Here is a 106,194-nt window from a genome sequence, read left to right as displayed (position 1 = left end):
TAAGGTTCATCAGGCGCGGAACTCATCGAGGCGCAGGTTCCTTGCCTATAGTGACGCCGGATAGATTTAAGCAAGCCCAAAATTCATCAAAATGAGTGTTGCAAAAACGAGGGCGACCATAGATTTTACGCTCTCCCCGATAGGGTTCGTAAGTGAAGTATCAACAAAGTTGACACTTAAAATAATCACTGATAGAGTATCTTCATTGTTGATACTTAGAGGATTTAAACATGGCACAAGTCGTCGTGAAAAAATGGGGTAATAGCCCTTCTGTACGTCTTCCGGTCGCTATTATGCAAGCTGCTTCACTTAGTATTGATGATACGGTTGATATTGCTGTCGAAGATGGTCGAATTATCATTATTCCGGTCAAGGCGAAAGAATATTCTCTCGATGCGCTATTAGCTGGGATTACCCCCGAAAATATTCATGAAAAAATGGATTTTGGTTCTCCAGTAGGTAAGGAATTGATCTAATGGTTTCTCGTTTTGTGCCTGATTCTGGCGATATTATTTGGATTGACTTTGATCCTGTGGCTGGACACGAGCAAGGAGGTCATCGCCCCGCAGTAGTGCTGAGTCCATTTGCCTATAATAATAAAGTGGGATTACTGCTCTGTGTTCCTTGTACAACGAAGGCGAAAGATTATCCTTTTGAAGTTGAATTATCAGGAAGCCGTGACAGTGTTGCCTTAGCTGATCAGGTGACATGTGTTGATTGGCGAGCTAGAAAAGTAACAAAGAAAGGTCATGTTAATTCTTCAGAGCTGGAGGATATAAAGGCTAAAGCAAAGGCGCTTATCGGATAACAGGACAGTTTATGGGGCTTATCAGCCCCTTAAGTGGGTTGACTTGGAACATTATAGTTATAAGGGAGACCATAAAAATCTATGGTCTCCCGAAACAGCCACAGAATGCACTGGAAAAATAGGATTTCTCGGTATCGAAAAAGTGTTTCTTTGTGCAATAAGTGCCAAAATCAACACCGAAGTCATCAATATTTCCCAACCGAATTAAAGCGATAACATAAGGCTATCTTAGTCTTTTACTTGCCAGTTCATATGCTTCATTCCGTTCGCGTTTACCCACTGCGACAACAGCAATAATCAGCACATCATCCATGACCTCATAAACCAAGCGAAAACCAGAAGCGCGTAATTTTATTTTATAGCAATTCGGTATGCCGCGAAGTTTAGCTGATGGAATATGAGGCTCAACACAACACTTTTTTAGCTTTTTAGCAAATTGTTGCTGGATTGATTTATCAAGCCTCTTCCACTCTTTAAATGCATCTTCCCTGAATTTCACGTTATAGGGTATAGATAATGATCCAAATCTACATCGACCAATATCTGTTTTCTACGCTCATTGACGAGTCGAACGAGTTCTTGATCGTCCAAAGCATCAAGTATCTGTTCGTAAAGTTCAGCCGGAATGCAATAAAACGCTGGCTGGTTACGATTTAGGATAGCAACAGGGTATCCAGCCCCAGCGTTAACAGTCGCCATCGGGTTCTTTTTAAGTTCACTAATGCTTGCGCTAGTATCTGATAAGATTATGTTAGCCATAGAAATACTCCAAAAGACTTGTTAATAGGTTTTACATTAGCCCTTCCTGTTGAAAACAACAACAAAGACCATTTAACAGGTCTTTTTAATGACTAGGGAGTAATGCCCCAAAATCAGCACCGAAATCATCAATATTCGGTGCTGTTTACTCAGAATAAAATGCTCAGCTGCGATAAGAATCTTTAACCGAACAACTTTATCATCAGCAGCATCAGCGGATGGGAATCAATATTGCGCCCTGTTCCTGCAATGTTACTGACATTACAGCGCTTCTGCTTCACAATTCACTGCCAACGCTCTGCTTAAGGTCTTAGCCAAAATAGTTTTATTCTCACTATCTTCCATCAAACTAAAATGGTCACCGGGTATAGAAGTGAGTTGTAGCGAAGAGTCAGGCATTATCTGCTCCCAACCTAGTGACGGCTCCATATTTAAAGACTGTAATGCAACATCGGTAACGAAAGGAATCTGTGGGTAAGATTCCATTGCATAGAATTGATGTAGCTTGATCGCGACTGCTTGTGGTTCATAATCTTTGACCATTTGTACATAATTTCCCATCTGTTCCCACCGTTTTGCAATCAAGTCAGGACGCAGATTTGACGGATACAATTCCAGCTTCTGCGCTGCTGCAATAAATTGCACCAAGTCCAGTTCATCCATTTTCTGGTGCAATGCTTCAATCTTCTGGGGATGTTTATCCACTGACTGCCTTGCCAATTCCGCAAGAAATTGAAGTTTTGGCTGAATGACACGGGTCTTGAAGCGGTGAGGCGCTGGCGTGTCAATCAAGCCTAAGAAGTTCACCATTTCACCGGCGTTCAGAAGCTGCTGAGCAATGGCATAAGCCAATACGCCACCAGAAGAGTAACCATATATTCGGTACGGCCCTTGCTGTTGAACGGCCTTCATAAAGGTGATCATTCTGGTAGCCAATTCCTCAATAGTCGATGCCTGTTCTTCATTAATGGATGGCCAGGGTAACGCATAAATCGGGTAATCCGACTGGATATGCTGAGCCAGCCCAAAGACATAGGAATAATCATCCATGCCGCTAGGAACAAAGAATAGTGGTGGCTCAATTCCGTCAGGTCGCACCGGTATCGCACTTCTTTTCGATGGAGTTAGCGATTCTGATGTGATTTCTGCTACCAGTTCAGCCAACACAGGAAATTGGAACAGATTATTCAATGAGCAAATCAAACCTCGCTCCGCAGCAAGGTTTATCATTCGCATAGCAAGCAGCGAGTGTCCACCCAGCGCAAAGAAATTGTCATATCGGCCTATCTGCTTAACTCCCAGCAATTTACTCCAGACAGCGGCCAGCACGATCTCAACTTCTCCTCGCGGCGCTTCATAGATTTGACGAGCAAAAGCACTCTGATCAGGCACTGGCAGCGCCCGACGATCCAGCTTGCCGTTAGGTGTCAACGGGAAGGCATCCAGACGCACAAAAGCTGTCGGCACCATGTAGTCAGGCAATAGTGTTCTCAGATGACTATGCAAATGGGTAATCAATCTGTTATCTGCTTCTGCTACCACATAGGCAACCAGCCGTTTGTCCTGTCCATCCCCCAGAGCCATAACGATAGCCTCACGTACCGCAGGATATTCAGTCAACCGGGCTTCGATTTCACCGGGTTCAATCCGAAAACCGCGAATTTTAACCTGCTGATCGTTACGGCCTACAAACACTAAATTGCCATCCGGCAAGTAACGCGCCAAATCCCCGGTTCGGTACATACGGGCATCCGGTGTGTCACTAAATGGATCAGTCAGGAAACGTTCAGCGGTCAAGTCAGAGCGATTAAGATAACCGCGCGCTACACCGATACCCCCGAGATATAATTCCCCCACTGCCCCCAATGGTACAGGCTGGCCATAAGCGTCCAGCAGATAAGCATAGGTGTTGGCCGTTGGGCGGCCAATAGGGATTAATGTCTCCGTATAATCAGGCGGACAACGCCAAGTAGTGGCGCACACAGTGATTTCTGTCGGACCATAGGCATTGAACACGGTTGCCCGCCCACGCAGCGCCTGAAGCAGAGCCGTACCCGGTGCTTCACCACCTAATATCAATGTCGGTTTTATTGCTATCTCCGGTAAATCAGCACCATCCCGAAGCAGAGCCGGTGTCAAGCAAGCGTGAGTCACCGCCTGTTGTTCCAGATAATGCCAGAGACGAAGTGGGTCCTGACGAACTGTATCGGCGGGAATGTCCAACGTGGCACCACCACACAGCGCGATCATGATTTCCAAGACGCTGGCATCGAAACCAAATGAGGCAAACTGTAACATCCGACTCTCCGCGCGAATATCAAACTGAGTGATTTTATCCCGAATAAGGTTAACTAACCCTCGATGCTCAAGCATCACGCCTTTTGGTGTACCGGTAGAACCCGAGGTGTAAATCACATACGCCAGATGCCTCGAGGTTAGCGCAGGTATGTGCGGGTTGTTGTCCGGCTGATTAGGCAAGATATTCGGATCAAGTACAGTGAATTTTGTCAGCACTTGTTCATCCAGCGCAGCACGTCCAGTCTCATCCGCCAGTACTACTGACGGGGCAGCTTCATCCAGCATATAAGCCAGACGATCCCCCGGATAAGTGGGATCTAATGGTACATAGGCTCCGCCAGCTTTTAGTACTGCCAGCAACCCTACTACCATTGCCAGTGAACGGGTCACACAAATCGCCACCCGTTGCTCTGGTGTTATCCCCAGAGCAATCAATTGGTGAGCCAGTCGGTTAGCACAAGCATTCAATTGCGTATAGCTGAGGGTTTGTTCTTCATACACCAGCGCCGTCGTATCCGGTTTTTGCTCCGTTTGCTGTTCAAACAGTTGATGAATACATAATTTCTCAGGACACACAGTTTTAGGGGCGTTCCAACTTTCCAGCAACAATGTGCGCTCCGCAGGTGCCAAAATATCAATATCCCTGACAGGCTGTTTTGGGTCAGCGACCATAGCTTTCAGTACCGTTTGTAAATACGTCACGTATCGCTCTATGGTCTGTTGATCAAACAATGCCGTTGCATAGCCCAGATATCCCACAATCCCGCCATCTTCTTCAAACAAGTTCAGTTCAAGATCAAACTTGACCATATAAAAAACTTGCTCGGTAGATAACAATTCCAGTTCCGGTAGTTTCCATTCCGTATTCTCATTATTCTGCCAGGCAAACATCACTTGGAATAACGGCGTATGGGCCAGTCTGCGCGGCGGTTGCACAATTTCCAGCACCTGTTCAAACGGCAGATCCTGATTGTCCTGTGCCGTTAGCGTGGTTTGCCGCACGCGCGCTAGCAGCTCAGACACATCCGGCTCTCCTGATAAATCAATGCGTAAAGCCAATACATTAACAAAGAAGCCCACCAGAGATTCAATCTCCTGACGACCACGACCTGCGCTGGGTGTACCGATAACCAGATCATTTTGGCCTGACAGGCGCGACAGGACCGTGGCCCACGCGGATAGAATAGTCATGAATAACGTCGTGCCCTGCTGTTCACTCAGACGTTTGAGGGATTGTGTTAATTCTGCATCCAGATTGATAGACCATATTCTCCCAGTAAACGACTGCCGAGGGGGGCGTGGTCGATCGGTTGGCAAATCAAGTAGTACCGGCGTACCCGTCAACATAGTACGCCAACAGTCGGATTGAGATTGTAAGCGTTCAATGGAAAGCCACTGACGCTGCCACGCAGCATAATCAGGGTACTGAATCGTCAACGGAGGCAACGGATCAGGTTCCCCTGCCAAAAAAGCCGCATAGAGGGCACTTAGTTCTGATTTCAGTATCCCTAAAGACCAACCATCGAAAATAATATGATGCAAGGTCAACAGAAATACGTAATCCCCATCTGCCAGTTGTATCAAACTGGAACGAATTAAGGGGCCGTGGGCGAGATCAAACGATGCCCCAGACTCTTCCAGACACAAACGCTTGAGCTGCTCATCGGCATCAGTAGCGCCTCTCAAATCATATTTTTTCATGGGTATACCGGATTTAGCCGGTAACAATTCGACCTGTGGTTGACCCTCAACCGTCACAAAGACAGAACGTAAAGCCTCGTGACGGGCAAACAGACCATCAAGCGCCCGCTGCCAAGCCCCAATATCAAGCTGACCACGCAAACGCTGTATGACAGGAATATGGTAGGTATCACTCACCCCCTCCAACTGTGCAAGGAACCACAGATGCTGCTGACTAAACGACAATGGCAGAGCGCTACCACGAGATACCGGAGTAATTTCAGGCAATCTGTGACTATTTTCATTACATTGTGCACAGATCTTCTCTGCAAAATCAGAAAGTGACGGTGACATAAACAAGGCTACGAGCGGCAATTCGACGCCTAAAGCCGCTACCCGGTTCATCACCCGTACCGCCAACAGTGAATGACCGCCCAGTGCAAAGAAATTATCATGCCGGCTTATCGGGTCAATCCCAAGCAATTCACGCCAGATAGCCGCCAGGGCTATTTCCATTTCCCCTTGTGGCGCTTCGTAAACCTGACGGGCAAAAGCTTCTTCGCCCAACCCCGGTAATGCCTGGCGGTTCAGCTTGCCATTAGGCGTCAGTGGGAATGAATCCAAACGTACAAAAGCGGCTGGCACCATATAATCAGGCAGGATTGAACTCAGGTGAGTACGCAAGCTATTTGATAATCCCTCATCCGGCTCCGCCGCCACATAAGCAACCAGACGTTTGTCTTGCCCATCATCCTGTGCCAGCACCGCCGCCTCACGCACCGCAGGATATTCCATCAACCGGGCTTCGATTTCTCCCGGCTCCACCCGGAAACCCCGGATTTTAACCTGTTGATCGTTACGACCCAGAAATTCCAGATTGCCATCCGGCAGGTAGCGCGCTAAATCCCCGGTCTTGTACATCCGCGCTTCTGCCTCATCACTAAACGGATCAGCAAGGAAACGCTCGGCAGTCAAATCCGGGCGATTAAGATAACCGCTGGCTACCCCTTCTCCGCCCACATAAATCTCACCGATCACCCCCAACGGCACCGGGTGATTGTCCGCATCCAACAGATAAACTCGCGTGTTGGCGATAGGACGGCCAATCGGGATCTTCGTTGCTCCCGGCGCTAACGCCGTAATACGGTATGTTGTGGTAAAGGTCGTGCCTTCGGTCGGTCCATAGCCATTCAGTAACTGTTGGGGCGGATTATTGCGCAGAATCTGGCCGATCACCGACGGATCGAGCACATCTCCGCCGACAATCAGGCTCTTGATCTGAGGAAGAACCGGCGACAAATCCTCAGCCAGCCGATTAAACAGCCCGACACTCAGCCACAGAATCGTGATTCGATAATCCTGTAACGCCTGTACAAACGCCTTCGGCGTCAATAACGTGGCATGATCAATCACCACTAATGTTCCGCCATTGAGCAAGGGGCTCCAGACTTCGAAGGTGCTGGCATCAAACGCAGGGTTAGCGGCGAAGACCACCCGATCATCCCGTCCGATTTCAACGTACCCATTATTAATGACCAGCCGGACTACCGCCCGATGAGACACGATCACCCCTTTTGGGGTGCCAGTCGAGCCGGAGGTATACATGATATACGCTGATTCGGTACTGGAACGAGGTAAGTCAGGATTGATGTCCGCTTTTTCCCCGATGCTCTGTGTCTCACCCGTGCAACGCAGCACAGGAAGAGCCAGGTCAGTTGGGATAGTTACCTGCCCCCCCGTGATCAACAACTTCGCTGAACAGTCACTCATCAACCCATTTTTCCGTTCATCCGGCACGTTGAGATCTATCGGCACGTAAACAGCACCAGCCTTGAGAATAGCCAATTGTGCCACTATCAGTTCAACAGAGCGTTCTAACAGGATCGCAATGTGGTTATCCGGGTGTATCCCCTGTTCGATCAGTTGATGGGCCAGTCGGTTAGCCCGGGTGTTCAGTTCCGCATAACTGAGGGTTTGATCTCCGGCTATCAGTGCTGTGGCATCCGGGGTTTTCGCTGCCTGTTGTTCAAACAATTGATGGAGGCATAACTGCTTAGGATAAGCGATTTCCGTGGCGTTCCAGGTATTCAGCAATAATCTGCGTTCAGTTTCAGGCAAAATGTTCAGTGTCCGAACTGGCGTTTCCGGTGCCTGTTCAAGCGCATCAGCCAGACTTTCCAGCGCCTGTTGCATATAACCGCATATCCGTGCTGGATCAAACGGTTGTACCACCTGAGCCGTTATCCCCAGATCGGAACCGCCATCCTCCACCGACAATACAAACGGATAGTTAGTACGCTCTTTAGCACCAAGGAATTCAATCCCGCTCATCATTTCATGCGGGGTTATTGGCTGTTCATTATGCCGGTAGTTCAACAGCGCATTGAAAAGCGGTGTACCACTGGCTACACCACTGCAACGCTGAGCCAACGCCAAAGATGCGTGTTCATGTTCCAACAAACCTGCTAACCGAGTATGTGCCGTACGTACACTGTCACGTACCGGGGTATCATCCATATTCAGCCGCAACGGTAATGTATTGATAAATAATCCCATACCGCTATCAGAACCTTCACCTGCCTGCATACGTCCAAACAATACAGTGCCGAACACCACTTGCGCCTGTCCACTGGTTCGCGACAACACCTGTGCCCAAGCTAGATGACACAGAGCTGCCATACTGACGCCTAAACGCCGAGCCTGACTACGTAAGCGATTATTCAACCCAGTTGTCAGCATCCGATGCGACTCCACCACTTGAGAGCCATCATGGTGTACTTCCGCCAAACCAAATGGTAGCGTTGGTTCATCCACTTCAGCCAACATGTCGGTAAAGAAGCGAGTATGTTCTTCTTGACTGACGCCCAACTGGGCCTGAGCCACCAAATTACGGAAAGGGACCGGAGCCGGCAGACTGTCTACCTGCCCGGTAAGATATGCCTGCACTTCGCTGTTCATCACTTCCAGCGTGGTGTGATCGCCAATCAAATGATGCAGCAATTGCAGTAGAATCCAGCGACCATCAGGTTCCTGTGCGACGACAAAGCGCAATAACGGTGCCTGACTCAAGTCGATACGATACCGACACGAGTCAAAACGTTGGGACAATTGGTCACTAATAAGACCATCAGCCGGATCAAGTATCAGTTCAGTCACGGATAAAGGTATCTGGCGGCAAACCACCTGAGCCGGAACAGACAATCCTTGCCAAACAAAAGCCGTGCGCAAGATATCATGGCGGTCAACTACCTGCTGAACGGCTGCCAGATAACGGTCCAGCAAATGCCGATCTGCAAAAGCTTGTTGGGTGATTAGCAGATAAGGATCACCCTCGTTTGCCAGCAAATGGTGGAACAAAATGCCATCCTGCAACGGTGACAGCGCATAGATATCCTGAATATTGGTTATCCCACCCGGTATTTGATCAACAATGCGATCAATTTCAGGCTGAGTCAGATCAATCAGCGGCAACATCTCCGGTGTCAGTACAGGTGTATCCGGTGTAATACGGTTATCAGGCACTCTAATCTCATGACTCTGAGACAATGACTGAGCCAGCACACTCAATGTCGGATGCTGGAATAGTGCCTGAACCGATACACCCAGTCCAATCCGCCGCAAACGTTCAATCATCCTGACAGCAAGGAGCGAATGCCCCCCCAAGGCAAAGAAGCTGTCGTACCGGCTGATTTGTTTAACTCCCAGTAATTCACTCCAGATAGTCGCCAATGCGGTTTCAATTTCCCCTTGCGGCGCTTGGTAAATCTGACGAGCAAAGGCGTTCTGATCAGGCACTGGCAGCGCCCGGCGATCCAATTTGCCATTCGGAGTCAGCGGGAAAGTATCCAAACGCACAAAAGCCGCCGGCACCATATAATCAGGCAAAATTGCACTCAGATGTTCACGCAGTTTGTTCGCCAGTCCATCATCTGCTTCTGCCACTACATAGGCAATCAAGCGCTTATCCTGCTCATCACCCAATGCTAATACCAGAGCTTCACTCACCGCTGGGTATTCGGTCAACCGGGCCTCAATTTCTCCCGGTTCAATGCGGAAACCACGGATTTTAACCTGCTGGTCATTACGGCCAACAAACACTAAATTGCCATCCGGCAAGTAACGGGCCAAATCCCCGGTTCGGTACATGCGGGCATCCGGTGTATCACTAAACGGATCAGTCAGGAAACGTTCAGCGGTCAAGTCAGGGCGATTGAGATAACCACGCGCTACACCCGCGCCACCAATATATAACTCACCTACTGCCCCTAATGGCACTGGCTGATTGTGGTCATCCAATAAATAAACACGCATATTGGCTGTCGGACGCCCAATAGGAATAGTCTCATCTAGATAGTTTGAAGGGCAACGCCAAGCTGTGGCGCAAACCGTTATCTCTGTCGGACCATAAGCATTGAACACGGTTGCCCGACCACATAGTGCTTGAAGCAGTGCCGTACTGGGCGCTTCACCACCCAGTATCAACGTCGGTTTTATAGTCATCACCGATAAATCAGTACCATCCCGGAGTAAAGCCGGGGTCAGGCAAGCGTGTGTCACCGCCTGATTTTCCAGGTAACACCAGAGACTATGCGGGTCCTGACGAACAGTATCATCAGGAATAATCAGGCTGGCACCACCACACAGCGTCATCATGACTTCCCAGACACTGGCATCAAAGCCAAATGAGGCGAACTGCAACATCCTGCTATAGCTGCGAATATCAAACTGGGCGATTTTATCTTGAATAAGATTAACCAACCCACGATGTTCAACCATGACCCCTTTTGGCGTGCCGGTAGAACCCGAGGTGTAAATCACATACGCCAGATGACGGGAGGTCAATGCCGGTACCTGCGGGTTACCGTCCGGCTGGTCGGGCAGCACATTTGGATCAAGTACAGTCAGCCCCGAAAGCATCTCTTCACCCAACGCTGTACATCCGGCGTTGTCTGCCAGCAAAATAGCCGGCGCAGCATCAGCCAAAATATATGACAGACGTTCACCCGGATAAGCTGGGTCCAACGGCACATAAGCCCCACCCGCTTTCAATACAGCCAGCAACCCGACCACCCGGGCGAGTGAACGTGCCGCACAAATCGCTACCCGATGATCCGGTTTCACGCCGAGTACAATAAGCTGATGAGCCAGCCGATTAGCACGGGTATTGAGTTCCGCATAGCTCAGCGTCTGGTTTTCATATTTCACTGCTATGGCATCTGGGGTCTTCTCTGCCTGTTGTTCAAATAATTGGTGAACACACAACGGCTCAGGATATGGCTCTTCGGTCGCGTTCCAGCTTTCCAACAATAATGTCCGCTCATTGGGTGACAAGATATCGACAACTGTGACAAGTTGTTGAGGATTGTTCACCATTGCTCGCAACATGGCCTGCAAATAGCCAACCTGCCTTTCAATCGTTTCCAGGTCGAACAAGGCAGAAGAATAAGTTAACGTCCCAACAACCTCTCCATCCTTCTCCATCAATTCCAGTTGCAAATCGAATTTAGCGATATCATATCCCTGCCCGATGGGTGCCACTTCCAATCCTGGTAATTGCCATTCCTCTGTTTCACCGTCCTGCCAGGCAAACATCACCTGGAACAGCGGAGTATGTTCTGGTCTGCGTGGTGGTTGTACGATCTCAACAACTTGTTCGAAAGGCAGATCCTGATGATCCTGCGCCGCCAGCGCGATTTTCCGCACACGCGTCAGCAATTCCGTCACATTCGGAGCGCCCGATAAATCGATACGCAAGGCCAGCGTATTGACAAAGAAACCGATCAGGGATTCCACCTCCTGACGACTGCGACCCGCGCTCGGCGTACCTATTATCAGATCTTCCTGACCGGACAGACGTGACAAGACCGTGGCCCAAGCTGACAACAGAGTCATGAATAACGTACCCCCTTGCTGTTCACTCAGGCGCTTAAGTGATGTTGTTAATTCTGCATCCAGATTGATAGGCAAGACGTTACCGGCAAATGACTGTTGAGGCGGACGGGGTCGGTCAGTCGGCAAATCCAGCAGGACCGGTGCATCAGCCAGCGTAATACGCCAATAGTCAGATTGAACTTGTACCCGCTCAGCCGACAGCCATTGACGCTGCCATGCAGCATAATCAGGATACTGGATCGCTAATGGAGGTAACGGATCACGTTGTCCTACCAGAAAAGCGGTGTAAAGCACGTTCAGTTCACGTATCAGCACATTAACAGACCAGCCGTCTGAAACAATGTGATGCTGAGTCAGTAAAAATACATAATCATCATCAGCCCGTTGTATCAAAACAGAGCGGATTAATGGCCCTTGAACGAGATCAAACGGAGCCTCAGCTTCATGTGTGCATACATGCTTAAGCTGTTCGTCCACGTCCGGGGCTTGACGCAGATCGTATTTTTTCATTAGTAAACCCGATTCAGCCGGCAACAGTTCAATCTGAGGTTGACCATCAACGGAAACGAATACGGAACGTAATGCTTCATGGCGGGTCAACAGCGTATCAAGCGCCCACTGCCAAGCCGCAATATCAAGCTGACCCCGCAAACGCAGTGCCAGAGGAATATGATAGGTATCACTCACCCCCTCAAGCTGCGCCAGGAACCATAGCCGTTGTTGGGCGAATGACAGAGGCAGCTCACCCTCACGGGATATCGGTATGATAGCCGGAAGTATCTTGCTTTGTTCACCAAGTTCACCAAGCCGGGTATTCATCACCTGAGCAAAAGCCGTCAATGAAGGGGATTCAAATAAGCGGGTCAGCGACAGTTCAATACCTAAAGCTGCTACCCGGTTCATCACCCGTACCGCCAACAGTGAATGACCGCCCAGTGCAAAGAAATTATCATGCCGGCTTATCGGGTCAATCCCAAGCAATTCACGCCAGATAGCCGCCAGGGCTATTTCCATTTCCCCTTGTGGCGCTTCGTAAACCTGACGGGCAAAAGCTTCTTCGCCCAACCCCGGTAATGCCTGACGGTTCAGCTTGCCATTAGGCGTCAGTGGGAATGAATCCAAACGTACAAAAGCGGCTGGCACCATATAATCAGGCAGGATTGAACTCAGGTGAGTACGCAAGCTATTTGATAATCCCTCATCCGGCTCCGCCGCCACATAAGCAACCAGACGTTTGTCTTGCCCATCATCCTGTGCCAGCACCGCCGCCTCACGCACCGCAGGATATTCCATCAACCGGGCTTCGATTTCTCCCGGCTCCACCCGGAAACCCCGGATTTTAACCTGTTGATCGTTACGACCCAGAAATTCCAGATTGCCATCCGGCAGGTAGCGCGCTAAATCCCCGGTCTTGTACATCCGCGCTTCTGCCTCATCACTAAACGGATCAGCAAGGAAACGCTCGGCAGTCAAATCCGGGCGATTAAGATAACCGCTGGCTACCCCTTCTCCGCCCACATAAATCTCACCGATCACCCCCAACGGCACCGGGTGATTGTCCGCATCCAACAGATAAACTCGCGTGTTGGCGATAGGACGGCCAATCGGGATCTTCGTTGCTCCCGGCGCTAACGCCGTAATACGGTATGTTGTGGTAAAGGTCGTGCCTTCGGTCGGTCCATAGCCATTCAGTAACTGTTGGGGCGGATTATTGCGCAGAATCTGGCCGATCACCGACGGATCGAGCACATCTCCGCCGACAATCAGGCTCTTGATCTGAGGAAGAACCGGCGACAAATCCTCAGCCAGCCGATTAAACAGCCCGACACTCAGCCACAGAATCGTGATTCGATAATCCTGTAACGCCTGTACAAACGCCTTCGGCGTCAATAACGTGGCATGATCAATCACCACTAATGTTCCGCCATTGAGCAAGGGGCTCCAGACTTCGAAGGTGCTGGCATCAAACGCAGGGTTAGCGGCGAAGACCACCCGATCATCCCGTCCGATTTCAACGTACCCATTATTAATGACCAGCCGGACTACCGCCCGATGAGACACGATCACCCCTTTTGGGGTGCCAGTCGAGCCGGAGGTATACATGATATACGCTGATTCGGTACTGGAACGAGGTAAGTCAGGATTGATGTCCGCTTTTTCCCCGATGCTCTGTGTCTCACCCGTGCAACGCAGCACAGGAAGAGCCAGGTCAGTTGGGATAGTTACCTGCCCCCCCGTGATCAACAACTTCGCTGAACAGTCACTCATCAACCCATTTTTCCGTTCATCCGGCACGTTGAGATCTATCGGCACGTAAACAGCACCAGCCTTGAGAATAGCCAATTGTGCCACTATCAGTTCAACAGAGCGTTCTAACAGGATCGCAATGTGGTTATCCGGGTGTATCCCCTGTTCGATCAGTTGATGGGCCAGTCGGTTAGCCCGGGTGTTCAGTTCCGCATAACTGAGGGTTTGATCTCCGGCTATCAGTGCTGTGGCATCCGGGGTTTTCGCTGCCTGTTGTTCAAACAATTGATGGAGGCATAACTGCTTAGGATAAGCGATTTCCGTGGCGTTCCAGGTATTCAGCAATAATCTGCGTTCAGTTTCAGGCAAAATGTTCAGTGTCCGAACTGGCGTTTCCGGCGCCTGTTCAAGCGCATCAGCCAGACTTTCCAGCGCCTGTTGCATATAACCGCATATCCGTGCTGGATCAAACGGTTGTACCACCTGAGCAGTCAGTCCCAGTGTAGAACCCCCGTCCTCTACCGACAGCACAAACGGGTAGTTGGTACACTCCTGTTCCCCAAGGAATTCAATCCCGTTCATGATTTCATGCGGGGTTATCGGCTGTTCATTATGCCGGTAGTTTAGCAAGGCACTAAAAAGCGGTGTTCCACTCTGCACCCCACTGCAACGCTGGGCCAGCGCCAATGAAGCATATTCATGATCCAGTAATCCAGCCAGCCGGGTATGTGCCACTCTGACACTCTTCTGCACCGGGGTATCGTCCATATCCAACCGCAACGGCAGAGTATTGATAAACAGTCCCATGCCACTGTCAGCGCCTTCCCCCGCAGCCATGCGCCCAAACAGCACCGTACCAAAGACGACTTTCTCCTGACCGCTGGTACGTGATAGGACCTGTGCCCAAGCCAGATGGCATAAGGCCGCCAGACTGACACCAAGACGCCGAGCCTGACCACGCAAGCGATCATTCAGTATCGGTGATAGCGGCTGATGCGATTGTGTCACCTGCGAACCATCACGATGTACTTCGGTTAGTCCAAACGGCAACGTTGGCTCCTCCACCGCCGCCAACATGTCAGTAAAGAAATGAGAATATTCTTCCTGCCTCATCCCCAGTCGAGCCTGAGCCACCAAATTGCGGAAGGGAACTGGAGCTAGCAAGTTATCCCCCTGACCAGCAAAATACGCCTGCACTTCCCGATTCATCACTTCCATTGTTGTATGATCACCAATGAGGTGATGCTGCAATTGCAGGGCTACCCAATGACCATCGGTTTCCTGAGCGACGACAAAACGCAACAACGGAGCCTGACTCAGGTCAAGACGGTGTTGTCGCGGGTCAAAACGTTGAGCCAATTGTTCATTAACTGGGCCATCCGCCGGGTTCAGCGTCAGTTCAGTGACTGACAATGCAGCTTGACGCCAAACCACCTGAGCCGGAACAGACAACCCTTGCCAAACAAAGGCCGTGCGCAAGATATCATGGCGGTCAATCACCTGTTGAACCGCTACCAGATAACGATCCAGTAGAGTCCGATTAGCAAAGGTCATCGGGTAGACCAACAGATAGGGGTCGCCTTTATTTGCCAGCAGATGGTGGAACAGGATACCGTCCTGCAATGGCGACAACGCATAGATATCCTGAATATTGGTTATCCCGCCCGGCACTTGTCCGACGATACGGTCAATGTCTGGTTGAGTCAGCTCAATCAGCGGTAACATCTCTGGTGTCAGCGTCGTAGTCGTCGGTGTAATGACATTAGGCGGCAACACCACAGACTGATGTTGCCCCAACGTTTGAGCAAGCTCCAACAGAACCGGCGACTGAAACAGGTCACGTGCTGCCAGTGTCAACCCAAGCTGACGCAAACGTTCAATCATTCGCACACCTAGCAGTGAGTGGCCGCCCAGTGCAAAGAAACTGTCATGCCGACTAATCTGTTCAATCCCCAGTAATTCACGCCAGAGAGTTGCCAGTACAGTTTCCATCTCCCCTTGTGGCGCAGCATAAACTTGACGGGCAAAGGCTTCTTTCCCCGGAGTCGGCAACGCACGGCGATCCAATTTACCATTTGGGGTTAACGGGAATTCATCCAAACACACAAAAGCCACCGGTATCATGTAATCAGGCAACCGGGCACTCAGGTGGTCACGCAAGTGGGCGGCCAATCCATCCTCTGCTTGCGCCAACACATAGGCAACCAGATGTTTGTCCTGACCATCACCCAGCGCCAGCACAACCGCTTCATGTACTGTCGGGTATTCTACCAACCCAGCCTCAATTTCCCCCGGTTCAATCCGAAAGCCGCGGATTTTAACCTGTTGATCGTTACGCCCAAGGAATTCCAGATTGCCATCCGGCAGATAACGAGCCAAATCCCCGGTGCGGTACATTCTCGCACCCGGTGAATCACTAAATGGATCTGTCAGGAAACGTTCCGCCGTCAATTCAGGTCGATTAAGATAACCACAAGCTACCCCGTCTCCACCCACATAAATCTCACCAACCTCCCCTAAAGGTACCGGCTGACCATCAGTGTCCAGCAAATAAACTCGTGTGTTAGCGATTGGTTGACCAATGGGAATACTGATTGTTCCCTCCGGTAACGATTCAATACGGTATGTCGTGGTAAAGGTAGTGCCTTCAGTTGGGCCATAAGCATTTAACAACTGTTGTGGAGGATTATGGCGCAATACTTGAGCAATAACATGCGGGTCGAGGGCATCTCCTCCGACTAACAGCATTCTAAGCTGAGGCAACACCGGGGACAGTTCCGTTGCCAGCCGGTTAAACAACCCGACACTTAGCCACAGGATAGTGATGTGATGTTGTTGTAATACCTGCACAAAATCTGGCGGGGTCAATAAGGTGAGGTGATCGATAACCACCAGCGCAGCACCATTAAGTAACGGCGCCCAAACTTCAAATGTGCTGGCATCGAAAGCGGGGTTAGCAGCAAAAGCCATCCGATCATCCGGCCCAATTTCAGCATAGCCATTATTAATGACCAATCGGACAACGGCGCGGTGAGGCACTACCACGCCTTTTGGCATGCCAGTCGAACCGGAGGTGTACATAATATACGCGGCTTGGCTACTGGAACGCGATAAGTCAGGATTGAAATAATCTTCCTCCCTACCCGTATTTACTTTATCGGAGAGACGAAATAATGGAACAGCAAGGTCAACCGGAATATCAAAATGCATATCAGTAATCAATAAATTAGCTGAGTAATCATTTATCAGCCAATTCTTTCGTTCGTCCGGTACACTGGGGTCTATAGGCATGTAAACAGCACCAGCCTTAAGGATAGCCAACTGGGCCACCACCAGATCAATGGATCGTTCTAACAAAATTGCAACATGGTCACCCGGGTAAATCCCCTGTTCAATCAGTTGATGGGCCAACCAATTAGCATTAGCATTCAGTTCCGAGTAACTGAGGATCTGCTGTCCCGCTATCAGTGCCGTAGCTGCCGGGGTTTTCGCTGCCTGTTGTTCAAACAACTGATGGAGGCACAACTGGTTAGGATACGGTGTTTCAGTCGCGTTCCAGGTTTCCCGTAACAGCGTGCGTTCAGCCTCAGACAATAAATTAGGCTTCTGGACAGATATATCGCCATCCCGCTCTTCTAACGACACTTGAACTAATTCAGCTTCAAGGATACTTCCCTTTCTCGCGATACTCTCTTTCATCTACTTACTACCTCAAAATATTTAAAAACTGTTATTTCCAGCAACCATCAAAAATGTTTTTCTTTTACTTTTAGGAGAAATAACAACGAGCACACCTGACATCGAAAGATGCTCAGGCAATATTTTCTCTCAGGCGCTGGATGTCATATTCCGGTTAATAGCCGCATAATTAACAATTCTGCAACGATAATTTTCCTAACCGTGGAATAAACAGTTCATCTGGTGAACCTAAAAAAGCATTCCATTTTTGTTCCTGTTTTTTAGATAAGCGCCTTTGATTTACTGCAATTTTTTATTAGCAGACGCTGAACTCCATAACTAAATAAAAATGGATCTATTGGATATATATACTGGCATGAGAGCTAAATCCTTGCTGTATTTTGTCCATTTGATATTAATATCTGATGTAAACTATTTCAGGAAAAACCAGATACTAGAAAGATGAATTCACTTTCCTGACTTTTAATTAACAATGGGTTTGCTTTGATAATTATGTGCAAATCAGTCACTCCCTTCCAACAGCAAACAAAAAAACCATACTTATCAGAAATTTAATGCTTAATCAGATATATCTTAACATGCAAAAATATAAACTAGCTTCATTACATATTATTTTATAATAATCAAATTATACAACTGATGTAAACGCTAATTATATTTAACACTCAGACGAAACAATTTCAAACAAAAACTAATTTTTATATATATTTTTTCGTAATAAAAAAATAATACAACCAATACATATGTCAGTTATTTTTAATACCATAAATAAATAGTTTTAAATTAAAAATAAATTATTTGTTTATTATTCTTATGAAAGAAAATCACATAATTAATTACTTATTCAAATGTATCTTTAAATTCTATATAACAGAAAAATGAATGATGCTAATTTCAGCTTAAAGTCAAATTAGTTTGACATGGTTTATCCAATCATCATTTGATCCGTAAAATTAATATCGCTATTTATTCCAAATTTATTCTCAATAATGCTGTTGCTTACGGTTATTAAGCCGCGGTCCCCAAAAGTGTATATACCCTTCATCCTTCAAATCGCTGCTTTGTTGGCTGCGTTTACTTGCCGCCGCGCTGCGGCTTGAAATCTATTGGGTATAAAAGTTATTTTTATATAAATTTATTAATTTTTACTACCTATTATTATTTTTTTTGAATTAACTGCTGAAAGAAAAATAGTAGAGATAACTATTGAAGAAATTAATAATATTGTAAATCCAGTAATAATTTCTTCAAGACCAACACCTAAGTAAATAGTATAAAGGAGAATAATCATAGTAACAAATACATAAATCCCTGACTGCATACCCAAAGTATAAAGAGAATTTTTTGAATATAACCCCAGATAAGAGAAAAAAACAGGTTGCATAATTGTATTAGCTAAAAACACCATAATTGTGAATAGCAAATAGAGTATGCCAGAATTTATAATAATGCCAAGTGAACAAAATCCGAGAGAAAATAATTGAATGATATTACCTACCATAATTCTTTTTGTTAAAATTACGGATTTCATGACTTTCATGATACCAAGTGCACTGGGGAACCATATAATCAGTAGTATGATATACATTTGAACCATATCAATATGTTCAAAATATTTTGTTCGCATAGCGGGCATAATCATTAAAGAGAGGAAAAAGCAAACATTGATTATGACTAAACTTGAAAAGGAGAAGAAAACAACTAATTTATTGGTTGTTTTCGCAGAACCCTTAATATCGAGTTTTTGTTTTTTTAAATTATTGCTTTTAAAGCCCGTATAATAGATAATTGAAGCAATAGAATAAATAAAAGCAGCAAAAAAATCTGCTGATGCACGGGAATTTAAACCGAAGAAAGAAAAAATGACTGGAATTATAAATGGCAGGCTTAATAGCGCCAGGCTTAAGATAGAAAAATCCTTACTCGTCTTCTTTTCATTTCCTTCAGTTATAAGAATATTTCTTCCTATTATGACAATAAATCCACTTATTACTCCCCATAATATTCTATGCAGAGCATCCAGCCAAACTGAAATAAGAGTTGTTTCTCTTGAAAAGAGAATGCAGTTTATAGTTGCTAAGAATAAGAAAAATCCAAAAATATTTTTTCCAAAAAGAGCAATATTCATTTTTCGAATGAGGAAGGATATGGTCATACACCCCAAAGATAATCCCAATAAATAGGAAAAAACAGGAATATAAGCGTATAAAATCATGCCGACCCTGTAAATAAAATTCTTCATAATACATATGAACAACATACTCAGAGGCTTTATTAGACCACTACAGCTTGCTCTCTATAGATATTAGGTGTGACAATTTATTTAACACCCAACTAATCAGATAGAGAGCATCAAATACCCAATCTCACAAAGTAATTTCTTGCTAGCTTTTTTGTCCGGTATACTAACTAACAATTTTATTACCCTCACTTTCCCTATCAGCTTTCGTAGTACCTAATACTTCCACTATCCTATCTAAACTGGCTTAACACGTCCTTCCCTCTGCGTTTTCACAATAGCTTTTCTGCATTACCGGTTCATCACGCTTTATCACAAGAAATATATAAAATAAACCTATATGCATACGGAGTTAAATTGATTTTATGAACAGAAAAATTCAATATCCATCAACTTTAGGACAGAATACAAACTATACGTTTTTATTTATCCTTTCAGTCACCATATTCCTCGTCGGTGCGACCGAATTCATGTTATCGTCTATGCTTACCCCTCTGGCAATAGCCTTTGAGACGACCACCGTCGGAGCATCCTGGCTAGTGTCTGGTTATGCATTTTCCTATGCTCTGGCAGCCCCCGTACTCGGATATTTTTCAGATCGAGTTAATCGGAGCAGATTACTTCTAGGTTCCTTATTGTTTTTTGCCGTAGATGGTCTTGCTATCATTTTTGCACCCACGCTTGAAATCGCAGTCGCACTGCGGATTTTTGGCGGTATAGCATCAGCGGTCATCATACCGACAGTATTTGCCTTGATCGCCGATATCGTTCCTTATAACTGCCAGGCTGGAGCAATGGGAGTCGTTATGCTTGGCATGACTTTCGGTATTGCATTTGGCCCAGCCTTAGCGGGAATACTTACTGACCTCATTAGTTGGCAAGCACCATTTTTATTTAGCTCGCTTGGCTGCACCGTCACATTTATCGCAGGGTTTTACTGTCTTCCGACACACATTGCGTCAAAAGAGCTTATAAGCCGGCAATTAATCTGGTTTCGGCAATGGTCGATTGTCAGGCCACTCATTGCAAAAGGGGCCTGGAATGGTGCCGGTGTCTCTGCTTTTCTTCTGTCGGGAGAAGTTTTACGTCAACGGTACGGATTTGGCCCAACCGAAATCGGTTTGACTGTTATAGCCTTTGGCACCGGTCTGGGGATAGGGAATATCTCAGCTGGTGGGCTTCGCAAGCTTTGCGGTCGAGAAGAAGCGACTTTAGTCGTTGTTAGTCTGCTACTAACTGGTGTGATCTCAGTTTTTATGCTCGTTCCAATTACACTCTTCGGCTCATTGGGGTGTTTGATATTTTGGGGAATTGCGCTTGGTGCTGGAGCACCTTCAAGTACAGTGGTTTTGGTGACAAGAGCAAGTGCTAATAAAGGTATGGTTCTGGCCTTTGCAGAAACGTTCAATAATCTGGGCATTTTGAGCTTGGTACCATTAGCGATGATAGGACTGGCAAAGGGAGGTCCCCCCGCAGCCATGATTGTGTTATCGATAGGATTGGTTATCGGTATTTCATTGACAATATTAGATTTCTGGCTGACTCGTTCCAAAAGTTCAGCAAGCTCTTTGATATAAATGCTTTGCCCTCGGGCTTTATTTCCCCGCCTAATGTATTAGGTGGGGAATGTTATTGTGGCTTTAGCCAGTTTAAGTAGCGTCAGCTTCTTAAACATAAAACCACCCGCTATGCGCTGAGGAATCCCCAGAAAATAGACAGACATAGCGTTGTGTGATCTACTGATTATCCCACCAAGTCAATAAGGTCACTGCTATGCCTGCACGTAAAGTCTGTCATAACTTTTTCAAAGATTCCTTAGCGCCGTTTCATAAATATCGTCAGAATGCATTAATCGATGCCACCCTAGCTTTGATTAATGGTGCTTCTCTTACGTTAACCAGTATTGGGCGTTTTTTTACCAGGACATGTTTACGTCAAACATAAAATTAAACGCGTTGACCGACTACTTGGTAATGAAGCACTCCGTAGGGATATTCCTGATATTTTTCTGATAATGGGTCTCTGGGAAATGTCAAAAACAGCTATCCAATATTCCCTTCTCCCTCAATTATCAATTGATTAGTCACTACCAAGGCACATACCCCGTGGTAAATTATCCTTCCATATCCCCGATATCAAGAATTACTGAACGGCAAGCCACGAAAATACTTTGGGAATTAAACAGCCAAAAGTCATTTTTGACGAGTTACGTTAGATAAACATAGCGTTGCACTTGATAATTCAATCCACCATGAATTAAACTGGATAATATATATCTGAACCTTTGTGAAAAAAATGACAATAACCACCATTATTATCTCCGTCATTGCTATAGGACTTATCGGCTGGGGGATCACAATTTATAACCGTCTGGTTGCCTTGAAAAAACAGACAGACAATACATTTGCCAATATCGATGTTATTTTAAAACAGCGTGCTGAACAGATCCCGCAGCTTGTGACATTACTGGAAAAGTCCATGGAACATGAGCGTGATATTTTCACTCGGTTAAGTGATGCACGACAGGGATATTTTAATGCCGATACCCTCACAGATAAAATCAAAGCTTCCAATGAAATGACCAATGCATTCCGCTCTGTACTCGCCATCGCCGAAAATTATCCGACACTGATTTCAGGTTCCCAGTTTTCACAGTTGCAAACAGCAGTGGCAGATCTAGAAAATAAAATTGCTCATCGTCGTGAAATGTTCAATGATGCAGTAACGGAGTATAATACGGCAATTTATCTATTTCCTGATCTGATTTTTGCCCGCATGTTCCATTATCAGGAACTACCTTTATTAGAAATCCGTCAGGAAGAAAAAGCCTATGACGGCATCAAGTTTAAATAAGTCAGATGATAAATCCTGTGATAGGTAATTTGAACCATGGCCTTTTTTATTTTTGCTTTCTCCTGCATATTAATCTATCTCATTGACTTCCTTTTAAAAGAAGTGGTGGGATTTAAACGCCTCCACTGGCTTTCCATTCCTTTATCCGCATTGATCGTTACCAGCACAGTTTGCTATTTCGATGATCCTTTTAAGTCATTTTTCTATATATTTTTTTGCACCTTTCTTTTTATCCTTGCCATAATGATCCCGATAATCATCATTTCATTCGGAAAAAGTGCCGCAAGACGTTACAAACAAGCCCGACAGTCCGGTGAATCCGCCAGCAAGGTAACCTGGAAAGTGATTTTAGGCTCGTCGGTTTTTGTCATTTTCTTAATTGCCTTTTTTGTTTCACCCTATGCCTTATTTGGTTTACTTGTCCTACTGTTTATATCTAGCCGACTGAAAACAACACCGAAAAATAACTTCCTTAAATTTCAACAGATTTTACCCACATCAAAAATCCGTTCAATCGCTATGGGTCTGGTGGAAATAGAAGGAAAAATAACAAATGGAAAACAATTCAAAAGTCCACTGAGTAAAAAGTTATGCTATGGTTATCGTTATTATGAATATGATGTCAGCAGGGATTCTGAAGGCAGCAAACGTTATTCTCTGCGCCATTCGGAAGAAAAAATCAGTCAGTTCACTTTAACCGATGATTCAGGATCAGTCCGTATTGAGGCAACACCAGAGACGCTGACATTTGTGAATTTTTCTTCTTATCAGAATTATGAAACCAATTCCATATCTTACCAAGAATACCTGTTATTTCCAGATGAAGAATATCTCATTATTGGTACAGCGGTTGAAAAAGACGATCAGGTTGTTATTACTCAGACCGCTCCTCATCAATTACTGGGGATTACTTCGACGAGATATTTAGAAACCTGGAATGAAGTTGCACCAATGCGCCGTAATCTTGCGATTACCGTCATTAGTGCAGCAATATTAATTGCCTTTATTCTGACTGTTCCCTATAAATATCACTCTCATCATTTAACAGTTTTTTATCGTGAATCTCCGTTATTGCAATGGTTATTTTAGAGATATAGCAATGGATAAATATATTCTCTCTTTTCTTATTCTAGCCATTATTCTGCTTGTCACGGTTCGTTATCTTCTGGGGATTTTTAATAAAATTGTCATGCTAAAAAAATACCGGGATAAAGCATTCGCTAATATTGATGTTTTACTGAAAAAGCAGGCTGATTTAATTCCACAGCTTATCACAATCGCGGAACAGGCAATGATCCATGAAAAATCATTCTTTCTGCAACTATCAGCAGTCAGGAAAAATTATCTCGGTACAAAAATAATCGATGAAAAAGTGAAGATAGGTAATGCATTAGAACATCAGTTGTCGTTATTGCTGATGCTGGCAGAGAATTATCCGACCCTAATCAGTCAACCGACTTTTCAACATTTGCAAGCGCAGATTACTCTGCTGGAAAATCAGATTGCAGACAGACGTGAATTCTTTAATAAAAGCGTTGCCCTTTACAATATGGGTATCAGGCAGTTTCCCAATATAATTTTTGCCCGGATATTAAGATATAAACCCAGTTCGATGCTGAAACCTATGCAAGGATAAAGTCCATGTTTACCATTCCATTTGATTTATTCGGATTTGTTGATGCTATCCGTAGTAACCACGGTATTTTAATAACCATTGCGATTTTTGGCCCTATAGGTATGATACTCTGCCTAAGTCCCTTTATCTATACGCGGGGAATTAGCCAGGTTATTCAAACACTGGCTATCAGTTTATTAACCTCTGTCTTTATCAATTTACTCTGTGTCGCTGTCATCTATTTAACCTTCACAGAAGATATTATCCGCCTGTTTTGGAGCCTAGTTGTTGTCCAGACAGCCTGTCTGTCTTTTTGGTTTATCAATAAAAAAGCGGTGCTTAAACTGGCTGGACAGTTTGGAGCCATACGTCAGCGACATCCGGAAACCGAAACCGAAACTGAAACTGAAAAGAAAAGCAAGGTGAAGAAAAAGAAGAAAAAGCGGAAAAAATAAATTTATATTTATTTAATCACAGACGGTTTCAATCAGCAAAATATATTATATTAAATAGATTGGTGTTATTTTCATATAATAGTTTGGTTTTCTTGGGGGGAATTTAGGGGGAATATTAAAATAAATATCTTGTAATATTTTCCCTACCCTTTAGATTTATGGTTATCATTTTTCACAGCTTTTACCAACGGATATCCATAAGGAGAGCAATAACAAATCTCATCGAGAGAAACGTGTAAAATTATCGGTCACTCCGCTCCCTCAGTTCAACGTCAAATTCGTCAAATATTGCCGTCAATCCTGCTTTAATTTATACCCAATAGATTTCAAGTTGCAGCGCGGCGGCAAGTGAACGCAGCCAACAAAGAGGTAACTTGAAAGATAACAGGTATATTCAATGAACAGGAGATTCAATAGCATACTCAATAACAACCTATTGGTTATCCTTTAATTTAAGTATGCTATCTACTTTACGACAACTTTTTTACTTATCTTATAGCGAAATTAATCAGGCAAATTTTCCTTTTCCCATCACGGTATCCGTCCACGCTGTTGTAATGACCGCTTTCGCCTTACTATCCAGACTTTCAATAAAACCATTATCACCGGCTGTCGGAGCAAAACCGCTCATTGCCTGGATTAATGAATCAACCGCATTATCAGAAAGTGCCGTGAATTCACGTTGCTCTGAAGAGTCTTTATTCTCCATATGAATCACCATCTTGGCACGATGACCATTAAAGTAATCATTAAAGGTGATTGAGCCCACCGATTCAAAGAGTCCCTGAGCCGTTTTATCCTGAGTACGACGGTTCACTGATAACACTAAATCGTATCCACTACGCTGGAACCATAGGTTTTGCCAATCAATTCCGTTAAAGACAATCATATCTTCTGCATTGATATCATCAACCTGACTGTCAATCACCTTACCGCTGACCACAAAGCTGTCTACGCCTGCCCCGCCCCGGAAGCGGTTCTGATATCCCCCCAGAACCAGCAGATCTTGACCATCACCACCGTCAAACTGGCTGAATTTCGAAATGGTGGCTGCTATCAGATGATCATCACCTTCTCCACCATTAATCACCGCATGGTAGCCCATCAGTTTAATGACATCGTCACCCGTGTTGCCATCAATTCGGTTAGCATTACCAAACACTCGGCCAAAGTCATTGCCTTCACCTAACTCAACCCGGTTGTTATTACCGATGGTCACAGCATAGTCCTGATCTTCACCAGTATCCACCCGGTTATAGTTACCGGAGGTGACAACATAGTCTTGTCCATTACCGGCATCAATAAAGCCACCTTCACCAAAGACAAAGGATTGATCATTACCTTCGCCCATAAATACCTGGTTAATGCGCCCGGCGACCACGGCGGTATCATCACCCTTACCGCCAAACATCCAATTTTCACGTCCCATCAGAACGCCCAAGTCATCACCTTCACCACCGGTAAAAATGTTAGAGGTGCCAATTGAGTAATAAACATCATCACCACGACCTCCCCAGAAATTGTTGTTATCGCCCAGATAAGCACCGAGATCTTTACCGTCACCGCCCCAGTTGAAATTGTAGTTCCCCAACGATACATGGATATCGCTATCCCCTTGCAGATGACCACTGTTATGCAAGAAATCAAACGTTTTCTGCTCCATATTGAGCAGATCTGCGGTTAGATTTTCTTTCAGATTGCTCACTAACGATTTCATCTCTTGTTGTTTATCTTCGCTGAATATCGTCGCAAACAGATTAGGCAAATTCAGCGAATTAAAGCCCAATGCACGCTCTGGTTTGTCATTCGCCTGAATATTCCCATTGTTGATGGCAGCCGGCACACTCTTTTCCCGATTTTCATCAGGCGCTTTCTCTTTTAGCCCGTGGGTGACAAAAAATGATTCAATACTATCCGCACTCATATCGGCGTTCTGTTTCAAATTATCGATCAATTTATCCGGATCAGTGAAAGCACGTAGTTGATCACCACCAAACTTGTTAATAACTTCCAGCATTTCTTTCAGAATCGCCTCGCCATCAACGGGTTCGCCAGTACGGCAAACAATCTGTCCCTCAGGGGTGTAATCCACAGCAAAAATATCCGCTAAAGTGGTATCTGCATTCACACTGGCTAACCGACCAAGCAGTTTGTTCTTAAGCTGACGCGGTAAGTCTTGTGGCGTGTAGGTAAATGTTGTCTTCGCCATGCCCGTTGTTGAATACTGCTGCGTCATCAAACCAAACAGTGAACCCAGGTTGGTATCCAGAATCGATTGAATATGGTCACCGAACATAAAGTTCCAGCTACCTGTTGTGACCTGAATATCCGCTCCCTGACCACCTACCGCAAAATTGAAGGCTAATTTTTCATTGGCCTGACGGAATTTACCCGCACGACTTATTTTGCCCGTTTCAGTATTGTTGCCGTTGCTACTTAACCATTGGTGGTATTTCTTATTCAATGCTGCTTCCGTGTCACTTTTCAAACCACGGCTACTGCGTTCATGCTGCGAATCCAGATCAGCCAGTGTTTTGTAGTCCACGCTACTAGTTTGGTCTAAGCCAGACATATCCTGCACAAATTTTTTTGCCCCAGATAACGTCCACTGCCGCTCTTGCGCCGTCAACCAGTTCCCCTCTTCGCTGGAACGAGCAATCGACTTCAATACGCCAGTAATACGAACCGCACCATCAAATGGATTAACTAACGGTGGCGTTGGGATAGATTTATCCATCATGACAATCAAGTCATTACTGCGCCCCCGATTGAAACTGACGTTACGATTACCAATAAACATCTGCACCCCTTCAAGTGCTTGATAGCCGCCAAGATTAACGCTGTACTTACTGTCACCATCACCAATATGCACCATCACATTGTTATCACCGAAAGCCAGTGATTTAAAACCACCGGTACCCACTTTGATACCCACGTTCGATGTTCCCCAGTTGACCGCAGTAAACTCACCATCACCCACGTTTACCTGTATATTACCGGTGTAACTCAGCGGCTTATCCGATTGAGGGTTGGAGCTGATCTCTATTCTGTTTTTATGCTTTCCTGGCGCAGTGAAAATATGATGATTATCCGCAATTGCTCCTTTAGCTACCGAATCAGCGTCTGTGTACCCCACCCTGGCGAGGTTGATATCGCTTTCAGCCACACCACGACGCAATTTTTCTGTTGTGGTTGTTAGTTCACCCTGTTCATTCCAGCGCAATACCAGTTTGTTATCATCCAATTTGTTAACCCACTGATTCTTTTTATCGCGGGTAAATTTACGGCCCGTTGCATCAACAGCCACTTCACTACGACGCGCTGAAACATCACTACGGATGCCCTGTTCATCTAAAGCGGTAATAAAACGATAGGCAAAACCGTTCCGCTTATCATCACTAATCAGTGAACAACCCACAATGCTGATACGATCAGGTTTACCTGCCGGCTCAAAGTTCTGACTGAACTGCTTTAGTTTTATTGCCAATTCATCGGCACTGTAACCACTTAAGCGCGTGTTATTGTGTTCCGATTCATCACGGCCATGGCCAACAATCTGCCAACGTAACTTACCTGATAAGCTGTCAGGATCACCGTAAATGACATGATATTTGCCGTCAGAATCGAATTTAACAATGACGCTATAATCCGGGTGTTTACCCGCCAGATTGAGTGCTGCCTTTTCTACAATCGGGTCATTTTCCATCTGAATAATGATCTGACCACCAAAACGCATTTCACGATCCCCCCTCTTTTGCAGCGAATTCTTTACCGTATCCCGATTTTTATGTTGATAACCGGAGACTAACTCTGATGTTTTATTTTTGCCCGATAACGCTTGCAATGCATCCACCGAAGAGTCGTTCTGTTCTCTCTCTGGGGTATTTTCTCGATAAAGATGTTGGGTCTTCTCAAATGCACTATTTAATGCCTGATTTATCCATAGTTCTCCTTTATCTCCGGCAATATCCATCAGATCCCTATAACTAGCAGTGTAGTTTTGCAGTACCTGCCGGCGCTCATCACCGGTCTCCTGCAACGCTTTGTAGACCACCAAACTTTCATTAACCGAATGACCACCATCAAATACCAGAAACACCAAAGTATTAAGATATGCCTGCTCCTGCGAGAAAGTGGGATCTTGACTAGCAATATAGTTATTGAGGTGAACCATGATATTGGTTGATCCAGAGGCTCCCGTCACCACGGAATGCCCTTGTACCAGTGCGTTACGCTCAAGTGCGGTTTCCTGTCCGGGCGTCAGTATTCTGCCCGCTGCAACCTTTCTGCCATATAGAAAATCTTCATATTGATCACCAGATGGCTGGTAAGGTAGTGCAATACCATAATCATTAGTTTGCTGTTCAGATAACTTCACTTTGTAAGTAACATCAGCCATATTCGTTAACTTACTACTGGTGGAACGAGCCTTATAGACTTCATCCCGATAGAAAATATCCGCTTCCGCCTTCCATTGAGATAAATGTAACCCCATACCATCAGTGTTCGACATTTTTACCGCCAGAAACGGAATTTTGATCATTTCAAAACCGTTATCCACCTTGGTCATCATAATCTTAAAATTATCAAAGGTCGGTTTTTGCAAGAATGTAGTCAGTTCAGGTACTCGACTGAACCAAGGACGAATATCCTTTTTAATTTTTTCGGCAAAAGCTTGCATCCTGATAGCAATCTGCCGGTCATGCTCGGTTGAGCCAGAAGTACTTTGCATATATAACTCAAACTCCTGCACCAGAAACTGACCTATCCGCCTGGAGGCGGCTATCACATCCGGTGATGCGGTTTTCACCAACGTATGCGCCAATTCAGAATCAAAACGACGGCCAAATAAGTTGTCAATATATTGGGTAGTTGACTTTTCTCTGTGAGCGTCAGCCTGTAATGACAATACCAAACCATGTAACTCAGGGTATGCATGTAACTGGCTAACCGCATCATTAAATAACCGGATGGTTTCTTGAGATGTGACTTGTCCGGTGAGCCAGAGTTCCCTGGCCCGTTCAATCAAAGGCCCCGCTTCCGGGATATTCGCGGCTTCCAATCGGCTCATGAAAACAATGAGGCTTTCACTTTCGGTCTTAGGTGCCTCCCGTTCAGCAGTCGAGTTTTTTCGAGTTAAAGGTGTAATTTTCCATTTAACAAGTTGATTAATTTCGTCTTGGGTGACACTACCTTGCAAACCGACAATACGTCCGGTTCCATCAAATATGACTCGTTGATTAAGTCGTTCAACATGTTGAGGCGCCACGGCGATCCCAAGGACGCCAGCAGATTCGGCGCGCTGGGCCTGCAAGTGCTCCATCATCCGGCCCATCCTAAAACGTATTAAGTTCACTTGACTGATACGCAGAGCAAATTCCTTTGAGTTACTCTGTTGCCAATGAGAAAGTGCCTGCTCAAACTGCATCACATGCTCTTCATCAAAATGGCTCATCGTTTTATAGAAAATATCCCGTACAGCCGTCAGCGCTTTACTGAGTTGCCTTTTCCGCCTCAATGTTCGTACATTTGGATTGATAAATAGCTTATTTCCCTCTTTCAATAAATTAAATTTTGCACTTTCAAATATAGCGGAATTTTTCTGCTCTATTTTGACATCATTCCCCAACGATTCCAGATTAATGCCTGAAATTCGCGGCACTTTTCTGACAAGCTCATCTGAGCTGTTCGAAGTTGGCATCACTACGTCGTCAGATTGTGCTTTGGCAGATTGTGCTTTGGCAAATTTTGAAGTAGTTAAAACGCGGGTATTTTCTGCGCGAATACCGGCATTTATCTGTAGACGATCAACCGCTTGTTTGGCACCATCCAACGCTTGTAGCTCTTCTTCGGTCAATCCCTTGTAGAATTTTTTTTCAGCTTCCGGTATTAATTCGGGATCAATATAACGACTTGTTTCCCCTGCTCCTGTCGATTCGTAGGCTTTGCCAGACAAACCACTACCACCAGCACCAGTACGATCAGGTCTGGAATCACTCTGTTTTGCCTCTTTAGCATCTGCCTGTACTTGAGCAATCTTACTTGCAGCCGCAGCAATATCACGTTTACCCCGATATTCCGCCCCTTGATGGGCAATATTTGCGTCATTTTCCGCTTCTTTGGCCCGTTGTTGTTGCAATAATGCTTCTTCTTTTCTTAACGCTGCTTTTTTCTGAGCCTCTGCAATATCTTGTTTTGCACTGGCATGATGCTGTTCACTTTGCGCTACGCCGACCTCGGATTTCTTAACTGCTTCTTTTACTTGTTGTTGGTTATCCGTAATAGATTGTCGGACATTCGTTAATTTTCGCTGTGCAATAAATTTGGTGTCATTCAACTTATCCTGAATATGGTCCAGGAATTGGCTAGCAAACTGATTGCGCCACGGGTTACCTGATTGACCGCTGTAATTGGCATAGTTATCAAGTATATCCAAACCTTGCGTCATGGAAATCAGTTTGTCAGTCTCCGCCTGTGCTTCTGCTTCTATCGCATTACGCTGTATCAGCCCACTTTGGTTAAGCGCAGCCTGATCCGTTAATTCTAATTGGGATTGCGATTTTGCAATGGCTGCCAGTTGTTTCTCTTTTTCCTGTTCCAGTAGTTGGCGATCTTTTTCCGCTTTTTCTTTATCACTTAACGCATTTTGCGCCGCTTTATCCTGTTTTACATGTTCGGTAACAACATTGGTTTCTCGTGGATTCTTAGATCTCGCAATAATGTTATCCACAATATAGCCTATGCCATCATTCAAACCGGTTCCTTTAAACTCAATGCGGTTCCTGCCGGCTGTTGCCGTTAATTTCAGCGTTTTATTTTGCCATTTCGCAGTATCTCCAGACGTTGAGAATATCTGTTTTCCGTTCCAAAAAACCTCCATACCACTTTGAGTAATATAAGCATCTGGACGATTAGTAAAATCAAAGCTCAGTGAAATCACTTCTCCTTCAGACAAGTCTTGCAAGTCCTGGTAAATCGTGGTGTTTTTATCGACATCAAGTTCACTAACTCGCTCACCATGGCCAGCGTTATCAAGACCATAGGTATTCGCTGAACCATATGCTTCTATACCATTGGTTGATTGCCAACCCCGATCACCTTGTTCAAAGTCACCATTAATGATCAGATTTTCATTCTGAGCTGATACAGATCGCGTTTTTCGATTCAAAGCACTTTCTATTGACCCCACATCCGGGGTTTCCACAGCGGTTACAGCACCATTGAGACGATGGTTTAAATCTGAATTTACCGGCGAAATTTCATCCATCTGAAAGCCATCAATAGCAGAAACTTCCGCTAAATTAATCGCGCCTCTGCCTTGATGTGTCCCGGACGTGTTAGCTTCATCCCCTTGAATCAGATAGTTGATGGCCTGACTGCCTCCTACACCTAATGCTGTCTGTTTGATATTCTCAAAAAGGGAAGGGAGTTTATTGCTTTCTGCCACAGAAAAACTGTAAAAATCACCGTTACCAATTTTAATCGCCACATTATTACGTGCATAAAAGGCGTTGATACCCAGACCATCACCAACATGAATATTGGCACTGCCTTTACCCTTCATGACCGCAATATTAAGGCCATCTCCAACTGTGGTGTTGACGTTATATTTCCCCCACGCCACGTTAACTGAAACACCATTACCCACTTTGGTATTTACATTAAGATCACCCTGCGTTGCGGTCACACTTAAACCATTTCCCGCCATGGTCGTGATGTTAGCTTTACCTTTTGCCGCAATAACCTGTACACCATCACCGACTTTAGTGACGATATTTCCTTCACTCCATAAGGCATTAAAACTGTCGCCCTTACCCACCTGAGTGACAATGTTAGCTTTACCTTTGGCAAGCACAACATTACGCCCATCTCCCACTTTAGTGATAACGTTGGCTTCGCCCCAAGCTCCAGTGTAATCATCACCATTGCCAACATGGGTAATGATATTAGCAGCCCCCTGGACGACCGTGACTTCCTGCTTATCTCCCACTTTGGTAATGATGTTTGCTTTACCTTTAGCGAAGTTGTAACGGTTGCCATCACCGACATGAGTCAGGATATTAGCTTCTCCCCAAACGGCGTTAATCCCAGTACCATTCCCCACTTTGGTTATGATATTGGCTTTACCTTTGGCGAAACCCACGGTCAAACCATTGCCGACATGAGTCATAACATTACCCATATCGGAAATAAGCAGGCCAACTGTCGTACCATTCCCCACTTTGGTCAGAATATTGCCCTTGCCAAGCAGTACGCCAGCAGTTGTCGCGTCGCCGACATGCGTAATAACATTCGCTCTCGCCGCTGCAACGACTCCCATAAAATCATCACCCACTTTGGTAACGATATTGGCCTCACCCAGTGCTAACACGCCGGTTAAGCCATCTCCCACATGGGTCATAATATTGGCTTTACCAAACATTGCCGCCAATGTCGTACCATCACCGACTTTGGTCATCACGTTCAGTTCACCAGCGAACAAGCCAATACTGGTACCATTACCCACATGCGAATAGATATTGGCTTTACCCATCATTAAGGCGGCAGTCATGTCATTACCAACTTTAGTCAGCACATTGGCACCTCCGATCATGGCAGCAAAGGTATTGCCATCACCCACATGAGTAAACACATTGGCTTTGCCAATCATCCCTGACAGAGTTATGCCGTTACCCACTTTGGTCGCGATATTGCCTTTTGCCAGCATCAGGGCAACACTTGTGCCATCACCAATATGGGTGAACACGTTGCCAGCCGCGATCATTAGTGCCAGCGCATTACCGTCACCCACTTTGGTAAAGATGTTTACTGCACCGCCCATCAACGCCCACGCATCCCCCTTGCCAACATGGGTAAAGAGGTTGCCCGCGCCAACCATAGCCGCAATAGATGTACCATCCCCGACTTTAGTGAAGATATTGCCTGCTGCTGCCATCACGCCCAATGTCAAGCCACCGCCAACATGGGTCAATACGTTACCAATGCCGAACAAGATGCCAGTCGTGTCACCCTGTCCGACTTTGGTCAAGATATTTGCGCCACCTAACATAATGCCCGTGGTATTACCGTCACCAACATGTGTAAGGACATTTGTACCACCGCCCATTATCGTCAGTGCATTACCTTTCCCTTTTTTAGTCAGGATATTGGCTCCGCCAAATGTTATGGCTGTGGTGTTTGACGTTTCAGTCTCATCACTGAGATGCGTGATAATATTGGCACCACCAAGCATGCCAGAAACCAGATCACCCGTGCCGAGCTTAGTCAACACATTAGCGCCGCCCAAAAGTACAGAGGAGATATCCCCTTTTCCCGCTTGGGTGATGACGTTAAAACCGCCCACCCCAGACCAATCCGCGCTACCATCACCTATTTGGGTATGAGTATTGTATCCCCCCAACATCAGTACTCGACTGTTACCGTTGCCTTTGTGAATTGAGATATTGCCATAAGCCAGAAGATGAGCCAGATATCGCCCATCCCCGACCCGCACGAGAACATTTGCTGCACCACCAGCGTCAATATCCATTTCTCCATTCTGGCTTTGGTGAACAATGACGTTTGCTAAACCAGCACCACGGAACGATAGATCGCCCTCTTCACCACTTTTTACAATCACATTAGCAGCACCGCCGCCTTCAAAATGCGTATTACCAAATGTTGAATTGTGCAGAATAACGTTAGCCGCACCCGCTCCGGTGAAATTAATATTACCGTGCGTCACATTGGATATAATAATGTTTCCACCACCTACACCGTTGAAATAAATATCACCAGCACTATTACCACCCGTTCTTGATAATTTGATAAGATCTTGCTCAGAATAACCTTCAAGATTAGTCAAAGAATCAGTGACATCGTGTTTTACATTTAGATCATAATGAAGCTGACTTAAGGTATAGCCAGCACCTATTGATTTGTAACCATGAGGATAGGAAAACGTTTCATTTACTAAACGATCTGTATGGTTACCCTTTTTATACCAAGCTCTTGCAATATATTTCAGCTTTCCTGTTTCAGGATCATTTTTCAGATTAACCGCAACCACTTTGGTATAGGGCTCCAGAAATGCCGCATACACATAAGTATTCGGTTGAACGTTCGATTTAACCGCGGAAACATCGACTTTAAAACCGTCTGAACCAATTGCATATCCGCCCATTTTGGCATCATTCAGTGTGACATCTTCTGCTTTAACATTCGTACCACCAGCATAAGTCACCCATTTATCTGTTAATAATGCTTCCTCAACACCCTGTATCGTGTTTTTTTGTCGATATATAAGGTTAATATTAGAGAGAGTGATAGCCCCTTCGTATTTAATCGGGAAAAATCCGTTGTTTACAGAGATATTTTCCGCTGCCAAGTTCTTAAGATGGTGACCTTTCTTATACCAAGAAGTGGAGTCATAACGGAGCTCACCGGTATCAGGATTATTCTGTAGCCGCACAGCAACAACTTTGGTATTAACTTCATCAGCAAATGCAAAAAGATAAGTATCTGGCTCTATGGTGGATTTAATCGCTGTAACTTGCTGAGATTGCTCAATCCAACGGCCCTCCACTGTTGCCGATGTCATGATAATATCTTTAGCCCGAGCAAATTCTATTTCATTTTTCACACCGGTTCGGGTAATTTTGTTATAAGCCCCGGCACCAGTAAAATAAATATTGCCGTGGGCAATATCAGAATAGAGTTTGTTATAACCACCCGCACCTTCAAGAGTAATATCACCTTGTGTCTGTTCATACACATCTTCACTATGGCGTATACGTTCAATGCGATTTGATGCGCCCGCACCACGCAAGATAATGTTACCTTTTCTACCTCTACGCACAATATGATTATCAGCGCCAATACCATTCAAAGTGATATCGCCACTTTCTACTCGCGAACTGATATTATTTGCAGCACCTGCACCATTAAATGTCACATCTCCTTGAGTGCCTTGATAACGGTTAAACCAAGTACGGTCAATTTCGTTAGCAACTCCTGCACCAGCAAAATACAAATCGCCTTGGTTAGTTTCATGCCATAACTGATTATATCCACCAGCACCTTTAAAACTGGTATCACCAGATAAACCTTTACGAACTAGTTTGTTATAGCCAGCCGCACCCGAATAATATAAATTCCCCGTTTCACCGGTGTGATCAATAAAAGCCGTCCCGGCTGCACCTGCAAATGACAGGCCGCCATTTCCCGTTTTACGAATACCGGTATAACCTGAAGCTCCCTTTACCGAAAGTTCACCATTCGTATGGTATACATCGACCTTTAATGAACCCACAATAACATCATCATCTCCGCCATAAGCATAAACTTCACCACCAACACCAATAGCAGTAATACTATTACCATTATTATCGTCGTAATATTTTCCAGTAAAGAAGTACTCTGTACTTCTATTTGATGATTTCCCCATCAATCGTCCTTTAATTTATCGTTGAAATTAAGACCAAAACCATACATCTAACGAATGTAGCGATTGCTTTGAATATTCAATTTCTTATATACCCAATAGATTTCAAATTGCAGCGCGGCGGCAAGAGAACGCATCCCCAGGAGCATAGATAACTATGTGACTGGGGTAAGTGAACGCAGCCATGAAAGATGACGGGTATAAAATAGGGCAAACCCTCTGACCTTTTAATAGTCAAAAAAAATAATTAAAAATCAATTAGATATCCTTTAAAAACTTGTTTAATTCATGATTATTATCATTCTATTCTCTATAAAGTTTTATCTCTGTTTAATTAAACAAAGAGAAAAGATACCGTTATTATCATTAACATTAGAGATTATTTGCACAAATTTCTTAGGCACACCTTTATCCCAAAAATAATTTATTAATAAAACGTGTATAACAAGAAAAATATCAAGTCCAGAAAAAATTTAAACTGATACATCTATAAACACATTTTAAAAAACATCGCTGAGATAAAAAAATCAAAAAAGATATTTAACGCGGATGTGTTTTTCCACGAAAATATAGAAAAAACAGGAGATACAATAAAGTAACGAGCAAACTAAAACATAAATCCCATTAATTAAAATCAATTATTTCATTCCACCATTATTAAAACATTGAACATTATAACCATTAAAAAAATATAAGTAAATGAGATAATAATATCCTACTATTTTAGTAGGAAATAATAATAGCCAATAAAGTTACTATTACCTACCACCGGAACAAAACTGTTCATTATCTGGGGTAATGATGTAAACCACATTGTATGTATCGGCATTTTGGTTTCATCTAATTTCGACGTCTTAATAGATAATTTTCTATTCCTGGGGTTAATCTCAGACGAAAAGTCTCAGACGAATCAACTATACCTGTTATCTTTCAAGTTGCTTCTTTGTTGGCTGCACTCACTCACCCCGGTCACATAGTTATCTATGCTCCCGGGGATTCGCTCCCTTGCCGTCGCGATGCATCTTGAAATCTATTGGGTATATAGCTCTGTAAGAAAATTCTGTTTGAACACCCCCAACCAAGACAGTTAAACCTGCATAGAGAAATGAGCCACTTTTCAATGAGCCACTTTTTATTATTAAATAATACTGAAATTAAACAAAGAACCACTGTACCTGACGGATACAACGATTATTTTGAGTATCAAGTTTTCCGCGGACAGTACAAGCTTTCTGGCCTTTCCATGGCAAAAAGACACGGCGGCGTAAATCTCTGGCAACTTCACGCCCATGACCAAAAGGCGCAATCATTTCGGGAAAAAAGATATATGGACCTGAACGCCAATCCGTATGAGTAAGCTCTCTTTCTCCCGCAAGCAGTTCCTCCCGATTTTGTTCCGACAAAAAAGCCCAATTACAGAAAGCAATAGGGCGCCCATGTTCATCTTCATAGTAGCAAAACTGATTGAGTTCAAATGCAGGCAAAATACGCTGCTGCCATTCAGACACCAAATATCTGCGATGAAGAGGAGAATGCTGGCTCAATAGCATCACTCCTCCGATCATTGCCTGTATTTCTGCGGTATTCAGTTTCACTGGCTGATGTATAATCGCCATGCGTTATTCAACCATCAGATGTTATTTTTCGTTTTTAGCTGCACGTTTCTTCGCATTCGCAGGTTCTTCCACCATAATTTCAGCTTCTGATGTAATCTGTTCTTCCGGCAATTGCGGCGCCGGTAAAAACCCTGCCGCTATCAATTTATCAAATTCAGCCGCCATGCGTGGATCTTCCAACATATTTTTAACCATCGACACCATATACATAAATCCCGATGCTGGCATATGAATAACTTGTTTTAATTCAAGTTCATTGTCATTTTCCGCCATTACTCCATTCGCCATACGATTGGATTCCTGACCAACAAAATAAAGAGAGAAAACGCCCTTGTTATAATTGACGCTAGAGACAGTTTGTACAAATTTTTCAGACATATTTATTTACCAAAAAACAAACAACTTATTAATAAGATTGTACAATACGTACAACAGTGAAAGCATTAAATACAAAGATATTATGAAGTTATCTAGCTATAAATGCTTTTATATGAGTGAATCAAATAAAATAATATAGAGCAAAAATTCAAAGACAATATTTATATATCAGAAAGTCTTTTTACCCCCCATACATAGTCCTATTTACCTACACACCGTTACCAACAACAAATATAAGATAATAAAGTGACAATTAAATGAAAACATAACAAACAGGCAACATAATGCTCTGTTTTTATTAATACTCTATGCAAATTCTAAAGATGTTTTTTCATGAATGAGATTGAAAAATTAACCATATCATCATTAAAGTTAATATTGATGATATGTAATGGAAAAAACAATACTATTGATATTGATAATCTAAAAGACGCGAGTTGTTACCAATCTTATATAAGAGATATAGAGAAAAAATTTAACTTATCTCTTGCAAATAAGACGTCTGTAAGAAAAAAACACAATGACATACCATTACCAGCAATCTTGTTTGATAATAATGGCCTACCTTTTGTTTTAGCCAAATCGGATAAAGAAAGCTCACTCATTCAGAAGGTGAATAAAGAAACCCCAGAAATATGGTCTGCTAAAAAACTGACGGAAGAATGGAATGGAAAATGGATTAAGATAAAACAAAAACAATCAAAATTTGATATTAGTTGGTTTATTCCAGAGTTTATGGCACAAAAGAAAAACTTGGGTGAAATATTGCTATTTTCTTTTGTACTACAAGTTCTTGCACTCATTTCTCCCTTAGTCATTCAAGTGGTTATGGATAAGGTATTAATCCATCAGGCGTTATCGACCCTTGATGTATTAATCTTTGGCTTAATTATCGCCGGAATCATAGAGGTGATGTTAAGGGGATTGCGCGAATACCAATACGCTCATACCGCAAACCGTATCGATATCAAACTGGGATTAAAGCTGGTCCGGCATCTGTTCGGGCTACCTTTGCTCTTTTTTAAATCCCGTCAGGTAGGGGCAATTGTCACACGGGTGCGCGAACTGGATACTGTCAGGGAATTTCTGACCGGTTCAATGTTCACCTTATCCGTCGATGTGCTGTTTATGTTTGTTTTCATCTATGTGATGAGCCTGTTATCCAGCACGCTGACCTGGGTTTTTATCGCCACAATTCCTTTTTATGCCATTCTGGCATGGTGGCTGACGCCTCGCATGGAAAAAGCCGTTGAAGAACAATTCACTCATGCAGCAATCAATACTTCTTTTCTGACGGAAACCGTTTCCGGTTCCGAAACCCTTAAAAGCCTGGCAGTAGAACCGAGATTTGTTCGCCGCTGGGATAGCCAAACTGAGAAGATGATTAATACCAGTTATGCAGTACAGCAACTTGGTAATCGTTCAAACCATATTGTTATGCTACTGCAAAAAGTTACCAATGCCGCGATTCTCTGGTTAGGTGCATCAGAAGTTTTATCACTACAAATGACCATTGGTCAGTTAATCGCTTTTAATATGATGGTAAACCATACTTCCCAACCATTAGCCAGGCTGGTAGAGCTTTGGGGGCAATTTATCAGAACGCGGGTAGCCGTAGATAAATTAGGCGATATGTTAAACCTACCAACCGAGCAGCAATCCGGCCAACAGCCCATCACTCTGCAAGGGGCGGTCTCATTTAACAATGTTGTCTTTCGTTATCAACCCGATATTCCTCCCACCATTAAAGGATTTAATCTTGATATAAGCGCTGGAGAAACCATTGGTATCGTAGGCACTTCCGGCTCAGGCAAAAGCACGTTAGCACGTTTATTACTCCGCCTTTACTCACCGGAAACAGGCGCGATCACCTTAGATGGAATTCCATTGCAAAATATAGGTATCGAAACACTCAGGCAACAAGTTGGAGTGGTTCTGCAAGAAAATTTCTTATTTAACAAAACAGTATATGAAAATATTGCTCAATCAAAACCCGATGCCAGCCTGGAATCAGTGATTAAAGTCGCCAAACTAGCGGGCGCTCATGAATTCATTCTCAGACTGCCGATGGGATATGACACAATCATAGCAGAAGGAGGGCAATCTCTATCCGGCGGTCAGCGTCAGAGGCTTGCCATTGCTCGGACCATACTTGCAGGCTCCAAAATTCTCATTCTCGATGAAGCAACCAGTGCGCTTGATGATGAGTCACAATCACTCATTCAATCAAATATGGCAGAAATTGCACAGAGCAGAACCGTCATCACTATCGCACATCGGCTTTCAACTGTGCGTCATTGTGATCGCATCATTGTTCTTAATCAGGGGGAAATTATTGAACAAGGCTCGCATGAGCAACTACTTAAGCACGGCAAGCAGTACCGGAAGCTCTGGCAACTGCAACAGGAATTGAAACAGGAGGTGCCTTATCATGCTTAAGGCGTTTAAGGATAAAATTAAAACCCGGTTGGGCTTTTGCCCACAGCACTATGATTTCTTGCCAACACATTTAGCATTATCTCAGCGTCCTCCTTCACCTTTTGCCCGCTACACCGCAATCATGCTTAGTGTAGGCATCATCATAGCGCTGCTCTGGGCATATCTGGGTAAATTGGATGTTCAGGCAACAGCAACTGGCCGCCTGATTGTCTCCGGTCGCTCTCAGATAATTCAAGCGTATGAACAAAGCCGAGTGACAGCTATCCATGTTCAGAACGGACAGCAGGTGATTAAAGATACACCACTCCTGACATTAGATACACTTGGCGTTAATCAAGATATCGCCAGATTACTCAAGCAGATTGAATATCAAGTCCATGAAAAGATTCGTTATCAAGCTTTGACTGAGGAACAAGAACCAGCAGAACAGGAACTGTTTCAAACATTGCCAATATCTCAACAAACACAAATTATTGAAAACTATTCCCGTGAGAAAAGAGAATATGAAGCGGGCATAACAAATCTGAAAGCAGAGATGAACGTCAATCTCGCTTCTCAACAAGCACGAAAAAGTGACATTAATGCGCTCACTAAGCTTAGGCAGAATATTAGCCAGCGTTTAAAGGCACGCCAAACCTTAAGTGAGAAACAAGTGATCAGTAAAGTTGAATATCTTGAACAGGAAAAAGAGTTCCTGGAAACAGAACGTCTGATTGCTCAGCAAAGTGCCGAACTTAATGTTCTGCAATCACAATATATTAACCTTGAAAAACGACTAAACAGCCTGAAAACACAAAAAGAACGCGAATGGTTTGATAAAAGAAAACAGGCCGAAGTTCAATTGGTCGTCTTAGAACAAGAACTTTCAAAAGCTCAGGTACGGGAACAACTCGAAGTCATTCGCTCCCCTGTCACAGGAACTGTGCAACAACTCAGTGTGCATACCTTAGGTGCGGTACTGCAACCGGCACAAAACTTAATGGTAATTGTACCTGATGACGATGTACAACTGGCAGAAGTGCAAATTTTAAACAAAGATGCTGGGTTTGTTTATCCCGGACAGCAGGTCACCGTTAAGGTAGACGCCTTCCCCTACACACGTTATGGCACTATCGACGGTGAACTGATGAGCATCTCCAGAGATTCAACCACTGATGAACAATTAGGGCTGGTCTTTCCTGCTCAGGTAAGCCTTAAAAGTAGTCATATTGTCATAGACAATACCAGTGTTGAAATTACCCCGGGTATGTCAATTGTCGCAGAAATCAAAACTGATCAACGCCGCGTTATCGATTATCTCCTGAGTCCTATCAGAGAGTATCAGTCTGAAGCATTGAGGGAGAAATAATCGTGAACGTATTGCTATCTTCTACTACCAGTTCCAACGATTACGCCCATAATAATCAGGCGCTGGATTGCATCGTCTATGTGGGGAAACAATTTCATAAATCAGCCACAGTCGATCAACTTCAACACAGCCTTGGTTTTGATTCTCTCTATCTGAGTGATTTACAACTACGTGAAGCCGCCGACACCATCGGACTGCACAGTAAAATTGAACGCTTAACTGCCAATACCGGACCAACTTTGCCCTTACCCGCATTGATCGAACTGGAGCAACAGTGGTGGGTGCTTATTGAAATCAATAACGCCAATATGACAGTTCTCGATCCTGTTACTGAGCAAATACGGTTACTCTCTTTACCCGATGATACCAAAGAAAATTTATATAAAATTCTTTTGATCGCAGATCAGGAATTAATTAAAAAGCATATCAAATTCAGCTTGAATTGGTTTTATCCCTCAATTTTCCGGCAGAAAAATCAAATAAGAGATCTGTTTTTATTTGCTATTGTTCTTCAACTCTTTGCACTGATCAGCCCAATTCTGTTTGAGAACATCATCGATAAGGTGTTGGTAGGACGAAGTTTATCCAGTCTTCATGTATTAGGTATGGCTATGCTCGCCATTGCCCTTGCAGAACCTTTATATAGCTTTATGCGCAATACTGTCTTTGGGCATATGGCAAGCCAGATAAATTCTGAACTATCCGGGAGATTATATCGTCATCTGACAGGTTTACCGTTGCAATATTTTAAACAACGACAAACAGGGCAGATCATTGCCAGAGTCAGAGAAATGTCACAAATCCGCCAGTTCTTGACCGGTTCTACTTTGATGCTGTTACTGGATCTCATCTTTGTCATCATGTTTATTGGCATTATGTTTTATTATGCCTGGATACTGACCTGGATTGTCATTGGTTCACTCTTCGTTTATTTCGTACTCTGGATAATTGCCGGACCGGTTATTCGTCGCAAGGTAGAAGCAGAATATGAAAGTGATGCCAATGCAACAAGTTTTCTGACTGAAGCCGTCACAGGGATTGAAACCATTAAAACAACCGCCACTGAAAACCGTTTTTTACATCAGTGGCAACGCATTCTCAGCCAACAGTTAACGAAAAGCTTCGCAGCACAGAAAAGTGGTCTAATCGCCGGACAGGGAATCGATTTTGTCCAAAAATTTACCGCAGCCATCCTCTTATGGTGGGGAGTAACCGAAGTCTTACGTGGTGAACTGACCCCTGGGCAGCTCATTGCTTTTAATATGCTTGCCGGACATGTCACCCAACCTATCCTCCGGCTCGCACAAGTTTGGCAGGATTTTCAACATACATTAATCGCCCTGAAACGTGTGGGTGATATTCTTGATGAGCCGATGGAAAACAGTAAACAGGGGCTGGCTTCCGTACCTGAGCTGGAAGGCCAGATTGAATTCAGAAATATCCGTTTCCGCTATCATGATGACACGCCGGAAGTGCTGGCAAACCTTTCGTTATCCATAAAATCCGGCGAATTTATTGGTATAACAGGGCCATCTGGTTCAGGTAAAAGTACTCTTACCCGTTTGTTACAAAGACTCTATGTACCTCAACATGGGCAAGTTCTGGTCGATGGTATGGATTTAGCCATTGCTGATCCCGTCTCTTTACGCCGCAATATGAGTGTTGTACTCCAGGAAAGTATTTTGTTTTCCGGTAGCATCACCGATAACATCCGGCTATGTAAACCCAACGCAACCGATGAAGAAGTCTATCGAGCAGCTGAGTTATCCGGTGCTATTGAATTTATTCAATCTCTTCCTCACGGTTTTGCACATCCAGTCGGAGAAAAGGGTTCAAATCTCTCTGGCGGTCAAAGACAGAGAATCGCATTGGCAAGGGCACTTCTCGTCAACCCAACTATTCTGATCCTCGATGAAGCTACCTCCGCACTAGACTATGAATCCGAAGCGGCAATCATGGCAAATATGGATGAAATATGCCGCAATAGAACAGTCATTAGCATAGCTCACAGACTCAATACCATTCGCCATGCCGATAAAATTTGTGTGTTAGATCAGGGACAAATCGTCGAATTTGCTTCACATGACCAACTGCTTCAGCAAGGAGGTTTATACGCTCATTTATGGAATCAGCAAGTTGGCAAAAGCTAAGTTGTAACAATCCAGCTTAATTTCCAACAAGAAATATACCCTATGGATTTCAAGATGCATCGCGGCGGCAAGGGAACGAATCCCCGAGAGCATAGATAACTATGTGACCGGGGTGAGTGAGTGCAGCCAACAAAGAAGCAACTTGAAAGATGACGGGTATAGATGAATTTTGGCCCAAACTGTATCTATTTCTATACTATTTGTTTCAAAAAACAATAGAATGTAACTAAATTATTTAAATTGTAACAGTCAGTTATTAATATATTAGGTAAATCAAATACCTTTATACCTCTTAATTTTTAAGTTGGAGAATTCTTATGGACAGGAATCCAGTTTCTTTAAGCGCTTTAGTATTTTCAGGAGGATCTCTGACTTCTATTACCGGCCCGATAGAAATCCTAACCACTGCCGCTCATTTAGCCGGAGCACCAGAGCCAGAAATAAATATCGTCACACCGGATAATCAAGATGCTGTTGGGCTGGGAGGAGTACGGTTAAAACCCAATAAACTTATCGGAGAAATTAAACAAACAGATATTGTGCTCGTTGGTTCAATTGGAATCCCCTACAACAACTTGGATTCTTGTACCCAGGAAACCTTAGATTGGCTTCAAATGATGGAAGAAAAAAATATTCCTATTGTTTCTATTTGCTCTGGCTCCTTTGTCCTGGCTAAAGCTAATTTGCTCAATAATCGCAAAGCCACCACACACTGGCTGCTTACCAACTTATTTAAGGATATGTTTCCGCAAGTGCAGTTACATTCGGAAATAAAAGTCACCAGCGATAACAATATTTTCTGTACTTCCGGTACCTATGAATACAATGATGTAATGATGCACATTGTCGAGCAGATATATGGTCAAAATACCAGAGAAACCTGTAGCCAACTAATATTTGGTGATATGGAAGGCGCTCCTCCACATACTCTGGCAAGTTTTGTACCCTACCGCCAACATTCAGACACGCTAATCCACAAGCTACAGGATTGGATGCATTCCTCCCCATCAGACATATTATCTGTTGGCGATTTAGCAAACAAAATTCACCTGTGCGAAAGGCAAATGAAGCGACGTTTTAAAACCGCGACCGGCCAGACACCGATTCAATATATCCAGCAAATCCGGTTATCTCTGGCGAAATGCCGGTTAGAAAAATCAAATAAAACCATAGAAGAGATTAGTCATGAAGTTGGCTATGAAGATACTCGCTATTTTAGAGAGTTATTTAAGAAACTTAATGGGTTAACACCGATAGAATACCGTAGAAAATACCAGTACCGCTAAAGCGGGTACTCATTGACAATCTTTTGCAGATAAACAATTACACTGCTTTTTATCTTTGTCAGGCAGTAGCGATACATTGGAAGCTGGGGTATCATGGCGTGCTATATTTTATGGTATACGCCCTTTATTAATTGAATTTATGGCAAAAGAACAAATGGACCGCACCACTCTGGATTTGTTCGCAAATGAACGCAGACCGGGGCGCCCAAAAACCAACCCACTTTCCAGGGATGAACAGCTTAAAGTCAATAAACGTAATCAGCTTCGCCGTGATAAGGTACGAGGCTTGCGTCGTGTGGAGCTGAAAATAAATGCTGACGCAGTAGATGCACTGAACTTTCTTGCACAACAACGCAATATCAGCCGCAGTGAACTCATTGAGCAAATTCTGCTAGCCCAGCTAGCAGAAAGTGACATCACTGCATCATAGTATTGAAAGCACAGCACCACACAAATTTGACAGAATTGTCCTTGCTGTTTGGTCAAAATAGGGCTTTATTTTTTTATTAATGCAATCAGAAACTTTCTGCTGATTTCGACATTTTATATACGTATATCTCAAACAGAAATACACAGATAAAACAAGAGGTTATATCATTTCATGGCAATTATAGGTATATTCTTTGGCAGCGATACTGGCAATACAGAAAATATTGCCAAAAAGATCCAGAAAATTCTGGGTTCTGACGTTGCTGAAGTCCATGATATTGCCAAAAGCAGCAAAGAAGATATCGAACAGTTCGATATTCTGCTGCTAGGCATCCCTACCTGGTACTACGGTGAAGCACAGTGTGACTGGGATGATTTCTTCCCGACTCTGGAAGAGATCAATTTTGACGGGAAATTGGTCGCCCTTTTTGGTTGTGGTGATCAAGAGGATTACGCAGAGTATTTCTGTGATGCCATGGGAACTATCCGTGACATTATTGAACCTCGCGGAGCCATCATCGTCGGTCACTGGCCAACCGAAGGTTATCACTTCGAGGAATCAAAAGGTCTGGCTGATGATAACCACTTCATCGGACTTGCTATCGATGAAGACCGCCAACCAGAGTTAACAGACGAACGAGTCAATTCCTGGACCAAACAGATCCGTGAAGAGATGAGTTTGTCAGAAATTCTTGGAGAATAATCGCCTACCTCAGTAGGCGTTTATTGGTGCTAACCATTCTTATCAATGGTGAACACGGACAGCGTGCAAAATTTGGAGTGTACACGCGTATTGGGGCACATTGCTTTTCTCACCCTGCGAGCCGCGTGCAGTTCTATCAAAAGCTATCGCTTTTGCCAGAACACAACACTGCCCAGATTCGCTTTTTATGATGAAGAATGGCAAATAAAATGACCGAATAGAATAGACCCAATAGATTTCAAGTTGCAGGGCGGCGGCAAGTGAACGCATCCAACAAAGCAGCATCTTGAAAGATGAAGGGTATAGACGGTAAAGCTATTCCAGCGTTTTACAAATGATTATTCTGGCAAAATGTGTAATGATAGTTATGGTTAACGTGGTTTTCATTTTCATTAGCCATGCCTATAATCATAATCTGATAACTAACTGGTACTTTTTGAAGTATCGCTACTTTCACTTTACTGAGTAACAGGACTGAATCCGCATGACCGACAACAATAAGGCATTAAAAGATGCTGGACTTAAAGTAACACTTCCTCGTCTGAAAATACTGGAAGTATTACAAGATCCTGAATACCACCACGTCAGTGCGGAAGATCTCTACAAGAAACTGATTGATAACAGTGAAGAGATTGGCCTTGCTACTGTCTATCGCGTGTTGAATCAGTTTGATGACGCCGGGATTGTCACCCGTCATAATTTCGAAGGTGGCAAATCGGTTTTTGAACTCACTCAACAACATCATCACGACCATTTAATCTGCTTGGATTGTGGTAGAGTCATTGAATTCAGTGACAAATATATCGAAAAACGCCAGAAGAATATTGCTGAACGTTATGGGATTAAACTCTCAAACCACAGCCTTTACCTATATGGTCACTGTTCTGCTGGTAATTGCCGCGAAGATAGTAGTGCACATGACGAGAAGTAATTCACTCCTGATCCGCTAACTTTTATCATAGAAAGGAACCCATCAGGGTTCCCTTCTTACTTGATATCACATAATCATGCCTTTACATTATCAATCCGGCTGTAACGTTTACCATCTGGGCTAACAGAACGGATTAACACATCACCTTTCACCTTCGGGCGTTTATGATTGTCATAAATTTTCCAACTATTACCGCCATCAGTTGAATACTGGATTACCAGCCCCGGCAGAGCAATATTGGCCCTCAGAACACCGTATTTTACTTTGGCCCCTGGAACCGGTAAGCGGTAAGCAATACCTGCTCTATCCAGTTTGACAAGTTCGCGTTGCCCTATCAGGTTAGCGAACCGTGTCCAGTCACGGTTAAGTGCATCAATATCGACTCTATATGTTTCACCTTTCTTATATTCCTTGCCTGGAACATAATCTTGTTCCCAACCAGCACGGTGCCACGCCCGCTCTGCCAGCGGTAACAAACGCGGAAAAAGCATATATTCCATCTGCTCATCAGTTCGGACTGTTTCACTCCATCCCTGACCTGAAAGCCCATAAGCGCCCGGCCATGGTTTATCACTTTTCGCACTAAAGACATTACCATCACGGTCAACGGAAGTTTCAGCATTTTGCGGCATATTATTTGGCGCAAAACTAAAAATCTTGGCTTCATCATTAAAACGGGTGGCCCAATAATATCCCCGCTCCTGCGGATGCACTTCATATGGCATATCCAAATAGACATAATCTGGGTTGGATACGATCACTTCATATCCTTTATTCGCCCAATCATTGATTGAATCAAAACCACCCCAGTAGAGAGCATCCCAGAAATTTACACCAACGCGTTTGGTTGCAAAATCTTTAACGCTAGTAGCATGCTTTAATCCATCCTGCCACGCCTGCATCCTGTCGATACCATTGGCATTCACAATCTTACTTACTTCAATTGCGAAATAACTAGCAAGATGCTCAACATCTTTCACAATGCCTTGTTCTACCATCTTCTGGCAAACTTGAGATTTAGCCCATGGCTTATCTTCTATACTCTTATCGATGATACCTTTACCCGGTTCTATAGGACCATTTTTATCCTGAAAACCATCTCCCAAACGGATATTCTTCGCTTCATCACCGCCGAAATGCCAGGTTTCCAATGGTAAGCCAGCTGTTCTATGCATAGCAGCAACTTCACTAATGATTTTCTCAACAAATCGTTTTGAAGAATCCATACATGGGTTTAAATAACTACGACGATCATAGAGTTGAACGGATGTTGCCCGGGTCGTATCAGTTGGGTCCAGCAAGCGATATTCATTCGCCCCTTTTACATTCCCCTGAGCCATCAACTTGTTATAGCGAGCTTCCATAGAAACCACTGCGGCACGGGCATGAGCCGGCATATCAATTTCAGGAATAACTTCAATATAACGGGCTTTGGCATATTTCAGAATATCAATGTAGTCCTGACGACTGAAGAATCCGCTACCCATGTTGTTGTTATCAGGGCCAGAACCCAGTTGTGGTAACAAGCATTTGGTTTCACTCAAATCATGACAACGCTGACTACCCACTTCTGTCAACTCTGGCAATCCTGGGATTTCAAGACGCCAGCCTTCATCATCAGACAGATGGAAATGGAATTTATTCAGCTTGTAACTTGCCATTTGGTCAAGTAAACGCAAAACAGCCTGCTTACTGTGGAAATTACGTCCCACATCCAAGAGAGCACCACGATACTCAAAACGTGGAGCATCTTTTACCGTCAGAGTCGCAATCTTCCTGCTATCATCAGTAGGAATCAATGACAACAAAGACTGAAGACCGTAAAACACACCAGATTGGTCAAAAGCAACAATCTGGGCGCCATTCTGGGTAACATTCAGTCGGTAAGCACCTTTAACCTTCCAATCGTCAGTAAAATCTGAAGAAACAATCTGCGTCGCAACCAGATAGCCACCATTCTCTAATTTAATTCCCTGATCAGTAAAACGTTTTCTGACAAGAATAACCGCCTCGTCATTCAAACCACCTAGTTCCAGCCTGACACCTCTCGATAAATCGGCATCCTGTGCATAAATTTGAATCTCTCTTGGTGTCGGAATAATTTGCCCACGCAGATTTTCTGATCCTATTTTTTGGACCTGTAAATTCTTGGCATAACGATTCTCAGGGGTCATCAGAATATTGTTATCTGTTTTTATACGTTTCCACTGATCACCAGTGAAAGCAGATAAAAATTCTCTCAAATCTTCCGTATCCGTATTAACAAGTACTTTAGGTTTTGCATCACCTGACGTTGCATACCAACGGGGCAGAAAATCAGTGCTATAAATTTGCCAGTATTCTCCAGTAATAGGCAGTTTTATCTGCTGATTAGCTTTAATACCGGTGAATTTCTCAGTTGGTTCCAGTTTATGTAAGTCACCAGTGATGCGCGTGATTTTGAACTGCTCATTATCTACGTCCAGAACCTGGCGAATACTATGGAAATAAATCGCCCAGTCAGAAGAGTTAATCGCCTGATTACCATTTGTTAAAGTAATATCTACTCGGTTACAAGCGGCCCAATCTGCCCCCAGTACAGCACAATTAACACCATGACTTCCTGCCTGATTATCAATAACCTTATAATTAACTTTTAATTGACTCAGTGAATCAACCAACTGCTGCGCTGCATCCGTGGCATATGCAGACCCCATAAGTCCAACAGTTGCAGTTAATGCTGCTAGTGTACGCAATTTAAATTTCTTCATTGTTACCTCTTTCAAACGCAAAAGTTGTGTAAGGTAAGCCACCGCCCAGAAACGCTAAAGCAGCGACAAGGGACCCTATTAGAAGATAGTAAATGGCATGATGATGTTGAATTGAATCTCTCTTTCATTCGGAAAATATTGCTGAAACCACTATCACAATCTGGAAATATCCATGTGATTGTCATGCATAGCGTAATCCAATTTAGACACCATACTTGACCATAAAATTAATTCCTTTTTAACTATACCCTTCATCTTTCAAGTTGCTGCTTTGTTGGCTGCACTCACTCACCCCGGTCACATAGTTATCTATGCTCTCGGGGATTCGCTCCCTTGCCGCCGCGCTGCAATTTGAAATCTATTGGGTATAAAACCAATCATGCAAAAAAATGTGAAATAAAATCCCAACTGAAAAAAACTTAAAACTATTTAATAAACATATATACAGATTATTTTTCTCATCATGAATTATCAATAATAAAAAATGTTTTTTTTTGCATAACATGACAAAGAACACATTAATAAAAACACAATTAAAACTATATATGAAATTGATATTAAAATAAAAAATCATACAACACGGAAAATTTAATAATATAACAACCACATTAAAAAATAGCTTTTTCAATATAAATACTTTCCAACAAAAATAAATTAATAATTATTTATCAATGATAATTTTTTAGCAAAAATTCATTAACTTCAACTTATTTAATCTATTATAATGATGGATAATAAACTATAAAATCAAGAATAAGATAAAATTTATAAAATAAAAAAGCGTAACAATTAAATTGTCACGCTTTTTAAATACACCAGAATCTAATTAATCCTGAGAAATTTTTGCCCAAGTATCACGCAGGCCAACGGTACGGTTAAATACCAAATGTTCTGCACTAGAGTGGCCGCTATCAGCACAGAAATAACCTTCACGCTCAAACTGATAAGTCTCTTCTGACCTGGCATCAGCTAAACCTGGCTCCACAAATCCCTGACGAATTACCAGCGATTCAGGGTTAATAGCCGCCAGAAAATCATCTTCTGCGCCTGGGTTTGGCACACTGAACAGACGATCATACAAGCGGAATTCAGCAGGAACAGCATGAGTAGCACTAACCCAATGAATAACACCTTTCACTTTACGTCCGTCTGCCGGGTCTTTATTCAAAGTCTGCTCATCGTAACTGCAATAGATTGTCGTGATATTGCCGTCGGCATCTTTTTCAACACGTTCTGCTTTGATGATATAGGCATTACGCAAACGAACTTCTTTACCTAATACCAAACGCTTATATTGACGATTCGCTTCTTCACGGAAATCTGCCCGATCAATATAGATCTCACTGCTAAATGGCACTTCACGGCTACCCATCTCTGGTTTATTCGGATGATTAGGCATACTCAGAATCTGCCCTCCTTCTGGCCTATTTTCGATCACCAATTTAACTGGATCGAGAACAGCCATAGCGCGAGGTGCATTTTCATTCAGATCATCCCGAATACAGGATTCCAATGCGGCCATTTCCACATTATTGTCCTGCTTGGTGACACCGATACGACGGCAGAATTCACGAATGGAAGAAGCCGTATAACCACGACGACGCAATCCTGAGATAGTTGGCATACGTGGGTCATCCCAACCTTCAACAATCTTGTCAGTCACCAGCAGATTCAATTTACGCTTGGACATAACAGTGTATTCAAGATTCAGACGCGAGAATTCATACTGACGCGGATGACAATCAATTGTGATATTATCCAGCACCCAATCGTACAGGCGACGGTTATCCTGAAATTCCAGCGTACACAGCGAATGTGTAATACCTTCCAGCGCATCAGAAATACAGTGAGTAAAATCATACATCGGATAGATGCACCATTTATTACCGGACTGATGATGCTCTGCAAATTTAATACGATACAGAACCGGATCACGCATCACAATAAAGGGTGACGCCATGTCAATTTTGGCACGTAAGCAAGCTTTGCCTTCGCCAAACTCACCGGCGCGCATTTTTTCAAACAGAGCCAGATTTTCTTCAATACTGCGGTCACGATACGGGCTGTTTTTACCTGGCTCTTTCAACGTACCACGATATTCACGGATATCTTCCGGACTCAATTCATCAACATAAGCCAGACCTTTATTGATCAATTCAATCGCATACTGATACAACGTATCAAAATAATTGGAAGAGTAACGAATATCACCACTCCACTCAAAACCTAACCACTGAACGTCATTTTTAATAGAATCGACATACTCAACATCTTCTTTAACTGGGTTGGTATCGTCAAAACGCAAATTGCACTGCCCCTGGTAATCCTTTGCAATGCCAAAGTTCAGACAGATAGATTTCGCATGACCAATATGCAGATAGCCATTTGGCTCAGGGGGGAAACGGGTATGTACGGATGTATGTTTACCAATTGCCAAATCTTCGTCAATAATCTGACGAATAAAGTTCGTCGGGCGGGCATCTGCCTCACTCATTGTTTTTACCTCAATAATGCCAAAAACACGTCACATAACCGCCTATAATCCAACAAGCAGTGATGAGAAACAACCGTTTGTTCATGCAAAATCGCGATTCAGAGCAAAATTGAAACGAAAAATGGGAAGATTGGAACTCTCCCCATTATTCACTTTATTGAAAGTTTTTTAATAACGCTTAAAAATCTATTTGTTGTTTATCTCAGTATATCAAACAACTTTGTCTTTCCAGCTTCTACCGGACCTTTTGCCAGAATATTAACACCGATATAATCACCAATATTACTGACAATAACCGGACTAATCATAGATTTAGCATTAGCATTCAGATAATCAAGATCCAAATTCAGTACAGGCTCCCCAACTTTCACGATTGCGCCTTCATTCACCAATCGTTTAAAACCTTTACCATTTAGAGAAATCGTATCAATACCCAAATGGACAATCAATTCCACACCTTCCTCAGTTTCAATACAGAAAGCATGATTGGTATCGAAAATTTTCACAATCGTGCCAGACACTGGTGCAAGCACAATATTCGATGTTGGCTTGATAGCAATTCCATCACCGACAATTTTGCTAGAAAAAGCTTCATCAGGAACTTCTTTCAAATCAATTAGCTGACCACTGACTGGCGCAACCAGAGTTAGGAAAACCTCACCTTTATTTTCAACTTTCTTCTTTTTTAATATTGCCTCAGGTTGATGATTTTCAGTCACAGCCGCTATCGGCCCCTTTGCCAAAACATCACGCATGGCACTAGCAATCAATTCTGCTCGAGTACCAACAATAATTTGTACACTTTGTTTATTCAGACGAATAATACCGGAAGCACCAAGGTGTTTGACCAAACTGTCATTGACTTGATCAGCATTTTTTACAGATAGACGTAAACGAGTAATACAAGCATCGATACCCACCAAATTATCTGAACCACCAATTGCTGCAACATATTGATGAGCTTCCTTATGGATATCACCCGCTGCTACTTTACCATTTTCGTTCACATCAACATCATAGCCATCTGTTTCACCATCGGCGGCCAGTTCACGACCTGGAGTCATCAGGTTGAATTTCTTAATAGTAAATCTAAATACAGAATAGTACAGGAAGAAGAAAACCAAACCTTGCGGGATCAGCATGTACCAATGTGTCGCTAGTGGGTTACGGGAAGATAGCACCATATCCACTAAACCAGCACTGAAACCAAAACCAGCAATCCACTGCATCGTCGCTGCGATAAACACAGAAATACCTGTCAAGATCGCATGCAACACATAAAGCACCGGGGCAACAAACATGAAAGCGAATTCCAAAGGTTCAGTAATACCCGTGAAAAACGCAGCAAATGAACCCGCTATCATAATACCAGCAACTTTGACTCTATTTTCAGGACGTGCACAGTGATACATCGCTAATGCAGCACCAGGCAAACCAAACATCATAACGGGGAAGAAACCAGCCTGATAACGACCAGTAATACCCACAATTGCAGAGCCATCTACAATGGATTTCTGACCACCAAGGAAGTTAGGAATATCGTTAATACCAGCAACATCAAACCAGAATACAGAGTTCAGTGCATGATGCAGGCCAACAGGAATAAGCAAACGGTTGAAGAAGGCATAGATACCAGCACCTGTAGCACCGAGATCTTTAATACTTTCGCCAAAAGTTACCAATGCATTATAAACCACCGGCCATACATACATCAGGATAAAAGCAACCAAAATCATTAGGAAAGAGGTAAGGATCGGGACCAAACGGCGGCCACTGAAGAATGACAACGCTTTCGGCAGTTCAACACTACTAAAGCGGTTATACAACTCAGCAGATATCACACCAACCAAAATGCCAACAAATTGGTTATCAATTTTACTAAAGGCTTTTGGTACATCGTCAATCGGAATACCCAAGATCAGAGATACCGCTGCCGGAGAACAAAGCGTAGTTAACACTAAAAAACCGACAAAACCTGTCAGGGCTGCCGCACCATCCTTGTCTTTGGACATACCATAAGCGACACCAATAGCAAACAACGATGGCATATTCTTAATAATGGCTTCACCCGATTTAATCAGCAAAGCCGCCAATGCATTATCAGCTCCCCACCCTAGCGGGTCGATCCAGTAACCTATCCCCATTAGTATTGCAGCAGCAGGTAATGTAGCAACCGGCACCATCAATGCCCGGCCCACCCTTTGCAAATAATTCAGAATGTTCACATTACTCCCCCTTATTATCTTCAATTATTGGAGTTTTTTTACCGCTTATAAAATTAATCAATAAGAATATTTATTCTACAATTTTCAGTGTAGGAGATTTATTTTTCGTCGCAAATTAATTAATAACAAAATGTGATGATAGTCACTATATTATCCATAAATATGGTCAAAATGCTCGCTAACACACAAATCTTATTTTATTATGAAAAATATCTTACTCCGCATAGTGTCTCTGTTACTGAAAATGGTTTAATATCTTGTATATAGAAGATTAACTAACTGAATAATGTATAACGCTAAATATTTAATCACGATGATTTCTAAGAGGTATTTATGAGACTAATCCCCCTAACGAATGCAAGTGATGTTGGTAAATGGGCTGCACACTATATCGTTAGCAAAATCAATGCATTTAACCCAACCGCAGAACATCCTTTTATCTTGGGCCTGCCAACTGGCAGCACTCCCCTGGCAACTTATAAGGAATTGATTGCTCTGCACAAAGCAGGAGAGGTCAGTTTTAAATATGTCGTCACATTCAATATGGATGAATATGTAGGTATTGCTGAAGATCACCCGCAAAGCTATTACAGTTTTATGCATCAAAATTTCTTTGATCACATTGATATACAAAAAGAAAATATAAATTTACTCAACGGCAATGCACCTGATGTTGATGCAGAATGCCAACGTTATGAAGACAAAATTAAGTCTTATGGTCAAATTCATCTGTTTATGGGAGGCGTCGGTAATGACGGTCATATTGCTTTCAATGAACCCGCATCATCCTTAACTTCACGTACTCGCATTAAAACACTCACAGTAGAAACCCGCACTGCCAACTCCCGTTTCTTTGGTAATGATATTAATCAGGTACCTAAATATGCCCTGACGGTAGGAGTAGGCACACTAATGGATGCAAAAGAAATTATGATCCTGGCAACGGGTCTAAATAAAGCACAGGCAATTCAGGCTGCAATTGAAGGTAATATCAACCATATGTGGACGGTAAGCTGCCTGCAAATGCATCCTAAATCCATCATTGTCTGTGATGAACCCGCGACCATGGAATTGAAAGTAAAAACAGTCAAATATTTCCATCAATTAGAAGCAGATATTATCGGCAAATTTGCCAGCAAAAAATAAGAATCTACATCAGCCTAAAACCCATTTAGGCTGATTACATAGCAATCTCAATTTACATTCTCAATCATTAATCATCTCCCGATTCCATAGGAGGCTAAAATGTATGCTTTAACCAACTGCATTATATATACTGGTCATAATAGACTGGATAATCATGCAGTTATAATTACAGGCGACTTAATTAAACAAGTTTGCCCAACAGAAGTGTTACCCGAAAATATTGAAAAATGCGATCTGCATGGCGCAATCCTTTCCCCCGGTTTTATTGACCTGCAAGTTAATGGTTGCGGGGGTGTTCAGTTCAATGACCGGCTAGAAGATATTTCAGAAAAAACATTGGATATCATGCAAAAAGCCAATGAACGCTCAGGCTGCACCAGCTACTTACCAACACTCATTACAAGCACCGATGAACTGATGATCGCCGCTGTCGAAGCCATGCGCTCTTATCTGGCTAAACATCAGTATCAAGCATTGGGGCTGCATCTGGAAGGCCCTTACCTTAATCCGATAAAAAAAGGGACTCACAATCCAGAACTCATTCGTAAGCCTACACCTGAAATGATAAATTTCTTGTGCGATAACGCTGATGTCATCACTAAATTGACCCTCGCACCAGAAATGGTTGAGCAAAAATATATTCAGCAATTAGTAGAAGCAGGTATTGTGATTTCTGCTGGTCATTCAAATGCCAGTTATGAAGAGGCCCGGCAAGGATTCCAGAATGGAATTACCATCTCAACCCATCTCTATAACGCAATGCCCTATATTTCTGGCCGCCAACCTGGCCTGATTGGTGCTATCTTTGATACACCAGAAATTTACGCAAGTATTATTCCCGATGGTTTGCATGTCTTATGGCCAAACATCCGTAATGCCAAGCATCTAAAAAAAGATAAATTAATTCTGGTCACAGATGCCATACTTCCTGCCGGGCTGAATGTTTCCACCAATAAAATGGGGCACTTCACCTTTGCCGGTAAAACCATATATTATCGGGACGGATTATGTGTCGATGAAAACGGCACTTTAAGCGGTTCATCTATTACTATGATAGACGCCGTTAAAAATAGTGTTGAACACGTTGGTATTGCTCTGGATGAAGCTCTGAGGATGGCAACACTCTACCCTGCCCGCGCAATTGGTGTTGATAAATATATTGGTACCATTGAAACCGGTAAGATTGCTAACCTCACTGTTTTCAGTCATGACTTTAAAATCTGCAAAACCATTGTTAACGGAAAAGAAACTGATCTTTAATGGACAAAATAACCGATGAGTCATAGCAGCACACAAAAACAAATTGGTAATATTGACCTTGTAAAGCAACTCAACGGCGCAGTGGTATACCGGTTGATTGATCAGCAAGGGCCAATATCTCGTATTCAGATTGCAGAACAAAGTCAACTTGCCCCAGCCAGTGTGACTAAAATTACCCGTCAGTTACTTGAGCGTGGCCTAATCAAAGAAGTCGAGCAGCAAGCTTCTACCGGAGGCCGCCGCGCAATTTCAATCGTTACAGAAAATCGCAATTTCCATACTATTGGTGTACGCCTTGGCCGTCACGATGCCACTCTTGCTCTTTATGATATGAGTGGCAAAGCGCTGGTTGAAGAGCATTATCCACTACCTGAAACCACTCAGCAGAAAGTCGAAAATCTGCTTATCAGCGCAATAGAAAATTTTATTCAACAAAACCAACGCAAAGTCCGCGAATTAATCGCTATTTCAGTTATCCTGCCAGGACTAGTTGACCCAAATAGAGGTATCGTTCGTTATATGCCTCATATTAAAGTGACGAACTGGACTCTGGTCGATACTCTAAAAAAACATTTCAATATCACCTGCTTTATCGGTCATGACATCCGCAGTTTAGCACTGGCTGAACGCTATTTCGGCGCTACTCGTGATTGTGAAGACTCTTTACTGGTACGTATCCATCGAGGTACTGGTGCTGGGGTAATTATAAACAGTCAGATATTACTTAATAATAGAGGGAATTTAGGGGAAATTGGCCATATTCAAATTGATCCTCTCGGTGAGCGTTGTCACTGTGGCAATTTTGGTTGTCTGGAAACTATTGCATCTAACTCAGCAATTGAAGCACGAGTTCAGCATCAACTAAAACAAGGTTTCCCAAGCCAGCTAACATTAAATAACTGCAATATCAGAGCCATTTGTCAGGCCGCTAATCAAAATGACCCGTTAGCCTCTGAAGTGATAAAAAATGTCGGTCACTATCTTGGCAAAGCCATCTCTATCGCGATTAATTTATTTAACCCTCAGAAGGTTGTCTTGGCAGGGGAAATTACTGAAGCTCAGAAAATACTCATACCCGCAATTCAAAGTTGTATTAACACCCAAGTTTTAAAAGAATTTCGTGAAAATTTGCCGATTGTTGTTTCTGAATTAGTTCACTGTTCTGCTATTGGTGCCTTTGCTCTGACTAAGCGTGCTATGCTTAATGGTGTTCTATTACAACACTTACTCGAAGGATCATAGTCATTTTTTGTTGATTTTGTCAGCAAAATGCTTATATGCCAAACAAACAAGCGACCTTAAGCAGATTTCAAGAAAAAAGCAGTTGACGCATTTAGCTGATATACGCATAATGCGCCCCGCAACGCCGATGAAGGTAATGCAAAAAAAGATGGCTACGTAGCTCAGCTGGTTAGAGCACAGCACTCATAATGCTGGGGTCACAGGTTCGATTCCCGTCGTAGCCACCATCTTTTGCGGGAGTGGCGAAATTGGTAGACGCACCAGATTTAGGTTCTGGCGCCGCAAGGTGTGCGAGTTCAAGTCTCGCCTCCCGCACCATTCCATTCATCAAGTTGTCGATTATTCAGTTGGGGTATCGCCAAGCGGTAAGGCACCAGGTTTTGATCCTGGCATACCCAGGTTCGAATCCTGGTACCCCAGCCATAGTTCTGATGACATGTTGTGTAGTAACTAATTTCAGTTGGGGTATCGCCAAGCGGTAAGGCACCAGGTTTTGATCCTGGCATACCCAGGTTCGAATCCTGGTACCCCAGCCATTAACTGAATGCCGTTCACTAAAAGGCTACGTAGCTCAGCTGGTTAGAGCACAGCACTCATAATGCTGGGGTCACAGGTTCGATTCCCGTCGTAGCCACCATTCAATTGGGGTATCGCCAAGCGGTAAGGCACCGGATTCTGATTCCGGCATTCCCAGGTTCAAATCCTGGTACCCCAGCCATATTTATCAATGTGTTACGTGAAGTGATGCGTTGAAAAAGAATATATAGTAAGAATGTTCTTTGATGCAGAATGCCACCCACCGAGAGGTGGTTTTGTTTTTCTGCTTTTTAGTCCGCCCTATCTCTTCTTTCTTAACTTGCCAATTAGCTTTATCTAAAGAAAAGTGAACCTTTCACGCCATAAATAGATTTACGACGTGCTTGTGATTTTCACTACCAATCTATACGTTATAACCCTAACGCATACTTAAGCACCGATTTTTTCATTACGCCAGCTCGTTGAGCTGCCATCAGTGCCAGATTACGTGCTACTTTCAGCCCTGGTAATTCACTACTGAACACGGTGTAAAATAGATCCATTCCAGATTGCATCATCAGGTTATCCGGCATTCTGCAACGTTGGTAACGCATCAGAACTTCCAATGAATCCCATTGCTCTGTTAATTCTCTGGCCTTCACCAAAATATTAATCAAAGTATTCACATCACGATAACCAAGATTTACCCCTTGCCCAGCCAGCGGATTAATTGTATGAGCAGCATCACCCAACAACACCAATCCTTCACGCACATAGCTGTTAGCATGATGACGAGTTAAGGGAAATGAGCCAGCTGCAACCGGAGTCACTTTACCTAACCGTACAGGAAATGCCTGAAAAATCTCCTGCGCAAGTTGAACCATTGACATTGTCTGTAACTGCCGTATACGCGCCGGTTTGTCATACCATACCAATGAAGCCCATTGATCAAATAGTGGGAGAAATGCTCTTGGACCTGAAGGAAAAAACTGCTGCCAGGTAATATCCTGTTGTGGCTGCTCTGTTTTTACCGTAATCAACATACAAGACTGTCTGTACTGCCAGCCATGGCTGCCAATTCCAGCCATTTTGCGAACCTGAGAACGGGCACCATCAGCACCAACAATCAAACGGGTATTAATTTTAGTTCCGTCAGACAAAGTAACTAACCAACCTTCTTTCTGACGTTGCATAGATTGTAAGACTGCCGGGCACCGCAAAGTCAGAGCAGGATGTTTTTCAAACTGTTGCCAAAGAGCCAACTGCAAAATACGGTTTTCAACCATATAACCCAACTCAGGCAACCCTAGGCTTTTTGCATCAAACACTAAATTGGAATCATGCTGTTCCCAAGTTTCCAATTTACGGTACGGTACACCGCGCATCTGTAATACCGTATCCCATGCACCAAACTGTTTGAGCAAATCCACAGAAGCACAACTAATCGCCGACACGCGCACATCAGGATAACTCAGTGCATCATAAGGTTGTGGTATCTGATGATCCAACAAAGCGACTGTCCAACCTTCTTGAGCCAATCCAAGCGCTGTTGCAGCACCGATCATCCCTGCCCCTACTACCACTACATCAAAAGTCTGTTGTGAATTATTCATATCAGTCATGCTATTAACTCATTGATTGGCACAGTGTACAGGATTTTTGATCCTTCGGTAGAGAATATCCTGTTTAACAGTCTGGTCACTGCTCCTTCAAATGAATACAATATCCGACAACTTTAATGCCTAATACACAACTGCTTTTGCAGTGCAGTAATATCTTTCAGCACTGTAGAAAGCCCGGATGCATAAGAAAATGTCGACGATAAAAAAACTGTATATTAAAACTTGGGGCTGTCAGATGAATGAATATGATTCATCTAAAATGGCCGACCTGCTGGAAAGTACTCACGGTTATCAGTTAACCGGTGTCGCCGAAGAAGCAGACATTTTACTATTGAATACCTGTTCAATCCGTGAAAAAGCCCAAGAAAAAGTTTTCCATCAATTAGGCCGCTGGAAAAACCTGAAAGACACCAATCCAGATATTATTATTGGCGTAGGTGGTTGCGTGGCCTCCCAGGAAGGGGATTTCATCCGTCAGCGCGCCCAGTGCGTAGATATTATTTTCGGGCCGCAAACACTGCATCGTTTACCTGAGATGATCAATCAAGTGAAAGGCACCCGCAGCCCGATTGTTGATATCAGCTTCCCGGAAATCGAGAAATTTGACCGCTTACCTGAACCACGTGCTGACGGTCCATCTGCATTTGTTTCTATTATGGAAGGCTGCAACAAATATTGTACTTTCTGTGTCGTACCTTATACCCGTGGTGAAGAAGTTAGCCGCCCATGTGACGATATTTTGTTTGAAATCGCCCAGCTTGCTGCACAAGGTGTACGTGAAGTTAACCTTCTCGGTCAGAACGTGAATGCTTATCGTGGTGCAACTTATGATGGTGACATCTGTTCTTTCGCTGAGTTAATCCGTCTAGTCGCAGCTATAGATGGTATTGACCGCATCCGTTTTACCACCAGCCATCCCATTGAGTTCACTGATGATATTATCGCTGTTTATGAAGATACACCTGAATTGGTTAGCTTCCTGCACCTACCAGTACAAAGTGGCTCTGACCGTATTTTGACGCTGATGAAACGTGCGCACACAGCTCTTGAATATAAGAGCATTATTCGCAAATTACGTAAAGCACGTCCTGATATCCTGATAAGCTCTGACTTTATCATCGGCTTCCCAGGAGAAACCCAAGATGACTTCGAGAAAACTATGAAGTTGATCGCTGATGTCAATTTCGATATGAGCTATAGCTTTATCTACTCTGCTCGCCCGGGGACGCCGGCAGCTGATCTGCCTGATGATGTCAGCGAAGAAGAGAAAAAACAACGCCTTTACTTGTTACAACAGCGCATTAACCAACAGGCTATGAACTACAGCCGTGCTATGTTGGGCAGTGTACAACGTATTCTGGTTGAAGGAACTTCCCGTAAAAATGTGATGGAACTTTCCGGGCGTACTGAAAACAATCGAGTTGTCAACTTCGAAGGCCAGCCTGACATGATTGGCAAATTCGTTGATGTTGAAATTGTTGATGTCTACGCCAACTCACTGCGCGGTAAAGTTATCCGTACCGAAGATCAGATGGATCTTCGTATACACGAATCACCTGAGTCCGTAATAGCCCGTACCCGTAAAGAAGATGAAATCGGGGTCGGCACTTATCAGCCTTAAACATAGAGATAATCAGTGATTCAACAAACTCATTCACAAATAGCAACTCAGGAAATTTTCCTCGAACCAGCCGATAATCAGCGCCTAATGAACCTGTGTGGTCCGTTTGATGATAATTTGAAACAGCTTGAACTCCGGCTGGGTATTGAAATCAGCCGACGAGATAACCGTTTTAAACTGATGGGCAAACCGCGGTGCGTTAGTGCCGCCACCAATATTCTCCGCCATTTATATGTGGAAACCGCCCCTGTTCGTGGGGTAATCCCTGATATCAAGCCAGAACAGATTCACTTAGCAATTACAGAGAGCCGGGTTCTAGAACAAACCGCTGAAAGCATACCTGACTACGGTAAGTCCGTTAATATTCGTACCAAACGCGGTATGGTAAAACCACGAACTCCCAATCAAACGCAATATATTGCTAATATTCTCAGCCATGATATTACGTTCGGGGTTGGTCCAGCAGGCACAGGTAAAACTTATCTGGCTGTTGCTGCTGCGGTCGATGCACTGGAACGTCAAGAAATTCGTCGCATCTTGTTAACCCGCCCGGCAGTAGAAGCAGGCGAAAAACTGGGATTCCTGCCTGGTGACCTGAGCCAGAAAGTTGATCCATACCTGCGCCCGCTCTACGACGCCTTATTTGAAATGCTAGGTTTTGAAAAAGTTGAGAAGCTGATCGAACGTAATGTTATTGAAGTTGCGCCATTGGCTTATATGCGTGGACGAACCCTGAATGATGCTTTTATTATTCTGGATGAGAGCCAGAATACTACCATCGAACAGATGAAGATGTTCCTGACTCGTATCGGTTTCAATTCCAAAGCAGTTGTCACTGGGGACGTCACCCAAATTGACCTGCCGCGTGGACAGAAATCTGGTCTGCGCCATGCAATTGAAGTATTGTCAGGGGTCAATGGGCTGAGCTTTAACTTCTTCCACAGTGATGATGTTGTCCGCCATCCGGTTGTTGCCAAAATTGTCATTGCTTATGAAGAATGGGAAGCAACTGAGCAAAAACGCAAACAGACAATCAGTGAGCAACGCAAACAGGAAGCACAATGAGTTCAGTAATACTTGATTTACAAATTGCCTGTGAGAATTTACAAGGTCTTCCTGAAGAAACCCTATTCCAGCGCTGGCTGGACGGGGTTTTACCTCAGTTTCAATCTGAAAGTGAGGTAACAATCCGTATTGTTGATGAAGCAGAAAGTCACGATTTAAACCTGACTTATCGTGGCAAAGACAAACCAACAAATGTGCTATCTTTTCCATTTGAATCACCACCAACGGTTGATTTACCTCTACTTGGTGATTTAATTATCTGTCGACAGGTAGTTGAAAAAGAAGCCGAGGAGCAACAAAAAACAGTAGAAGAACATTGGGCACATATGGTTGTACACGGATGCCTACACCTGCTAGGTTATGACCATATCGAAGATGATGAAGCGGAAGAAATGGAATCTCTGGAAACAGAAATTATGCAAAAGTTAGGTTACTCTGATCCCTATCTTGCAGAAAAAGAGTAACCACCTACACCATTTTTATGCTAAAAAATACCAACAACAACTTATTTAATGGGAAATTTTCATTAAAACTCCATGAGCGACGACCATCCTTCAAGTAACGATAACCCGGGCCCTAAGAAAGGGTTTTTTACTCTTCTTCTTAACCAACTTTTTCACGGTGAGCCAAAAAGCCGTGATGAACTGGTGGAATTGATCCGTGACTCAGAACAAAACGATCTGATTGATCCTGATACCCGCGATATGCTCGAAGGGGTAATGGATATTTCCGATCAACGTGTCCGTGATATCATGATCCCCCGTTCCCAAATCGTTACCTTAAAACGTAATCAAACCCTGGACGAATGTCTGGATGTGATTATCGATTCGGCTCACTCACGTTTCCCTGTGATCAGTGAAGATAAAGATCACATTGAAGGGATTTTAATGGCAAAAGACCTATTGCCATTTATGCGCACCGATGCCCCACCATTCAGCATAGATAAGGTTCTGCGTCAGGCTGTCGTTGTACCTGAAAGTAAGCGGGTTGACCGCATGCTGAAAGAATTCCGTTCTCAACGTTATCATATGGCCATCGTCATTGATGAGTTCGGTGGTGTATCGGGTCTGGTTACTATCGAAGATATTCTTGAACTAATCGTCGGTGAAATCGAAGACGAGTATGATGAAGAAGAAGATGTCGATATTCGTGCCCTGAGCCGTCATACCTATACGGTACGAGCACTGACTCAGATTGAAGACTTTAATGAAGCCTTTGGTACCCAATTCAGCGATGAAGAAGTGGATACTATTGGCGGTTTGGTTATGCAGGCATTCGGCCATTTACCAGCCAGAGGGGAATCTGTTGATATTAACGGTTATCTCTTTAAAGTTGCCATGGCCGATAGTCGGAGAATTATTCAGGTTCATGTTACGATACCGGACGATGCGCCAATGCCTAACCTTGAACAAGAATAGGGTCTGAATGAACAAAGCTTCATTATTACATTGCCAGCGGCTTCGTGCTTTGCTGGCACTATTTTTCGGAGCCAGTGGAACACTGGCTTTTTCACCTTTTGACTTCTGGCCTGCTGCTATTATCTCCCTGTTTGGACTACAACTTCTGACTTTAAACAGAACACCCGGACAAGCGGCATTTATTGCTTTTTGCTGGGGATTCGGCTTATTTGGCAGTGGTATAAACTGGGTATATGTCAGCATTGCCAATTTTGGTGGAATGCCAACTGCGGTCAATATTTTGCTGGTCATATTACTTGCCGCTTATCTCTCGCTCTACCCTGCTTTATTCGCCAGCTTACTCAACCGTTTTTTCGTAAAAACGAGCGTGTTAAGGCTAGCAGTGGCCGCACCTGCATTGTGGCAAGTCACTGAATTCCTGCGTGGCTGGATTTTGACTGGCTTTCCCTGGCTACAATTCGGCTACAGCCAACTAGATAGCCCAATGAAAGCCATTGCACCCATTTTCGGTGTTGAGGCAATTACATTCCTGTTAATGGCTCTGAGTGGATTATTAGTTCTGGCGGTTATACACAGAAACATCACCGCTGGCATTACCGCTATCGCACTTCTGCTATTACCGTGGTCAATACGTCATTACCAGTGGTATAACCTACAACCTGAAAAAGCGGTTGATGTGGCACTGGTTCAGGGAAATATCCCACAATCCCTGAAATGGGACCCCAATATGCTCAGTGAAACTCTGGACATCTATTTAAATAACAGCCGCCCATACATTGGTAAAACACCTATTATCATCTGGCCCGAATCTGCAATTCCATCACTGGAAAGTTATCAACGCGGTTTTCTGGCAAAACTGGATATGCTGTTACGTAATCAGCACACCAGCCTGATTACCGGTATCATTGATGAAAGAACGGTTGGTAACAGCTATAAGACCTATAATAGCTTGATTGTTCTGGGTGATAAAATTCCTTATCAATATCCATCAACTACTCGCTACGATAAGCATCATCTGGTCCCCTTTGGTGAATTTGTCCCACTGGAATCTCTACTCCGACCTCTGGCTCCATTCTTCAATTTACCAATGTCTTCATTCAGCCGAGGCAATTACATTCAACCACAGCTTTCTGTTGCAGGATATAACCTGACCGCCGCCATTTGTTATGAAATTATATTAGGTGAGCAAGTTCGTGATAATTTCAAACCGGATACTGAATTCTTACTCACTGTTTCTAATGATGCCTGGTTTGGTAGTTCCATCGGTCCCTGGCAACATTTCCAAATGGCACGTATGCGTTCCCTCGAATTAGGGCGCCCATTACTACGTGGTACTAATAATGGTATTACAGCTGTTATTTCCCCTGATGGGAAAGTGCAGGCAGCACTCCCACAATTTACCCGCAATGTTTTGGAAGCTAAAGTGACACCCGCAACCGGGATAACACCCTATGCACGTTGGGGGAATTGGCCGGTATGGATAATTACCGTATTGTTTGCCCTGTTTGCGCTGATATATCACCGCCGTAAATTTTAACTCCGATATCCATACATCATAAGGGAGCAAAATTGCTCCCTTAGTTACTGATATCACTCTATGTTATAAAATAACCTACTTAAGTATTAATTTTACCCCTCTTTACTATTTTGGCACGTTAATTGCTGTTATCTCCATGAATGAAAAGGAAAATAGCTGTTTCATTAATAGAAAACGGGAAAATGCACCATAAAAATGATAGTCACGCACTTTTATTGTGCAAGATAAGCAACATTGTTCATTTATAGTGCGAGACAGCTCCCGAAATAGAAACAATTCATTTTCATTACCTAACCATTTTGTACTATTTTTTAACACCATATATACATATAACAGCAAATGATCCTTGATTAAAAACAAATCACAGAGAGACTTTTGCAAACACAACATCGCAAACGATAACCACATTAAAGGAGTTGTATATGCGAATGCGTAACCTAGTATTAACCATGATGTTACTTGGCGCAGCAGGTGCTGTTCAGGCTGAAGAATTGACGGGAACACTGAAAAAAATTAAAGATGATGGTGTAATCATTGTGGGGCATCGTGAATCCTCCGTACCTTTTGCTTATTACGATAATAAACAAAATGTCGTCGGCTATTCGCAAGATTACTCTAATCTGATTGTTGAAGCCGTTAAGAAGAAACTGGACATGCCAAATTTGCAAGTAAAATTGATACCGGTGACTTCTCAAAATCGTATTCCACTGCTACAAAATGGGACTTATGATTTCGAATGCGGTTCTACTTCCAATAACCTTGAACGCCAGAAACAAGTCGCTTTCTCTAACACTATCTTCATCATTAATACGCGGTTGCTGACTAAAAAAGGTTCCGGTATAAAAGATTTTCCAGATTTGGCTGGTAAAAATGTCGTTGTTTCCGCTGGTACGACTTCTGAAATATTGCTAAATAAACTCAACGATGAGAAAAACATGAAAATGCGCATCATCAGTGCAAAAGATCATGGTGACTCATTCCGCACGCTGGAATCCGGCCGTGCAATCGCCTTTATGGTAGATGATGCTCTGCTAGCCGGTGAACGCGCCAAAGCGAAAAAACCTGATCAATGGGAAATCGTTGGTACACCGCAGTCTAGAGAAGCCTATGGTTGCATATCACGCAAAGATGATCTTCAATTCAAGAAGCTGATCAATGAGACCATTGTTCAGGCACAAACTTCCGGAGTGGCAGAGAAATCATTTGAGCGCTGGTTCACACAACCCATTCCGCCTAAGAATCTGAACCTGAACTTCTCGTTGTCTGATGAAATGAAAACACTATTTAAATCGCCAAATGATAAGGCACTTAACTAGAAATATAATTAGAAAAATGACTATTTGATTGGCATCACAGGGTGCGAGGTGGCCGTTCCCTACCTCGCTTTTTTTTCTCAGCCAATCAATCGTTTTCAGGGGATCAAGCTACATCCTCACAGGGAGTATTATTATGTCAATCGATTGGAATTGGGGCGTCTTTTTGCAAGCTGCCCCTTTCGGCAATACGACTTATCTAGGCTGGTTGATAGCTGGATTTCAAGTGACAATTGCCTTGTCTATCTGCGCCTGGATTATCGCTTTCATTGTCGGTTCACTGTTCGGCATTTTACGTACTGTTCCCAATAAAATCTTATCTGGGATAGGTACCTGTTATGTTGAGCTCTTTCGTAACGTACCACTGATAGTTCAATTTTTTATCTGGTATCTGGTTGTACCTGAACTACTGCCAGAAAAATTCAGTCTGTGGTTTAAAACCAAACTGGACCCTAATATCCAGTTTTTCATCTCATCCACTGTCTGTTTAGGTCTTTTCACCGCTGCACGGATGTGTGAGCAGGTCCGCGCCGCCATACAATCACTACCACGTGGTCAAAAAGCAGCAGGGCTGGCAATGGGGTTAACTCTGCCACAAACCTATCGCTATGTCCTATTGCCAAATGCTTACCGAGTGATCATTCCACCAATGACTTCAGAAATGATGAATCTGGTAAAAAACTCCGCTATTGCCTCTACTATTGGTCTGGTGGATATGGCAGCACAGGCAGGTAAGTTACTTGATTACTCAGCACATGCTTATGAAACATTTACGGCAATTACATTGGCCTATATCGGAATCAATCTGGTAATTATGCTTGCCATGCACTTGCTTGAGAAAAAAATGCGTTTACCGGGTAATATTGGAGGTCAATAAATGTACGAGTTTGACTGGAGTTCGATTATCCCCAGTATCCCGTTTCTGCTAGAAGGCTTAGTTATTACAGCAAAAATCACGATTGTTGCTATTGTTGTCGGTATTCTCTGGGGAACCGTACTGGCCGTTATGCGGCTCTCTTCTGTAAAAGCACTGAGCTGGTTTGCTACTTTATATGTCAATCTGTTCCGTTCTGTGCCATTGGTTATGGTACTGTTATGGTTCTATCTGATTGTGCCCAGTCTAGTGCAGAATGTTCTGGGGATTTCTCCCAAAACAGATATTCGTTTAATTTCAGCCATGGTCGCGTTTGCATTTTTCGAAGCCGCTTACTATTCAGAAATTATTCGTGCGGGCATTCAAAGTATTTCCCGCGGGCAATCTTCGGCAGCATTGGCATTGGGTATGACGCCGATGCAAAGTATGAGGCTGGTTATCCTGCCTCAAGCATTCCGTGCAATGACCCCACTACTATTGACGCAGGGTATCGTACTATTTCAAGACACTTCATTGGTGTATGTACTCAGTCTGGCGGATTTTTTCCGTACTGCGGCAAATATCGGTGAGCGTGATGGTACCCAAGTTGAAATGATCCTGTTTGCTGGTGTTATTTATTTTATTATTAGTTTTGCCGCATCCATGCTGGTTAACTATTTGAAGAAAAGGACTGTTTGATGATCTCCCTGAAAAATGTATCCAAGTGGTATGGCCCATTTCAGGTTCTCACTGACTGCTCAACTGAAGTTAAAAAAGGTGAAGTAGTTGTAGTCTGTGGCCCATCTGGCTCCGGCAAATCCACCCTGATAAAAACGGTTAATGGTCTGGAATCCATCCAACAGGGTGAAATTCTGGTTAATGACATTAAAGTCAATGATAAAAATACCAATTTGGCGCAATTACGCTCCAAAGTCGGCATGGTGTTCCAGCATTTTGAGCTGTTCCCGCATTTATCCATCATTGAAAATTTAACGCTGGCTCAAATCAAAGTGCTTAACCGCGATAAGAAAGCGGCAGAAGAAAAAGGGTTGAAATTACTTGAACGCGTTGGGCTGACCAATCAGGCTAATAAATTCCCGTCACAACTTTCCGGTGGTCAGCAACAACGCGTGGCAATCGCCCGTGCACTGTGTATGGACCCGATTGCCATGCTGTTCGACGAACCCACTTCCGCCCTCGATCCTGAAATGATCAATGAAGTGCTTGATGTCATGGTTAAACTGGCAGACGAAGGAATGACCATGATGGTTGTTACTCACGAAATGGGCTTCGCCCGTAAGGTAGCCAATCGGGTAATCTTTATGGATGAAGGCAAAATTGTTGAAGACAGCAAGAAAGAAGATTTCTTTGCGAATCCAAAATCAGATCGCGCCAAAGAATTTCTGGCTAAAATTCTTCACTAAAATATATTATTCCCGGTGGTGGCGCCCGTCGCCACCGGATTTTCCCTAATAACCCTCTGTTGCTTATGTATCAAATCAGATATGCTATGCCAACCTCATATTTTACCAACTAAATGATTGCTACAAACGTAGCTTTTTACTCACCATAGGATCATCGGTGCCATGCAAGAACAATACCGTCCAGAAGATATAGAGCCGCAAGTTCAGCTTCACTGGCAAGAGAAGCAAACTTTCAAAGTGACAGAAGATAACAGCAAAGAAAAATATTACTGCCTGTCCATGCTACCTTACCCTTCTGGCCGACTACACATGGGCCATGTACGTAACTACACTATTGGCGATGTTATCTCTCGTTACCAGCGTATGCTTGGCAAAAATGTCCTGCAACCTATCGGTTGGGATGCATTTGGCCTGCCCGCAGAAGGCGCAGCAGTAAAAAACAACACTGCACCAGCCCCGTGGACCTATGCCAACATCGAATATATGAAAAGTCAGCTGAAAACACTGGGTTTCGGCTACGATTGGGATCGTGAAGTCACTACCTGTACCCCTGAATATTATCGTTGGGAACAGTGGTTCTTCACCAAATTGTATGAAAAAGGTCTGGTTTATAAAAAAACCTCCGCAGTTAACTGGTGCCCCCACGATCTGACCGTTCTGGCTAATGAACAAGTGGTCGATGGCTGTTGCTGGCGTTGCGACACCAAAGTTGAACGTAAAGAAATCCCGCAATGGTTTATCAAAATCACTGATTATGCCGAAGAGTTGTTAAACGATCTGGATACGCTGGAAGAGTGGCCTGAACAGGTCAAAACCATGCAGCGCAACTGGATTGGGCGCTCTGAAGGTGTAGAAATCACCTTTGAAGTAGCAGATAGTCAGGAGAAATTGACTGTCTACACCACTCGTCCTGATACATTCCTGGGTGCCACCTATGTTGCAGTTGCCGCAGGTCATCCTCTGGCAAAACAAGCAGCAGAAAATAACCCTGAACTGGTTGCTTTTATTAATGAATGCCGTAATACCAAAGTTGCAGAAGCAGATATGGCAACAATGGAGAAAAAGGGCATGGCAACCGGTATGTTTGTCATTCATCCATTAACCAAAGAGAAAGTAGCAATCTGGGTTGCAAACTTCGTCTTAATGGAATACGGCACCGGTGCTGTCATGGCAGTTCCTGGCCACGACCAACGCGACTGGGAATTCGCGACAAAATATAACCTGCCAATGAAAGCCGTTATTCTGGACAGTGAAGGTAATGAACCAAATGTTCATGAAGCCCCGGTGACAGATAAGAATGTCCTGTTTAATTCGGGTGAATTTAGCGGCCTGAATCATGAAGATGGTTTCAATGCTATTGCTAATAAACTAGTAGAAATGGGAGTCGGCAAGCGTAAGGTCAACTATCGTCTACGTGATTGGGGTGTCTCCCGTCAACGTTACTGGGGCGCACCAATTCCAATGGCAACGTTGGAAGATGGCACGGTTGTTCCGGTTCCAGAAGATCAACTGCCAGTTATTCTGCCGGAAGATGTCACCATGAATGGCATCACCAGCCCAATTAAAGCTGACCCTGAATGGGCAAAAACCACTATCAATGGCCAACCAGCATTGCGTGAAACAGATACCTTCGATACCTTTATGGAATCTTCTTGGTACTATGCTCGCTACACTTGTCCAGATTATGATAAGGGCCTACTCGATCCAGCAGCAGCTAATTATTGGCTACCTGTTGACCAATACATCGGTGGTATCGAACATGCCATCATGCACCTGATGTATTTCCGTTTCTTCCACAAACTGATGCGTGATGCAGGCATGGTCAATTCCAATGAACCCGCTAAACGTCTGTTATGTCAGGGAATGGTTCTGGCAGATGCTTTTTATTACACGGGTAAAAACGGTGAAAAAATCTGGATATCCCCAGTTGATACCATTGCTGAACGTGATGATAAAGGTCGTATCATTAAGGCAACAGACAAAGAGGGTCATGAACTGGTTTATACCGGCATGAGCAAAATGTCTAAATCCAAAAACAACGGCATTGACCCACAATTGATGGTAGAAAAATATGGTGCTGATACCGTTCGCCTGTTTATGATGTTCGCAGCGCCACCAGAATTGACTCTGGAATGGCAAGAATCCAGTGTTGAAGGGGCAAACCGCTTCCTGAAACGTGTATGGCGCCTAGTTTATGAACATAGCAGCAAAGGGGCAACTCAACCGCTGGATATCACAAGCTTAACAGTAGAACAGAAAGATCTGTTCCGTGATCTGCACAAAACCATTGCTAAAGTCACAGATGATGTAGGTCGCCGCCAGGCATTCAATACCGCCATTGCTGCCGTAATGGAATTGATGAATAAACTGACCCGCGCACCACAAGAAACCGAGCAGGATCGCGCTCTGATGCAGGAAGCTTTACTGGCAGTTGTCCGCATGTTGTCACCAATGACTCCTCATGCTTGTTTTATTATGTGGCAAGCTCTGGGTGGTAAAGGTGACATTGATACGGCTAATTGGCCACAGGCTGATGAACAGGCCATGGTTGACGACACCAAATTGGTCGTTATTCAAGTTAACGGTAAAGTGCGTGGTCGTGTTACTGTGCCAGCGGATGCGACGAAAGAATATGTTCATGATATGGCTGCAAAAGAATATGGTGTGGCGAAATACCTTGAAGACGTCACTATTCGTAAAGTCATCTACGTACCAGGCAAATTACTGAATCTGGTCGTCGGCTAATAAAGGAGGCAATGTGCGGCATCGTATTTTAACGTTGTTGCTGGGGTTAGCGGTGCTGGTCACCGCTGGCTGCGGTTTTCATCTACGTGGTACCACTCAGGTACCCCTAGAACTCAAAAAGCTGCAATTAGCAAGCAGCGACCCATACGGGCCACTGACTCGTTCTGTGCGCCAGCAACTTCGTCTGAATAACGTCACAATCCTTGAAAATGGCAGCACCGAAGTTCCTATTCTGAAACTAATAGGTTCTTCTGAAAATAAAGACACCGTCTCTGTTTTTCAGGATGGTAAGGCAGCTGAGCGCCAACTGACCCTATATGTCAATGCACAGGTTATTATGCCAGACGGTAGCGTCTATCCGCTCCAATCTAGGGTTGATCGTTCTTTTTTCGACAATCCGTTAGAAGCACTGGCGAAAGATGCTGAAAACGAGATGATCAATCAGGAAATGCGTGAACAGGCTGCTCGCCAGTTAGTTCGCCAGTTACTGACTGTTCATAGTGCAGAAGAACAAAAAGCCAAGGAAAAACAGGCTGGACAGCAAACTGCACAAGCACAATGATCAAACTTTATCCCGAACAACTGATTTCGCAGCTCAATGAAGGGCTGCGAAACTGTTATCTGATATGGGGCAATGACCCCCTGCTATTACAGGAAAGCCAAGATCATATCCGCAGGGCCGCTGAACAGCACTCTTTCACAGAACACTTCACTTATGCCCTGGATAATCATACCGAATGGAATGAGATATTCAGTATTTGCCAGTCACTAAGCCTATTTGCCAGCCGTCAAACACTCACTTTACTGCTGCCAGAAAATGGCCCTAACACAGTAATAGCTGAACAACTGGTAAAACTGGCAGAATTGCTTCACCCAGATATACTGCTGATACTACGCGGTTTAAAATTGACCAAAGCCCAAGAAAACAGTAACTGGTTTAAAGTATTAGGAAAAAATGGAGTTTACATCAGTTGTCAGACACCTGAACTGAGCCGTCTACCTCAATGGATCGCACAACGGGCCAGGGTCATGAAACTGACTCTGGAAGAACCAGCCAATCAACTATTATGCTACTGTTATGAAGGAAACTTACTGGCACTGGCCCAAGCTCTTGAGCGGCTCTTCCTGCTATATCCAGATGGTAAACTGACCCTACACCGTGTTGAAAATGCCGTAAATGACGCGGCTCACTTCACACCTTATCACTGGGTAGACTCATTATTATCAGGAAAGGCAAAACGAGCCTGGCATATCCTGAAACAGTTAAAACAGGAAGGTTGTGAAACTGTTATTCTGATGCGTACCATACAACGTGAACTACAGCTGCTACTTACACTAAAACGCCAAAGCACCACAACTCCCATTAAAACTCTGTTAGATCAACATCGAGTATGGCAGAACCGCCGCCCATTATTGACAAGTGCGCTGCAACGTCTAACTCGACATGATTTGCAACTAGCAATTCATCTACTTGTACAAATGGAGCTTCGGGTTAAACAGGATTATGGTCAGTCTGTGTGGCCAGATTTAGAAACACTTTCCATGTTGTTATGTGGAAAAACATTACCTGAGAGCTTTTTTAATGCCTCATACCATTAATACTACTTGTCCAGTACAACCCGTTATTCAAGCATTATTTGGTGGAACATTTGACCCAATCCATTATGGGCATCTGCATCCCATCGAAACACTGGCACATCAAATTGGCCTGAAACGAGTGATTTTGCTGCCAAACCATGTTCCCCCCCACCGCCCACAACCAGAAGCCACCGCACAACAGCGGCTTACAATGGTACGACTAGCAACACAGGACCATCCACTGTTTACAATCGATACCCGTGAACTGGAACGCACCACTCCTTCTTACACAATCGATACATTGGAATCGTTCCGTCAGGAGCTTGGTGAAAAACAATCACTGGCATTTATAATCGGTCTGGACTCTTTGTTATCACTACATACCTGGCATCGTTGGCCAGAACTACTAAATATCTGTCATTTACTGGTTTGTGCCCGCCCCGGTTATCAGCCCCAACTTTCAATAGCTGAAATGCAGCAATGGCTTACACAACACCAAATCTACGACCCAGCCCTACTTAACAGCAAGCCTAACGGTTATATCTATCTGGCAGATACACCACTATTGCGTATCTCAGCAACAGATATCCGCCAGCGTCTCCAGCAAGGGCTAAATTGTGATGATTTGCTCACCCCTTTAGTACAAAAATATATAGATTCACAGGGGTTATATCGCCAATAGCGAAATCTGGCCCGATTAGTCATTTAGTTGGCTTACTCTCAAGTGGCCCGGCATGCTATTATTCGGCACTATTTGATCAATTTGATAAAAAATAAGGATGAACCTTTTGCAAGGTAGAGAACTCCAACAATTTGTTATTGATAAACTTGAAGACTCCAAAGCACAAGATATTGTTTCTCTGGATGTTCATGGGAAATCCAGTATTACCGATTGCATGATTATCTGCACCGGAACCTCCAGTCGCCATCTGATGTCTGTCGCAGATCATCTAGTTGATGACTGTCGTGCGAGTGGTCTGACTCCACTTGGCGTTGAGGGACAGGGCGTATCCGATTGGATTGTCGTAGACCTCGGTGAAGTTATCGTACATGTCATGCAGGAAGAGAGTCGCCGTATGTATGAACTTGAAAAACTTTGGAGCTGAGTTTGAAGCTGCAATTAGTCGCTGTAGGTACAAAAATGCCGGACTGGATACAGGCCGGCTTTACGGATTATTTACGCCGTTTCCCAAAAGATATGCCATTTGATCTGGTAGAAATTCCTGCTGGGAAACGGGGTAAAAATGCGGATATTAAACGCATTCTGGAGAAAGAAGGTGAACAAATGCTGGCCGCTGTCGGTAAAAGCAACCGCATTGTCACCCTAGACATTCCGGGTTCTCGTTGGGAAACGCCTCAACTAGCGCAACAGCTTGAACATTGGAAACAAGATGGTAGAGATGTAAGCTTGCTGATAGGCGGGCCAGAAGGTCTTGCTCCGGCATGTAAAGCTGCTGCGGAACAAAGCTGGTCATTATCACCTTTAACCTTACCCCATCCTTTGGTACGAGTTTTAGTTGCAGAAAGCCTGTACCGGGCATGGAGCATTACCACCAATCATCCCTATCACCGGGAATAATTTGGTTACCAACGGATAAAAGCGAATTCTGGCAATGGGATGAAGAATAAACGTACCCCTTTTCGTGATTATACGGCTGAATCAGCCCTATTTGCCCGCCGCGCATTGGTGGCGTTTATCATCATCCTAGTACTGGCTGGTATCCTGATTGCCAATCTTTACCATTTACAGATCACTCGCCACGAAGACTACCAAACCCGTTCAAACGAAAACCGTATCAAACTGGTTCCAATCGCTCCAAGCCGAGGTATTATTTATGACCGTAAAGGCACACCATTGGCGCTTAACCGAACAATCTACCAGTTGGAAGTCATACCTGAAAAGGTCGAGAACCTTCAGCAAACGCTGAGTGATTTACGGAATATTATCGATCTGACTGATGAAGATATTGCTAACTTTGAAAAAGAACGTAAGCGATCGCGCCGCTTTACCTCCATTCCACTGAAAACTTCACTGGATCATATCCAAGTAGCACGCTTTGCTGTTAACCAGTACCGTTTCCCCGGCCTCGAAATAAAAGGCTATCAACGCCGCTTCTACCCTTACGGTTCAGCACTGACTCATATCATTGGCTATGTCGCTAAAATTAATGATAAAGATGTAGAACGGCTGGACAAGGAAGGTATTTTACCCAATTACGCCGCCACCCATGATATCGGCAAACTAGGTATTGAACGCTATTATGAATCTGTTTTACATGGCAAAACCGGTTATGAAGAAGTCGAAGTCAATAATCGTGGCCGTGTGATACGTCAATTACATGAACAACCGCCACAAGCCGGGCAAGATATTTATCTGACTATCGATCTTGAGTTGCAGATCTATATTGAGAAACTACTCACAACCAGCCGCGCTGCCGTCGTTGTCAGTAATCCACATAATGGGGAAATTCTAGCACTGGTATCTAATCCAAGCTATGATCCAAATCTATTCGTAAACGGTATCTCCAACAAGAACTATCAGGAATTATTAAATAATCCTGACCGACCGCTTATTAATCGTGCAACTCAAGGGATCTATCCTCCTGCGTCAACGGTAAAACCTTTTATTACCGTTGCAGCACTAAGCACCGGCGTTATCAATAAAAATACCACCATTTTTGATCCGGGCTGGTGGCAATTACCGGGTTCAGAAAAACGCTACCGTGACTGGAAACGCTGGGGACATGGCAGTCTCAATGCATATAGATCCATCGTGGAATCTGCGGATACTTTCTTCTATCAGGTTGCCTATGATATGGGAATTGACCGCCTATCTGAATGGATGACTAAGTTTGGTTATGGTGAATACACGGGCATTGACCTGTCTGAAGAACGCACAGGTATCATGCCTACCCGTGAATGGAAACAAAGAAAATATAAAAAACCTTGGTATCAGGGAGACACTATTCCTGTTGGGATCGGCCAGGGATACTGGACAGCAACGCCAATTCAAATGGTAAAAGCGCTAACAACCTTAATTAATGACGGTAACGTAAAAACACCGCATCTGCTGCTGGGTAAAAAACTGAAAGGTGAGATGATCCCTTATCAACAAACAGAAAATATTCAAATAGGTGATATCCATTCAGGATACTGGGAACTGGCAAAAAGCGGTATGTATGGTGTTGCTAACCTGCCAAACGGTACTGGTCACAAGAGTTTTACTAGAACGCCGTATAAAGCAGCTGCCAAATCAGGAACAGCACAGGTCTATAGCTATGAAACTTACAATGCCAGTAAAATTGCTGAGCATTTACGGGATCACAAGCTAATGATTGCCTTCGCCCCTTATGAAAACCCGACGATAGCCCTTTCTATCATTTTAGAAAATGGTGGTGCAGGTCCGGCAGTAGGAACCCTTGTTCGCCAAATCCTCGACCATGTATTGTTAGGGGATAACAACACAACATTACCGGATGCGGCTCCAACACCACCCGGAACAGAAAATGGCTGAATAACACCATGACAGAAAACCCAAAAAAGGTTCCCCTCTGGACCAAACTACATATCGACTTACCGCTGTTGCTGTGCATTCTAGCACTGCTAGTATACAGCGCTTTTGTTATGTGGAGTGCCAGTGGTCAAGATATGGGGATGATGGAGCGCAGAATCAGCCAAATTGGTGCCGGACTGGTTGTCATGATAATTATGGCGCAAATCCCCCCAAGAGTTTATGAAGGCTGGGCACCTTATCTATATATCGTTTGTGTCGTTTTACTGATTTTTGTCGATGCGTTCGGACAGATCAGTAAAGGGGCGCAGCGCTGGCTCGATCTAGGGATCATCCGTTTCCAGCCTTCTGAGATTGCCAAGATCGCTGTACCACTGATGATTGCCCGTTTTATGAACCGCGATTTGTGTCCACCATCGCTAAAAAATACAACTATCGCTCTAATGCTGATTTTCCTGCCAACTTTACTCGTCGCCGCCCAACCAGACCTCGGTACTTCAATTCTGGTCGCATTTTCCGGCCTGTTTGTCCTATTCCTTGCTGGGATGAGCTGGCGGCTGATCGGTATTGCAGCCTTGTTATTAGCCTGTTTTATCCCGATCTTATGGTTCTTTCTGATGCATGGATATCAACGCGATCGGGTAATGATGTTACTTGATCCAGAAACTGATCCATTGGGTAAAGGTTACCATATCATTCAATCAAAAATCGCTATAGGCTCCGGTGGCCTATCAGGTAAAGGTTGGTTACTCGGCACTCAATCTCAGTTGGAATTTCTTCCAGAACGCCATACAGACTTCATATTCGCCGTACTCTCGGAAGAACTTGGTTTAATCGGCGTGTTACTGTTACTAACATTATATTTGTTATTAATTATGCGCGGGCTGGCTATCGCAACCAGGGCACAGAACACTTTTGGCCGAGTCATGGTTGGCAGCCTGATGTTAATCCTGTTTGTTTATATCTTCGTCAACATCGGCATGGTGAGCGGCATTCTACCTGTGGTAGGCGTTCCTTTACCATTTGTCAGTTATGGCGGCTCAGCCTTGATCGTCTTAATGGCTGGTTTCGGGATTATAATGTCGATTCATACACACCGAAAATTATTGTCTAAAAGTTTATAGAGAAGAGGTTTCAATGCGTCAACACTGGCTTATACTCGGCATGATTGCAGCTCTGTTATCCGGCTGTACTGCTCCTAACGAGCAAAAATCTTCCCCATTACCGGCGGTACCAACGCAGGATATTCTGGGTGCAGAACCTCGCTATGAGCCTTATCATCCTGGCGCCAATAATGATTATCAGATGAACGGGCATATTTATCATATTGTGCAAGACCCATCCCAATTTAGTGAAACAGGTTATGCCAGTTGGTATGGTGCAGAATACAGTGGCAAAATGACAGCAATTGGTGAACGTTTTAACCCTTATGCACTAACAGCCGCCCACCCAACACTACCAATCCCGAGTTATGTTCGCGTGACCAACTTAAGCAATGGCCGTATGATGATAGTCAGAGTCAATGACCGCGGTCCTTATAAACCAGGGAGAATTATCGATCTATCGAAGGCTTCTGCTGAACGCCTGAATCTAACCCAAAGTACCAACGTTAAGATTGATTTTATTCAGGTCGCTCAGGATGGCTCTGTATCTGGCCCCGGTACTGTTGGCAGCCAGATAGTTAAACAGAGTTATGCCCTGCCAGGCAGACCAACGCTGACAACAAACCAGCTAGGAACACCCACAATGGGAAATGTTCCAGATCAGACTGGCAGCCGCCCTCTGACTAATCAGCCTGAGGAACAAACGCAACCATTAGCTATACAACCAGAAGCTACTGAGCAACTACCCGCAATGAAGCTACAACCACCTAAACCGGTTGCCGACAGTGCTTCAACAGCAACAGTATCAACAAGCTCCTCTGCAAATGGTTTTATGGTCCAGGTTGGTGCCGTTAGCAGTGAGCAACGGGCAAAAGAGTGGCAACGAACGTTAGAACAGCGCTTTAATGTTCAAGGACGCGTAACTCAATATAGTAATGTTTATCGTGTACAATTGGGGCCATTTAGCAATCGCCAGCACGCTACCGATTTACAACAGAAACTGGCTGACCAGATACAGCAATCTTCTTTTATCGTCAGTCCTTAGCTTTCCTCTCGCTGATATCTGGGTTTTGCTTAGATATCAGCAAGCAAGGTAAAAAAACGTAAACCGGCGGCCTGTCAAAATTTGCCAATGTTAGTATTTTTCTTCATTTGCTATGATATGACCCGATATCAACCTTATTCTCACGGATGTTGTCCAACCGACCATGAAATACACAACCACTTCTCGTCTTATAAAAAGCGCCACCTTGAGTATTGCGCTGGCAATGAACGTTTCTGCCTTTGCCAATGGGAATGATATAAACCTGAAAACGATGATCCCGGGTGTGCCTCAGATCGATGCTGAAGCTTATATTCTTATCGACTACAACTCAGGCAAAGTTCTGGCTGAAATGAATGCAGACTCTCGCCGTGACCCTGCCAGCCTGACAAAAATGATGACCAGTTATGTTATTGGTCAGACAATCAAATCAGGCAAAATCGGGCCGAATGATATGGTCACGGTTGGTACTGATGCATGGGCAACAGGTAATCCGGTATTTAAAGGCTCTTCCCTGATGTTCCTCAAACCCGGAGATCAGGTTTCAGTTTCTATGCTATCCCGCGGTATAAACTTACAATCCGGTAATGATGCTTGTGTTGCAATGGCGGATTACGTTGCTGGCAGCCAAGAGTCGTTCGTTAATCTGATGAATGGCTATGTAAAATCGCTTGGCTTACAGAATACATATTTCAAAACTGTTCATGGCCTGGATGCAGAAGGCCAATACAGCTCTGCCCGTGATATGGCACTGATTGGTCAAGCACTAATCCGCGATGTTCCTGAAGAATATACTATCTATAAAGAGAAAGAATTTACCTACAACAATATCCGTCAGATAAACCGCAACGGTTTGTTATGGGATAAAAGTCTGAATGTAGATGGTATCAAAACCGGTCACACTAATGCAGCGGGTTATAACCTAGTTGCTTCTGCAACTGAAGGCGATATGCGTCTGATTTCTGCGGTACTCGGCGGTCACACTTATAAAGGCCGAGAGACAGAAAGTAAGAAACTGCTGACCTGGGGTTTCCGTTTCTTTGAAACCGTCTCGCCACTGAAATCTGACACAGAATTTGCCTCTGAACCTGTCTGGTTTGGGGACAATGATAGGGTTCAGCTAGGCGTTGATAAAGATGTTTATCTGACTATTCCCAGAGGCCGTTTGAAAGATCTGAAAGCTAGCTATGTCATGAATGATACTGAATTACATGCCCCGCTAGCGAAAAATCAGGTCGTCGGTACAATCAACTTTCAACTTGATGGCAAGACTGTCGAACAGCGTCCTTTAGTTGTTATGAATGAAGTGGAAGAAGGCAGTATTTTCAGCCGTTTTATCGACTATATCAAACTGCTGTTCCATCACTGGTTTGGTTAATAGTTAAAGCAGGGACCTACCGAAACGAGTCAAGCTACAGCCTGACCATAATAAGTACCCCCGTTGATGTAAACGGGGAAAATATCAAATTTTATAGAAAAGACTGACCAGACGTATTGCGGAAAGTAAAACAGGAGCGCCCATGAAAACAAAATTAAATGAACTGCTTGAGTTCCCTTGCTCATTTACCTACAAAGTAATGGGTTTAGCTGAGCCTGAGTTAGTCAATCAGGTCGTTGAAGTGGTTCAACGCCATGCGCCGGGCGATTACTCTCCACAAGTGAAGCCAAGCAGCAAAGGCAACTACCACTCAGTATCCATTACTATTAATGCTACTCACATTGAACAAATAGAAACTCTGTATGAAGAGTTAGGTAACCTTAAACTGGTACGAGTGGTGTTGTAACATGAACTAAAACAATCCCCTGTAATTTCTCAGGGGGATTGTTTATCTATCAGAAACAGCACCATTTCAAGTGTACTAAACTGGTGAGAATCTCTTCTGAGGGTTATACTGGCTAAATCTTATAGCTACCAAATGAAGTTTCAATTGCAACATAAAACGATTTTCTTACGCCAATTAGGAATACAACCCTACGAGCCGATTTCTGATGCAATGCACTTGTTTACTGAGCAGCGAGATATTAGTACACCCGATGAAATCTGGCTGGTACAGCACCCAAAAGTATTTACTCAGGGACAAGCAGGTAAAGCAGAGCATGTGTTATCTCTCGGTGATATTCCGATTATCCAATCCGATCGTGGTGGACAAGTCACCTATCATGGTCCTGGTCAACAGGTTATGTATGTCATGATTGACATCAAGCGCGCCAAAATTGGTGTACGGCAATTGGTTACAGCGATAGAAGATACTGTCGTTAAAACACTTGCTCACTTTGGTGTGGAATCCTATGCCCGACCAGATGCTCCTGGTGTTTATGTCAATGAAGCCAAAATTTGCTCCCTCGGATTACGAATACGCCAAGGCTGTTCTTTCCACGGTCTGGCACTCAATATTGCAATGGATTTAGAACCATTTCTACGAATTAATCCTTGTGGCTATGCTGGCATGAAAATGACTCAACTCAGTGAATTAGTCCCTGGAATTACTATTGAGCAAGTACAACCTATCTTGGTAGAAACCTTCTGCCAACAGTTAGGATTTAAACTGAATAGTTAAAGATGCTATAATTTTTTAATATTTTTCAAAATTTTTTAATGGATTTATCACACAGTGGGCTGAAGATAAATCTCAACCTGATGAATTTAACACTGGAACCAGCACGACTATGAGTAAACCAATTCAGATGGAACGCGGAATTAAGTACCGCGACGCAGACAAAATGGCGCTGATCCCTGTCAAAACAGTGATTACCGAACGCACAGAAATCTTGCGTAAACCTGAGTGGATGAAAATCAAACTTCCTGCGGATTCCAGCCGCATTCAGGGTATCAAATCTGCTATGCGCAAGAATGGCCTGCATTCCGTTTGTGAAGAAGCTTCCTGCCCTAACCTGGCTGAATGTTTCAATCACGGAACAGCGACTTTTATGATCCTTGGCGCAATTTGTACCCGTCGTTGCCCTTTCTGTGATGTTGCCCATGGCCGTCCAACAGCTCCTGATGCCAACGAACCGGTAAAACTGGCACAAACCATTAAAGATATGGCCCTGCGCTATGTGGTCATCACCTCTGTTGACCGTGATGATCTGCGTGATGGCGGTGCTCAACACTTTGCTGACTGTATTTCTGCTATCCGTGAAAAAAATCCATCCATTAAAATTGAAACTCTGGTTCCTGATTTCCGTGGGCGTATGGATCGTGCACTTGAAATACTGACAGCAACACCACCAGACGTTTTTAATCATAATCTGGAAAACGTACCACGGGTTTACCGTCAAGTACGCCCCGGCGCGAACTATGAGTGGTCACTAAAATTACTTGAAAAGTTCAAAGAAGCCCATCCTCATATCCCAACAAAATCGGGTCTGATGGTAGGTCTCGGTGAAACTAACGAAGAAATTCTTGATGTCATGCGTGATCTGCGCCGCCATGGAGTCACCATGCTAACTCTAGGCCAATATCTGCAACCCAGCCGCCACCATTTGCCGGTACAGCGCTACGTCAGCCCACAAGAATTTGATGAAATGAAAGAAGAAGCTCTGGCAATGGGATTCACCCATGCTGCTTGTGGGCCATTTGTCCGTTCTTCTTATCATGCTGATTTGCAAGCCAAGGGTGAAGAAGTTAAATAATCATAAGCCCAGTTATGCTTAATATTATTCTGGCCGTATTTATCGGCGGCGGCTTAGGCAGTGTATTACGTTGGTTTATAAGCCTCCGCCTTAATAATATTTCTACTAATATCGCAGTTGGCACCCTCACAGTTAATTGTATTGGTGCATTCATCATCGGACTGGGGTTGGCATATTTTAATAAATCCACATATCTTAATCCGGCCTGGAAATTAATGCTGACCACCGGTTTTTGTGGTGGTCTAACCACATTTTCTACTTTTTCTGTCGAAGTTGTTTATCTCTTACTAGATGGAAAACTGGGATGGGCTTTGGGAACTGTTTTGCTTAATCTTTTTGGATCATTGCTGATGACAATTTTAGCTTTCTCATTGATGAACGAGCTTTAAATTTCATCACACATCTAGCAAAAACTAAAAAAAACCCGTTGAAACAACGGGTTTTCGCAATACGGAGTTAAAATCAGATAGCGACAACGTTTACAGCAGATGGGCCTTTAGCGCCGTCAGTGATTTCAAACTCTACCTTTTGACCTTCTGCCAGAGTTTTAAATCCGTTACTCTGAATAGCAGAGAAATGTACGAATACGTCTTTGCTACCATCTTCTGGAGTGATAAACCCGAATCCTTTAGATTCATTAAACCACTTAACGTTACCTTTAATTTTTGACATCAAACATACCTTTAATGTGAAAATAAGACACAAAACCTGTGTCATATACAGTACAGCAAATAAATTGGTTCACTGTCTACAACCAAGATCACGAAAAGCATAATAAAATTCGATGGATGTTATCTTTATTTAGTTCTGCTGCTAAATAATGCACATATATAGATATTCTATAACCGTCCCTGGTCTTTTATCAGGCAATTTATCAAACAAACAAACTGTTATGCTCTTTCATGTTCCAACAACCAACTTTTAATATTTAAACCCCCGGTATATCCAACTAATTTACCATCATGTCCAATAACACGGTGGCAAGGTACAATTAATGAGATCGGATTACGAGAATTAGCCATTCCTACTGCGCGACAATAATTCGCTGAACCCAATGCTAATGATAATTGCTTATAACTCCACACTTCTCCAAATGGGATTTTACATAACTGCAACCATACACGCTGTTGGAATTCAGTTCCCTCTGGATTGAGTGGAACAGAAAACTCAGTACGTTTACCCGCAAAATATCCCCGTAGCTCTTTCACGCACTGTTTAGTGATATCATTTTTCACTTCAGGCGCTGTTTTTTCATCAACAAAATATAGACTGGTCACTCCTTTATCATCCGCAGTGATATGAACATACGGTTTAGGAAATCCTTTAGGTGTCTCAAAATACTGATGATACATAACCACCTCTCTTGAAAAAAATATCAATCATTATTGAGATTAGAGTAAATCGTCTTTTCAATAAATTGCAATGATGAATTCAGTTGCTCCCTTACCACTGACTAGAAAACTTAAGCTTTCCTAAAGAGGAGAAAAACCCTCTAACCACAAGGAATAACTAACACTGTAATTTTGACAATAGTCATTCAGCATAGAATTGACACCATATATAGTGTGGTTGAAATAAAATTTCACTATATATAGTATAAGTCTAATTAGTCCCTTTTAAGAAATTGTTACTAATGAACCAAACTTTGTCACTACATACCCACAAACTGGAAAAGGAGTGCTTAATGTGCATTACTATTTATAGCAAACCTGACTGCGTACAATGCAGTGCAACCTACCAAGCTCTAAGTCGAAGAAACATTCCTTATCAGATTGTTGACTTAACCAAAGACCCTCAGGCTTTAGCTATTATCCGCGCTATGGGCTACCAGCAAGTTCCAGTGGTCATTGCAGGCACACAGCACTGGTCAGGATTCCGCCCTGATAAAATCAATATGTTAACCGAGAATGTGTAGGTTTATTATGAACATAAATCCGCTGATCTACTTCTCTAGTTCATCAGGTAATAGCCATAGATTTGTCCAGAAACTGAAAATGCCAGCTCTTCGCATTCCAGTAGACAAATCAGTTATCCCACTAAACGTAACCTTTCCTTACATTTTGCTGATACCAAGTTATGGCGGCGGCGGTGCTAAAGGCGCTGTTCCACCACAAGTGATCCGATTTCTGAATATTGCCGAAAACCGAACTCTAATTCGGGGAGTTATAGCCGCCGGAAATACAAACTTTGGCGAAGCTTATGGCATTGCCGGACGGATAATTTCAGAAAAATGTCAGATACCACTTCTGTATCGTTTTGAGTTAATGGGCACCGAAGAAGATGTACAACGGGTACGCAAGGGTATTCAAAGATTTTGGCAACACTACTCACCAGAGAATATGCAATCATGACTTCCCAAATTAACAAACAGCAGGATTACCACGCTCTAAATGCTATGCTCAATTTATACGACAGTGAAGGAAAGATTCAGTTTGATAAAGATAAACTGGCTGTTTATCATTATTTCCGCCAGCATGTAAATCAAAATACGATCCATTTCCATGATCTAAAAGAGAAACTGGATTTCCTCCAGCAAGAGGGGTATTACGAAACAAAGGTATTGGAGCAGTACGATTTTGCTTTTATTAAAAAACTCTTTCGGCAAGCCTATAGCAAAAAATTCCGCTTTCAAACCTTTCTGGGCGCATTCAAATACTACACCAGCTATACCCTGAAAACCTTCGATAATAAACGCTACTTAGAACGTTATGAAGATCGGGTATGCATGGTAGCGCTGACTCTAGCCCAAGGCAGCCAGACCCTGGCTTGTCGTCTGGTCGATGAAATTATCAGTGGCCGTTTTCAACCCGCGACGCCAACTTTCCTTAATTGCGGAAAAAAACAGCGGGGAGAGTTGGTTTCTTGTTTCCTGCTTCGCATTGAGGACAACATGGAATCCATTGGGCGTTCAATCAATTCAGCATTACAACTTTCAAAACGTGGCGGCGGTGTTGCATGCTTACTCAGTAATCTACGAGAAGTGGGCGCACCAATAAAAATGATTGAAAATCAGTCATCAGGTGTTGTTCCTGTAATGAAAATGCTAGAAGATGCATTTTCGTATGCCAATCAACTTGGTGCACGCCAAGGTGCAGGTGCTGTCTATCTCAATGCTCATCACCCTGATATTCTTAGTTTCCTGGATACAAAACGGGAAAATGCTGACGAAAAGATCCGTATAAAAACACTCTCTCTTGGCGTTGTCATTCCTGATATTACTTTTGAATTGGCTAAAAACAGCGAAGATATGTATCTATTCTCACCTTATGATATTCAAAGAGTTTATGGTGTGCCAATGTCTGAAATTAGCATTACAGAAAAATATACTGAAATGGTGAATAACAAACACATTCGTAAATTAAAAATCAATGCTCGTGAATTTTTCCTAACATTAGCTGAGATCCAATTTGAATCCGGTTATCCCTATATTATGTATGAGGACACGGTGAATCGTGCTAGCCCAATTAAGGGCAGAATTAATATGAGTAATTTATGTTCCGAAATTTTGCAAGTTAACAGTGCCAGTGAATATGAAGATGATTTAAGTTACCGCCATATTGGCAAAGATATTAGTTGTAATTTGGGATCAATGAATATCGCTCATACAATGGATTCACCTGATTTTGCGCTTTCAATTGAAACCGCTATCCGCGCTTTAACCGCCGTATCAGATATGAGCAATATCCGTTCAGTACCTTCTATTGAAAAAGGAAATCTGGATTCCCATGCAATTGGTTTAGGCCAAATGAATCTGCACGGTTATCTGGCAAGGGAAAGAATTTATTATGGTTCTGAGGAGGGAATAGATTTCACAAATATCTATTTCTATATCGTTACTTATCATGCTCTGCGTACTTCAAATCAGATCTCAATTGAGCGTAATAGTTACTTTAAAGGTTTTAAAGACTCTCGTTACGCCAGTGGTGAATTTTTCAATAAATATACGGAAAGATCCTGGCAACCTCAGACCCAAAAAGTCTGTCAGTTATTTGAACAAGCAGGAATCGTGATTCCTAATCAACAAGACTGGCTTGAACTGAAAATTTCGGTTATGGCTCATGGTATTTACAATCAGAATATTCAGGCTATTCCTCCCACAGGTTCTATTTCATATATAAACAATTCAACATCAAGTATTCACCCGATTGTCTCCCGTATCGAAATCCGTAAAGATGGTAAAGTAGGACGGGTATATTACCCTGCCCCATTTATGACTAACGACAATCTTGAATATTACAAAGATGCCTACGAAATCGGACCAGAAAAAATTATTGATACTTACGCCGCAGCGACTCAACATGTCGATCAGGGATTATCACTGACACTTTTCTTCAAAGATGACGCCACGACCCGCGACATTAACAAAGCGCAAATTTATGCCTGGCGTAAAGGGATCAAAACGCTTTATTACATTCGTTTAAGACAAATTGCTCTGGAAGGTACAGAAGTACAAGGCTGTATTTCATGCTCATTGTAAAATTAATGCTGGAAATTTATTATGATTAACAATCCTATATGTGCAATTAACTGGAATCGGATTGAAGATGACAAAGATCTGGAAGTCTGGAATCGGCTAACAACCAACTTTTGGCTACCAGAAAAAATCCCGTTATCTAATGATATTCCCTCCTGGAACACATTGACATCAGAAGAGAAAAAACTCACTATCCGGGTTCTTACTGGCTTGACCTTGCTGGATACGATTCAAAACACTGTTGGCGCTCCAGCATTGATGGAGGATGCACAGACACCTCATGAAGAAGCAGTTATCTCCAATATTAGCTTTATGGAAGCTGTTCATGCACGATCTTACAGTTCTATCTTTTCAACACTATGCCTAACTGCCGATGTGGATGATGCTTATCACTGGAGTGAAAATAATCCAGCATTGCAGAATAAAGCTAAAATTATTTTAAATTATTATTGTGATGTTCATCCATTAAAGAAAAAGGTAGCCAGTGTTTTTCTGGAATCATTTTTGTTCTATTCTGGCTTTTATTTACCTATGTATTGGTCAAGCCGAGGAAAATTAACAAATACAGCCGATTTAATCCGACTTATTATTCGTGATGAAGCTGTTCACGGTTATTACATTGGGTATAAATTCCAAAAATCATTGAAAAAATATTGTAAATCAAAGAAAAAAGAAATTAAAGACTTCACCTTTTCATTATTATTTGATTTATACGAAAATGAAATAAAATATACGGAAGAGCTTTATAACATTGTCAATTTGACAGAAGATATAAAAAAATTCCTGCATTACAATGCTAATAAAGCACTAATGAATCTAGGATATGAGTCATTATTTCCATCAGAAATGACAGATGTTAGCCCAGCAATACTTTCTGCATTATCACCTGATGCAAATGAAAATCATGATTTCTTTTCTGGTTCCGGTTCATCATACGTTATCGGTAAAGCAGTTAATACAGAGGATGAAGATTGGGATTTCTGAAGAAAATAACTTTATTTTATATAGAATATTTCAAACGGCAAATAGCCATAATACGATAATATTTAAAGAGAACATCATCAAGCCTATTTTTTAAACTATGGAATGCCATAAAATCCTTATCTTTTCTATGGCATTTTTCAAATTTTCAGCTATTCCTACGAATATTTTTTCCAAAAATAGCCATCCACATCATTTCAAACAGAAAAAACATTAGTAAATCTAATGCTTATTAAATTAAATTTCATTCCGAACACACATAATAAACTCCATTAATTAATAATAAACTCTATTAACAATATGATTGATAACTCACTGCCAATTAAGATAAAAAACCCTTTAATAACATTAACATAGAGAATAATTATGATTTTAACAATAGAAATAAATTACCAATAACAATGACCTAATGATTATGAAATTATTGCAAATATATTTACTTCTAATAATTTATTATCATCATTTTTTTTATTAATTAACATTAACATAGGGTTGTCAGGCCCTCTCAGTATGTTAGGGTATATATCTTCAAGTAATCATGCAGAGATAAATAATGCATAAAATTATTAGATAACCATCGAAAGGAAATTAACTATTTCATGGCAATTAAACTCGAAGTTAAAAATCTCTATAAAATATTTGGCGATCATCCAGAATATGCATTCAAATTACTGAATTCTGGTTTGAATAAAGATCAGATATTTGAAAAGACAGGTCTAACTGTTGGTATACAGAATGCCAATCTGGCCATTGAAGAAGGCGAAATATTTGTCATCATGGGATTATCAGGCTCAGGTAAATCCACCATGGTACGCCTTCTCAATCGTCTGATAAAACCGAGTCGCGGTCAGGTATTAATTGATGGTGAAGATATTTCTGAGATTTCAGAAACAGCCTTGAGAGAGGTTCGCCGTAACAAAATCAGTATGGTTTTCCAATCATTCGCGCTGATGCCGCATTTAAACGTACTGGAAAACAGTGCTTTTGGTATGGAACTTGCCGGTATTGCCAAACAAGAACGTCACAAAAAAGCGTTGGATGCACTGAAACAGGTAAATCTGGAAAATTATGCACAATCCTATCCAGATGAACTTTCAGGCGGAATGCGCCAACGGATTGGGCTTGCCAGAGCTTTGGCCAATAACCCAGACATTTTGCTGATGGATGAGGCGTTTTCTGCCCTTGACCCATTAATTCGTACAGAAATGCAAGACGAGCTGCTAAGTCTACAAGGTACTCAACCACGAACCATCGTTTTTATCTCCCATGATTTAGATGAGGCAATGCGTATCGGCGACCGGATCGCCATTATGCAAGGCGGTGTGGTTGTACAGGTCGGGACACCCGATGAAATCCTGAACAATCCAGCCAATGACTATGTGAGGACCTTTTTCCGTGGCGTAGATATCAGCCATGTATTCAGCGCTAAAGATGTTGCCCGCCGCCGCCCAGACTCTCTTCTTCACGTTGCGCCGGGTTTTGGTCCTCGCTCTGCATTGAAAGTTCTTGATGATGAAGACAGAAACTACGGTTACCTGATTGAACGTGGACAAAAATTTGCGGGTGTGGTTTCAGTAAATTCACTGGAAAAAGCATTACAGGAAGGAAAATCTATCGAACATGCCATATTGGCGGAATCGACTGCTGTTGCCGCAGATACGTCTCTTAATGAATTAATTTCTGTTGTAGCACAATCGCCTTGTGCCGTTCCGGTTGTAGGAGATAACGACAAATACATTGGTGTTATTTCCAAAGGGATGTTGTTGCAGGCTTTAGACAAGGAAACACCAATTGAGTAATCAAAACGAACACCAAACCCAGCCGGCACAGGACGCATGGGATACCAATTCCTCTTCCGCTGATAGCACAGACCCTTGGGGTAGCGAAGCCAATGTTAACAATTCAGCCGGCTCTGACTGGCTGGATGCACCAGCAACAACGGCACAAACTGAACATTTTAATATCATGGACCCTTTCCAGCATACACTTATCCCTCTAGACTCATGGGTAACTCATGCTATTGACTGGATCGTGCTAAATTTTCGTCCAGCATTTCAGGGAATACGTGTCCCAATAGATTTTGTTCTCAGTGGTTTTGAACAATTTTTAACATCAATGCCCGCACCGATTGCCATCATGTTGTTTGCCTTGATTGCCTGGCAGCTATCAGGCATTGGTATGGGAATTGCCTCACTGGTTGCGCTGATAGTGATTGGCGCAATTGGGGCATGGTCTGAAGCTATGGTTACTCTAGCACTGGCTCTGACATCTCTGCTGTTCTGCATCATCATCGGGTTACCGCTTGGTATCTGGCTGTCACGCAGCGAAAGAGCAGCAAAAATTATCCGGCCTCTACTTGATGCAATGCAAACTACCCCCGCATTCGTCTATTTGGTTCCTATTGTTATGCTATTTGGTATCGGCAACGTACCTGGAGTTATCGTCACTATTATCTTTGCTCTGCCTCCAATTGTCCGTCTAACAATTTTGGGTATCAAACAGGTTCCGGCAGACCTGATAGAAGCAGCGGAATCTTTCGGCGCCAGTCCTCGACAAATGCTGTTTAAAGTGCAGTTACCACTGGCTATGCCAACCATTATGGCCGGTGTAAACCAAACCCTGATGTTGGCACTGTCAATGGTTGTTATCGCATCAATGATTGCAGTCGGTGGTTTAGGCCAGATGGTTCTGCGGGGTATTGGTCGTCTTGATATGGGACTTGCCGCCGTAGGTGGTGTCGGGATCGTTATTCTTGCGATTCTCCTCGACCGTCTAACCCAGTCTCTCGGCCTTGACAGCCGCACCAAGGGGACAAATCGCTGGTACGCCACTGGACCAACTGGATTAATTATCCGTTTGTTGAGCAAAAAGCGTAATTTTTAATAAACATATACCCAATGGATTTCAAGATGGATCGCGACGGCAAGGGAGCGAATCCCCGGGAGCATAGATAGCTCTGTGACTGGGGTGAGTAAGTGCAGCCAACAAAGAGGCAACTTGAAAAATAACAGGTATATAATTATTACAACAGGAGATAAAACTATGAACAAGGTAGTTATCTTGGCGGTAGTATCCTTATCATCACTAGTAAGTCCACAGATATCCGCTGTCGAATTACCGGGTAAAGGTATCAGCGTACAGCCAGTACAAAGCACCCTCACCGAAGAAACATTCCAGACACTGATTGTCAATAAGGCACTGGAAAAACTTGGCTATGATGTCAAGCCAATCAAAGAGGTAGACTACAACGTCGCTTATTCATCTATCGCTTCCGGTGATGCAACCTTTATGGCAGTAAGTTGGGAACCACTACATAACGCCCAATATCAGGCCGCAGGTGGTGATGCCAAATTTTACCGGGTTGGTCACTACGTAGAAAACGCCGCACAAGGGTACTTAATCGACAAAAGAACAGCGGAAAAATACAACATCACGAATATTGCCCAATTGAAAGATCCGAAAATAGCCAAATTATTCGATACCAACGGTAATGGTAAAGCTGATCTTACCGGCTGTAACCCCGGATGGGGCTGTGAAACCGCAATCAACTATCACCTTAAAGCTTATGGTCTGAACAATAGTGTTGAGCATAATCAGGGAAACTATGCAGCTATGATGGCGGATACGATTACCCGCTATAAAGAAGGTAAACCTATCCTCTATTACACTTGGACACCTTACTGGATCAGTGATGTGCTAAAACCGGGTAAAGATGTCATCTGGCTGCAAGTTCCTTTCTCGGCGATGCCTAACGGTGAAAAAATAGATACTAAGCTACCAAATGGAGCAAATTATGGTTTCCCGCCAAGTATTATGCATATTGCCGCCAATAAAAAATGGGCGGAAGATAACCCGGCAGCAGCCAAATTATTTTCTATTATGAAAATGCCGCTTGCTGATATTAACGCCCAAAACCTGCGAATGCATAATGGTGAAGCATCACAAGCGGATATCGAACGCCACGCCAATGGTTGGATTAAAGCTCATCAAAAATTATTTGATGATTGGGTTAAAACTGCCATTGAAGTCACCGGAAATAATTAACACTCTAGATACCATAGTGAATTGGTCTATACCCTATGGATTTCAAGATGCATCGCGACGGCAGGGAGCGAATCCCCGGGAGCATAAGCATAGATAACTCTGTGACCGGGGTGAGTGAGTGCAGCCAACAAAGAGGCAACTTGAAAGATAACAGGTATATGCCAGTTCACTATTTCTCACTTCTCTTTTCTCTTATACCAAACTGGTCAGCTCAATTAATGTTTTTGGGATTCATCCCGCCATTCCCGCTGTTTTAGCATTGAATCTAATAATAAAAACTCATTACAATGCGAAAAATCTAGCACGTGACTACTGATATCTTTAATGAAGTGCCTACTCTCGCTTAATCTGCCGCTTAAACATGAGAAAACCCAACTATGGAAGAAAATATTTCCCGAGCCCCATTAAGTCCGGCTTTAATTGCTCTGATGGCAATTTCTACAGGCTTAGTTGTTGCCAGTAACTACTATGTGCAACCACTACTTGATACCATCGCTTTACAATTTAACATAACTACCAGCGAAGCGAGTTTTATTGTCACCTCAGCTCAACTGAGCTATGCCATTGGCCTGATATTCCTAGTGCCATTAGGGGATATGCTTGAACGACGCAGTCTGATTGTTTCGATGACAATATTAGCCGCTATCGGCTTGCTGATTACCGCTACGTCGCAGAATATTTGGCAAATGCTACTAGGAACAGCTTTGACAGGCTTATTTTCGGTAGTTGCCCAAATTTTGGTCCCTCTGGCTGCAACACTCGCTCTTCCCCATCAGCGCGGAAAAGCCGTCGGTACAATTATGGGTGGCTTGCTACTTGGGATATTGCTGGCAAGAACAATCTCAGGAGCAATGGCTACCTTGGGTGACTGGCGAACTATTTTTTGGGTTGCTAGCTTATCACTGGTAATTCTTTCCCTGACATTATGGCGCTACCTGCCACGTTACCAGCAAGTGACTGACCTTAATTATTTCCAATTACTTAGATCTATTGTACAACTCGTTGCTACAAGCCCCCTTCTCAGGGTTCGCGCCGTATTGGGAGCACTGACATTTGCCAATTTCAGCCTTTTATGGACCTCAATGGCATTCCTGCTTGCATCGCCTCCTTTTAATTATTCTGAAGGAGTAATCGGTTTATTTGGCTTAGTCGGTGCCGCCGGAGCACTAATGGCAACCAGAACAGGACAACTAGTCGATAAAGGAAAAGGTTCTCTGACCACCAGCATCGCTCTGATACTATTGCTCCTTTCATGGATACCAATTGGCCTTGCCAAAGAATCATTAATTAGCTTCTTAATTGGCATCTTGATCCTCGACATTGCAATTCAGGGAGTTCACGTCACTAATCAAAGCACGATATACCACATCATGCCAGAAGCCAGAAATCGACTTACCGCCGCTTATATGACCAGCTATTTTATTGGTGGTGCTCTTGGTTCTCTGGTTGCAGGTTATGCTTATAAACACTCAGGCTGGTATGGCGTTACTGCCGCTGGAATGACTATTTGTGTCATCAACCTGCTCGTATGGTTTTTGGGCAAAAAACATGAACCTAAGACATTGTAGGAAGCCCTCATGACAAAGAATGTTTAAACAAAAACATTTATGAAACATTTAGCAGGGACAATATTCTCTATTTCATTTCATTTTGTTAATGTTACATAACACTCATATAACCAAATGTATATTCTATGCCTATTCCTGACACATTAACGCCTTTACCCGATAAAAAATCTTCTTTTACTGAAGGAATAATAGACAGTTTGCCTATCGTTATCGGCTATATACCTGTAGCTTTTGCTTTTGGCCTCAACGCGGTCAAACTTGGCTTTAACCCAATAGAAGCCATTTTCTTTTCATGCATCATCTATGCAGGTGCAAGCCAGTTTGTTATCACTGCCCTACTGAGTGCTGGTACATCATTATGGGTTTCTGCTCTAACCATAATGGCAATGGATGTTCGCCATATCCTTTATGGCCCATCTTTAAGACACCGTATCAAAGATAAATTAACCGAGAAAAAAACCCTCATTTGGGCCTTTGGCCTGACAGATGAAGTTTTTGCCGCAACCACCGCAAAACTTATTAAGAACCAACGCAGTTGGAGTGAAAACTGGATGGTTGCCATTGCGATCAGCTCCTGGCTTGCCTGGGTCATAGGAACAGCAGCTGGTGCATTTCTTGGCAACGGTTATCTGGAATCCTATCCCGCTGTAGAAGCGGCCATGACTTTCATGTTGCCGGCACTATTCTTGAGTTTCCTTCTTGCATCTTGCAGAAAGCAAAATAGCTATTGTGTTGTAGCAGCCCTGACCGGGGCACTATTAGGGATTACATTTTTCTCAATCCCTATTGCCATTCTGGCCGGTATTGTTGGTGGTTGTACTGCTGCATTATTACAACCAAGAAACCGTTGCAATGGCATTTCTGACCAAAAGGAAACACAATGATTGACAGTAGTATTCTGCTCATCGGGCTATTCGTTGGATTAGCTAATTTTTTATTCCGTTATCTGCCACTGCATTTTGGTACAGCACGTCAGTCTGCCGGCAGACAAGGCGGAAAAGCAAACATTATTCTTGATAGCATTGGCATCGCATCCATCTGCTCTTTACTGATCGTTTCCGGTGTACCTGATGTAATGAAAGATAATCAAAAGCTATTTCCTACCCTGATGGGCTTTCTAACTATCTGCTTAGTTTTCTACAAAACAAAGAAAATTATACTCTCAACTCTATTAGGAGCTCTACTTTTCGGACTAACATTCAAAATATTTATGAATTAGGTATCAATATCAAAAGAAATATGATGATAATAAATAACTACAATTGCTAAATTTATCTTTTAATATACCATTTGGATGTTTGATAACAAAAGTTATCTTACCAGTTGAAACTAATAAGGTATCTAAATAATGGAAAGTTCGTTTACGCCTACCGAAGAATTACTGAATATTCGTGCAGCACAGCAAGCCAAATTAAATAAAGATATTCCTTATCAAGAGATCCTGTTGACTAGGTTATCAATGCACGTCCAAAGTAAGTTGCTTGAAAACCGTAATAATATGTTGAAAGCTCAAGGAATCAATGAAACTTTGTTCATGGCCCTGATGATCCTTGATACTAAAGAAAGCCACAGTATTCAGCCATCAGAACTCAGTGCCGCTTTAGGTTCTTCCCGTACTAATGCCACTCGTATCGCTGATGAATTGGAAAAGCAGGAGTGGATTGAAAGAAAAGAAAGCCATAACGACCGCCGTTGTCTTCATCTTCACCTGACAGAGCAAGGTACAAAATTCTTAAATAGTTTGCTTCCACCTCAACATGACTGCCTGAGAAAACTTTGGTCATGTCTTGACCAAGAGGAACAAAAACAGTTAGAGAAGTTAATGAGAAAATTACTGGTCAAACTTGATACAATGGGCGATTGTATCAAATAAATAGCTTGTCGTTTAATCGAACATTTTTTATCCAAGCAACACTTTCCTGGTTAAATTGTTCGAAAAAACTTTCTTGTTAGCCAATATGATCTATTCTGCAAAAAGCTAACTCTTATTCTTCGATAACATTGGACTTTGTGTAATTCACCTTTCCAGTAGTGATGATATAGCGCTACTGGAAAAGTGATCCTGAGAAATGGTAGTTACCGGAAGAAAATAACAAGCACGGGGATTTACTATGAGTGCAAATGAGAAAGTACAAGCACCACAAAGCCCAATCCATAGCAAAAAAAGACGGCGCAGTCGCGCCTTAGTGTCACTGACTCTTGTCTTTACCTTACTTGGCATTGCCTACTTTTTTTATTGGCTTATCGCCTTACGCCATCATCAAGAAACAGACAATGCCTACGTTACAGGCAACCAAATTCAAATTATGTCGCAAGTTGCTGGCAGCGTAATCACCGTTAACTTCGATAACACTGACTTTGTGAAAAGCGGTAGTGTGCTGGTACAACTCGATCCTCGTGATGCAGAATTAGCACTGGAAAAAGCGAAAACAGTACTAGCCAGCAGTGTCCGCCAAACTCATCAGCAGATGATTAACAGTAAACAATATCAGGCTAATATTGCCCTGCGCCGCTCTGAGTTGACCCGAACTCAAAGTGATCTCAGTCGCCGTGAAGTACTTGGTGCTCAGAAAGTCATTGGTAAAGAAGAATTACAACATGCGCGAGAAGCGGTTGCTAGCTCCCAATCTGCATTGGATGTCGCTATCGAACAATATAACGCGAATCAGGCAATTATTCTGAACACCCCTTTAGAAAAACAACCCGCAGTTGAACAAGCTGCAACGGAAGTTCGCAATACCTGGTTGACATTGCAACGCACCAAAATAGTCAGCCCAATTGATGGCTATGTCTCACGTCGCAGTGTACAAATTGGGGCACAAATCAATAAAAATACTCCCCTAATGGCAATAATCCCAGCAAACGATATGTGGATTGAAGCTAACTTCAAAGAGACTCAACTCGCTGACATGCGTATTGGTCAACCCGTAGAAATCACCAGTGATTTTTACGGTAAAGACAAGACATTTAATGGCAAAATCGCTGGGCTTGATATGGGTACCGGAAGCGCCTTCTCTTTGCTGCCAGCTCAAAATGCCAGTGGCAATTGGATTAAGGTTATTCAGCGCTTACCTGTTCGCATTGAACTGAACCCTGAACAACTAGAGAAATATCCATTGCGCATCGGTCTATCGACTAAAGTAAGGGTAGATACCACTCATTCCGATGGACAGGTTCTATCAGACAGAACACGCACTAAATCGGCTTATCACACAACGGCTCTGGAAATAGATATGTCTCCGGCAAATAAAATAGTCACCGACATAATTAACAACAATTCTGGAAAATAATACCGGAGGCCAAAGTGACAAGACCGCCACTTACAGGCGCTAAACTTGCATGGATGACTATTGCGTTATCCCTAGCAACTTTTATGCAAGTTTTGGATTCTACAATCGCTAACGTGGCAATACCCACTATCGCAGGTAATCTGGGATCATCAAATTCTCAGGGGATTTGGGTAATTACCTCTTTTGGTGTTGCTAACGCGATTTCAATTCCAATTACTGGGTGGCTGGCAAAACGCATCGGTGAAGTTAAACTATTCATCTGGTCAACAGCCTTATTTGCCATATCTTCTTGGCTATGTGGTATTTCCAACAGTCTTGAGATGCTAATCTTCTTCCGGGTCATTCAAGGATTAGTGGCAGGTCCTCTTATTCCTCTTTCACAAAGCCTACTACTGAACAATTATCCACCAGCCAAAGGAAATATGGCGCTGGCATTATGGTCAATTACTATTATTGTCGCCCCGATTTTTGGTCCTATATTGGGTGGTTACATCAGTGATAACTATCATTGGGGATGGATTTTCTTTATCAACGTTCCTATTGGTATCGCAGTTATTTTGATTGCTATGCAAACCCTAAAAGGACGTGAAACTCAAACAGAAATCAAACCTATCGATACAATCGGACTCCTATTGCTGGTTATCGGCGTGGGTTGTTTACAAATCATGTTGGATCAAGGAAAAGATCTGGACTGGTTTAATTCTACAGAAATTATCGTATTGGCTGTGATAGCCGTAATCACATTGATATTCCTGACGGTATGGGAATTGACCGATGACAACCCAATTATTGACCTGTCACTATTTAAAGAGCGCAACTTTACCATTGGCTGCTTCTGTTTAAGTTTGGCCTATTTACTCTACTTTGGCACAATTGTTTTGTTACCTCAGTTATTACAAGAAGTGTTTGGCTATACCGCAACATGGGCAGGTCTTGCCGCTGCACCCGTAGGGTTGCTGCCATTGATAATATCTCCGCTAATCGGTAAGTTCAGTAATAGAATAGATATGCGCTACATAGTGACGTTTAGCTTTGTTGTTTACGCTATTTGTTATTACTGGCGTGCATATACATTCGAACCAGGCATGGATTTTGCCGCCGCCGCATGGCCTCAATTTATTCAGGGTTTTGCTATTGCCTGCTTTTTTATGCCATTAATAACCATTACCCTTTCCGGTTTACCACCAGAGCGAGTGGCATCTGCATCTAGCCTATCGAATTTTATTCGTACATTGGCTGGGTCAATAGGAACATCAATAACGACAACCATGTGGACTCAGCGCGAATCAATGCATCACTCTCATTTTACTGAATACATCAATCCTTATGGCTTTGATACTCAACAAATCTATCAACAACTATCGGCACTGGGAATGAATAACCAGCAAATTTCTGCTTATCTGGCAAAAGAGATTACCCATCAGGGACTCATCATTTCAGCAAATGAAATTTTCTGGCTCTCCGCCGGCGTATTCCTGATTTTGATCATGCTTGTTTGGCTGGCTAAGCCGCCATTCACACAAGGTAGTAAAGAAGGTATTAGCGGAGCTCACTGAATCTTAAATAACGAAACGGGAGCACTATCGCTCCCGCTTTTACGATCAGGCTTTATTCTGTCGCCACCATTCAGCCAGCATAATGCCAGTTGCAACAGAAACATTCAGGCTTTCAACCAAACCTGTACCACCAACGAACAGGCTCATATCACCATGTTCCCAGGCACTGTCACTCAGGCCATCACGTTCTTGACCAAGTACTAAAACCATTTTTTCAGGCAATTCAGCTTTAGCTAAATTGGTACTCCCCTTATGGCTAGACGTAGTCACAATAGTGTAACCGGCTTTGCGAAATTTATTCAGTGTAGTCGTCAAGCTATCAGCATCAATGCCTTTAATATGTTCTGCACCACCTTCCGCTGTACGGATAGCCGCACCAGACTCCAACAAGGCTACATCCTGCAAAATTACTCCCCGCACGCCAAAATGTGCACAGCTTCGCATAATGGCACCAATATTATGAGGGTTACCCACATCTTCAAGAGCTAAAACACAATCTTTTACCGGAGCATCTTTCAGGTAAGTTTCTACATCCAAACCATTACGTTTTTTAATCAGAAAACAAACACCACCATGATGTTCCGTGCCTGACACTTTTGTTAGTTCAGCTTCATCCACAACATGATAAGCTTTGCGGTTAGCAGCCATCCATTTCAGAGCATTACGGAAACGTGGTGTCACTGACTCAACAAACCAGGCTCGAACTATCGCTTCAGACCGGTTTTTAAACATCGCCTGACAAGCATTTTCACCATAAATCCGAGTTTCTTCCATTCTCTGACGGCGGAGTTGCTCATGGTCAATCTGACTTTTCCCACTGATACCATTATGCTCTGGCGCTAAAGAATCACTCTCAGGGCGTGAAACTGTTTTCCAGGGTGATCTTTCACGCTCAGTAACACGCGGAGAATGGGATGATCGCTCATTGTTCCTACGACTCTGACCTTGATCGCGTCCTTTGCCTGACGGACGTTTGTTATTGCTGCGGCTGTCATTCTTGTCCTCACTACGGACATACATCACTTTGACTTTGCCATTTTTACCACTATATGAATCGTTCATTCGTTTCTCCAACTACTTTATGGCGCGAAGATTACCTGATGTGCGCATAGTAAGCTACCTCTGACAACCACAATCCATTAAAATGTGCCCTCAATTTTTTCTCGCCTTATTGCCTGAAGGACCCAGGTTCCTGATTTATGAATGATAATGCTGTCTTCCAACTGCGCCAACAACGCCTTGCTCGTTCCACTCGCCCCTTTCGTGCCCGTGGTTGCCGTATAGAACGTTGCTCTTACTGCCTGCTGCCACAAAAAAACTGCTTGTGCGATACAATCAAACCGGTAAATGCTACCAGCCGCTTTTGTCTTATCATGTTTGATACCGAGCCAATGAAACCGAGTAACACAGGTAAACTGATTGCTGACATTCTTCCTGATACGCAAGCTTTTCTTTGGTCAAGAACCACACCTGATCCAAAAATGCTGGCTGTAATCCACGATCCTTCTCGTCAGCCCTATCTGATATTTCCGGAAAACTATGCTCAACCACCGCGTAAAGTTTATCGGCATATTCCTATTGATAGTAAGCCACCGTTATTTATTATGTTAGATAGTACATGGCCGGAAGCTAGGAAAATTTTCCGTAAAAGCCCTTATCTGGATAATATTCCATTGTTATCCGTTAACAGCGCCGCAAAAACAAATTATTTATTACGGATGTCAGCCAGAGAAGAACAACTCTGTACCGCAGAAGTGGCAGCTATCATTCTGGAACAAGCTGGAGACATAACAGCTTCTCAGCAACTGCTCACTCATTTTAGCTATTTCCATCAGCAATATCTGGCAGGTAAACCTCATCATCCAAGAGCGTAAATCACAGCAATTGCCGGAAAAATCCGCTACAGTTGTCAACATTAATCGCTAATTAAGGAGCCTCTTGATGAGCCAGCGAGGACTTGAAGCTTTATTACGCCCTAAATCCATTGCTGTAATTGGTGCTTCAGAAAAACCAGAACGAGCTGGTTCAGTTATGATGCGTAACCTGCTCGCAGGAGGATTTGCCGGGCCAATACTACCGATAACCCCAAATAAAAGTTCCGTTCAAGGGGTTTTAGCCTATCCTTCAATAGATAAATTACCGATTACACCCGATTTGGCTGTTATCTGTACTCATCACAGCCGCAATTTGCAATGTCTGGAGCAATTGGGGAAACGAGGTTGTAAAACAGTTATTATTCTTTCTTCACCAAAATCCCAATTTGCCGAACTAAGACAGTGTTGCCAACGCTATAGTATCCGATTACTCGGACCAAACAGTTTGGGATTATTAGCACCCTGGCAAGGACTGAACGCCAGTTTTTCTCCGGTTCCGATACACAAAGGGAAGTTAGCCTTTATTTCTCAATCCGCAGCAGTATCCAATACCATTCTTGACTGGGCACAACACAGAGGTGTCGGATTTTCCTACTTTATAGCGCTAGGCGATAGTGTCGATATTGATATTGATCATCTGCTTGATTTTCTGGCTCGTGACAATAAAACCAGCGCCATCTTGCTCTATCTTGAACATATCCATGATGCCCGTCGTTTTCTTTCAGCATCCAGGAGTGCTTCCCGTAATAAACCGATCCTTGTGGTTAAAAGTGGTCGTACCAAGCGGGCACAGAAATTACTTGGTGAGCAACAAAATCTAGATGCTGCTTATGATGCTGCTATTCAGCGCGCTGGATTATTACGGGTACAAGACACGCATGAAATGTTTTCGGCTGTAGAAACATTAAGTTATATGTCACCTTTACGAGGAGAACGATTGTTTATCGTCAGTAATGGCGCAGCTCCAGCAGCAATGGCGCTGGATGAATTATTCCGCCGCAACGGTAAATTAGCGACGTTAGGAGAAGAAACAACGAAAGCATTGAAAACACAATTACCAGAAACTATCGCTTTACATAACCCGCTGGATTTAAGAGATGACTCCACCGTGGAACGTTATATCACAGCACTAAAACCGTTGTTGGACAGCCACGACCATGATGCCTTGTTACTTATTCACTCACCTAGCGCCATTGCTCCCGGCGTTCATACAGCAACTAAAGTGATTGAAACAATCCGACAACATCCACGGGGAAAATGGCTCACTATCTTTACCAACTGGTGTGGTGAATATTCGTCACAAGAAGCCCGCCGTTTGTTCAGTGAAGCCGGTATTCCAACTTACCGAACCCCTGAAGGCGCTGTGACTGCTTTTATGCATATGGTGGAATATCGTCGCAACCAGAAACAATTAACAGAGACACCAACATTACCAGCAAATATCACCGCTAATACAGCTCGCGCCCATCAGTGCATACAACAAGCCCTAGAACAAAGGAATTTTCGTCTAGATACCCATGAAGTTCAACCTATTCTGGAAGCCTATGGCCTCAATACACTTCCGACATGGATTGCTCATGACAGTAATGAAGCAGTCAGTATTGCCCAACAGATTGGTTATCCTGTCGCCCTAAAATTACGATCACCAGATATCCCACATAAATCAGAAGTTCAGGGAGTCATGCTCTATTTGCGAAATGCAGATGAAGTCAGGGCTTCTGCTCAAGCAATTATCGAACGAGTCAACCAGAATTTTCCACAGGCAAGAGTTCAGGGATTGTTAGTTCAAAGCATGGCAAACCGCGCTGGAGCGCAAGAATTGCGGATTGCAGTAGAACAAGATGAAGTATTTGGCCCATTGATTATGCTGGGTGAAGGTGGTGTAGAGTGGTTACAGGAAACACAAGCAGCGGTTGCATTGCCACCTCTTAATATGGCATTAGCACGATATTTAGTTATTCAAGCCATTAAAAGTAGAAAAATTAAGCTCAAAGGCTCTCTTCAACCACTAGATGTGCTGGCACTCAGCCGACTTTTGGTTCAAGTATCCAACCTATTACTTGATTGCCCACAGATCATACGATTGGATATTCATCCTTTACTAGCTTCTGGCGATGAATTCACACTATTGGATGTTTCGATGGAATTGTCTTCAATAGAAGGCGACCCAAGAACTAGATTGGCTATCCGCCCATATCCAAGCGAACTAGAAGAAACCATAAAACTAAAAAGTGGTGCAGAATGCCTTCTGCGTCCGATTTTGCCAGAAGATGAACCATTGCTGAAAGATTTTATCGGTCAGGTCACTAGAGAAGATCTCTATTACCGCTATTTCAGTGAAATTAGCGAATTCACACACGATGATCTAGCGAATATGACCCAAATTGATTACGACCGTGAAATGGCATTTGTTGCCGTGCATCACCCTAAAACCAACCCAGAAATTATCGGTGTTACTCGCGCCATAGCTGACCCAGATAATGTCGAAGCAGAATTTGCTGTGTTAGTACGTTCTGATTTAAAAGGGATTACCCTTGGGCATCAGCTTATGACCAAACTTATTAATTATACGCGAGAACATGGCATAAGACGCCTCAACGCCATTACCATGCCAGAAAATCGAACTATGATAAAACTCGCTAAGAAACTGGGATTTACCATAGATATTCAATTTGAAGATGGTATTGTAAACTTAACCCTTGAACTTTAAATCAACTACGTGATGAATCGCACAGACTTGAATCATTAGAGAGTAGAGCGTCAAATCATGCTCACAATTAGCCAGACTAATGGTATTATCGCCAGATCATTTGATTCATTGCTTTATATAGTAGTATTTCAGCCATCCAACATAAGAGAAAAAGCGCACTGTGATGTTGTCTAAATTCAAACAAGCTAAACACCAACAGCACCTTGCACAACTGCCTAAGCTACCTCAGTCAGTTGCTGATGTTAAAACACTTTATCAACCCGAAGTGTTCCGCAGCACCCTGCTGGAAAAAATTGCTAACGCTGAAAAACATATTTATATCATCTCCCTTTATCTGGAAAATGATAACGCAGGGCAAGATATCCTTAATGCACTTTATGCAGCTAAGCAACAACGCCCCGAACTAGATATTAAAGTCCTTGTTGACTGGCATCGGGCACAACGTGGACGAATTGGTGCTGCTGCAATGGCAACGAATGCCGACTGGTATTGCTCTATGGCAGAAGCATATCCTGATATAAAAATTCCAGTATTAGGTGTACCCGTAAATACCCGTGAGGCATTGGGTGTTTTACATTTAAAAGGCTTTATCTTTGACGATACTGTGGTTTATAGCGGAGCGAGCATTAATGATGTCTATCTCCACCAACATGATAAATATCGCTATGACCGCTACCATCTACTTCACAATGCAAAACTTGCAGAAGCAATGAAACAGTTTGTTGATAATTACATTCTCTCCGCAGAAGCTGTACAGAAACTGGATTGTAAAAATCGCCCTCGTAGCCCTGAAATTAAAAATCTGATCCGTCAACTTCGTTTTTCTCTGCGACACACCACTTATCAGATTAATAACCAAGCAACTAACGATGAGTTATCTGTCACTCCGATCGCTGGTTTAGGGAAGAAAAACCTTCTTAATAAAACCATCAACCATCTGATCGCCAGTACAGAACAGAAACTCATTATTTGTACTCCATATTTTAACTTGCCAGCAGTAATTGTCCGACTGATTATTCATCTGCTACGTCGGGGTAAACAAGTGGAAATTATTGTTGGCGATAAAACAGCCAATGACTTTTATATTCCACCAGAAGAACCATTTAAAATTATCGGCGCATTGCCATATCTATATGAAATCAATCTGCGCCGTTTTATCAGCAGACTACAATTCTATGTTGACAGCGATCAACTGACTGTACGGTTATGGAAAGATGGTGACAATAGCTATCATCTGAAAGGTGTGTGGGTGGATAATCAATGGCAGTTGATTACAGGAAATAACCTTAATCCTCGCGCCTGGGGACTAGATTTAGAAAATGCAATTCTTATCCACGATCCTCATGAAGAAATGCAAGAACAGCGTACAAAAGAACTGAATTTTATCCGTACTCACACTACGATTATTAACAATTATCAGGAATTAGATAGTATCCAACTTTACCCAGTCAAAGTACGTAAACTTATTCGTCGCTTACGCCGCATCCGGGTAGACAAATTGATTAGTCGTATCTTATAATTAAATCGATAAAGCCGATGATATTATAAATCCTCTGTAGTGAATAACTTCAGAGGATTTTATGTCATTGGAGGTACGTACATTCAGAGTCATCTTTAGGATTAAATAGTGTGGTCATTAATCCTGCTGCTATCACCCACAAAAAATTTATCAGACTACTGAGTCTCGAATTGCGATTCAATTTAACAAACCCACTTTAACTGGTTGAATATTGCCCTGGCAATATACTGTTTTAAAATTTCACATACGATATAACTAAGATTATTATTCTTATAAATTTGTTTTTAACACTGAAATATCCAATGTTACTTATTTCACGAAATAATATTTTTAAAGAAAACCATAATAATGAATTAACTTTATAATTTAATTATATATTTTCTATAAATTGAAGTGACCGGCTTAAGTTATTTACTCATCCAATAGAGTTCTGAAGCGGCTAAGCTGCCTTCTGCATCCACATCAGTTAATTCCATATCAATGTCGAACTTTACCTTCTTACTCTCTCTGTACAACCGCCTTCAAGCTTTACCTTACAGTGAGCCGTCCCATGAGCGATTGTGCAGGCAATTATCCGAATGTTTGACTGCATGAGTGCCTTCAAACCGGCTCAACCGCGCAGGATACCCCAGGCGAGCCGACATGTCATCGCGTCTCTGACGCCCAAACGCAAACACCCCCAGCTTACGCTGAGGGGGTTCACCGGATTTAAAGCCTGGCAGTGTCCTACTCTCGCATGGGGAGACCCCACACTACCATCGGCGCTACGGCGTTTCACTGCTGAGTTCGGCATGGGGTCAGGTGGGACCACCGCGCTATCGCCGCCAGGCATA

At 43.2% G+C, this 106,194-nt stretch carries 70 protein-coding genes, 6 tRNA genes, 1 rRNA gene and 1 pseudogene; 63 read left to right on the top strand and 15 right to left on the bottom strand.

The window, feature by feature from the left end; translation table 11 throughout:
• The first annotated feature begins 230 nt into the window (after window positions 1-230).
• Together AM629_RS05200 and mazF are read left to right on the top strand one after the other, a co-directional pair.
• On the top strand, window positions 231-476 hold the full coding sequence (locus AM629_RS05200) for an AbrB/MazE/SpoVT family DNA-binding domain-containing protein (RefSeq protein ID WP_054476774.1): 246 nt from the start codon (window positions 231-233) through the stop codon (window positions 474-476).
• Complete coding sequence (gene mazF / locus AM629_RS05195) at window positions 476-808, top strand: endoribonuclease MazF (protein ID WP_010849003.1); 333 nt, start codon at window positions 476-478, stop codon at window positions 806-808. Before AM629_RS05200 ends, mazF begins: the two co-directional genes overlap by 1 nt.
• A gap of 223 nt (window positions 809-1,031) precedes the next feature.
• Here mazF and AM629_RS05190 read toward each other — a convergent pair whose 3' ends face one another.
• From AM629_RS05190 to AM629_RS05175, 4 genes are all read right to left on the bottom strand, one after another.
• On the bottom strand, window positions 1,032-1,319 hold the full coding sequence (locus AM629_RS05190) for a type II toxin-antitoxin system RelE family toxin (RefSeq protein WP_054476772.1): 288 nt from the start codon (window positions 1,317-1,319) through the stop codon (window positions 1,032-1,034).
• Entirely contained in the window at window positions 1,304-1,567 is a 264-nt protein-coding gene (locus tag AM629_RS05185) for a type II toxin-antitoxin system Phd/YefM family antitoxin (protein ID WP_054476770.1), read from the bottom strand. Before AM629_RS05185 ends, AM629_RS05190 begins: the two co-directional genes overlap by 16 nt.
• Before the next feature lie 261 nt (window positions 1,568-1,828).
• Window positions 1,829-17,383, bottom strand: coding sequence for a non-ribosomal peptide synthetase (locus tag AM629_RS05180; protein ID WP_054476768.1), 15,555 nt, complete (start codon window positions 17,381-17,383; stop codon window positions 1,829-1,831).
• A 1,138-nt stretch (window positions 17,384-18,521) separates the two neighbouring features.
• Window positions 18,522-19,598 (bottom strand): hypothetical protein, encoded by a 1,077-nt coding sequence (locus tag AM629_RS05175; protein WP_054476765.1) that lies wholly within the window; start codon window positions 19,596-19,598, stop codon window positions 18,522-18,524.
• A gap of 389 nt (window positions 19,599-19,987) precedes the next feature.
• Here AM629_RS05175 and AM629_RS05170 point away from each other — a divergent pair, with 389 nt between their 5' ends.
• The 6 genes and pseudogenes from AM629_RS05170 to AM629_RS05145 all read left to right on the top strand — a co-directional run bounded on the left by AM629_RS05170 (window position 19,988) and on the right by AM629_RS05145 (window position 24,545).
• A complete protein-coding gene (locus AM629_RS05170; RefSeq protein ID WP_054476763.1) occupies window positions 19,988-21,199 on the top strand; it encodes an MFS transporter in 1,212 nt (403 codons plus the stop codon).
• A gap of 196 nt (window positions 21,200-21,395) precedes the next feature.
• Window positions 21,396-21,630 (top strand): annotated as a pseudogene (locus AM629_RS05165) (IS4 family transposase); the annotation flags it as partial.
• Between the two features lie 287 nt (window positions 21,631-21,917).
• Complete coding sequence (locus AM629_RS05160; RefSeq protein WP_054476762.1) at window positions 21,918-22,475, top strand: LemA family protein; 558 nt, start codon at window positions 21,918-21,920, stop codon at window positions 22,473-22,475.
• A gap of 36 nt (window positions 22,476-22,511) precedes the next feature.
• The gene (locus AM629_RS05155; RefSeq protein ID WP_054476760.1) at window positions 22,512-23,564 is read left to right on the top strand and encodes a hypothetical protein; all 1,053 of its coding nucleotides are present in this window, start codon (window positions 22,512-22,514) and stop codon (window positions 23,562-23,564) included.
• Window positions 23,565-23,574: 10 nt separating this feature from the next.
• Window positions 23,575-24,111, top strand: coding sequence for a LemA family protein (locus AM629_RS05150; protein ID WP_054476758.1), 537 nt, complete (start codon window positions 23,575-23,577; stop codon window positions 24,109-24,111).
• A gap of 5 nt (window positions 24,112-24,116) precedes the next feature.
• Window positions 24,117-24,545 carry a hypothetical protein gene (locus AM629_RS05145; RefSeq protein ID WP_054476756.1) on the top strand — a complete coding sequence of 143 codons (429 nt, stop codon included), beginning with the start codon at window positions 24,117-24,119 and terminating at the stop codon, window positions 24,543-24,545.
• A 508-nt stretch (window positions 24,546-25,053) separates the two neighbouring features.
• Here AM629_RS05145 and rtxA read toward each other — a convergent pair.
• The 3 genes from rtxA to rtxH all read right to left on the bottom strand — a co-directional run bounded on the left by rtxA (window position 25,054) and on the right by rtxH (window position 37,961).
• Window positions 25,054-35,970: an MARTX multifunctional-autoprocessing repeats-in-toxin holotoxin RtxA gene (gene rtxA, locus AM629_RS05140; protein WP_054476754.1), complete on the bottom strand. Its 10,917-nt coding sequence runs from the start codon at window positions 35,968-35,970 to the stop codon at window positions 25,054-25,056.
• Window positions 35,971-37,121: 1,151 nt separating this feature from the next.
• Window positions 37,122-37,583: an RTX toxin-activating lysine-acyltransferase RtxC gene (gene rtxC, locus AM629_RS05135; RefSeq protein ID WP_054476752.1), complete on the bottom strand. Its 462-nt coding sequence runs from the start codon at window positions 37,581-37,583 to the stop codon at window positions 37,122-37,124.
• 21 nt (window positions 37,584-37,604) lie between these two features.
• Window positions 37,605-37,961 carry a protein RtxH gene (rtxH, locus tag AM629_RS05130; protein WP_054476749.1) on the bottom strand — a complete coding sequence of 119 codons (357 nt, stop codon included), beginning with the start codon at window positions 37,959-37,961 and terminating at the stop codon, window positions 37,605-37,607.
• A gap of 333 nt (window positions 37,962-38,294) precedes the next feature.
• Between rtxH and AM629_RS05125 the strand changes: the two genes are divergently transcribed.
• The 7 genes from AM629_RS05125 to fur all read left to right on the top strand — a co-directional run bounded on the left by AM629_RS05125 (window position 38,295) and on the right by fur (window position 47,247).
• Window positions 38,295-40,400, top strand: a complete 2,106-nt coding sequence (locus tag AM629_RS05125; RefSeq protein ID WP_054476747.1) for a peptidase domain-containing ABC transporter — start codon at window positions 38,295-38,297, stop codon at window positions 40,398-40,400.
• A complete protein-coding gene (locus tag AM629_RS05120; protein ID WP_054476745.1) occupies window positions 40,393-41,748 on the top strand; it encodes an HlyD family type I secretion periplasmic adaptor subunit in 1,356 nt (451 codons plus the stop codon). Before AM629_RS05125 ends, AM629_RS05120 begins: the two co-directional genes overlap by 8 nt.
• Window positions 41,749-41,750: 2 nt before the next feature.
• The gene (locus tag AM629_RS05115) at window positions 41,751-43,898 is read left to right on the top strand and encodes a type I secretion system permease/ATPase (RefSeq protein ID WP_054476743.1); all 2,148 of its coding nucleotides are present in this window, start codon (window positions 41,751-41,753) and stop codon (window positions 43,896-43,898) included.
• A gap of 317 nt (window positions 43,899-44,215) precedes the next feature.
• Window positions 44,216-45,184, top strand: coding sequence for a GlxA family transcriptional regulator (locus AM629_RS05110; RefSeq protein WP_054476742.1), 969 nt, complete (start codon window positions 44,216-44,218; stop codon window positions 45,182-45,184).
• Window positions 45,185-45,323: 139 nt separating this feature from the next.
• Window positions 45,324-45,614, top strand: coding sequence for a LexA regulated protein (ybfE, locus tag AM629_RS05105; RefSeq protein ID WP_054476780.1), 291 nt, complete (start codon window positions 45,324-45,326; stop codon window positions 45,612-45,614).
• 171 nt (window positions 45,615-45,785) lie between these two features.
• Complete coding sequence (gene fldA, locus AM629_RS05100; protein ID WP_054476740.1) at window positions 45,786-46,316, top strand: flavodoxin FldA; 531 nt, start codon at window positions 45,786-45,788, stop codon at window positions 46,314-46,316.
• 484 nt (window positions 46,317-46,800) lie between these two features.
• Entirely contained in the window at window positions 46,801-47,247 is a 447-nt protein-coding gene (fur, locus tag AM629_RS05090; RefSeq protein WP_054476736.1) for a ferric iron uptake transcriptional regulator, read from the top strand.
• Between the two features lie 74 nt (window positions 47,248-47,321).
• Here the strand turns inward: fur and AM629_RS05085 are convergent, their stop codons facing one another.
• The 3 genes from AM629_RS05085 to nagE form a co-directional block, all read right to left on the bottom strand.
• Window positions 47,322-49,997: a beta-N-acetylhexosaminidase gene (locus tag AM629_RS05085; protein ID WP_054476735.1), complete on the bottom strand. Its 2,676-nt coding sequence runs from the start codon at window positions 49,995-49,997 to the stop codon at window positions 47,322-47,324.
• Window positions 49,998-50,823: 826 nt separating this feature from the next.
• Complete coding sequence (glnS, locus tag AM629_RS05080) at window positions 50,824-52,491, bottom strand: glutamine--tRNA ligase (protein ID WP_054476733.1); 1,668 nt, start codon at window positions 52,489-52,491, stop codon at window positions 50,824-50,826.
• A gap of 197 nt (window positions 52,492-52,688) precedes the next feature.
• On the bottom strand, window positions 52,689-54,716 hold the full coding sequence (gene nagE, locus AM629_RS05075; protein ID WP_054476731.1) for an N-acetylglucosamine-specific PTS transporter subunit IIBC: 2,028 nt from the start codon (window positions 54,714-54,716) through the stop codon (window positions 52,689-52,691).
• Between the two features lie 333 nt (window positions 54,717-55,049).
• On the opposite strand from nagE, the gene nagB reads away from it, so the two are divergent.
• The 9 genes from nagB (at window position 55,050) to AM629_RS05030 (ending at window position 59,082) form a co-directional block, all read left to right on the top strand.
• Window positions 55,050-55,862, top strand: coding sequence for a glucosamine-6-phosphate deaminase (nagB, locus tag AM629_RS05070; RefSeq protein ID WP_054476730.1), 813 nt, complete (start codon window positions 55,050-55,052; stop codon window positions 55,860-55,862).
• A gap of 99 nt (window positions 55,863-55,961) precedes the next feature.
• On the top strand, window positions 55,962-57,122 hold the full coding sequence (nagA, locus tag AM629_RS05065) for an N-acetylglucosamine-6-phosphate deacetylase (RefSeq protein ID WP_054476728.1): 1,161 nt from the start codon (window positions 55,962-55,964) through the stop codon (window positions 57,120-57,122).
• Window positions 57,123-57,137: 15 nt separating this feature from the next.
• Entirely contained in the window at window positions 57,138-58,364 is a 1,227-nt protein-coding gene (nagC, locus tag AM629_RS05060) for a DNA-binding transcriptional regulator NagC (RefSeq protein WP_054476726.1), read from the top strand.
• Window positions 58,365-58,514: 150 nt separating this feature from the next.
• Window positions 58,515-58,591, top strand: a tRNA-Met gene (locus AM629_RS05055).
• Between the two features lie 6 nt (window positions 58,592-58,597).
• Window positions 58,598-58,682 (top strand) — tRNA-Leu (locus tag AM629_RS05050).
• Window positions 58,683-58,712: 30 nt separating this feature from the next.
• Window positions 58,713-58,787 (top strand) — tRNA-Gln (locus AM629_RS05045).
• Between the two features lie 38 nt (window positions 58,788-58,825).
• A tRNA-Gln gene (locus tag AM629_RS05040) sits at window positions 58,826-58,900 on the top strand.
• Window positions 58,901-58,924: 24 nt separating this feature from the next.
• Window positions 58,925-59,001 (top strand) — tRNA-Met (locus tag AM629_RS05035).
• 6 nt (window positions 59,002-59,007) lie between these two features.
• Window positions 59,008-59,082: transfer RNA gene (locus AM629_RS05030), tRNA-Gln, on the top strand.
• Window positions 59,083-59,311: 229 nt separating this feature from the next.
• Here the strand turns inward: AM629_RS05030 and ubiF are convergent.
• On the bottom strand, window positions 59,312-60,493 hold the full coding sequence (gene ubiF, locus AM629_RS05025; RefSeq protein WP_083451875.1) for a 3-demethoxyubiquinol 3-hydroxylase: 1,182 nt from the start codon (window positions 60,491-60,493) through the stop codon (window positions 59,312-59,314).
• Between the two features lie 199 nt (window positions 60,494-60,692).
• On the opposite strand from ubiF, the gene miaB reads away from it, so the two are divergent.
• From miaB to crcB, 23 genes are all read left to right on the top strand, one after another.
• Window positions 60,693-62,123 (top strand): tRNA (N6-isopentenyl adenosine(37)-C2)-methylthiotransferase MiaB, encoded by a 1,431-nt coding sequence (gene miaB, locus AM629_RS05020; RefSeq protein WP_054476778.1) that lies wholly within the window; start codon window positions 60,693-60,695, stop codon window positions 62,121-62,123.
• 87 nt (window positions 62,124-62,210) lie between these two features.
• On the top strand, window positions 62,211-63,188 hold the full coding sequence (locus AM629_RS05015; protein WP_235525401.1) for a PhoH family protein: 978 nt from the start codon (window positions 62,211-62,213) through the stop codon (window positions 63,186-63,188).
• Window positions 63,185-63,652: an rRNA maturation RNase YbeY gene (gene ybeY, locus AM629_RS05010; RefSeq protein ID WP_054476722.1), complete on the top strand. Its 468-nt coding sequence runs from the start codon at window positions 63,185-63,187 to the stop codon at window positions 63,650-63,652. Before AM629_RS05015 ends, ybeY begins: the two co-directional genes overlap by 4 nt.
• 72 nt (window positions 63,653-63,724) lie before the next feature.
• The gene (corC, locus tag AM629_RS05005; RefSeq protein ID WP_054476720.1) at window positions 63,725-64,606 is read left to right on the top strand and encodes a CNNM family magnesium/cobalt transport protein CorC; all 882 of its coding nucleotides are present in this window, start codon (window positions 63,725-63,727) and stop codon (window positions 64,604-64,606) included.
• Window positions 64,607-64,613: 7 nt separating this feature from the next.
• Entirely contained in the window at window positions 64,614-66,143 is a 1,530-nt protein-coding gene (gene lnt, locus AM629_RS05000; protein ID WP_054476718.1) for an apolipoprotein N-acyltransferase, read from the top strand.
• A 422-nt stretch (window positions 66,144-66,565) separates the two neighbouring features.
• Window positions 66,566-67,459 carry an amino acid ABC transporter substrate-binding protein gene (locus tag AM629_RS04995; RefSeq protein WP_054476716.1) on the top strand — a complete coding sequence of 298 codons (894 nt, stop codon included), beginning with the start codon at window positions 66,566-66,568 and terminating at the stop codon, window positions 67,457-67,459.
• Between the two features lie 133 nt (window positions 67,460-67,592).
• Entirely contained in the window at window positions 67,593-68,333 is a 741-nt protein-coding gene (locus AM629_RS04990) for an amino acid ABC transporter permease (protein WP_054476715.1), read from the top strand.
• Window positions 68,334-69,008, top strand: coding sequence for a glutamate/aspartate ABC transporter permease GltK (gene gltK / locus AM629_RS04985; RefSeq protein ID WP_054476714.1), 675 nt, complete (start codon window positions 68,334-68,336; stop codon window positions 69,006-69,008). It abuts the gene before it with no gap.
• Window positions 69,008-69,733 (top strand): amino acid ABC transporter ATP-binding protein, encoded by a 726-nt coding sequence (locus AM629_RS04980; RefSeq protein WP_054476712.1) that lies wholly within the window; start codon window positions 69,008-69,010, stop codon window positions 69,731-69,733. Before gltK ends, AM629_RS04980 begins: the two co-directional genes overlap by 1 nt.
• Window positions 69,734-69,895: 162 nt before the next feature.
• A complete protein-coding gene (gene leuS / locus AM629_RS04975; RefSeq protein ID WP_054476710.1) occupies window positions 69,896-72,478 on the top strand; it encodes a leucine--tRNA ligase in 2,583 nt (860 codons plus the stop codon).
• Window positions 72,479-72,491: 13 nt separating this feature from the next.
• Window positions 72,492-73,040, top strand: a complete 549-nt coding sequence (gene lptE / locus AM629_RS04970) for an LPS assembly lipoprotein LptE (protein WP_188093340.1) — start codon at window positions 72,492-72,494, stop codon at window positions 73,038-73,040.
• A complete protein-coding gene (gene holA, locus AM629_RS04965) occupies window positions 73,037-74,077 on the top strand; it encodes a DNA polymerase III subunit delta (RefSeq protein ID WP_054476705.1) in 1,041 nt (346 codons plus the stop codon). Before lptE ends, holA begins: the two co-directional genes overlap by 4 nt.
• The gene (gene nadD, locus AM629_RS04960; RefSeq protein WP_054476704.1) at window positions 74,061-74,738 is read left to right on the top strand and encodes a nicotinate-nucleotide adenylyltransferase; all 678 of its coding nucleotides are present in this window, start codon (window positions 74,061-74,063) and stop codon (window positions 74,736-74,738) included. The genes holA and nadD overlap by 17 nt, the downstream gene beginning before the upstream one ends.
• A 97-nt stretch (window positions 74,739-74,835) precedes the next feature.
• Window positions 74,836-75,162: a ribosome silencing factor gene (rsfS, locus tag AM629_RS04955; protein ID WP_072161812.1), complete on the top strand. Its 327-nt coding sequence runs from the start codon at window positions 74,836-74,838 to the stop codon at window positions 75,160-75,162.
• A gap of 2 nt (window positions 75,163-75,164) precedes the next feature.
• Entirely contained in the window at window positions 75,165-75,635 is a 471-nt protein-coding gene (gene rlmH / locus AM629_RS04950; RefSeq protein WP_054476700.1) for a 23S rRNA (pseudouridine(1915)-N(3))-methyltransferase RlmH, read from the top strand.
• 39 nt (window positions 75,636-75,674) lie between these two features.
• Window positions 75,675-77,570, top strand: a complete 1,896-nt coding sequence (gene mrdA / locus AM629_RS04945) for a peptidoglycan DD-transpeptidase MrdA (protein WP_054476698.1) — start codon at window positions 75,675-75,677, stop codon at window positions 77,568-77,570.
• 8 nt (window positions 77,571-77,578) lie between these two features.
• Window positions 77,579-78,691, top strand: coding sequence for a peptidoglycan glycosyltransferase MrdB (gene mrdB, locus AM629_RS04940; protein ID WP_054476696.1), 1,113 nt, complete (start codon window positions 77,579-77,581; stop codon window positions 78,689-78,691).
• Between the two features lie 13 nt (window positions 78,692-78,704).
• On the top strand, window positions 78,705-79,715 hold the full coding sequence (gene rlpA, locus AM629_RS04935; RefSeq protein ID WP_054476694.1) for an endolytic peptidoglycan transglycosylase RlpA: 1,011 nt from the start codon (window positions 78,705-78,707) through the stop codon (window positions 79,713-79,715).
• 163 nt (window positions 79,716-79,878) lie between these two features.
• Window positions 79,879-81,090, top strand: coding sequence for a D-alanyl-D-alanine carboxypeptidase DacA (dacA, locus tag AM629_RS04930; RefSeq protein WP_054476692.1), 1,212 nt, complete (start codon window positions 79,879-79,881; stop codon window positions 81,088-81,090).
• A gap of 142 nt (window positions 81,091-81,232) precedes the next feature.
• Complete coding sequence (gene ybeD, locus AM629_RS04925) at window positions 81,233-81,496, top strand: DUF493 family protein YbeD (protein WP_054476689.1); 264 nt, start codon at window positions 81,233-81,235, stop codon at window positions 81,494-81,496.
• A gap of 132 nt (window positions 81,497-81,628) precedes the next feature.
• Entirely contained in the window at window positions 81,629-82,270 is a 642-nt protein-coding gene (gene lipB / locus AM629_RS04920) for a lipoyl(octanoyl) transferase LipB (protein WP_054476688.1), read from the top strand.
• A gap of 109 nt (window positions 82,271-82,379) precedes the next feature.
• A complete protein-coding gene (gene lipA / locus AM629_RS04915; protein ID WP_054476686.1) occupies window positions 82,380-83,345 on the top strand; it encodes a lipoyl synthase in 966 nt (321 codons plus the stop codon).
• A gap of 14 nt (window positions 83,346-83,359) precedes the next feature.
• Window positions 83,360-83,734, top strand: coding sequence for a fluoride efflux transporter CrcB (gene crcB, locus AM629_RS04910; protein WP_054476684.1), 375 nt, complete (start codon window positions 83,360-83,362; stop codon window positions 83,732-83,734).
• A gap of 73 nt (window positions 83,735-83,807) precedes the next feature.
• Here crcB and cspE read toward each other — a convergent pair whose 3' ends face one another.
• Window positions 83,808-84,017, bottom strand: coding sequence for a transcription antiterminator/RNA stability regulator CspE (gene cspE / locus AM629_RS04905; protein WP_021323071.1), 210 nt, complete (start codon window positions 84,015-84,017; stop codon window positions 83,808-83,810).
• Window positions 84,018-84,235: 218 nt separating this feature from the next.
• Complete coding sequence (locus AM629_RS04900) at window positions 84,236-84,697, bottom strand: methylated-DNA--[protein]-cysteine S-methyltransferase (RefSeq protein ID WP_054476682.1); 462 nt, start codon at window positions 84,695-84,697, stop codon at window positions 84,236-84,238.
• A gap of 332 nt (window positions 84,698-85,029) precedes the next feature.
• On the opposite strand from AM629_RS04900, the gene nrdH reads away from it, so the two are divergent.
• The 13 genes from nrdH (at window position 85,030) to emrB (ending at window position 99,258) form a co-directional block, all read left to right on the top strand.
• Window positions 85,030-85,260 (top strand): glutaredoxin-like protein NrdH, encoded by a 231-nt coding sequence (gene nrdH, locus AM629_RS04895; RefSeq protein ID WP_054476680.1) that lies wholly within the window; start codon window positions 85,030-85,032, stop codon window positions 85,258-85,260.
• Between the two features lie 13 nt (window positions 85,261-85,273).
• The gene (gene nrdI / locus AM629_RS04890) at window positions 85,274-85,696 is read left to right on the top strand and encodes a class Ib ribonucleoside-diphosphate reductase assembly flavoprotein NrdI (RefSeq protein ID WP_072161813.1); all 423 of its coding nucleotides are present in this window, start codon (window positions 85,274-85,276) and stop codon (window positions 85,694-85,696) included.
• Window positions 85,693-87,822, top strand: a complete 2,130-nt coding sequence (gene nrdE, locus AM629_RS04885) for a class 1b ribonucleoside-diphosphate reductase subunit alpha (protein ID WP_054476676.1) — start codon at window positions 85,693-85,695, stop codon at window positions 87,820-87,822. Before nrdI ends, nrdE begins: the two co-directional genes overlap by 4 nt.
• 21 nt (window positions 87,823-87,843) lie before the next feature.
• Complete coding sequence (gene nrdF / locus AM629_RS04880) at window positions 87,844-88,803, top strand: class 1b ribonucleoside-diphosphate reductase subunit beta (protein WP_054476674.1); 960 nt, start codon at window positions 87,844-87,846, stop codon at window positions 88,801-88,803.
• A gap of 596 nt (window positions 88,804-89,399) precedes the next feature.
• Window positions 89,400-90,599 carry a glycine betaine/L-proline ABC transporter ATP-binding protein ProV gene (proV, locus tag AM629_RS04875; RefSeq protein ID WP_054476672.1) on the top strand — a complete coding sequence of 400 codons (1,200 nt, stop codon included), beginning with the start codon at window positions 89,400-89,402 and terminating at the stop codon, window positions 90,597-90,599.
• Window positions 90,592-91,683 (top strand): glycine betaine/L-proline ABC transporter permease ProW, encoded by a 1,092-nt coding sequence (gene proW, locus AM629_RS04870; RefSeq protein ID WP_054476670.1) that lies wholly within the window; start codon window positions 90,592-90,594, stop codon window positions 91,681-91,683. The genes proV and proW overlap by 8 nt, the downstream gene beginning before the upstream one ends.
• A 159-nt stretch (window positions 91,684-91,842) precedes the next feature.
• Window positions 91,843-92,844 (top strand): glycine betaine/L-proline ABC transporter substrate-binding protein ProX, encoded by a 1,002-nt coding sequence (gene proX / locus AM629_RS04865; RefSeq protein WP_054476668.1) that lies wholly within the window; start codon window positions 91,843-91,845, stop codon window positions 92,842-92,844.
• 377 nt (window positions 92,845-93,221) lie between these two features.
• Window positions 93,222-94,412 carry an MFS transporter gene (locus tag AM629_RS04860; RefSeq protein ID WP_054476667.1) on the top strand — a complete coding sequence of 397 codons (1,191 nt, stop codon included), beginning with the start codon at window positions 93,222-93,224 and terminating at the stop codon, window positions 94,410-94,412.
• Window positions 94,413-94,537: 125 nt separating this feature from the next.
• Window positions 94,538-95,296, top strand: coding sequence for an AzlC family ABC transporter permease (locus AM629_RS04855; protein ID WP_054476665.1), 759 nt, complete (start codon window positions 94,538-94,540; stop codon window positions 95,294-95,296).
• Complete coding sequence (ygaH, locus tag AM629_RS04850; RefSeq protein WP_200905751.1) at window positions 95,296-95,631, top strand: L-valine transporter subunit YgaH; 336 nt, start codon at window positions 95,296-95,298, stop codon at window positions 95,629-95,631. Before AM629_RS04855 ends, ygaH begins: the two co-directional genes overlap by 1 nt.
• 129 nt (window positions 95,632-95,760) lie before the next feature.
• Complete coding sequence (gene mprA / locus AM629_RS04845; protein WP_054476661.1) at window positions 95,761-96,285, top strand: transcriptional repressor MprA; 525 nt, start codon at window positions 95,761-95,763, stop codon at window positions 96,283-96,285.
• Between the two features lie 238 nt (window positions 96,286-96,523).
• Window positions 96,524-97,702, top strand: a complete 1,179-nt coding sequence (gene emrA, locus AM629_RS04840; RefSeq protein WP_054476660.1) for a multidrug efflux MFS transporter periplasmic adaptor subunit EmrA — start codon at window positions 96,524-96,526, stop codon at window positions 97,700-97,702.
• A gap of 14 nt (window positions 97,703-97,716) precedes the next feature.
• Entirely contained in the window at window positions 97,717-99,258 is a 1,542-nt protein-coding gene (gene emrB / locus AM629_RS04835; RefSeq protein ID WP_054476658.1) for a multidrug efflux MFS transporter permease subunit EmrB, read from the top strand.
• A 45-nt stretch (window positions 99,259-99,303) separates the two neighbouring features.
• Here emrB and AM629_RS04830 read toward each other — a convergent pair whose 3' ends face one another.
• The gene (locus AM629_RS04830; protein WP_054476656.1) at window positions 99,304-100,320 is read right to left on the bottom strand and encodes a tRNA/rRNA methyltransferase; all 1,017 of its coding nucleotides are present in this window, start codon (window positions 100,318-100,320) and stop codon (window positions 99,304-99,306) included.
• Between the two features lie 137 nt (window positions 100,321-100,457).
• Here AM629_RS04830 and AM629_RS04825 point away from each other — a divergent pair, with 137 nt between their 5' ends.
• From AM629_RS04825 to pssA, 3 genes are all read left to right on the top strand, one after another.
• Window positions 100,458-101,132 carry a tRNA-uridine aminocarboxypropyltransferase gene (locus tag AM629_RS04825; protein WP_054476654.1) on the top strand — a complete coding sequence of 225 codons (675 nt, stop codon included), beginning with the start codon at window positions 100,458-100,460 and terminating at the stop codon, window positions 101,130-101,132.
• 67 nt (window positions 101,133-101,199) lie between these two features.
• A complete protein-coding gene (locus tag AM629_RS04820; RefSeq protein WP_054476651.1) occupies window positions 101,200-103,842 on the top strand; it encodes a bifunctional acetate--CoA ligase family protein/GNAT family N-acetyltransferase in 2,643 nt (880 codons plus the stop codon).
• Window positions 103,843-104,005: 163 nt separating this feature from the next.
• Window positions 104,006-105,361: a CDP-diacylglycerol--serine O-phosphatidyltransferase gene (gene pssA / locus AM629_RS04815; RefSeq protein ID WP_054476649.1), complete on the top strand. Its 1,356-nt coding sequence runs from the start codon at window positions 104,006-104,008 to the stop codon at window positions 105,359-105,361.
• Window positions 105,362-106,074: 713 nt separating this feature from the next.
• On the opposite strand, the gene rrf is transcribed toward pssA, so the two are convergent.
• Window positions 106,075-106,190: ribosomal RNA gene (rrf, locus tag AM629_RS04810) — 5S ribosomal RNA — on the bottom strand.
• Between the last annotated feature and the right edge of the window lie 4 nt (window positions 106,191-106,194).

Source organism: Photorhabdus heterorhabditis (genome assembly GCF_001280945.1).
Taxonomy (GTDB): Bacteria; Pseudomonadota; Gammaproteobacteria; order Enterobacterales; family Enterobacteriaceae; genus Photorhabdus; species Photorhabdus heterorhabditis.
This window is presented reverse-complemented; position numbering and strand designations above follow the sequence as displayed.

Bases quoted from the DNA above. Each gene is read 5' to 3' on its own strand.
- proX (WP_054476668.1), top strand. From the start codon at position 91,843: ATGAACAAGGTAGTTATCTTGGCGGTAGTATCCTTATCATCACTAGTA.
- AM629_RS04900 (WP_054476682.1), bottom strand. From the start codon at position 84,697: ATGTATCATCAGTATTTTGAGACACCTAAAGGATTTCCTAAACCGTAT.
- nrdE (WP_054476676.1), top strand. From the start codon at position 85,693: ATGACTTCCCAAATTAACAAACAGCAGGATTACCACGCTCTAAATGCT.
- gltK (WP_054476714.1), top strand. From the start codon at position 68,334: ATGTACGAGTTTGACTGGAGTTCGATTATCCCCAGTATCCCGTTTCTG.
- AM629_RS05125 (WP_054476747.1), top strand. From the start codon at position 38,295: ATGAATGAGATTGAAAAATTAACCATATCATCATTAAAGTTAATATTG.
- mazF (WP_010849003.1), top strand. From the start codon at position 476: ATGGTTTCTCGTTTTGTGCCTGATTCTGGCGATATTATTTGGATTGAC.
- AM629_RS04860 (WP_054476667.1), top strand. From the start codon at position 93,222: ATGGAAGAAAATATTTCCCGAGCCCCATTAAGTCCGGCTTTAATTGCT.
- leuS (WP_054476710.1), top strand. From the start codon at position 69,896: ATGCAAGAACAATACCGTCCAGAAGATATAGAGCCGCAAGTTCAGCTT.
- AM629_RS05150 (WP_054476758.1), top strand. From the start codon at position 23,575: ATGGATAAATATATTCTCTCTTTTCTTATTCTAGCCATTATTCTGCTT.
- nrdF (WP_054476674.1), top strand. From the start codon at position 87,844: ATGATTAACAATCCTATATGTGCAATTAACTGGAATCGGATTGAAGAT.
- AM629_RS05145 (WP_054476756.1), top strand. From the start codon at position 24,117: ATGTTTACCATTCCATTTGATTTATTCGGATTTGTTGATGCTATCCGT.
- lnt (WP_054476718.1), top strand. From the start codon at position 64,614: ATGAACAAAGCTTCATTATTACATTGCCAGCGGCTTCGTGCTTTGCTG.
- mprA (WP_054476661.1), top strand. From the start codon at position 95,761: ATGGAAAGTTCGTTTACGCCTACCGAAGAATTACTGAATATTCGTGCA.
- pssA (WP_054476649.1), top strand. From the start codon at position 104,006: ATGTTGTCTAAATTCAAACAAGCTAAACACCAACAGCACCTTGCACAA.
- holA (WP_054476705.1), top strand. From the start codon at position 73,037: ATGATCAAACTTTATCCCGAACAACTGATTTCGCAGCTCAATGAAGGG.
- AM629_RS05085 (WP_054476735.1), bottom strand. From the start codon at position 49,997: ATGAAGAAATTTAAATTGCGTACACTAGCAGCATTAACTGCAACTGTT.
- AM629_RS04980 (WP_054476712.1), top strand. From the start codon at position 69,008: ATGATCTCCCTGAAAAATGTATCCAAGTGGTATGGCCCATTTCAGGTT.
- mrdB (WP_054476696.1), top strand. From the start codon at position 77,579: ATGACAGAAAACCCAAAAAAGGTTCCCCTCTGGACCAAACTACATATC.
- lipB (WP_054476688.1), top strand. From the start codon at position 81,629: ATGAAGTTTCAATTGCAACATAAAACGATTTTCTTACGCCAATTAGGA.
- AM629_RS05110 (WP_054476742.1), top strand. From the start codon at position 44,216: ATGGACAGGAATCCAGTTTCTTTAAGCGCTTTAGTATTTTCAGGAGGA.
- AM629_RS05155 (WP_054476760.1), top strand. From the start codon at position 22,512: ATGGCCTTTTTTATTTTTGCTTTCTCCTGCATATTAATCTATCTCATT.
- AM629_RS05015 (WP_235525401.1), top strand. From the start codon at position 62,211: ATGAACCTGTGTGGTCCGTTTGATGATAATTTGAAACAGCTTGAACTC.
- nrdH (WP_054476680.1), top strand. From the start codon at position 85,030: ATGTGCATTACTATTTATAGCAAACCTGACTGCGTACAATGCAGTGCA.
- ybeD (WP_054476689.1), top strand. From the start codon at position 81,233: ATGAAAACAAAATTAAATGAACTGCTTGAGTTCCCTTGCTCATTTACC.
- AM629_RS04995 (WP_054476716.1), top strand. From the start codon at position 66,566: ATGCGAATGCGTAACCTAGTATTAACCATGATGTTACTTGGCGCAGCA.
- dacA (WP_054476692.1), top strand. From the start codon at position 79,879: ATGAAATACACAACCACTTCTCGTCTTATAAAAAGCGCCACCTTGAGT.
- AM629_RS05180 (WP_054476768.1), bottom strand. From the start codon at position 17,383: ATGAAAGAGAGTATCGCGAGAAAGGGAAGTATCCTTGAAGCTGAATTA.
- AM629_RS04990 (WP_054476715.1), top strand. From the start codon at position 67,593: ATGTCAATCGATTGGAATTGGGGCGTCTTTTTGCAAGCTGCCCCTTTC.
- AM629_RS05175 (WP_054476765.1), bottom strand. From the start codon at position 19,598: ATGATTTTATACGCTTATATTCCTGTTTTTTCCTATTTATTGGGATTA.
- AM629_RS04825 (WP_054476654.1), top strand. From the start codon at position 100,458: ATGAATGATAATGCTGTCTTCCAACTGCGCCAACAACGCCTTGCTCGT.
- AM629_RS04830 (WP_054476656.1), bottom strand. From the start codon at position 100,320: ATGAACGATTCATATAGTGGTAAAAATGGCAAAGTCAAAGTGATGTAT.
- emrA (WP_054476660.1), top strand. From the start codon at position 96,524: ATGAGTGCAAATGAGAAAGTACAAGCACCACAAAGCCCAATCCATAGC.
- fldA (WP_054476740.1), top strand. From the start codon at position 45,786: ATGGCAATTATAGGTATATTCTTTGGCAGCGATACTGGCAATACAGAA.
- corC (WP_054476720.1), top strand. From the start codon at position 63,725: ATGAGCGACGACCATCCTTCAAGTAACGATAACCCGGGCCCTAAGAAA.
- rsfS (WP_072161812.1), top strand. From the start codon at position 74,836: ATGAACCTTTTGCAAGGTAGAGAACTCCAACAATTTGTTATTGATAAA.
- rtxA (WP_054476754.1), bottom strand. From the start codon at position 35,970: ATGGGGAAATCATCAAATAGAAGTACAGAGTACTTCTTTACTGGAAAA.
- mrdA (WP_054476698.1), top strand. From the start codon at position 75,675: ATGAAGAATAAACGTACCCCTTTTCGTGATTATACGGCTGAATCAGCC.
- rlpA (WP_054476694.1), top strand. From the start codon at position 78,705: ATGCGTCAACACTGGCTTATACTCGGCATGATTGCAGCTCTGTTATCC.
- nadD (WP_054476704.1), top strand. From the start codon at position 74,061: ATGCCTCATACCATTAATACTACTTGTCCAGTACAACCCGTTATTCAA.
- rtxC (WP_054476752.1), bottom strand. From the start codon at position 37,583: ATGGCGATTATACATCAGCCAGTGAAACTGAATACCGCAGAAATACAG.
- cspE (WP_021323071.1), bottom strand. From the start codon at position 84,017: ATGTCAAAAATTAAAGGTAACGTTAAGTGGTTTAATGAATCTAAAGGA.
- glnS (WP_054476733.1), bottom strand. From the start codon at position 52,491: ATGAGTGAGGCAGATGCCCGCCCGACGAACTTTATTCGTCAGATTATT.
- AM629_RS05185 (WP_054476770.1), bottom strand. From the start codon at position 1,567: ATGGCTAACATAATCTTATCAGATACTAGCGCAAGCATTAGTGAACTT.
- AM629_RS04855 (WP_054476665.1), top strand. From the start codon at position 94,538: ATGCCTATTCCTGACACATTAACGCCTTTACCCGATAAAAAATCTTCT.
- nagC (WP_054476726.1), top strand. From the start codon at position 57,138: ATGAGTCATAGCAGCACACAAAAACAAATTGGTAATATTGACCTTGTA.
- ybeY (WP_054476722.1), top strand. From the start codon at position 63,185: ATGAGTTCAGTAATACTTGATTTACAAATTGCCTGTGAGAATTTACAA.
- AM629_RS04820 (WP_054476651.1), top strand. From the start codon at position 101,200: ATGAGCCAGCGAGGACTTGAAGCTTTATTACGCCCTAAATCCATTGCT.
- lipA (WP_054476686.1), top strand. From the start codon at position 82,380: ATGAGTAAACCAATTCAGATGGAACGCGGAATTAAGTACCGCGACGCA.
- ubiF (WP_083451875.1), bottom strand. From the start codon at position 60,493: ATGAATAATTCACAACAGACTTTTGATGTAGTGGTAGTAGGGGCAGGG.
- nagB (WP_054476730.1), top strand. From the start codon at position 55,050: ATGAGACTAATCCCCCTAACGAATGCAAGTGATGTTGGTAAATGGGCT.
- AM629_RS05200 (WP_054476774.1), top strand. From the start codon at position 231: ATGGCACAAGTCGTCGTGAAAAAATGGGGTAATAGCCCTTCTGTACGT.
- crcB (WP_054476684.1), top strand. From the start codon at position 83,360: ATGCTTAATATTATTCTGGCCGTATTTATCGGCGGCGGCTTAGGCAGT.
- ybfE (WP_054476780.1), top strand. From the start codon at position 45,324: ATGGCAAAAGAACAAATGGACCGCACCACTCTGGATTTGTTCGCAAAT.
- miaB (WP_054476778.1), top strand. From the start codon at position 60,693: ATGTCGACGATAAAAAAACTGTATATTAAAACTTGGGGCTGTCAGATG.
- nagA (WP_054476728.1), top strand. From the start codon at position 55,962: ATGTATGCTTTAACCAACTGCATTATATATACTGGTCATAATAGACTG.
- AM629_RS05160 (WP_054476762.1), top strand. From the start codon at position 21,918: ATGACAATAACCACCATTATTATCTCCGTCATTGCTATAGGACTTATC.
- fur (WP_054476736.1), top strand. From the start codon at position 46,801: ATGACCGACAACAATAAGGCATTAAAAGATGCTGGACTTAAAGTAACA.
- proV (WP_054476672.1), top strand. From the start codon at position 89,400: ATGGCAATTAAACTCGAAGTTAAAAATCTCTATAAAATATTTGGCGAT.
- rtxH (WP_054476749.1), bottom strand. From the start codon at position 37,961: ATGTCTGAAAAATTTGTACAAACTGTCTCTAGCGTCAATTATAACAAG.
- AM629_RS05120 (WP_054476745.1), top strand. From the start codon at position 40,393: ATGCTTAAGGCGTTTAAGGATAAAATTAAAACCCGGTTGGGCTTTTGC.
- AM629_RS05170 (WP_054476763.1), top strand. From the start codon at position 19,988: ATGAACAGAAAAATTCAATATCCATCAACTTTAGGACAGAATACAAAC.